This window comes from Lysinibacillus phoenicis (assembly GCF_047238325.1).
GTDB lineage: Bacteria > Bacillota > Bacilli > Bacillales_A > Planococcaceae > Lysinibacillus > Lysinibacillus irui.
In genome coordinates this window covers 2830514-2945856 of the sequence record NZ_JBDFMP010000002.1, presented here as the reverse complement: position 1 = coordinate 2945856, position 115343 = coordinate 2830514, and the positions used below count along the sequence as shown (strand labels likewise).

General features: G+C 37.4%; 122 protein-coding genes, 1 pseudogene and 2 other annotated features (2 of these 125 running past the window's edge). Of the genes and pseudogenes, 29 read left to right on the top strand and 94 right to left on the bottom strand.

From position 1 onward, the window contains the following. From rplF to ABC382_RS15865, 53 genes are all read right to left on the bottom strand, one after another. Positions 1-66 carry the beginning of a 50S ribosomal protein L6 gene (rplF, locus tag ABC382_RS16125; protein ID WP_274794950.1) on the bottom strand. It extends 474 nt beyond the left edge of the window, so only the first 66 of its 540 coding nucleotides appear in the window; its start codon is at positions 64-66; the stop codon falls past the left edge of the window. A gap of 30 nt (positions 67-96) precedes the next feature. Continuing rightward, positions 97-495 carry a 30S ribosomal protein S8 gene (rpsH, locus tag ABC382_RS16120; RefSeq protein ID WP_004233658.1) on the bottom strand — a complete coding sequence of 133 codons (399 nt, stop codon included), beginning with the start codon at positions 493-495 and terminating at the stop codon, positions 97-99. Positions 496-524: 29 nt separating this feature from the next. Further along, positions 525-710: a type Z 30S ribosomal protein S14 gene (locus ABC382_RS16115; protein ID WP_004233656.1), complete on the bottom strand. Its 186-nt coding sequence runs from the start codon at positions 708-710 to the stop codon at positions 525-527. A 21-nt stretch (positions 711-731) separates the two neighbouring features. Further along, on the bottom strand, positions 732-1271 hold the full coding sequence (gene rplE, locus ABC382_RS16110; RefSeq protein ID WP_004233654.1) for a 50S ribosomal protein L5: 540 nt from the start codon (positions 1269-1271) through the stop codon (positions 732-734). 28 nt (positions 1272-1299) lie between these two features. Beyond that, a complete protein-coding gene (gene rplX / locus ABC382_RS16105) occupies positions 1300-1608 on the bottom strand; it encodes a 50S ribosomal protein L24 (RefSeq protein WP_053482809.1) in 309 nt (102 codons plus the stop codon). Positions 1609-1643: 35 nt separating this feature from the next. After that, positions 1644-2012: a 50S ribosomal protein L14 gene (gene rplN, locus ABC382_RS16100; protein WP_004233650.1), complete on the bottom strand. Its 369-nt coding sequence runs from the start codon at positions 2010-2012 to the stop codon at positions 1644-1646. Between the two features lie 43 nt (positions 2013-2055). Beyond that, entirely contained in the window at positions 2056-2319 is a 264-nt protein-coding gene (gene rpsQ / locus ABC382_RS16095) for a 30S ribosomal protein S17 (RefSeq protein ID WP_004233648.1), read from the bottom strand. Positions 2320-2337: 18 nt separating this feature from the next. Continuing rightward, the gene (gene rpmC, locus ABC382_RS16090) at positions 2338-2538 is read right to left on the bottom strand and encodes a 50S ribosomal protein L29 (RefSeq protein ID WP_004233646.1); all 201 of its coding nucleotides are present in this window, start codon (positions 2536-2538) and stop codon (positions 2338-2340) included. Further along, positions 2528-2962: a 50S ribosomal protein L16 gene (rplP, locus tag ABC382_RS16085; RefSeq protein WP_004233644.1), complete on the bottom strand. Its 435-nt coding sequence runs from the start codon at positions 2960-2962 to the stop codon at positions 2528-2530. Before rplP ends, rpmC begins: the two co-directional genes overlap by 11 nt. A 1-nt stretch (position 2963) precedes the next feature. Continuing rightward, positions 2964-3617 (bottom strand): 30S ribosomal protein S3, encoded by a 654-nt coding sequence (gene rpsC / locus ABC382_RS16080; protein ID WP_004233642.1) that lies wholly within the window; start codon positions 3615-3617, stop codon positions 2964-2966. A 3-nt stretch (positions 3618-3620) separates the two neighbouring features. Further along, a complete protein-coding gene (rplV, locus tag ABC382_RS16075; protein ID WP_004233639.1) occupies positions 3621-3965 on the bottom strand; it encodes a 50S ribosomal protein L22 in 345 nt (114 codons plus the stop codon). Positions 3966-3987: 22 nt separating this feature from the next. Beyond that, positions 3988-4266: a 30S ribosomal protein S19 gene (gene rpsS, locus ABC382_RS16070; protein WP_004233637.1), complete on the bottom strand. Its 279-nt coding sequence runs from the start codon at positions 4264-4266 to the stop codon at positions 3988-3990. Between the two features lie 60 nt (positions 4267-4326). Beyond that, positions 4327-5157, bottom strand: coding sequence for a 50S ribosomal protein L2 (gene rplB / locus ABC382_RS16065; protein ID WP_036124661.1), 831 nt, complete (start codon positions 5155-5157; stop codon positions 4327-4329). A 47-nt stretch (positions 5158-5204) separates the two neighbouring features. After that, the gene (rplW, locus tag ABC382_RS16060; protein ID WP_004233628.1) at positions 5205-5489 is read right to left on the bottom strand and encodes a 50S ribosomal protein L23; all 285 of its coding nucleotides are present in this window, start codon (positions 5487-5489) and stop codon (positions 5205-5207) included. Then, complete coding sequence (gene rplD / locus ABC382_RS16055) at positions 5489-6112, bottom strand: 50S ribosomal protein L4 (RefSeq protein ID WP_004233626.1); 624 nt, start codon at positions 6110-6112, stop codon at positions 5489-5491. Before rplD ends, rplW begins: the two co-directional genes overlap by 1 nt. A 26-nt stretch (positions 6113-6138) precedes the next feature. Continuing rightward, entirely contained in the window at positions 6139-6768 is a 630-nt protein-coding gene (rplC, locus tag ABC382_RS16050) for a 50S ribosomal protein L3 (RefSeq protein ID WP_004233625.1), read from the bottom strand. Between the two features lie 46 nt (positions 6769-6814). Next, positions 6815-7123, bottom strand: coding sequence for a 30S ribosomal protein S10 (gene rpsJ, locus ABC382_RS16045; RefSeq protein WP_004233624.1), 309 nt, complete (start codon positions 7121-7123; stop codon positions 6815-6817). A gap of 351 nt (positions 7124-7474) precedes the next feature. After that, positions 7475-8785 carry a Na+/H+ antiporter family protein gene (locus tag ABC382_RS16040; RefSeq protein WP_274794952.1) on the bottom strand — a complete coding sequence of 437 codons (1311 nt, stop codon included), beginning with the start codon at positions 8783-8785 and terminating at the stop codon, positions 7475-7477. A gap of 148 nt (positions 8786-8933) precedes the next feature. Then, positions 8934-10913, bottom strand: a complete 1980-nt coding sequence (locus tag ABC382_RS16035; protein WP_322611857.1) for an ABC transporter permease — start codon at positions 10911-10913, stop codon at positions 8934-8936. Then, a complete protein-coding gene (locus ABC382_RS16030; protein ID WP_274794954.1) occupies positions 10903-11664 on the bottom strand; it encodes an ABC transporter ATP-binding protein in 762 nt (253 codons plus the stop codon). The genes ABC382_RS16035 and ABC382_RS16030 overlap by 11 nt, the downstream gene beginning before the upstream one ends. A gap of 96 nt (positions 11665-11760) precedes the next feature. After that, a complete protein-coding gene (locus tag ABC382_RS16025; RefSeq protein ID WP_322823672.1) occupies positions 11761-12783 on the bottom strand; it encodes a sensor histidine kinase in 1023 nt (340 codons plus the stop codon). Continuing rightward, positions 12780-13469, bottom strand: a complete 690-nt coding sequence (locus ABC382_RS16020) for a response regulator transcription factor (protein WP_274794956.1) — start codon at positions 13467-13469, stop codon at positions 12780-12782. Before ABC382_RS16020 ends, ABC382_RS16025 begins: the two co-directional genes overlap by 4 nt. A gap of 159 nt (positions 13470-13628) precedes the next feature. Next, entirely contained in the window at positions 13629-14816 is a 1188-nt protein-coding gene (gene tuf / locus ABC382_RS16015; protein ID WP_274794957.1) for an elongation factor Tu, read from the bottom strand. Positions 14817-14952: 136 nt separating this feature from the next. Next, positions 14953-17031 (bottom strand): elongation factor G, encoded by a 2079-nt coding sequence (gene fusA, locus ABC382_RS16010; RefSeq protein WP_274794958.1) that lies wholly within the window; start codon positions 17029-17031, stop codon positions 14953-14955. Positions 17032-17073: 42 nt separating this feature from the next. Beyond that, positions 17074-17544 carry a 30S ribosomal protein S7 gene (gene rpsG / locus ABC382_RS16005; RefSeq protein ID WP_004233610.1) on the bottom strand — a complete coding sequence of 157 codons (471 nt, stop codon included), beginning with the start codon at positions 17542-17544 and terminating at the stop codon, positions 17074-17076. A gap of 44 nt (positions 17545-17588) precedes the next feature. Beyond that, complete coding sequence (rpsL, locus tag ABC382_RS16000) at positions 17589-18008, bottom strand: 30S ribosomal protein S12 (RefSeq protein WP_004233609.1); 420 nt, start codon at positions 18006-18008, stop codon at positions 17589-17591. Between the two features lie 99 nt (positions 18009-18107). After that, positions 18108-18356, bottom strand: a complete 249-nt coding sequence (locus ABC382_RS15995) for a ribosomal L7Ae/L30e/S12e/Gadd45 family protein (protein ID WP_132362679.1) — start codon at positions 18354-18356, stop codon at positions 18108-18110. Between the two features lie 137 nt (positions 18357-18493). Further along, on the bottom strand, positions 18494-22177 hold the full coding sequence (gene rpoC / locus ABC382_RS15990) for a DNA-directed RNA polymerase subunit beta' (RefSeq protein WP_322611858.1): 3684 nt from the start codon (positions 22175-22177) through the stop codon (positions 18494-18496). A 202-nt stretch (positions 22178-22379) separates the two neighbouring features. Beyond that, positions 22380-25955: a DNA-directed RNA polymerase subunit beta gene (gene rpoB, locus ABC382_RS15985; RefSeq protein WP_274794960.1), complete on the bottom strand. Its 3576-nt coding sequence runs from the start codon at positions 25953-25955 to the stop codon at positions 22380-22382. Positions 25956-26197: 242 nt separating this feature from the next. Then, complete coding sequence (locus tag ABC382_RS15980) at positions 26198-26800, bottom strand: class I SAM-dependent methyltransferase (protein ID WP_312506407.1); 603 nt, start codon at positions 26798-26800, stop codon at positions 26198-26200. Between the two features lie 78 nt (positions 26801-26878). Further along, positions 26879-27241 (bottom strand): 50S ribosomal protein L7/L12, encoded by a 363-nt coding sequence (gene rplL / locus ABC382_RS15975; RefSeq protein WP_274794962.1) that lies wholly within the window; start codon positions 27239-27241, stop codon positions 26879-26881. Between the two features lie 72 nt (positions 27242-27313). Continuing rightward, positions 27314-27814 (bottom strand): 50S ribosomal protein L10, encoded by a 501-nt coding sequence (rplJ, locus tag ABC382_RS15970; RefSeq protein ID WP_025116453.1) that lies wholly within the window; start codon positions 27812-27814, stop codon positions 27314-27316. Between the two features lie 32 nt (positions 27815-27846). Beyond that, positions 27847-27992 (bottom strand) — a sequence feature (ribosomal protein L10 leader region). Between the two features lie 51 nt (positions 27993-28043). Then, positions 28044-28742 carry a 50S ribosomal protein L1 gene (gene rplA / locus ABC382_RS15965; protein WP_274794963.1) on the bottom strand — a complete coding sequence of 233 codons (699 nt, stop codon included), beginning with the start codon at positions 28740-28742 and terminating at the stop codon, positions 28044-28046. 116 nt (positions 28743-28858) lie between these two features. Then, positions 28859-29284 carry a 50S ribosomal protein L11 gene (gene rplK, locus ABC382_RS15960; RefSeq protein WP_004233593.1) on the bottom strand — a complete coding sequence of 142 codons (426 nt, stop codon included), beginning with the start codon at positions 29282-29284 and terminating at the stop codon, positions 28859-28861. 231 nt (positions 29285-29515) lie between these two features. Beyond that, positions 29516-30049, bottom strand: a complete 534-nt coding sequence (gene nusG, locus ABC382_RS15955) for a transcription termination/antitermination protein NusG (protein WP_274794964.1) — start codon at positions 30047-30049, stop codon at positions 29516-29518. 341 nt (positions 30050-30390) lie between these two features. Next, on the bottom strand, positions 30391-30576 hold the full coding sequence (gene secE, locus ABC382_RS15950; RefSeq protein ID WP_205446172.1) for a preprotein translocase subunit SecE: 186 nt from the start codon (positions 30574-30576) through the stop codon (positions 30391-30393). Between the two features lie 49 nt (positions 30577-30625). Continuing rightward, complete coding sequence (gene rpmG, locus ABC382_RS15945) at positions 30626-30772, bottom strand: 50S ribosomal protein L33 (RefSeq protein ID WP_274794965.1); 147 nt, start codon at positions 30770-30772, stop codon at positions 30626-30628. 76 nt (positions 30773-30848) lie between these two features. Then, positions 30849-31496: an RNA polymerase sporulation sigma factor SigH gene (sigH, locus tag ABC382_RS15940; RefSeq protein WP_274794966.1), complete on the bottom strand. Its 648-nt coding sequence runs from the start codon at positions 31494-31496 to the stop codon at positions 30849-30851. Positions 31497-31560: 64 nt separating this feature from the next. Further along, on the bottom strand, positions 31561-32076 hold the full coding sequence (locus ABC382_RS15935) for an NYN domain-containing protein (protein WP_274794967.1): 516 nt from the start codon (positions 32074-32076) through the stop codon (positions 31561-31563). Between the two features lie 2 nt (positions 32077-32078). Further along, the gene (rlmB, locus tag ABC382_RS15930; RefSeq protein ID WP_274794968.1) at positions 32079-32831 is read right to left on the bottom strand and encodes a 23S rRNA (guanosine(2251)-2'-O)-methyltransferase RlmB; all 753 of its coding nucleotides are present in this window, start codon (positions 32829-32831) and stop codon (positions 32079-32081) included. Further along, positions 32831-33271 (bottom strand): Mini-ribonuclease 3, encoded by a 441-nt coding sequence (locus tag ABC382_RS15925; protein ID WP_396631745.1) that lies wholly within the window; start codon positions 33269-33271, stop codon positions 32831-32833. The genes rlmB and ABC382_RS15925 overlap by 1 nt, the downstream gene beginning before the upstream one ends. After that, on the bottom strand, positions 33256-34656 hold the full coding sequence (cysS, locus tag ABC382_RS15920) for a cysteine--tRNA ligase (protein WP_322611859.1): 1401 nt from the start codon (positions 34654-34656) through the stop codon (positions 33256-33258). Before cysS ends, ABC382_RS15925 begins: the two co-directional genes overlap by 16 nt. After that, on the bottom strand, positions 34653-35303 hold the full coding sequence (gene epsC / locus ABC382_RS15915) for a serine O-acetyltransferase EpsC (protein WP_322611860.1): 651 nt from the start codon (positions 35301-35303) through the stop codon (positions 34653-34655). The genes cysS and epsC overlap by 4 nt, the downstream gene beginning before the upstream one ends. A gap of 189 nt (positions 35304-35492) precedes the next feature. Further along, positions 35493-35712, bottom strand: a binding site (T-box leader). A 49-nt stretch (positions 35713-35761) separates the two neighbouring features. Then, on the bottom strand, positions 35762-37222 hold the full coding sequence (gltX, locus tag ABC382_RS15910; protein WP_312506404.1) for a glutamate--tRNA ligase: 1461 nt from the start codon (positions 37220-37222) through the stop codon (positions 35762-35764). A 90-nt stretch (positions 37223-37312) separates the two neighbouring features. After that, entirely contained in the window at positions 37313-37789 is a 477-nt protein-coding gene (ispF, locus tag ABC382_RS15905; protein WP_274794973.1) for a 2-C-methyl-D-erythritol 2,4-cyclodiphosphate synthase, read from the bottom strand. A 229-nt stretch (positions 37790-38018) separates the two neighbouring features. Next, on the bottom strand, positions 38019-38699 hold the full coding sequence (ispD, locus tag ABC382_RS15900; RefSeq protein ID WP_312506403.1) for a 2-C-methyl-D-erythritol 4-phosphate cytidylyltransferase: 681 nt from the start codon (positions 38697-38699) through the stop codon (positions 38019-38021). A gap of 11 nt (positions 38700-38710) precedes the next feature. Then, entirely contained in the window at positions 38711-39796 is a 1086-nt protein-coding gene (locus tag ABC382_RS15895) for a PIN/TRAM domain-containing protein (RefSeq protein WP_274794975.1), read from the bottom strand. A 281-nt stretch (positions 39797-40077) separates the two neighbouring features. After that, entirely contained in the window at positions 40078-41454 is a 1377-nt protein-coding gene (gene radA / locus ABC382_RS15890; protein WP_312506402.1) for a DNA repair protein RadA, read from the bottom strand. Positions 41455-41545: 91 nt separating this feature from the next. Then, positions 41546-43990, bottom strand: coding sequence for an ATP-dependent Clp protease ATP-binding subunit (locus ABC382_RS15885; RefSeq protein WP_274794977.1), 2445 nt, complete (start codon positions 43988-43990; stop codon positions 41546-41548). Continuing rightward, positions 43980-45089 carry a protein-arginine kinase McsB gene (gene mcsB, locus ABC382_RS15880; RefSeq protein ID WP_274794978.1) on the bottom strand — a complete coding sequence of 370 codons (1110 nt, stop codon included), beginning with the start codon at positions 45087-45089 and terminating at the stop codon, positions 43980-43982. The genes ABC382_RS15885 and mcsB overlap by 11 nt, the downstream gene beginning before the upstream one ends. Beyond that, positions 45086-45628, bottom strand: coding sequence for a UvrB/UvrC motif-containing protein (locus ABC382_RS15875; RefSeq protein WP_274794979.1), 543 nt, complete (start codon positions 45626-45628; stop codon positions 45086-45088). The genes mcsB and ABC382_RS15875 overlap by 4 nt, the downstream gene beginning before the upstream one ends. Before the next feature lie 13 nt (positions 45629-45641). Beyond that, positions 45642-46112, bottom strand: a complete 471-nt coding sequence (locus ABC382_RS15870; protein ID WP_274794980.1) for a CtsR family transcriptional regulator — start codon at positions 46110-46112, stop codon at positions 45642-45644. A 267-nt stretch (positions 46113-46379) separates the two neighbouring features. Further along, positions 46380-46685, bottom strand: a complete 306-nt coding sequence (locus tag ABC382_RS15865; protein WP_274794981.1) for a DUF4870 domain-containing protein — start codon at positions 46683-46685, stop codon at positions 46380-46382. 120 nt (positions 46686-46805) lie between these two features. On the opposite strand from ABC382_RS15865, the gene ABC382_RS15860 reads away from it, so the two are divergent. Both ABC382_RS15860 and corA read left to right on the top strand, forming a co-directional pair. After that, the gene (locus ABC382_RS15860; protein WP_312506401.1) at positions 46806-47492 is read left to right on the top strand and encodes a class I SAM-dependent methyltransferase; all 687 of its coding nucleotides are present in this window, start codon (positions 46806-46808) and stop codon (positions 47490-47492) included. Between the two features lie 37 nt (positions 47493-47529). Continuing rightward, entirely contained in the window at positions 47530-48492 is a 963-nt protein-coding gene (corA, locus tag ABC382_RS15855; RefSeq protein ID WP_274794983.1) for a magnesium/cobalt transporter CorA, read from the top strand. Between the two features lie 56 nt (positions 48493-48548). On the opposite strand, the gene ABC382_RS15850 is transcribed toward corA, so the two are convergent. Then, the gene (locus tag ABC382_RS15850; protein WP_274794984.1) at positions 48549-48758 is read right to left on the bottom strand and encodes a hypothetical protein; all 210 of its coding nucleotides are present in this window, start codon (positions 48756-48758) and stop codon (positions 48549-48551) included. Between the two features lie 264 nt (positions 48759-49022). On the opposite strand from ABC382_RS15850, the pseudogene ABC382_RS15845 reads away from it, so the two are divergent. Continuing rightward, positions 49023-49583, top strand: a pseudogene (locus ABC382_RS15845) (protoglobin domain-containing protein); the annotation flags it as partial. A gap of 168 nt (positions 49584-49751) precedes the next feature. After that, on the top strand, positions 49752-50348 hold the full coding sequence (locus ABC382_RS15840) for a methyl-accepting chemotaxis protein (protein ID WP_396631746.1): 597 nt from the start codon (positions 49752-49754) through the stop codon (positions 50346-50348). Positions 50349-50396: 48 nt separating this feature from the next. Here the strand turns inward: ABC382_RS15840 and ABC382_RS15835 are convergent, their stop codons facing one another. From ABC382_RS15835 to adh, 5 genes are all read right to left on the bottom strand, one after another. Then, positions 50397-50876 carry an acyl-CoA thioesterase gene (locus ABC382_RS15835; RefSeq protein ID WP_274794986.1) on the bottom strand — a complete coding sequence of 160 codons (480 nt, stop codon included), beginning with the start codon at positions 50874-50876 and terminating at the stop codon, positions 50397-50399. Between the two features lie 68 nt (positions 50877-50944). Then, positions 50945-52372, bottom strand: coding sequence for an aldehyde dehydrogenase family protein (locus tag ABC382_RS15830; protein ID WP_322611861.1), 1428 nt, complete (start codon positions 52370-52372; stop codon positions 50945-50947). A 41-nt stretch (positions 52373-52413) separates the two neighbouring features. Further along, on the bottom strand, positions 52414-53382 hold the full coding sequence (locus ABC382_RS15825) for a DUF4003 family protein (protein ID WP_274794988.1): 969 nt from the start codon (positions 53380-53382) through the stop codon (positions 52414-52416). A gap of 361 nt (positions 53383-53743) precedes the next feature. Beyond that, positions 53744-54103: a DUF779 domain-containing protein gene (locus tag ABC382_RS15820; RefSeq protein ID WP_322611862.1), complete on the bottom strand. Its 360-nt coding sequence runs from the start codon at positions 54101-54103 to the stop codon at positions 53744-53746. A gap of 21 nt (positions 54104-54124) precedes the next feature. Continuing rightward, a complete protein-coding gene (adh, locus tag ABC382_RS15815) occupies positions 54125-55645 on the bottom strand; it encodes an aldehyde dehydrogenase (RefSeq protein WP_322611863.1) in 1521 nt (506 codons plus the stop codon). Positions 55646-55886: 241 nt separating this feature from the next. On the opposite strand from adh, the gene rluF reads away from it, so the two are divergent. Next, on the top strand, positions 55887-56588 hold the full coding sequence (gene rluF, locus ABC382_RS15810; protein WP_322611864.1) for a 23S rRNA pseudouridine(2604) synthase RluF: 702 nt from the start codon (positions 55887-55889) through the stop codon (positions 56586-56588). Positions 56589-56612: 24 nt separating this feature from the next. Beyond that, positions 56613-57332, top strand: a complete 720-nt coding sequence (locus tag ABC382_RS15805; RefSeq protein ID WP_412926959.1) for a DUF6904 family protein — start codon at positions 56613-56615, stop codon at positions 57330-57332. A 40-nt stretch (positions 57333-57372) separates the two neighbouring features. Here ABC382_RS15805 and ABC382_RS15800 read toward each other — a convergent pair whose 3' ends face one another. The 12 genes from ABC382_RS15800 to ABC382_RS15745 all read right to left on the bottom strand — a co-directional run bounded on the left by ABC382_RS15800 (position 57373) and on the right by ABC382_RS15745 (position 69260). Then, positions 57373-57870, bottom strand: a complete 498-nt coding sequence (locus ABC382_RS15800) for a cupin domain-containing protein (protein WP_322611866.1) — start codon at positions 57868-57870, stop codon at positions 57373-57375. A gap of 116 nt (positions 57871-57986) precedes the next feature. Continuing rightward, positions 57987-58694, bottom strand: coding sequence for an ABC transporter ATP-binding protein (locus ABC382_RS15795; RefSeq protein ID WP_048395515.1), 708 nt, complete (start codon positions 58692-58694; stop codon positions 57987-57989). Beyond that, entirely contained in the window at positions 58694-59473 is a 780-nt protein-coding gene (locus ABC382_RS15790; protein ID WP_274794994.1) for an ABC transporter ATP-binding protein, read from the bottom strand. Before ABC382_RS15790 ends, ABC382_RS15795 begins: the two co-directional genes overlap by 1 nt. Further along, the gene (locus ABC382_RS15785; RefSeq protein WP_274794995.1) at positions 59473-60408 is read right to left on the bottom strand and encodes a branched-chain amino acid ABC transporter permease; all 936 of its coding nucleotides are present in this window, start codon (positions 60406-60408) and stop codon (positions 59473-59475) included. Before ABC382_RS15785 ends, ABC382_RS15790 begins: the two co-directional genes overlap by 1 nt. 12 nt (positions 60409-60420) lie before the next feature. Continuing rightward, on the bottom strand, positions 60421-61296 hold the full coding sequence (locus ABC382_RS15780; protein ID WP_274794996.1) for a branched-chain amino acid ABC transporter permease: 876 nt from the start codon (positions 61294-61296) through the stop codon (positions 60421-60423). A 147-nt stretch (positions 61297-61443) separates the two neighbouring features. Next, a complete protein-coding gene (locus ABC382_RS15775) occupies positions 61444-62664 on the bottom strand; it encodes an ABC transporter substrate-binding protein (protein ID WP_312506394.1) in 1221 nt (406 codons plus the stop codon). 420 nt (positions 62665-63084) lie between these two features. Continuing rightward, positions 63085-63687: a class I SAM-dependent methyltransferase gene (locus ABC382_RS15770; RefSeq protein ID WP_274794998.1), complete on the bottom strand. Its 603-nt coding sequence runs from the start codon at positions 63685-63687 to the stop codon at positions 63085-63087. 87 nt (positions 63688-63774) lie between these two features. After that, positions 63775-65550 (bottom strand): CotH kinase family protein, encoded by a 1776-nt coding sequence (locus ABC382_RS15765; RefSeq protein ID WP_322611867.1) that lies wholly within the window; start codon positions 65548-65550, stop codon positions 63775-63777. 42 nt (positions 65551-65592) lie between these two features. Beyond that, a complete protein-coding gene (locus ABC382_RS15760; protein WP_274795000.1) occupies positions 65593-66276 on the bottom strand; it encodes a DUF4956 domain-containing protein in 684 nt (227 codons plus the stop codon). A 17-nt stretch (positions 66277-66293) separates the two neighbouring features. After that, positions 66294-66995 carry a polyphosphate polymerase domain-containing protein gene (locus ABC382_RS15755; RefSeq protein ID WP_312506391.1) on the bottom strand — a complete coding sequence of 234 codons (702 nt, stop codon included), beginning with the start codon at positions 66993-66995 and terminating at the stop codon, positions 66294-66296. Positions 66996-67174: 179 nt separating this feature from the next. Next, entirely contained in the window at positions 67175-68590 is a 1416-nt protein-coding gene (locus tag ABC382_RS15750) for a sensor histidine kinase (RefSeq protein WP_322611868.1), read from the bottom strand. Further along, the gene (locus ABC382_RS15745) at positions 68574-69260 is read right to left on the bottom strand and encodes a response regulator transcription factor (RefSeq protein ID WP_322611869.1); all 687 of its coding nucleotides are present in this window, start codon (positions 69258-69260) and stop codon (positions 68574-68576) included. Before ABC382_RS15745 ends, ABC382_RS15750 begins: the two co-directional genes overlap by 17 nt. A gap of 217 nt (positions 69261-69477) precedes the next feature. On the opposite strand from ABC382_RS15745, the gene ABC382_RS15740 reads away from it, so the two are divergent. Then, positions 69478-69813: a heme oxygenase gene (locus tag ABC382_RS15740; protein ID WP_274795005.1), complete on the top strand. Its 336-nt coding sequence runs from the start codon at positions 69478-69480 to the stop codon at positions 69811-69813. A gap of 106 nt (positions 69814-69919) precedes the next feature. Here ABC382_RS15740 and ABC382_RS15735 read toward each other — a convergent pair whose 3' ends face one another. Continuing rightward, the gene (locus ABC382_RS15735) at positions 69920-70939 is read right to left on the bottom strand and encodes a YeiH family protein (RefSeq protein ID WP_412926958.1); all 1020 of its coding nucleotides are present in this window, start codon (positions 70937-70939) and stop codon (positions 69920-69922) included. 113 nt (positions 70940-71052) lie between these two features. On the opposite strand from ABC382_RS15735, the gene ABC382_RS15730 reads away from it, so the two are divergent. Continuing rightward, complete coding sequence (locus tag ABC382_RS15730) at positions 71053-71934, top strand: LysR family transcriptional regulator (protein ID WP_274795007.1); 882 nt, start codon at positions 71053-71055, stop codon at positions 71932-71934. 15 nt (positions 71935-71949) lie between these two features. Here ABC382_RS15730 and ABC382_RS15725 read toward each other — a convergent pair whose 3' ends face one another. After that, positions 71950-72867 (bottom strand): LysR family transcriptional regulator, encoded by a 918-nt coding sequence (locus ABC382_RS15725; protein ID WP_274795008.1) that lies wholly within the window; start codon positions 72865-72867, stop codon positions 71950-71952. 122 nt (positions 72868-72989) lie between these two features. Between ABC382_RS15725 and ABC382_RS15720 the strand changes: the two genes are divergently transcribed. Then, a complete protein-coding gene (locus ABC382_RS15720; RefSeq protein ID WP_274795009.1) occupies positions 72990-74180 on the top strand; it encodes a coenzyme F420-0:L-glutamate ligase in 1191 nt (396 codons plus the stop codon). Positions 74181-74390: 210 nt separating this feature from the next. Here the strand turns inward: ABC382_RS15720 and ABC382_RS15715 are convergent, their stop codons facing one another. Together ABC382_RS15715 and ABC382_RS15710 are read right to left on the bottom strand one after the other, a co-directional pair. Then, a complete protein-coding gene (locus ABC382_RS15715; RefSeq protein ID WP_274795010.1) occupies positions 74391-75026 on the bottom strand; it encodes an RNA ligase family protein in 636 nt (211 codons plus the stop codon). 24 nt (positions 75027-75050) lie between these two features. Then, on the bottom strand, positions 75051-76007 hold the full coding sequence (locus ABC382_RS15710) for an AAA family ATPase (RefSeq protein WP_274795011.1): 957 nt from the start codon (positions 76005-76007) through the stop codon (positions 75051-75053). A gap of 424 nt (positions 76008-76431) precedes the next feature. On the opposite strand from ABC382_RS15710, the gene helD reads away from it, so the two are divergent. Then, a complete protein-coding gene (helD, locus tag ABC382_RS15705) occupies positions 76432-78735 on the top strand; it encodes an RNA polymerase recycling motor HelD (protein WP_274795012.1) in 2304 nt (767 codons plus the stop codon). Positions 78736-78779: 44 nt separating this feature from the next. Here helD and ABC382_RS15700 read toward each other — a convergent pair whose 3' ends face one another. From ABC382_RS15700 to ABC382_RS15680, 5 genes are all read right to left on the bottom strand, one after another. After that, positions 78780-79535 (bottom strand): amino acid ABC transporter ATP-binding protein, encoded by a 756-nt coding sequence (locus tag ABC382_RS15700; protein WP_274795013.1) that lies wholly within the window; start codon positions 79533-79535, stop codon positions 78780-78782. A gap of 13 nt (positions 79536-79548) precedes the next feature. Next, positions 79549-80250 carry an amino acid ABC transporter permease gene (locus ABC382_RS15695; RefSeq protein WP_274795015.1) on the bottom strand — a complete coding sequence of 234 codons (702 nt, stop codon included), beginning with the start codon at positions 80248-80250 and terminating at the stop codon, positions 79549-79551. Positions 80251-80262: 12 nt separating this feature from the next. Further along, positions 80263-80970: an amino acid ABC transporter permease gene (locus ABC382_RS15690; RefSeq protein ID WP_274795016.1), complete on the bottom strand. Its 708-nt coding sequence runs from the start codon at positions 80968-80970 to the stop codon at positions 80263-80265. Positions 80971-81053: 83 nt separating this feature from the next. Then, positions 81054-81917, bottom strand: coding sequence for a transporter substrate-binding domain-containing protein (locus ABC382_RS15685; protein WP_274795017.1), 864 nt, complete (start codon positions 81915-81917; stop codon positions 81054-81056). Between the two features lie 35 nt (positions 81918-81952). Continuing rightward, positions 81953-83119: an acyl-CoA dehydrogenase family protein gene (locus ABC382_RS15680; protein ID WP_274795018.1), complete on the bottom strand. Its 1167-nt coding sequence runs from the start codon at positions 83117-83119 to the stop codon at positions 81953-81955. Between the two features lie 442 nt (positions 83120-83561). On the opposite strand from ABC382_RS15680, the gene ABC382_RS15675 reads away from it, so the two are divergent. Further along, on the top strand, positions 83562-84308 hold the full coding sequence (locus tag ABC382_RS15675; protein WP_274795019.1) for a hypothetical protein: 747 nt from the start codon (positions 83562-83564) through the stop codon (positions 84306-84308). 84 nt (positions 84309-84392) lie between these two features. Here the strand turns inward: ABC382_RS15675 and ABC382_RS15670 are convergent, their stop codons facing one another. Further along, positions 84393-84773: a VOC family protein gene (locus ABC382_RS15670; RefSeq protein WP_274795020.1), complete on the bottom strand. Its 381-nt coding sequence runs from the start codon at positions 84771-84773 to the stop codon at positions 84393-84395. A 226-nt stretch (positions 84774-84999) separates the two neighbouring features. Between ABC382_RS15670 and ABC382_RS15665 the strand changes: the two genes are divergently transcribed. Next, positions 85000-86949, top strand: a complete 1950-nt coding sequence (locus ABC382_RS15665) for a methyl-accepting chemotaxis protein (protein ID WP_274795021.1) — start codon at positions 85000-85002, stop codon at positions 86947-86949. A gap of 60 nt (positions 86950-87009) precedes the next feature. Here ABC382_RS15665 and ABC382_RS15660 read toward each other — a convergent pair whose 3' ends face one another. Next, a complete protein-coding gene (locus ABC382_RS15660; protein ID WP_274795022.1) occupies positions 87010-87429 on the bottom strand; it encodes a VOC family protein in 420 nt (139 codons plus the stop codon). A 235-nt stretch (positions 87430-87664) separates the two neighbouring features. On the opposite strand from ABC382_RS15660, the gene guaC reads away from it, so the two are divergent. Next, positions 87665-88648, top strand: a complete 984-nt coding sequence (gene guaC, locus ABC382_RS15655) for a GMP reductase (protein ID WP_274795023.1) — start codon at positions 87665-87667, stop codon at positions 88646-88648. Between the two features lie 277 nt (positions 88649-88925). Continuing rightward, positions 88926-89123: a hypothetical protein gene (locus ABC382_RS15650; RefSeq protein ID WP_322611871.1), complete on the top strand. Its 198-nt coding sequence runs from the start codon at positions 88926-88928 to the stop codon at positions 89121-89123. Positions 89124-89171: 48 nt separating this feature from the next. On the opposite strand, the gene ABC382_RS15645 is transcribed toward ABC382_RS15650, so the two are convergent. After that, positions 89172-89396, bottom strand: coding sequence for a hypothetical protein (locus tag ABC382_RS15645; RefSeq protein ID WP_004233486.1), 225 nt, complete (start codon positions 89394-89396; stop codon positions 89172-89174). 234 nt (positions 89397-89630) lie between these two features. Here ABC382_RS15645 and psiE point away from each other — a divergent pair, with 234 nt between their 5' ends. Then, the gene (psiE, locus tag ABC382_RS15640) at positions 89631-90086 is read left to right on the top strand and encodes a phosphate-starvation-inducible protein PsiE (RefSeq protein WP_322611872.1); all 456 of its coding nucleotides are present in this window, start codon (positions 89631-89633) and stop codon (positions 90084-90086) included. Positions 90087-90103: 17 nt separating this feature from the next. Here psiE and ABC382_RS15635 read toward each other — a convergent pair whose 3' ends face one another. Further along, positions 90104-91363: a GNAT family N-acetyltransferase gene (locus tag ABC382_RS15635; protein ID WP_322611873.1), complete on the bottom strand. Its 1260-nt coding sequence runs from the start codon at positions 91361-91363 to the stop codon at positions 90104-90106. A 126-nt stretch (positions 91364-91489) separates the two neighbouring features. Between ABC382_RS15635 and ABC382_RS15630 the strand changes: the two genes are divergently transcribed. Then, positions 91490-92497: an HAAS signaling domain-containing protein gene (locus ABC382_RS15630; protein WP_274795027.1), complete on the top strand. Its 1008-nt coding sequence runs from the start codon at positions 91490-91492 to the stop codon at positions 92495-92497. Between the two features lie 150 nt (positions 92498-92647). Further along, entirely contained in the window at positions 92648-93796 is a 1149-nt protein-coding gene (locus tag ABC382_RS15625; RefSeq protein ID WP_274795028.1) for a fused response regulator/phosphatase, read from the top strand. 44 nt (positions 93797-93840) lie between these two features. On the opposite strand, the gene ABC382_RS15620 is transcribed toward ABC382_RS15625, so the two are convergent. Further along, the gene (locus tag ABC382_RS15620) at positions 93841-94695 is read right to left on the bottom strand and encodes a CheR family methyltransferase (RefSeq protein WP_274795029.1); all 855 of its coding nucleotides are present in this window, start codon (positions 94693-94695) and stop codon (positions 93841-93843) included. 5 nt (positions 94696-94700) lie between these two features. Next, positions 94701-97442, bottom strand: a complete 2742-nt coding sequence (locus ABC382_RS15615) for an ATP-binding protein (protein WP_322611874.1) — start codon at positions 97440-97442, stop codon at positions 94701-94703. A gap of 185 nt (positions 97443-97627) precedes the next feature. Between ABC382_RS15615 and ABC382_RS15610 the strand changes: the two genes are divergently transcribed. The 6 genes from ABC382_RS15610 to ABC382_RS15585 all read left to right on the top strand — a co-directional run bounded on the left by ABC382_RS15610 (position 97628) and on the right by ABC382_RS15585 (position 101810). Next, positions 97628-98818, top strand: a complete 1191-nt coding sequence (locus ABC382_RS15610) for a M14 family metallopeptidase (protein ID WP_274795031.1) — start codon at positions 97628-97630, stop codon at positions 98816-98818. 187 nt (positions 98819-99005) lie between these two features. Continuing rightward, the gene (locus ABC382_RS15605) at positions 99006-99335 is read left to right on the top strand and encodes a PadR family transcriptional regulator (RefSeq protein WP_274795032.1); all 330 of its coding nucleotides are present in this window, start codon (positions 99006-99008) and stop codon (positions 99333-99335) included. Continuing rightward, positions 99332-99739, top strand: coding sequence for a permease prefix domain 1-containing protein (locus ABC382_RS15600; protein ID WP_274795033.1), 408 nt, complete (start codon positions 99332-99334; stop codon positions 99737-99739). Before ABC382_RS15605 ends, ABC382_RS15600 begins: the two co-directional genes overlap by 4 nt. 293 nt (positions 99740-100032) lie before the next feature. Then, complete coding sequence (locus ABC382_RS15595; RefSeq protein ID WP_322611875.1) at positions 100033-100398, top strand: hypothetical protein; 366 nt, start codon at positions 100033-100035, stop codon at positions 100396-100398. A gap of 199 nt (positions 100399-100597) precedes the next feature. Continuing rightward, positions 100598-101005, top strand: coding sequence for a MarR family transcriptional regulator (locus ABC382_RS15590; protein ID WP_312506380.1), 408 nt, complete (start codon positions 100598-100600; stop codon positions 101003-101005). Between the two features lie 145 nt (positions 101006-101150). Next, positions 101151-101810: a hypothetical protein gene (locus tag ABC382_RS15585; protein WP_412926957.1), complete on the top strand. Its 660-nt coding sequence runs from the start codon at positions 101151-101153 to the stop codon at positions 101808-101810. A gap of 396 nt (positions 101811-102206) precedes the next feature. Here ABC382_RS15585 and ABC382_RS15580 read toward each other — a convergent pair whose 3' ends face one another. The 4 genes from ABC382_RS15580 to ABC382_RS15565 form a co-directional block, all read right to left on the bottom strand. Next, complete coding sequence (locus ABC382_RS15580; RefSeq protein WP_274795038.1) at positions 102207-103286, bottom strand: ankyrin repeat domain-containing protein; 1080 nt, start codon at positions 103284-103286, stop codon at positions 102207-102209. Between the two features lie 227 nt (positions 103287-103513). Then, the gene (locus ABC382_RS15575) at positions 103514-104995 is read right to left on the bottom strand and encodes a malate:quinone oxidoreductase (RefSeq protein WP_274795039.1); all 1482 of its coding nucleotides are present in this window, start codon (positions 104993-104995) and stop codon (positions 103514-103516) included. Positions 104996-105383: 388 nt separating this feature from the next. Further along, positions 105384-106151, bottom strand: a complete 768-nt coding sequence (locus ABC382_RS15570; protein WP_322611473.1) for a nucleotidyltransferase domain-containing protein — start codon at positions 106149-106151, stop codon at positions 105384-105386. Positions 106152-106273: 122 nt separating this feature from the next. Further along, positions 106274-106423, bottom strand: a complete 150-nt coding sequence (locus ABC382_RS15565; protein WP_274797399.1) for a hypothetical protein — start codon at positions 106421-106423, stop codon at positions 106274-106276. Positions 106424-106579: 156 nt separating this feature from the next. On the opposite strand from ABC382_RS15565, the gene ABC382_RS15560 reads away from it, so the two are divergent. Further along, entirely contained in the window at positions 106580-107071 is a 492-nt protein-coding gene (locus ABC382_RS15560; RefSeq protein ID WP_274795041.1) for a hypothetical protein, read from the top strand. 66 nt (positions 107072-107137) lie between these two features. Here the strand turns inward: ABC382_RS15560 and ABC382_RS15555 are convergent, their stop codons facing one another. After that, positions 107138-107413 carry a hypothetical protein gene (locus ABC382_RS15555; protein WP_274795042.1) on the bottom strand — a complete coding sequence of 92 codons (276 nt, stop codon included), beginning with the start codon at positions 107411-107413 and terminating at the stop codon, positions 107138-107140. A 173-nt stretch (positions 107414-107586) separates the two neighbouring features. Then, on the bottom strand, positions 107587-107799 hold the full coding sequence (locus ABC382_RS15550) for a hypothetical protein (protein WP_274795044.1): 213 nt from the start codon (positions 107797-107799) through the stop codon (positions 107587-107589). 227 nt (positions 107800-108026) lie between these two features. Here ABC382_RS15550 and ABC382_RS15545 point away from each other — a divergent pair, with 227 nt between their 5' ends. The 4 genes from ABC382_RS15545 to gnd are packed head-to-tail and all read left to right on the top strand — an operon-like array spanning position 108027 to position 113081. Beyond that, entirely contained in the window at positions 108027-108758 is a 732-nt protein-coding gene (locus tag ABC382_RS15545) for a GntR family transcriptional regulator (protein ID WP_274795045.1), read from the top strand. After that, on the top strand, positions 108751-110292 hold the full coding sequence (gene gntK / locus ABC382_RS15540; RefSeq protein WP_274795046.1) for a gluconokinase: 1542 nt from the start codon (positions 108751-108753) through the stop codon (positions 110290-110292). The genes ABC382_RS15545 and gntK overlap by 8 nt, the downstream gene beginning before the upstream one ends. 15 nt (positions 110293-110307) lie before the next feature. Next, positions 110308-111654 (top strand): GntP family permease, encoded by a 1347-nt coding sequence (locus ABC382_RS15535; protein WP_274795047.1) that lies wholly within the window; start codon positions 110308-110310, stop codon positions 111652-111654. Positions 111655-111680: 26 nt separating this feature from the next. Then, positions 111681-113081 (top strand): decarboxylating NADP(+)-dependent phosphogluconate dehydrogenase, encoded by a 1401-nt coding sequence (gnd, locus tag ABC382_RS15530; protein ID WP_322611474.1) that lies wholly within the window; start codon positions 111681-111683, stop codon positions 113079-113081. 60 nt (positions 113082-113141) lie between these two features. Here gnd and ABC382_RS15525 read toward each other — a convergent pair whose 3' ends face one another. Continuing rightward, entirely contained in the window at positions 113142-114671 is a 1530-nt protein-coding gene (locus tag ABC382_RS15525; RefSeq protein WP_322611475.1) for a histidine kinase N-terminal 7TM domain-containing diguanylate cyclase, read from the bottom strand. A 110-nt stretch (positions 114672-114781) separates the two neighbouring features. Between ABC382_RS15525 and ABC382_RS15520 the strand changes: the two genes are divergently transcribed. Beyond that, the gene (locus tag ABC382_RS15520) at positions 114782-115114 is read left to right on the top strand and encodes a BRCT domain-containing protein (RefSeq protein WP_274795050.1); all 333 of its coding nucleotides are present in this window, start codon (positions 114782-114784) and stop codon (positions 115112-115114) included. Between the two features lie 41 nt (positions 115115-115155). On the opposite strand, the gene ABC382_RS15515 is transcribed toward ABC382_RS15520, so the two are convergent. Beyond that, positions 115156-115343, bottom strand: the final stretch of a protein-coding gene (locus tag ABC382_RS15515; RefSeq protein WP_322611476.1) for a DUF4179 domain-containing protein. It continues 904 nt past the right edge of the window; only the last 188 of its 1092 coding nucleotides appear in the window; its start codon lies off the right edge, out of view; it ends in the stop codon at positions 115156-115158.

The following is a 115343-nucleotide window of genomic DNA, read 5'->3' as shown; positions in this document are numbered from 1 at the left end:
GTTTGCATCAACAGTAACAGTTACGTTAGCAGGTACCTCGATAATTTTTTTACCTACACGAGACATTTAGTTGCACCTCCATTCATTTATTGCTAATTACCAAACGTATGCTAGAATTTCTCCGCCAACTTGTTTAGCGCGAGCTTCTTTATCTGTTAATAAACCTTGTGAAGTTGACACTAAAGCGATACCAAGACCGTTCAATACTTTAGGTACTTCATTTGTTTTAGCATATACACGTAATCCAGGTTTAGAAATACGTTTTAAGCCAGTGATAACACGCTCGTTATCTTTACCGTATTTTAAGAAGATACGGATGATACCTTGTTTGTTGTCTTCCACGTATTCTACGTCACGTACGAAACCTTCACGCTTTAAAATTTCAGCGATCTCTTTTTTCACGTTGGAAGCTGGTACTTCTAACTTCTCGTGACGAACCATGTTCGCATTACGAATGCGAGTAAGCATATCTGCAATCGGATCAGTCATTGTCATTACATTTACCTCCTTCCCAAATTAGGGGATTACCAGCTGGCTTTTTTCACGCCAGGAATTTGTCCCTTATATGCAAGTTCTCGGAAACAAATACGGCAAAGTTTGAATTTGCGATATACTGAATGTGGACGACCACAGCGTTCACAACGTGTATACTCTTGCACTTTAAACTTTTGCTTACGTTGTTGTTTAACGATCATAGATTTTTTAGCCACGTTTTCGCCCTCCTTGTTTGATTACTTTTGGAACGGCATACCGAATTGTGTCAATAACTCGCGAGCTTCTTCGTCAGAATTCGCTGTCGTTACGATCACGATGTCCATACCGCGTACTTTTGAAACTTTATCGTAATCGATTTCTGGGAAAATTAATTGTTCCTTAACACCTAAAGTGTAGTTACCGCGACCATCGAATGCTTTTTTAGAAACACCACGGAAGTCACGTACACGAGGTAGTGAGATAGAAATTAATTTGTCCAAGAATTCATACATACGCTCACCGCGTAATGTAACTTTAGCACCGATAGGCATACCTTCACGAAGACGGAAACCTGCGATCGATTTTTTCGCTTTAGTTACTACTGGTTTTTGACCAGTGATAATTGTTAATTCTTCAACAGCTGCATCTAGCGCTTTTGAGTTTTGAACTGCATCACCAACACCCATGTTGATAACGATTTTCTCAACTTTTGGTAGTTGCATAACTGATTTATATCCAAATTTGCTCATAAGAGCAGGTGAAACTTCATTTAAATATTTTTCTTTTAGGCGGCTCATGTGTGTACCTCCCTTCTATTTATACTAATTAGTCGATTACTGCACCTGATTTTTTTGCTACACGAACTTTTTTACCGTTTTCGATTTTATAACCTACACGAGTCGGCTCGCCAGATTTAGGATCGATTAGCATTACGTTCGAAACGTGAATTGCAGCCTCTTGGCTTACAATACCACCTTGTGGATTCAATTGGTTAGGTTTAACGTGTTTTTTCACGATGTTCACACCTTCAACAAGAACGCGATCTTGTTTTGGGTAAGCTGCAAGGATTACGCCTTCTTTGCCTTTATCCTTACCAGTGATCACCTTAACCTTGTCACCTTTTTTTACATGCATGCTGTCGCACCTCCTTGATTGGCACTGTCATGAAATTAAAGAACTTCTGGAGCTAGAGAAACGATTTTCATGAAGTTGCTGTCACGTAGTTCACGTGCAACAGGTCCGAAAATACGAGTTCCGCGTGGTGATTTATCATCACGAATAATTACACAAGCATTTTCATCAAATTTGATGTACGTGCCGTCTTTACGACGAACGCCTGATTTAGTACGAACGATAACAGCTTTAACAACGTCACCCTTCTTGACAACGCCACCTGGTGTTGCTTTCTTAACTGTACAAACAACGATATCACCGATGTTAGCAGTTTTACGGCCAGAGCCACCAAGCACTTTAATTGTAAGAACTTCACGTGCACCTGAGTTGTCAGCAACTTTCATACGACTTTCTTGTTGGATCACTTAGGTTACCTCCCTTCGGAAATTGGTTGTTCCGAAATAGTTATTAAATAATAACCGCTTTTTCTACAACTTCTACTAGACGGAAACGTTTAGTAGCTGATAGCGGGCGAGTTTCCATGATACGTACGATATCACCGATTTTCGCTGTGTTTAACTCATCATGAGCTTTAAACTTTTTAGAGTATTTTACACGCTTACCATAAAGCTTGTGCTTTTTGTAAGTTTCAACTAAAACAGTTACAGTTTTGTCCATTTTATCTGAAACAACGCGGCCCGTGTAAACTTTGCGTTGATTGCGCTCAGTCATACTTGAAAACCTCCTTTATCAGTTATTTGCACTGATTTCTCTTTCACGAATAACAGTTTTCATACGCGCGATTGCTTTACGCACTTCACGAATACGAGCTGTGTTTTCTAATTGACCAGTCGCCAATTGGAAGCGAAGGTTGAAAAGCTCTTCTTTCAGTGATTTCACTTTTAATTCTATTTCAGAAGTAGCAAGGTCACGGATTTCATTAGCTTTCATTAGATTCACCACCAGTTTCTTGACGTTTTACGATCTTACATTTAACAGGAAGTTTGTGTGATGCTAAACGAAGTGCTTCACGTGCAACTTCTTCAGATACGCCAGCAATTTCGAACATTACTTTTCCTGGTTTAACTACTGCTACCCAACCTTCAGGAGAACCTTTACCAGAACCCATGCGGACTTCTAGAGGTTTTTTAGTGTAAGGTTTATGTGGGAAGATTTTAATCCAAACTTTACCGCCACGTTTCATGTAACGAGTCATCGCGATACGAGCAGATTCGATTTGACGGTTAGTAATCCAGCTAGCAGTTTGAGCTTGTAAGCCCCATTCGCCGAAAGTTACTTCTTTACCGCCTTTCGCTTCGCCACGCATGTTGCCGCGGTGTTCACGACGGTATTTAACGCGTTTAGGCAATAACATATTATTTGCCTCCTTCCACAGATTTCTTCGTAGGAAGAACTTCACCACGGTAGATCCATACTTTAACGCCTAATTTACCGTAAGTAGTATCAGCTTCTGCGTGTGCATAGTCGATGTCAGCACGTAGAGTATGAAGTGGAACAGTTCCTTCACTATAATGTTCAGCACGCGCGATATCAGCGCCACCTAAACGACCAGATACTTGTGTTTTAATTCCTTTTGCACCAGCGCGGATTGTGCGTTGGATCGCTTGCTTTTGCGCACGACGGAATGATACACGGTTTTCTAATTGACGAGCGATGTTTTCAGCTACTAGACGAGCGTCAAGATCAGCACGTTTGATTTCGATAATGTTGATGTGTACACGTTTACCAGTTAAATCGCTAAGGTATTTACGAAGGTTTTCAACTTCAGTACCACCTTTACCGATTACCATACCTGGTTTCGCAGTGTGAATTGTAATGTTTACACGGTTTGCAGCACGTTCGATTTCTACTTTAGAAACAGAAGCGTCTTTAAGAGCCGTTTCAATATATTTACGCACTTTGATGTCTTCGTGAAGTAGAGTTGCATAGTCTTTTTCAGCGTACCATTTTGACTCCCAGTCACGAATAATACCAACGCGTAGTCCTATTGGATGTACTTTTTGACCCACGGATTAACCCTCCTTCTTCTCAGATACCACTAGAGTAATGTGGCTTGTGCGTTTGTTAATTGCGCTTGCACGTCCTTGTGCACGTGGACGGAAACGTTTTAATGTTGGACCTTCGTCAACAAATACTTCAGAAACTACTAAAGAGTTGATGTCAAGATCGTAATTGTGCTCAGCGTTAGCAACTGCAGATTTTAATACTTTCTCAACGACTGGAGACGCCGCTTTTGGAGTATGACGTAAAATTGCAACTGCTTCACCAACTTGCTTACCTCGGATTAAGTCTACAACTAGACGTACTTTACGAGGAGCAATGCGTACTGTACGAGCGATAGCTTTAGCTTGTGTCATTAGGATTTACCTCCTCTCAAAATTAGCGTCTTGTTTTCTTGTCGTCTGCACCGTGACCTTTGTAAGTACGTGTCGGTGCGAACTCACCAAGTTTATGGCCTACCATATCTTCTGTTACGTATACAGGAACATGTTTACGTCCATCATATACAGCAATCGTTAAACCGATGAAGTTCGGGAAGATTGTAGAACGGCGTGACCAAGTTTTAATAACTTGTTTTTTCTCAGAAGCCTCTTGTGCTTCCACTTTTTTCATTAAGTGGTCATCAACAAAAGGTCCTTTTTTCAAGCTGCGACCCATGTAGGAACCTCCCTCCGTGATTCCACCACGGCTCTCACATAGAACCGTAGTTTAATCACTTTATTTTTTACGACTACGGATGATAAATTTATCCGATTTGTTTTTCTTCTTACGAGTTTTGTAACCAAGTGCTGGTTTACCCCAAGGAGTCATTGGTGATTTACGTCCGATTGGAGAACGTCCTTCACCACCACCGTGTGGGTGATCGTTAGGGTTCATTACAGAACCACGAACTTCTGGGCGTTTACCTAACCAACGGCTACGACCTGCTTTACCGATGTGTACAAGTTCGTGTTGTTCGTTACCAACTTGACCGATTGTAGCGCGGCAAGTAGCTAAAACTAAACGTACTTCACCAGATTGTAGACGAACGATTACGTACTTATCTTCACGACCAAGTACTTGAGCAGAAGTACCAGCTGAACGTACTAATTGTCCACCTTTACCAGGTTTTAACTCGATGTTATGGATTGTTGTACCCATTGGAATGTTTGCTAATGGTAATGCGTTACCTACTTTAATATCAGCATCTGGACCAGAAACGATTGTTTGACCAACCTCTAGACCTTTTGGTGCTAAGATGTAAGCTTTTGCTCCATCAGCGTAGTTGATTAATGCGATATTCGCAGAACGGTTTGGATCATATTCAATAGTAGCAACTTTTGCCGGAATGCCATCTTTAACACGTTTGAAATCGATAACACGGTATTGCTTCTTATGACCACCACCATGATGACGAACAGTGATTTTACCTTGGTTGTTACGACCAGCTTTGCGTTTAGTTGGTTCAAGCAATGATTTCTCAGGCTTGTTAGTTGTAATTTCCGCAAAGTCTAATGACGTCATGTTACGACGACCATTAGAGGTAGGTTTATACTTTTTAATCGCCATTGTGTTTCCCTCCTTCTTGAGTGTTCAAATCATATATCCATTAAGGATTACATTTCGAATAATTCGATTTCTTTGCTATCAGCAGTTAATTTAACAATCGCTTTACGACGTTTGTTAGTGTAACCACCGTAACGGCCAACACGCTTGAATTTACCTTTGTAGTTAAGAACGTTTACTTTCTCAACTTTTACGCCAAAGATTTCTTCTACAGCGTCTTTTACTTGAGTTTTGTTAGCGCGAGTGTCTACTTCGAAAGTATACTTTTTCTCTGCCATAAGTTCTGAAGAACGCTCAGTAATGACCGGACGTTTTAAAATATCACGTGCTTCCATTATCCAAGCACCTCCTCAACTTTTTCTACTGCAGATTTAGTGAATACAACTTTATCATGACCTAATAGATCAAGAACGTTGATTCCATTTGCAGTTAAAACTGTTACACCTGGGATGTTACGAGCAGATAATGCTACGTTTTCATCTAGGTCAGCAGTTACGAATAAAGATTTTTTCTCTAAAGAAAGATCTTTAAGAATTTTTGTGAATTCTTTTGTTTTTGGTGCTGCTAGAGTTAGAGCATCAAGAACTAAGAAGTTTTGTTCTACTACTTTAGCTGATAAAGCTGATTTAAGAGCTAAACGACGAACTTTTTTAGGTAATTTATAAGAGTAGCTACGTGGAGTAGGACCGAATACGATACCACCGCCGCGCCATTGTGGAGAACGGATAGAACCTTGACGAGCACGACCAGTTCCTTTTTGACGCCATGGTTTACGACCACCACCAGCAACCTCAGAACGGTTTTTAACCTTGTGATTACCTTGACGAAGAGAAGCACGTTGAGCTACTACAGCGTCGAATAATACTGCTTCATTTGGCTCGATTCCGAAGATCGCATCGTTTAATTCGATTTCACCAACTGAAGCACCTGTTTGACTAAGTACAGATACTTTTGTCATTCCTGTTTCCTCCTTTCCTGAAGTGATTACTTAGCTTTAATTGCAGTTTTTACTGTAACTAGAGCTTTTTTAGAACCAGGAACATTACCTTTAACAAGTAGTAAGTTACGATCTGTATCAACTTTCACGATTTCTAAGTTTTGGATTGTAACTACATTGCCACCCATTTGACCAGGTAATTTCTTTTGTTTGAATACGCGGTTCGGAGCAACTGGACCCATTGAACCAGGACGACGGTGGTAACGAGAACCGTGGGCCATTGGACCACGAGATTGACCGTGGCGTTTGATAACACCTTGGAAACCTTTACCTTTAGTAACACCTGTTACATCAATTACATCGCCTTCTGCGAAAATTTCTACTTTGACTTCTTGACCAACTTCGTATTCTTCCACGTTCACGTTGCGGAATTCACGAATGAAGCGCTTAGGAGCAGTGTTCGCTTTTGCTACGTGACCTTGTTCTGGTTTATTAGAAAGCTTAACGCGCTTATCTTCGAAACCAACTTGAATTGCTTCGTAGCCGTCTGTTTCAACAGTTTTCTTTTGAAGAACTACGTTTGGAGTAGCTTCGATAACTGTTACCGGGATTAAATCGCCGTTTTCAGCGAAAACTTGTGTCATACCAATTTTTCTACCTAAGATTCCTTTAGCCATTTGTCACACCTCCTGTAAGTTTTAAAAAGTTATATTGTTTTTACCATTAAAGTTTGATTTCGATATCAACGCCAGATGGTAAATCAAGTTTCATTAACGCATCAACAGTTTGTGGTGTTGGGTTAACGATATCGATCAGACGTTTATGCGTACGCATCTCGAATTGTTCACGAGAATCTTTATACTTGTGAACCGCACGAAGAATTGTGTACACAGACTTCTCAGTTGGAAGTGGAATCGGACCTGATACACTTGCACCTGAACGTTTTGCAGTTTCCACAATTTTCTCAGCAGACTGATCTAAAATACGGTGATCATACGCTTTTAAACGAATACGAATCTTTTGTTTTGCCATTATTTTCCCTCCTTCTCGCCTATTTTCTAGACATTCTCCACGAAAATTCTCCCACACACCGCCATGGCAAAGCGGCCGGGTGTGTCGGCAACCTCTCGCTTCATCGCAGTCAAAGACCAACATTCAACATTATATACAATAAAAAAAGAATAAGCAAGTCTTTTCGCTAAATTCTTTTAAATGTTGCAGATATTCTTAGTACTACTATTTTCTTCGCTTATTTAAGCCGTTTACTAGTATATAAAATTTTAAAACATAATGCAACACTTAAGGTTGTTATATCAACGTTTTCGGACATTTCAAACAACTTGTTAGAAGTAGTCTCTATAGTTTATAGAAACTACTTCTAACTTATAAAAAGAAAACACAGGCAATCCAGCCAAATACAATCAGGGGAATGTTAATAAAAATAAATGTCGGGACACAGGTATCCCAAATATGATGGTGCTGTCCGTCTACGTTTAAACCTGCAGTCGGTCCAAGTGTTGAATCTGAAGCTGGAGAGCCTGCATCTCCTAACGCACCTGCCGTACCAATTAAACATAGTATTGCTAAAGGACTCAATCCTAACCCTTGTGCTAAAGGAACAAATAACGTAGCAATAATAGGCACTGTTGCGAACGATGAACCAATCCCCATCGTTACAACTAAACCAACAACCAACATGATAAAGATCGCTAGACTTCTATTTCCTTGTAGAATAGTAATAGAGCTTGTAATTAAACTGTCCACATCGCCAGTAGCATTAATAACTGCTGCGAAACCATTTGCCGCAATCATTACAAACCCGATAAAGGCCATCATCTTCATTCCTTCAGATAGAATATCATCTGCCTCTTTCCATTTAAGCGCACCTGTAAAATACATGATCATAATGCCAGCGAACGAACCTACAATCATTGAATCTGTTAGTACTTGCGCACATAACGCTACAACTAATGCAAGTCCAGTAGAAAACATAACATACTTGGTGACGTTAACATTTAATGATTCCGTCTCCACATCATCCTGTCTATACTGTCGTGGCTTACGATAAATAATGAAAGCCATAATCAACCCTACCAGCATGCCTAGCACTGGGATCGCCATTGCTGCAGGAACATCACGTGAAGATACTGTCATTCCAGCCTCCGACACTTGCGTTGCCACGATATCTTGAAAAATCGCTCCAAAACCAGCAGGCACAAAACTGTAAGTACCTATTAAGCCTACAGCAATTAGGGTTGCAATTATACGTCGATCAACTTCCAACATATTTAAAATTTTTAAAATGGGAGGAATCATTAATGGAATAAAAGCAATATGAATAGGAATGACATTTTGAGATAAAATAGACATCACGAAAATAAGGAAAAAAATTAAGACCTTCACTAACCCTTTTCTATTACTTTCTCCGTTGAGGATGTTTAACATTCCAGCAATCATTAATTCTGGTATTCCTGTTTTGGCAATGGCAATAGCAAAACCGCCAAGAAGACCATAGCTTAAAGCAATTGTTGCTCCTGCCCCTAACCCTTCTGTAAAGGATTGGACGGTTGCTTCAATGCCCATCCCACTTGTCAGGCCACCAACAAAGGCTCCTAAAACTAAGGAAAGAACCACATTAATTCGGAGTAAGCTTAATATTAACATAACGGCTACCGCCATTATAACTGCATTCATAACCACACTTCACTTTCACTTGCTAAATTACTAACATGTTAAACTTTATTATTCTGATAATTGAAAGTCAAGGATTTTCACGGTTTCAAAATAAAAACAGTGTGAAATAGAATCATCACACTGTTTTGAGTTTCTCATTATTAAATTGTTACAATGATTCTCGTACCACTTTTTTATAGTACCCTACCGAAAGGATGGCGAAAATTGTATATAAAGCGATATAACAGCACATCGCAATCCATAATGGGGCCGTTAACTCGGTGCCAAATAAGAACCAACCTGATTTAACAGCAAAATAGCTATGCAGTAAGCCAATAACTAATGGAACACCAAAATTAAACGCTTGCTTCATATATATACCCTTCATTATATCTCTTTCTGCAAAACCAATTTTTCTTAGGATCGTATAGGAACCACGCTCTTCCTCTGCCTCTGACATTTGTTTGAAGTATAGAATACTACCAGTCGTCATTAAAAATGCTAATCCTAAAAATGCTGTTGTAAAGATTGTAAGACCTAATGACTCAATATTATCTTTACGTTTCCCTTCATAAGATGATTGAGTATATTGCTGTGTCTCACCTTCAGGTTCTGTAGCCGTAACAACACCCGCATTAGTTTGAATATATAGTTCCTCTGCTCTTTCTAACTCCTCTTTTGACTTTAAAGTAATGGTTGTTTGTTGGTGCCAAGGATAAAACTCTGATTGTGTAGATAATTTTGTAAACATATCATCTGTCACAACAAAGATTGGGCCGCCACCACCAGCTGTTACAACACCACTAATAATACTTTTATCATGAACTTCTACAACGTGAAATGTTTCCTTCAGCTCCCCTGCCGTTACATTTAAGTCATGATCCTTCTCTAAGGGGAACATCTCGGCCATATACCCTCCATAGTTTGTTAAAACAACATCGTTACCTGTTAATGAGGCTTCTGGAACACTTTGCTGATAATCCGAAAGTGGAATGGTATAAATGGTTCCTTCCATTGTATATAAAGGATTATCCTTTTGCTTTTTAGACATTAATTGACCTACCGAAGCTGTTACACCTTGTAAACGATAATCTACTTTATCATAGGCAATGTTATTGTTCTCTAACTCATCTAAAAATTGAGTACCTTGCCCCTCAAGCAGAATGAAATCACCTGGTACTTGGCTATATGCAGATGCCTCTGACGAATAGTAGGCGATATAGGATAAAGTCGTTACACCTAGCGATACACCAGTTAACACGGTGATAAGTGTTAAAGACTTTGCGTTACTCTTCATACGATGCATAATTGGCGTTAATGCTAGTACATCTCGAATTGATAGATGCCCTTTTTTCTTTAAACGAATCGTATTCATAATAAATGCGACTGAGAAACGAAAGACAAGGAATGTCCCGCCTATTGTAGTAGCTAATATGATAATCATATTGATAAATAGGTTACCTGCAGATTCAATATCAAATAACTTTGTTGACGCATAGTAGCCATAAACAATCAGGACAAGCCCAATAAAGCCAATTGCCATTTGTAATGCACTAAAACGTCTTACACGCTCGTCTGCTTGTTTGGCTGCGCTAAATAATGATAATAATGAAACGTGATGGATCATCCAAGCCATCTGTACAAGGACAATGATTAAAAGAATGGTAAAGACAATCATTGACTGCTGTAATGCCTGTGTACTAAACGTCATAGTTACAAGCGCTTCTTTTTCAAGTACACGTAATAAAATCATCGCAAATACACGAGAGCTAAAGAAACCAGCAAGCATTCCTAAAATAACAGCCCCAACAAATAATAAAATGTTTTCGATTGCTAATAAACGGACAATCAATCCCTTTGTCATGCCTATCAATTGGTACAAGCCGATTTCCTTGCTACGTCGCTTCATAAATAAGTGATTTGCATATAGGACGAAGAACAAAACGATAAAATATAGAATATAAGTTGCTGCCTTAAATCCTGCTGTGGCCGTTCCGCTCATTTGAACAGCGTCCCATACTTCAGAATTATTTTGCAATGTTACAAAGGAAAAATATAAAGTAACACTAAAAATAAGTGCAAAAAAATATAGATAGTAGTGCTTCATATTTTTCTTCATACTCTTTAGCACTAACTTACTAAGACTCATAACCATCACCGCCTAGCACACCTTGAGTATGCATGATTTCCTGAAAGAAAGCCTGTCTTGTTTTATCGCCTTTATATAGCTCACTATAAATATGACCGTCTTTTAAAAATAAAACACGTGTACAGAAGCTTGCAGCGACAGCATCATGCGTAACCATCATGATTGTCGCTTCTTTTGTCTCATTAATGTTTTGTAGATTTTGGAGCAAGGCTGTGGCTGATTTTGAATCTAATGCACCAGTAGGCTCGTCAGCAAACACTAACGATGGATTCGTAATAAGTGCACGGGCAGCAGATGTACGCTGTTTTTGCCCACCTGATATTTCGTTAGGATATTTATTTAAAATTTCAGTGATACCTAGTAAGGATGTGAGTTCCTTCACTCTACTTTCTGCAACAGCTTTCGGTAACTTACTGATCGCTAACGGTAGAAGAATATTCTCCTTTACTGTTAAAGTGTCCAGTAAATTATAATCTTGAAAAATGAAACCAAGCTGCTCTCGACGGAAGTTCGCTAAAGCCTTTTCTTTCATACCACGCAAATTATGACCGTTTATTTCAATAACACCTTCTGTCGCAAAGTCAATTGAGCATAAGACGTTTAAAAGTGTTGTTTTCCCAGAGCCAGAAGGACCCATAATCCCTACGAACTCACCTTTATTCACTTCTAAATCAATACCCTTTAATACTTCTTGAGCGGTTGATTTTTTACCATATACTTTCTTTATCTTACGACCAATTAAAACTGTCACTTGATAGCGCCCCTTTCTATATTCCAAGTGTACCCTGTCACATCTGAACATTCGTGCGTTTTACATGACAATATAAAAAGGTAGGTGACATTTTCGTCATCTACCTGTTAGTTTGATATATTCATTTTGTAATGGGAAACGCAACGTAAATAATGAGCCTTCCCCAACACTCGATTGAACACTAATACGAATACCAATTTTCTGGGCTACATTATACGCTAAATAAAGACCCATTCCTGTAGATTGTGAGGATTCTCTTCCTGCTGTTCCTGTATACGATTTTTGAAAAATTCTAGGTAGATCTTCCAATGGTATTCCAATACCTACATCTTTAATATGTAATAAAGTGGCTCCGGTTGGGTCAAGTTCAGTAAAGATCGTTATTTCAGAACTTGCTGGACTATACTTGATGGCATTTGAGAGTATTTGTCGAACAATAAACGCCAGCCATTTAGGATCCGTTGTAACCGACTCTTTGAGCTCATCGACTTCAAAGCCAATCCCCTTTTCAATACACCATGCTTGCAAATCCCTGATTTCTTTATATACGATCGGTTTCAGTTCAACTTTATTTAAATAATTATCCTTTTCAATTGAGGCTAACCTTGTTAGATGCAGCTGTTGGTCAACCAAAAGATGTAACCTCAGCCATTCATTCTCTAATTTTCGACGCAGTTGTAAGTCTTCAACATGTTCTAACATTAAATTAATGGTTGTTAAAGGTGCCTTTACTTCATGAACCCATGCCAATAACTCATCTGAATACTCTTGTAGCTGCACTTTAGCTTGATTTAATTCCCTGTTCTTCTCATCAAGGATATCTTCAACTTTTCGAAAGCATACATCCTGAAAAGGAGTTAAAGCAAGTCCGCCCTTATGTGCATCATCAAGATGGCTATCCATATTTCCCAGGAAATCTTTTAATTTCCCAACTTCAAAAATATAACGCCACATCAAAAAAAGTGAAAAGCTAACAAGCAAACTAACGTTAACATACCAAATGGAGACACTATTTAAACCAACATCTAGAAGAAATAACATATTTAACATTACAATAATGAAGATAAAAAAGCCTATCCATGCAATGCGTTCTCTAATAAATAATATCAAATTACTCACATCCCTTGGCTCACTGCCATATACCCCAGGCCTTTTTTCGTTTGAATCACATCACGTAAACCAATATCCTCTAACTTTGTACGTAATCGATTAACATTTACCGACAAAGTATTATCGTTTACAAAACGTTCATCATCCCACAGTTTTCTCATTAACTCATCTCTCGAAACAATATGATTAGCATTTTCTACTAAAATCCGTAATATAAAGAGCTCATTTTTAGTTAATGAAGCGATACTCCCGTCATACATAATTTCACTTCTAGCATAATCAATAACAGCATCATTAAAACGTGTGACGTCCATTTTATCATCAACATAGTCATATGTTCTTCGCAATATAGCCTGTGCTTTTGCAAGTAACACTTCCATATGAAAGGGCTTTTGTATAAAATCATCTGCCCCCATTTGCATGGCCATTACCATATCCATAGGATGATCTCGGGAAGATAGAAAAAGAATTGGTACTTTTGAAAGATGACGGATTTCTCGACACCAGTGAAAGCCGTCAAAGGCAGGCAATTGAATATCGATTAGCACAAGATGAGGCTTCTCCTCTATAAAATCATCCATTACTTTTTGAAAATTTTTAGGTCCGAAAACATGTAATGACCACTGCGCAAACCGTTCTTGAATCATCCTAAAAATAGAAGGATCATCTTCAATCAGCAATATTTTCATTTCCATATTCAAAACGCCTTTCTTTTTAAATATTTTTTCTAAATGACATGCTAACAACTATATACACATAAACTAATAAAAACCTTATTTTCCCTTTATTTTAACACAAAAAAACCAATCTGTAGGCGTCCCTACAGATTGGTTTGAAATTAGCATAAGCTAAAATTATTTTTGGATAGAAGCAACTACGCCAGCGCCTACAGTACGGCCACCCTCACGGATAGAGAATTTAGTACCTTCTTCTAGAGCGATTGGAGCGATAAGTTCAACTGTCATTTCGATGTTGTCACCAGGCATTACCATTTCAACGCCTTCTGGTAAGTTACAGATACCTGTTACGTCAGTTGTACGGAAGTAGAACTGAGGACGGTAGTTAGAGAAGAATGGAGTATGACGGCCACCCTCTTCTTTTGATAAAACGTAAACTTCAGCTTTGAAGTTAGTGTGTGGAGTGATTGAACCTGGTTTAGCTAATACTTGACCACGTTGGATTTCTTCACGAGCTACACCACGAAGTAAAGCACCGATGTTGTCTCCAGCTTCAGCATAGTCTAATAATTTACGGAACATTTCTACACCAGTTACAGTAGTAGATTTAGCTTCTTCAGCAATACCGATGATTTCAACTACGTCACCAACTTTAACTTGACCACGTTCAACACGGCCAGTTGCAACTGTACCACGACCAGTGATAGAGAATACGTCCTCTACTGGCATCATGAATGGTTTGTCAGTTTGACGTTCTGGAGTTGGGATGTAAGAATCTACAGCGTCCATTAATTCAACGATTTTTTCTTCCCATTCTGGTTCACCTTCAAGAGCTTTAAGAGCAGAACCTTTGATTACAGGAATATCGTCACCTGGGAAGTCATATTCAGATAGTAGGTCACGGATTTCCATTTCTACTAATTCTAATAATTCTTCATCGTCAACCATATCACATTTGTTCATGAATACTACTAAGTATGGAACACCTACTTGACGAGATAAAAGGATGTGTTCACGAGTTTGTGGCATTGGGCCATCAGCAGCAGATACTACTAAGATACCGCCGTCCATTTGAGCAGCACCAGTGATCATGTTTTTAACATAGTCAGCGTGTCCTGGGCAGTCAACGTGTGCATAGTGACGAGTAGCTGTTTCGTATTCTACGTGAGAAGTATTGATTGTGATACCACGCTCTTTTTCTTCTGGAGCGTTATCGATGTCAGCGTAAGATTTAGCTGTACCACCCATTTTTTTAGAAAGAACTGTAGCGATTGCAGCAGTTAAAGTAGTTTTACCATGGTCAACGTGTCCGATTGTACCAATGTTAGCATGCGTTTTAGAACGGTCAAATTTTTCTTTAGCCATTAGAGATTGCCTCCTCAAAATTGTATGTTTTAGATTTAAAATTTATAGAATGAATGCTGATAGAGAACGGGCCCATCCCCTATCCTGCAATCATAGCTTACAAATTAGTTATACTTTATGCAAGATGAAATTTCAATTATTCACCTTTATTTTTTTTGATGATCTCTTCAGAGATTGATTTAGGTACTTCTTCATAATGATCGAATACCATTGAGAATACACCACGACCTTGCGTTGCAGAACGTAAAGTTGTTGCATATCCAAACATTTCTGAAAGTGGAACCATCGCACGAACAACTTGAGCGTTACCGCGAGCTTCCATACCTTCTACGCGGCCACGGCGAGAAGTGATGTTACCCATGATATCACCAAGATATTCTTCAGGAATTACAACTTCAACTTTCATCATTGGCTCTAAAAGAACTGGGCTACATTTTGATGCAGCAGCTTTAAGTGCCATAGATGCAGCGATTTTAAATGCCATTTCGTTTGAGTCAACATCATGGTATGAACCATCGAATAATTTCGCTTTGATGTCGATTAATGGATAACCAGCGATTACACCGCGGTCAAGCGAGTCACGAAGACCTGCTTCAACAGCTGGAATATATTCACGTGGAACTACACCACCAACGATAGCATTTTCGAATTCAAAGCCTTTACCCTCTTCGTTTGGAGAGAACTCGATCCATACGTCACCGTATTGACCACGACCACCAGATTGACGAGTAAATTTACCTTGAACTTGAGCAGAGCCACGGAATGTTTCACGGTAAGATACCATTGGAGCACCAACGTTAGCTTCTACTTTAAATTCACGACGCATACGGTCAACTAAGATATCAAGGTGAAGCTCACCCATACCTGAGATGATTGTTTGACCAGTTTCTTGGTCTGTATGTGCACGGAATGTTGGATCTTCTTCTTGTAGTTTTTGTAAAGCTTGACCCATTTTATCTTGGTCAGCTTTAGATTTAGGTTCTACAGAAAGAGAGATAACTGGCTCTGGGAACTCCATAGACTCAAGGATAACAAGGTTTTTCTCTTCACAAAGAGTGTCACCAGTTGTTGTATCTTTAAGACCTACAGCAGCTGCGATATCACCAGCGAATACTTTTGAAATCTCTTCACGGCTGTTTGCGTGCATTTGTAGGATACGACCTACGCGCTCACGTTTACCTTTTGAAGAGTTTTGTACGTATGAACCTGATTCAAGAACACCAGAGTACACACGGAAGAACGTTAATTTACCTACGAATGGGTCAGTCATAACTTTAAATGCTAAAGCTGCGAATGGCGCCTCGTCTGAAGATGGACGTTCAGTTTCATCACCATCTGGAGTTGTACCTTTAATAGCAGGTACATCAACTGGAGATGGTAAGTAGTCGATAACTGCATCAAGCATTTTACGAACACCTTTGTGTTTGAATGCTGTACCACAGATTACTGGATAGAATTCTACTGCGATTGTCGCTTTACGGATAGCCGCTTTAAGCTCTTCTTTAGTAATTTCTTCACCAGCAAAGTATTTTTCCATGATTTCTTCATTAACTTCAGCAATTGCTTCGATTAACTTTTCACGGTACTCATCTGCTTGAGCTTGATATTCTTCAGGAATTGGTTGACCTTCACGTAATGCTGTACCTTCTTCGTTATCGTAGTAAGTTACATCCATTTCTACTAAGTCAATAATTGCTTTGAATTCATCTTCCGCACCAATTGGTAATTGGATTGGATGAGCATTTGCTTGTAAACGCTCGTGTAAAGTACCTACAGAATATAGGAAGTCTGCACCCATTTTATCCATTTTGTTAATGAATACGATACGTGGTACACCGTAAGTTGTAGCTTGACGCCATACAGTTTCTGTTTGAGGTTCAACACCAGATTGAGCATCAAGTACAGTTACTGCGCCGTCAAGTACACGTAAAGAACGTTCTACTTCTACAGTGAAGTCTACGTGTCCAGGAGTATCGATGATGTTTACGCGGTTGCCTTTCCATTGAGCTGTTGTCGCAGCAGAAGTGATTGTGATACCACGTTCTTGCTCTTGCTCCATCCAGTCCATTTGAGAAGCGCCTTCATGAGTTTCACCGATTTTGTGAATCTTACCTGTGTAATAAAGGATACGCTCAGTTGTTGTTGTTTTACCAGCATCAATGTGAGCCATGATCCCAATATTACGAGTATTCTCTAGAGAGAATTCGCGTTTCATTAGGTATTTCTCCTTCCATATTGGGCTTATGCTATGTTTAGATTACCAACGGTAGTGAGCGAATGCTTTGTTCGCTTCTGCCATTTTGTGCATATCTTCACGTTTTTTAACTGATGCACCAGTGTTGTTAGAAGCATCAAGAATTTCGTTAGCTAAACGCTCTTCCATAGTTTTTTCACCACGAAGACGAGAATAGTTAACTAGGTAGCGAAGACCTAAAGTTGTACGACGTTCTGGGCGTACTTCAACTGGTACTTGGTAGTTAGAACCACCAACACGGCGAGCACGTACTTCAAGAACTGGCATTACGTTATTTAGAGCAGCTTCGAATACTTCAATTGGATCTTGACCAGAACGTTCTTTAACTAGTTCGAACGCACCGTATAAAATCTTTTGAGAAGTACCTCTTTTACCATCAATCATCATTTTATTGATTAAACGAGTTACTAGTTTTGAATTATAAATTGGATCTGGTAACACGTCACGTTTGGAAACAGGACCTTTACGAGGCATGTGTTTTCCTCCTTTCATTGAGTAAATAACTTATATATTTTATATTATTTTTTTTCTTTAGGGCGTTTTGTACCGTATAGAGAACGTGATTGCATACGACCGTTTACACCAGCAGTATCAAGAGCACCACGAACGATATGGTAACGAACACCCGGTAAGTCTTTTACACGACCGCCACGGATAAGAACAACACTGTGCTCTTGTAAGTTATGGCCTTCACCAGGAATGTACGCAGTAACCTCGATTTGGTTAGTTAAACGTACACGAGCGTATTTACGTAACGCTGAGTTTGGTTTTTTAGGCGTCATTGTACCTACACGAGTACAAACACCACGTTTTTGTGGAGATTTAACATCAGTTAAAGATTTTTTAAATGAGTTATATCCTTTGTTTAACGCTGGTGAATTTGATTTCGTGATTTTAGATTTACGAGGCTTACGTACCAATTGGTTAATTGTAGGCATCGATTTTTCCTCCCTTCATTCCTTCTTTTTTTAATACCACACATCCAGGTGGTTCATTTTTTGGGTAAAAACAAAGTCTTTGTGCTTTTTACACAAAAACTACTCTACAGTAATCGCAACTACTGCAGCTCCAACATGGATTCCACAGGCCTTGCCCAGTTCCTTTTTGGACTCAACAAGAATAACTGGTATACCGATTTCTCTCGCGAAAGATATGGCCGAATCGGTTACCCAATTGTCTGCATCAAGTGCCACAAAAAGTTCTTTCACTGAACCAGCTTGCATTGCTTTTACTGCTTGCTTTGTACCTATGATTGTTTGACTAGCCCTTACTTTATCATAAGACATTTTCATATCCTCCGAAGTACAGACAGTTAACTATCAACCTTCAATATATTATCATTACCAGATTACACTGTCAACCAATATCTTTAAAAAGTCCGAAGAGATGATGAAAATACATCTCTTCGGCCCTATTTTAATGTTTATTCAGCAGAAATGACTTCTGTGTCAAGCTCATCTTTTTCGATGCGGATTTGACGATAACGTTGCATACCAGTACCTGCTGGAACAAGCTTACCGATAATTACGTTCTCTTTTAATCCAAGAAGCTCATCACGTTTACCCTTAATTGCTGCATCTGTTAACACACGAGTTGTTTCTTGGAATGATGCAGCAGATAAGAATGATTCTGTTTCAAGAGAAGCTTTTGTAATACCAAGGATCACTGGACGACAAGTTGCAGGGTTTTTGCCATTCATCACAGCATCTGCATTTGCCTCTGAGAATTGGTGGATATCTAGTAATGAACCTGGTAGTAATTCTGTATCACCAGCTTCAATTACACGAACTTTACGAAGCATTTGGCGAACCATTACCTCAATGTGTTTATCCCCAATTTCTACCCCTTGCATACGGTATACTTTTTGAACTTCTTTTAATAAATATTCTTGAACAGTTGAAACGTCTTTGACTTTTAGCAATTGTTTTGGATCGATAGAACCCTCTGTTAAAACTTGACCACGTTCTACATTATCACCTTCGATAACTTTTAGACGTGCATTATAAGGTGCTTGGTATTTACGAGTTTCTACGTCACCTTGAATAGTAATTTCTTTTAAGCCTTCACGAATTTCTGTGATATCTGAAACAGTACCAGCGATTTCTGAAATAACAGATTGACCTTTTGGATTACGTGCTTCAAAGATCTCTTGGATACGTGGAAGACCTTGTGTAATATCATCTCCGGCAACCCCACCTGTATGGAATGTACGCATTGTTAATTGTGTACCTGGTTCACCGATTGATTGAGCTGCAATAATACCAACTGCTTCCCCAACTTCAACCTTTTCACCTGTTGCCAAGTTCATGCCGTAACATTTTTTACATACGCCATGTTTTGTATTACATGTAAATGCTGAACGGATTGTCACTTCTTCAATACCAGCCTCGATAACTGCACGAGCGATATCTTGGTCGATTAATCCGTCTTTTTCTAGAATCACTTCACCAGTTTCAGGATGGAAGATTGTTTTCTTCGTATGACGACCAACAATACGCTCATCAAGAGCCTCAATTAATTCAGTGCCTTCCATTAATGCGCCAATTGTTAAACCGCGGTCAGTACCACAGTCATCTTCACGCACAATAACATCCTGTGCAACGTCAACAAGACGACGAGTTAAGTAACCTGAATCGGCAGTTTTTAGGGCAGTATCGGCAAGACCTTTACGAGCACCGTGAGTAGAGATGAAGTACTCTAATACTGTTAAACCTTCACGGAATGAAGATTTAATTGGAAGTTCGATGATACGACCAGCCGGGTTGGCCATCAGTCCACGCATACCAGCTAACTGAGTAAAGTTAGATGCGTTACCACGGGCACCTGAATCAGACATCATGAAGATTGGGTTTGTTTTCTCAAGTGATTTCATCAGCTTCGCTTGAATTTCATCTTTCGCAGCACTCCAACTTGAGATTACACGATCATAACGCTCATCTTCTGTGATGAAACCACGACGGAATTGCGCTTGAACTTTATCCACTTTTTCTTGAGCTTCAGCTAAAATTTCACCTTTATCTGGTAATACCACGATATCAGATACACCTACTGTAATACCAGCACGTGTTGAATATTTGAATCCTAGGTTTTTCATGCGGTCAAGCATTTTAGATGTTTCAGTAATGTGGAAACGTTTAAATACTTCTGCAATGATATTACCTAAGAATTTTTTACGGAATGGATTTACAACTGGTACAGATGCAAAATATTTACGTAATACAGCTGTACGTTGTGCATCGATTTTCCCTTTTTCATCAAGATTTTTGTAAGCATTATCTGATTCAAGCTCTTTTAGCGTTTCTTCGTCAATTGTTAAATTAGCGAAGTATTTTTCAGGTGTTTCATGCTCTAAGTTGAAATCAGTTGGCTCATTGATGAACGGGAATGACTCAGGCAATATTTCATTAAAGATAACTTTACCAACAGTTGTTAATAAGAACATATTATTTTGTTCTTCTGTGAATGTTGGGTTATTTAACGAACTTGCTTTAATAGCGATACGTGTATGCAAATGTACATGACCTGTGTCATAGGCAATTAACACTTCATTTGGACCATAGAATACAGTACCTTCACCACGAGCACCTTCACGTTCAAGTGTTAAGTAGTAGTTACCTAATACCATATCTTGAGATGGTGTTACAACAGGTTTACCGTCTTTTGGATTCAGGATGTTTTGCGCAGCAAGCATTAGAAGACGAGCTTCAGCTTGTGCTTCAGCTGATAACGGTACGTGAACCGCCATTTGGTCACCATCGAAGTCAGCGTTATAAGCTGTACATACTAATGGGTGAAGACGGATTGCACGGCCTTCAACTAGTGTTGGTTCAAATGCTTGAATACCAAGACGGTGAAGCGTTGGTGCACGGTTTAGTAGTACTGGATGCTCACGGATAACATCTTCTAAAACGTCCCATACGTCGTTGTTTAAACGTTCGATTTTACGTTTAGCAGATTTAATGTTATGTGCAAGACCACGTTCTACTAGCTCTTTCATTACGAATGGCTTGAATAATTCGATCGCCATTTCTTTCGGTAAACCACATTGGTACATTTTTAAGTTTGGACCTACTACGATAACGGAACGACCAGAATAGTCAACACGTTTACCAAGTAAGTTTTGACGGAAACGACCTTGTTTACCTTTCAACATATGTGAAAGTGATTTTAATGGGCGATTACCTGGACCAGTTACAGGACGTCCACGACGACCATTATCAATTAGTGCGTCAACAGCTTCTTGTAACATACGTTTTTCGTTTTGTACGATGATGCTTGGAGCACCTAAATCTAATAAACGTTTTAAACGGTTATTACGGTTAATTACACGACGGTATAAATCGTTTAAATCTGAAGTTGCAAAACGTCCACCATCTAATTGCACCATTGGACGAAGCTCTGGTGGAATAACAGGTAGTACATCTAAAATCATCCATTCAGGTGAGTTACCTGAGTTACGGAAAGATTCGACAACTTCAAGACGTTTGATCGCACGAGTACGTCTTTGACCTTGTGCAGACTTTAACTCTTCTTTTAAAGATTGTGTTTCATCTTCTAGGTCAATTTTGCCTAATAATTTTTTGATTGCTTCTGCACCCATTGAAGCTTCGAATGTGTTTCCGAATTTTTCACGGTATGCACGGTACTCTTTTTCAGAAAGTAATTGCTTGCTTTCTAAATTTGTAGCACCTGGTTCAATCACAACGTATGATGCAAAATAAATAACTTCTTCTAATGCACGTGGTGACATATCTAAAATTAGACCCATACGGCTAGGAATACCTTTGAAGTACCAGATGTGAGAAACTGGTGCTGCTAATTCGATGTGTCCCATACGTTCACGACGAACTTTAGCGCGTGTTACTTCAACACCACAACGATCACAAACAACGCCTTTATAACGTACACGTTTATATTTACCACAATGACATTCCCAGTCCTTAGTTGGACCAAAAATACGCTCACAGAATAAACCATCTTTTTCTGGTTTTAATGTACGGTAGTTAATAGTTTCAGGTTTTTTAACCTCACCATATGACCAAGAACGAATCTTGTCAGGAGATGCTAAACCAATTTTCATATATTCAAATTCATTAACGTCTATCAAGGAGCCTACCTCCCTCTAGTATAGGTCTTTATAAAGACTCTTTTACGCAGCTCGATAATCGTTTGCAAAGAATTGCCTCTTTGGCAAAGGATTAGAAATAGAATGATTTATTAAAAGAAAAAGCCAGGCAGGGCGTTAAATCCTGCCCGGCTAATTTGAAAAATAAGTTTGACCTATTCACAACTGTGAATTTGGTTTTCCATTATTCAAAAGACTCTACTGGCTCTTCTTCTGTATCTGGCTGTGGTGCAATGTTAAGTGCGTCAGCTGGTTGAAGATCGTCTTCTTCATCTAGATCACGAAGTTCTACTTCTTCATCATTAACTGTTAACATCTTAACATCCATACCAAGAGATTGAAGTTCTTTAATCAATACTTTGAATGATTCTGGAACGCCTGGCTCTGGTACACTTTCACCTTTAACGATGGCTTCATAAGTTTTCACACGACCAACAACGTCATCGGATTTAACTGTTAAAATTTCTTGAAGTGTATAAGCAGCACCATATGCTTCAAGTGCCCATACTTCCATCTCACCAAAACGTTGTCCACCAAATTGCGCTTTACCACCAAGTGGCTGTTGCGTAACTAGTGAGTAAGGACCAGTTGAACGTGCATGAAGTTTATCGTCAACCATGTGAGCAAGTTTGATCATGTACATGATCCCAACTGATACACGGTTATCGAATGGTTCACCTGAACGTCCATCATACAGGATTGTTTTACCATCACGGTTCATACCTGCTTCTTCCATCGTTTCCCAAACATCTTCTTCATTGGCACCATCAAATACTGGTGTAGCCATATGAACGCCAAGGTAACGAGAAGCCATACCTAAGTGCAACTCTAAAACTTGTCCGATATTCATACGAGAAGGTACACCAAGTGGATTTAACATGATATCAACAGGCGTGCCATCTGGCATGAATGGCATATCTTCCTCTGGTAAGATACGCGAGATAACCCCTTTGTTACCATGGCGTCCGGCCATTTTGTCACCAACGCGGATTTTACGTTTTTGAACAATATAAGCACGAACTAATTGGTTAACACCTGGTGGTAATTCATCGCCATCTTCACGGTTAAATACTTTAACGTCAAGAATGATACCGCCAGCACCGTGTGGTACACGTAATGAAGTATCACGAACCTCACGAGCTTTTTCACCGAAGATTGCGTGTAGTAAGCGTTCTTCAGCTGTTAATTCTGTAACCCCTTTAGGCGTTACTTTCCCTACTAGAATATCACCATCACGTACTTCTGCACCGATGCGGATGATACCACGTTCGTCTAAGTTACGAAGTGCATCTTCCCCAACGTTAGGAATATCGCGAGTGATTTCTTCAGGTCCAAGCTTTGTATCACGAGACTCTGATTCATATTCTTCAATATGAACAGATGTATAGACATCGTCTTTTACAAGGCGCTCACTCATAATGACAGCATCTTCATAGTTAAAGCCGTTCCATGTCATGAATGCAACTAATACGTTACGTCCAAGAGCTAGTTCGCCTTTTTCCATTGAAGGACCATCTGCTAAAATGTCACGTGGTTTCACACGCTCGCCTACTTTTACAAGTGGACGTTGGTTATATGAAGTACCTTGGTTTGAACGAATGAACTTTTGTAATTTATATTTCGTTAAATCGCCTTTAACCTCTTTACCGTCTACGACTTCAATGCGGCGAACATGGATAGAGCGAGCTTCAACGTGCTCTACAATACCATCATATTTCGCTACTACAGCTGCACCTGAATCACGCGCATCAACATGTTCCATCCCAGTACCAACGAATGGTGCTTCTGGGTTAAGAAGTGGAACTGCTTGACGTTGCATGTTGGCACCCATAAGTGCACGGTTCGAGTCATCGTTTTCTAAGAATGGGATACATGCAGTCGCTGCAGAAACTACTTGTTTAGGAGAAACGTCCATGTAGTCCATTTGAGCTTTATTGAATACTGTATTATCCCCACGGAAACGACCTACTACTTCGTCGTTAGCAAAAGTACCGTCTGGATTTAACGGAGAGTTTGCTTGTGCTACGTAGTAGTTATCTTCTTCATCAGCTGTTAAGTAATCAATTTGGTCCGTTACTCGACCTGTTTCATGGTCAATACGACGATATGGTGTTTCGATGAAACCAAATTTATTTACTTTGGCAAATGAAGATAATGAGTTGATTAACCCAATGTTTGGACCCTCTGGTGTCTCGATTGGACACATACGACCATAGTGAGAGTAGTGAACGTCACGTACTTCGAAACCAGCACGTTCCCGTGTTAAACCACCAGGTCCTAATGCAGATAAACGACGTTTATGTGTTAACTCTGCTAATGGGTTTGTTTGGTCCATGAATTGTGATAATTGAGAACTTCCGAAGAATTCTTTAATTGACGCAATTACAGGACGAATATTAATTAATTGCTGTGGTACGATCGCAGCTGTGTCGTTAATTGACATACGCTCACGTACAACACGCTCCATACGAGATAAACCAATACGGAACTGATTTTGTAGTAACTCACCAACAGAACGTAGGCGACGGTTACCTAAGTGGTCAATATCATCTGTAGCTCCTACTTGGTAAAGTAAGTTGAAGAAATAACTTACTGAAGCTAAAACGTCAGCAGGTGTAATATTCTTCACTTCTTCATCAATGTACGCATTACTAATGATATTAATTTCTTTTTGCGCTTCATCTTTTGGTGCATAAATCTTAATAGATTGGATGGTTACATCATCCTCAAGTACACCACCAACTTGTGATAAAGTGCGGAAACCGATACCTTTCGATGAATCTTCAAGGTAAGGTAGGATTTTATCTAAAGTACGACGATCAAGTACAGTACCTTTTTCTACTAAAATTTCGCCTGTTTCTGGATCTACAAGCGTTTCAGCAATCGTTTGGTTAAATAAACGATTCTTAATATGAAGCTTTTTATTCATTTTGTAGCGACCAACATTCGCTAGATCATAACGTTTAGCATCAAAGAAACGAGAGTATAATAAGCTCTTCGCGCTCTCTACTGTTGGTGGCTCACCTGGACGTAAACGTTCATAGATTTCTAAAAGTGCCTTTTCAGTACTTTCAGAGTTATCTTTTTCTAACGTATTACGTAAATACTCGTTATCACCGATAATATCGATAATCTCTTGGTCTGAACCGAAACCTAACGCACGAAGTAACACTGTTACTGGTAGCTTACGAGTACGATCGATACGCACATATACTACGTCTTTTGCATCTGTTTCGTACTCTAACCACGCACCGCGGTTTGGAATAACTGTAGCGCCAAAACCTTTTTTACCGTTTTTATCAGTTTTATCATGGAAATACACACTTGGTGAACGAACTAATTGTGAAACGATAACACGTTCAGCACCATTGATAATGAACGTACCTGTTTCAGTCATTAATGGGAAGTCACCCATGAAGACATCTTGTTCTTTCACTTCGTCTGTTTCTTTGTTGTAAAGACGTACTTTCACACGTAATGGAGCTGCGTAAGTAACATCTCGCTCTTTACATTCATCAACATCATATTTAGGCTCACCTAATGAATAATCGATGAATTCTAATGAAAGATTACCTGTAAAGTCCTCGATCGGCGAAATGTCACGGAACATTTCACGTAAACCTTCTTCAAGGAACCACTCGTAAGACGCCGTTTGAATCTCAATCAGATTTGGAAGCTCAAGCACCTCTTTAATACGCGCAAAGCTTCTACGCTGGCGGTGTTGTCCGTACTGAACTAGTTGACCTGTCAACTCATTCACCCCTCAATAAAGCGATATTAGGTCTTTGCAAAATCATACAAATAGTGTATGATTTCGAAAGACAAAAAGAAAACGAGTCTTCAAAAAGATCTCATTTTCGGTTAACTAAACTTATCTTGGCAAGTATACCCACATTAAAACAAAATTATACAAAAAGGGCATACGACCTCAAAATAATATTTTTGCATTGTATCATATTATCATAGCCGATTTGTCAAGTCAATAAATTATACATATTTCATTTATTTTTTTGCACGTACTATCCAGTATCCTTTTTTCTTCTCAACAACATCGACTTCTGAAAATTTTCCTTCCAAGTAACTCACTGTCGATGGCGCTCCCTGTTTCTTCTGGATTACTACCCAAAGCTCACCTGAAGACACTAGTCGATCATAAGCTCCATCGTAAAAGCGGAAAATCGTTTCCTTCCCCGCACGAATTGGTGGATTCGTTAAGATAGCTGCTGCTTCCACATCGTTATCAACCATCGATAGGCCGTCACTCACAAATATTCGCACATTTTGAACACCGTTCACTTGCGCATTTTTTTGCGAAAGCGCAACTGCACGTTCGTTTATATCCATCATAAAAACAGTACGGTCTGGATTTGTTTTGGCAATCGATAACCCTATTGGACCATATCCACAGCCTACATCAAAAATCGCACCATCAATATCTGGCATTTGAAAAGCGTCTATTAAAACACGGGATCCAAAATCTACTTCGCTTTTACTAAAAACACCTGCATCCGTTTCAAAAGTAAACGAATGCCCCAGTAACTTGAATGTCCAGTGACGTGGTTTACTCTCAGTTTGAGGCTTGCTTGTATAATAATGATCTGACATTTTTTCACGCCTCCTCAGAATGAAGAAAAAAGCTCGCCAAAATGACGAGCTTTCCTTTTGTTAAAAAGTAACGCGAGATTACTTAACTTCTACAGATGCGCCAACTTCTTCAAGTTTAGCTTTGATTTCTTCAGCTTCATCTTTAGAAACGCCTTCTTTAAGAGCTTTAGGAGCGTTATCTACTACTTCTTTAGCTTCTTTAAGACCTAAACCAGTGATTTCACGAACCACTTTGATTACTTTAATTTTTTCTGCACCAGCAGATGCTAATACTACGTCGAACTCTGATTTTTCTTCAGCAGCGCCAGCAGCACCACCAGCAACTACTGCTACAGGAGCAGCAGCTGTTACACCGAATTCTTCTTCGATAGCTTTTACTAAATCGTTTAATTCAAGAACTGTCATAGCTTTGATAGCTTCTAAGATTTGCTCTTTATTCATTATAATTTCCTCCTAATTGGATAATGTTTTATTGTTTGCGATCAGGCCGCAGAAGTGTTGATGCGTATTAAATTACGCGCCTTGTTCTTCTTTTTGTTCTGCAACAGCTTTTGTTGCAAGTGCGAAGTTACGCACAGGAGCTTGAAGTACAGATAAAAGCATAGAAAGTAGACCTTCGCGTGATGGAAGTTCTGCAAGTGCTTTAACATCTTCAACAGAAGAAATCGTACCTTCAATAATACCAGCTTTAATTTCTAAAGCTTCGTTTTTCTTAGCGAACTCGTTGATGATTTTAGCAGGCGCTACAACATCTTCATTTGAGAACGCAATTGCGTTAGGACCAACTAATACGTCGTTGATTCCTTCAAGACCAGCAGCTTCAGCAGCACGACGAGTTAAAGTGTTTTTGTAAACTTTGAACTCAACGCCAGCTTCACGAAGTTGTTTACGAAGCTCAGTTACTTGTGCAACGTTAAGACCACGGTAATCCACAACTACTACAGAAGAAGCGTTTTGGAATTTTTCAGTAATCTCTTGAACTTGTACTTGTTTGTTTTCGATTGCTTTGCTCATGATGACACCTCCTATTAGAATGGGTCATTTATACCGACAAAAGAAAAGCCTCTGAGTCAAATAGACACAGAGGCTGAAAGTCATCATCTTTAAATAAGAATCTGAATTCCGATGTCCTCGGTAGGAACATTAAGTGACAAGTCACTCCTACTGTCTACGGTACAAATGGATAATTCACAACAGCAATCATGATATCATGTATTATTGCTGTTGTCAACATATATATAAATTATTTTACTACTACATTAGCAGCGTCAATTTTAACAGCTGGACCCATTGTAGTTGTAACGTTTACAGATTTCATGTAAGTACCTTTAGCTGCAGCAGGTTTTGCTTTTTGCACTACATCAAATACAGCTAAGAAGTTTTCTACTAATTTTTCTGCTGAGAAAGAAACTTTACCGATAGGAGCGTGGATGATACCAGCTTTATCAGCGCGGTATTCTACTTTACCAGCTTTGATTTCTTCGATAGCTTTTGTTACATCAAAAGTAACTGTACCAGTTTTAGGGTTTGGCATTAAACCTTTTGGTCCTAAAACGCGTCCAAGTTTACCAACTTCACCCATCATGTCAGGAGTTGCTACGATTACATCGAAATCAAACCAACCTTGTTGGATTTTTTGGATGTACTCTGCATCACCTACATAGTCAGCGCCAGCTGCTTCAGCTTCTTTAAGTTTTTCACCTTTCGCGAATACTAATACGCGTTGAGTTTTACCAGTACCGTTTGGAAGCACTACTGCACCACGGATTTGTTGGTCGTTTTTACGAGTATCAATACCTAGACGGAAAGCAACTTCTACAGTAGCGTCGAAGTTTACTGTGCTAGTTTTTTGAGCAAGTTCGATTGCTTCTTGAGCACTGTATAGTGAGTTACGATCAATTAATTTTGCTGCATCTTGCAGTTTTTTACCTTTTTTAGCCATTATATATTTCCTCCTTGATTGTGGTTATAGCGGATTTTACCTCCCACGAATAAAGGTTGCGTGTTCACAAAGAAACTTCGCAACCTTCCAAAAAACAAAACATCAAGTAAATGGGATTAGTCTTCGATAACAATACCCATGCTTCGTGCAGTACCTTCAACCATTAACATAGCAGCTTCTACTGAAGCAGCGTTAAGGTCTGGCATTTTAGTTTCAGCGATTTCGCGAACTTTATCACGTTTAACCGTTGCCACTTTTTTACGGTTTGGTTCACCAGATCCAGATTGGATACCAGCTGCTACTTTAAGTAGAACTGCTGCAGGTGGAGTTTTTGTAATGAAAGTGAAAGAACGGTCCTCGAATACTGAAATTTCAACTGGAATAATAAGACCAGCTTGATCAGCAGTACGCGCATTGAATTCTTTACAGAATCCCATGATGTTCACACCCGCTTGACCTAATGCAGGACCAACCGGTGGAGCTGGGTTAGCTTTACCAGCAGGGATTTGAAGTTTTACAACTTTAATAACTTTTTTAGCCACGAGACACACCTCCTTAAGTCCGTGATGTGGTAATTGGGTTGCCCCTCCCACTCAATATCTGTCTGTCAGCTAATTGCCGATAACATTAAAATTATCATTACAGATGTCAAACCAAAGTATGACAGTCTGACCTATGAAATGATACCACTTTTAATTTTTTTAAGCAAGTAGTAATTAACAAAATCTGCGAAACATCTACCAATTGACATGCTCACAGTTCTATTATTGGAACTATAATTTTTGAATTTGTTCGAAATCTAGCTCCATAATCGTTTCGCGACCAAACATATCAACTGTCACTTTTACTTTGCCTTTTTCCGTGTCAATTTCTTCAACACGTCCTTGGAAATGAGCAAACGGCCCTTCTAACACTTCCACTGCTTCACCAACCGTTATATCCACTTCTACAACCTTATCAGTCATACCCATTTGTTGTAGTAAACGGTCCGCTTCTTCTGGCAGTAAAGGAGTTGGTTTTGCTCCACCACCAGATGAACCGATAAAGCCCGTAACACCCGGTGTATTTCGAACTACATACCAAGAATCGTCTGTCATAATTAACTCTACTAATACATAACCAGGGAAAACTTTACGCATCATTGTACGTTTTTTCCCATCCTTCATTTCTGTTTCCTCGTGCTCTGGCACAATCACACGGAAGATTTTATCTTGCATTCCCATTGTTTCTACACGTTTCTCTAGGTTTGCTTTTACACGATTTTCATACCCAGAATACGTATGAACAACATACCAATTTTTCTCCATAATTAATAGGACTTCTCGTCCGTCCCTCCCTTACAAATAAAAGTGAAAATGATTTGCGATATGCTCAGCGCATTCTTTACTCTTTTCACAAACATCTCATTTGAAAATCTTATTTTCGCTAATAGTAAGCAAAAGCTTGCGGATATATACCGAAACTAGCATAGTCATCTATCGCTACTATCATACTCTCCTAGTAGCATCCTTATCATAATGAGAATAAATTACTGCTCTTCATTTCACCTAACCAATAATATGGAGCTACGATTGAATGAAGATAAAACAAACGAAAAAACCCGTTATTGCTATGGACGGGCTATTTCAAAAGTATGCTATTTACTAAATTATAAATCTAAGTACCAGCGGAATAATGATGAAATGCCTAAGTCAACTAACACAAAAAATAAAGCCATAATGACTACAGTTGAAATTACAACGACTGTATATTTCGTCAGTTCTTTACTTTTTGGCCAGCTTGTCTTGCGCATTTCCGACATTACATCGCTGAAAAAGCCTTTGATCTTGCCCATTCTAGCTTAACCTCCGAATCAATCATATCTGTCTATTTTCATATCATTTTTATAGCGTTTGTTTATGCACTGTATGTTCATTGCAATGCGAGCAAAATTTCTTTAATTCGAGACGTACAGTAGATCCTTCTTTAGCCGGGAACGTGTAATTTCTCGATCCACATTTCTCGCAAGTCAGCACGACTTTTTTTGCCATTTAATCACCTTTTTCGGCACTATGTCTTTTTAAGACTAACACCGATATTTGTCAATGTCAATAAAGGCCTATAAGGCTAAGACATTTCCTCAAGAACTAAATGTCGCTCTAATTTACGCTTCACTCGCTGCAATGCATTATCAATGGATTTCACATGACGGTTTAATTTTGCAGAAATTTCATGATAAGACTGGCCATCTAGATATAGGGCTAAAACTTGTAACTCTAATTCACTTAAAATCTCACTCATCTTTTCTTCTAAATATCCAAACTCTTCTCTATGAATCATCAATTCTTCTGGATCATCCATAATAGCACCTGTTAGCACATCCATAAGCGTTCGATCTGATTCTTCATCAAATATGGGCTTGTCCAAAGAGATATAGGAATTTAACGGTATATGTTTTTGCCTAGTGGCTGTTTTAATAGCCGTGATAATTTGCCTTGTAATACATAACTCTGCAAAAGCCCTGAAAGATGCAAGTTTATCTCCCTTAAAATCGCGGATTGCCTTATATAAACCGATCATGCCTTCTTGCACAATGTCTTCCTTATCTGCTCCAATCAAAAAATAGGATCTTGCCTTCGCTCTTACTAACAAACGGTATTTCGTAATTAAAAAATCCAACGCATCTGTATTACCTTGATGCACCATTTCAATAAGTTCTTCATCATTGAATCGTTCAAAATCTTGTGTCACTTGTACAATGCTATTTTTAAACATGGTATCACCTCAGTCACAACAGATAATTAGGAACAGTATAACGGAATTGGAAAATATGCGTCAATCAATCTTTCAAGCCACGTCTCCATTTTTCAAAGGCAAGAGCAACATCTGGCTTTAATTCTATACGAGAAGGTGGCTTGCTTTCTTGTTTTCGCTTTACATCATGTGAAATTTTATGTTGGATAATGCTAGTATCAATTTCTAGCTCTCTTGCTGATTTCCTTAGGGCGCCATTACCAAATATAACGCTTTGCTCTGCCATATCAGAGGTTGCTACATGTATTTGTACATTTCTAGCCTTTAATTCATGTGTCATTTTTTCAATACGTTCATCTGCTGTTTCATTTTTCCGAGTATAAATGACCTCTACATCATTTTCTATATAAGATTGCTCCACTCCTGGTACAAGGTGTGCGTCAAAAACAATAATTACGCGCCAACCTATAGCTGCTTTATATTCAGCCATAAGTTCGATTAACCTTCTGCGCGCATCTTCAAAATTTGTGTCACGTAATGGCCGCAGCTCTTTCCAAGATCCAATCATATTATAGCCATCAACAAGCAAAATGTTTTTCATTGTTAGTCATTCGCTTCTTGACGTTTACGATACACTTCGTACATTAAAAGCGCTGCAGCTACTGATGCGTTTAGTGATGTAACATGCCCAACCATTGGTAAGTGATATAAAAAATCGCATTTTTCTTTTAATAAGCGACCCATTCCCTTGCCCTCACTACCAATAATGATAGCTAATGGTAATGTCGCATCCATTTTTCGATAATCGACAGAACCTTTCGCATCTGTACCAGCAATCCATATACCTCGTTCTTTTAACTCATCAATTGTTTGAGCAAGATTGTTCACACGTACAACTGGCACGTGCTCAATAGCTCCTGTAGATGCCTTTGCTACTACAGCTGTTAAACTTACTGATCGACGCTTCGGAATAATAATTCCATGAGCTCCTATAGCATCGGCCGTTCTCATAATAGACCCTAGGTTATGAGGATCCTCTAACTCATCTAAAATTAAAAAAAAGGGATCTTCCTGTTTATTTGCAGCTGCTGTAAATAAGTCCTCAAGTTCAGCATACTGATATGCTGCAACAGAAGCAACAATTCCTTGGTGATTAGCACTCGATAATTGATCGACTTTCTTTTTTGGAACAAACTGAACGATGACACCACGTTCTCGAGCTAAATCTAGCAATTCATTCACACCAGATTTTTTAACACCCTCTGCAATCCATACTTTATTCATATCGCGGCCTGAACGAAGTGCTTCTAACACTGGGTTTTTACCGGCAATAATTTCACCATTTTGTTCTACCATTATTTCGACACTCCCTTTGATTCCTCGATTATTTGAATAGCATATGCAATGATTTCATACACCCGTTCTAGTTCATTTAATAAATATAAACTACCAAGCACCGCCTCAAAGCCTGAGCTATTACGATAAGTTTGGATATCAGTATTCTTTGGTACAGAGCCGGATTTGGCATTGCGTCCACGACGGAACACAGCCAATTCCTCCTCAGTTAAATAATTTTCATCCATCATGCGATGAACGATCATAGATTGTGCTTTTGCTGAAACATAGCGAGTCGCCTCACGATGGAGTGTATTTGGTTTAACCCGTCCAGAGCGTAGTAAATGTTCACGGATTTTTTGCTCCAATACAGCATCACCCATATAGGCTAACGCTAGCGCATTTAATTGCTTAACATCTTCATTGCGAAGTTTATCCAACTTAATTACCCTCGTTTCCATCTAGTTCCTTGTCGTGTATCTTCTAAAATGATACCTTGGGCTTGCAAATGGTCACGGATCTCATCAGAGCGAGCAAAATCACGATTTTTACGTGCCTCTACGCGTTCTTGTAGCAATGCTTCAATTTCTTCGTCTAATAGTTCTTCTTCTTTTGCAAATTCAATACCTAAGACGTCACCTAATACCTCAAAAGTTTCAATAAATGTTTCTAATACTTTCTTGCAAGTATTAGCTTCATTCAAGTAAATATTAGCAATACGAGCTATCTCAAATAATACAGAAATAGCGTTAGCTGTATTAAAGTCATCATCCATCGCCTCTTCAAAATGCGCTTTTTGTTCAGCAATTTTGCTAAGCCATTCTTCTGAGTTGTCGCCTAGACTCGCCGTAGTAGTAAGGCGATGCTTCACATTGTTGTAAGCTGTACGAATGCGTTCTAAGCCCGATGCAGCAGCTTCTACTAAATCTTTCGCAAAATTAATTGGATGGCGGTAATGAACAGATAACATAAAGAAACGAAGTACCTGCGGGTCAATTTGTTTACGGATATCATTAACAAGAATGAAATTACCAAGAGATTTGGACATCTTTTCATTATCGATATTAATATAACCGTTATGCATCCAATAACGCGCAAATGTTTTGTCATTATGTGCTTCCGATTGAGCAATTTCATTTTCGTGATGCGGGAAAGTTAAATCCTGCCCACCAGCATGAATATCAATAGTATCTCCTAAATGTTCACGAGCCATTACAGAACATTCAATGTGCCAGCCTGGACGGCCATCTCCCCATGGACTTTTCCAGAAAATTTCACCTGGTTTAGCCGCTTTCCACAAGGCAAAATCTAGTGCATCATCTTTTTTCTCTCCTGCTTCAATACGGGCACCAATTTTTAAATCATCCACTGATTGGTGCGATAATTTACCATAGCCATCAAACTTACGAGTACGATAATACACATCGCCAGCAGATTCATATGCGTAGCCTTTTTCAATTAACACTTGAATAAATTGAATGATATCGTCCATATGTTCTGTCACTCGTGGATGAACATCTGCTTTTTTGCACCCTAGTGCTGTTACATCTTCAAAGTATGCAGCAATAAAGCGCTCTGTTAATTCATGTACTTCTTCTCCCAGCTCATTTGCTGCCTTAATAATTTTATCGTCTACATCCGTAAAATTTGATACAAACTTTACATCATAGCCTTTATATTGAAAATAACGACGTACTGTATCGTAAACAATTACAGGACGTGAATTCCCGATATGAATATAGTTATAAACAGTCGGACCGCACACATACATTTTCACTTTACCTTCTTCTAGCGGTACGAAGGTTTCCTTTTGTCTTGTTAATGAGTTAAAAATTTGAATACTCATCGTGTTTCTCTCTCCTTTTGTAAGCGTTCGATTTCCTGCTGCAATTCGGCGATCTGCTTCTCGAAACCTTGACAACGTTCTTCTACAGGATCAGGTATATTTTGATGATCTAGCTTTTTCTCTAGACGCACGCCATCCTTAATTACTATTTTACCAGGAATACCGACAACTGTAGCGTTTGGTGGTACTTCTTTTAAAACAACAGAGCCAGCACCAATTTTACTATTTTCGCCAATCGTGATAGAGCCTAAAACTTTAGCTCCTGTTGCAACAAGCACATTGTCTTCTAAAGTAGGGTGTCGCTTCCCTTTTTCTTTTCCTGTACCTCCTAAAGTGACACCCTGATACAAGGTAACATTATCACCAATCTCACAAGTTTCACCAATAACAACACCCATACCATGATCTATAAAAAAGCGTCGGCCAATTTTCGCACCAGGATGAATTTCAATACCAGTAAAGAAACGGCTAATTTGCGAAATGGCACGAGCTATAAAGTAAAAGCGTCTTTTAAAGAACCAATGTGCCACTCGATGTGCCCATGTAGCATGCAGGCCTGAATAGGTTAACACCACTTCAAAAACACTACGTGCTGCTGGATCATTCTCAAAAATCGTAGCCACATCTTCCTTCATTCTTTTAAACACAAAAAACTCCCCCTCTTCATGTTGGTCTAATTTACATCCTTTGAATTCCTACAAAGCAATTGTCATTTTCCTTCAGACTCTCCTGGGTAGATGATTGTGGTAAGGACGCTTCTTTAAGCCTTGCCTAATTGCCGCTCTTGAGATGCTTCACTAAAAATAAAAAGCGCCTCTATCATCCCAAAAAGGAATGACAGAGACGCTAAAATAACGTGGTTCCACTCTGATTGAAGGCAAAAAAGCCTTCCACTTTGGACGTTCTTTAACGGGAACGACTCGATAAAGCCTACTATAGTTCAGCTTTACGCTCAAAGGTGCATTTCAGTTTTGCCTAGACTCAGACCACTTTCAGCCGGTGATGGTCCTCTCTTGAGAGCGTGCGCCACTTACTTCTCCTTATCAACGCTTTTTCAATGTAAATACATTTTACAACGAAAGAATGAATTGTCAATAAATTTCTCTTATTGTGCAAATTTTCCTACGCGGTCAATTGTTTTTTCTTTCCCAATTAAGCAAATTGCATTTGGTAACTCTGGGCCATGTGTTTCACCTGTTGTTACAACGCGGATTGGCATAAATAGATTTTTACCTTTATGACCTGTTGCTTTTTGCACAGCTTTTATAGCAGCTTTTACTGTGTCTGGTGTAAATTCTTCTAATTCCTCGAGCTGTGCTTTAAATGCAGCCATTACTTCAGGAACTTGCTCACCTGCTAAGACCTCTTTTGCTTCTTCATCATATTCAATATGATCGTTAAAGAATAGGCTAGATAGTTCAACAATTTCCGCACCAAAGCTCATTTGATCGTGGTAAAGGGCAATTAAATCTGTCGCCCATGCACGTTGCTCCGCAGTAAGTTCTTCGGGTAATAGGCCAGCTTTTTGCAAATGTGGTAAAGATAAAGCCACAACTTCTTCTAAAGATAGCTTTTTAATATATTGATTATTCATCCATGTTAATTTTTGCTTATCAAACATCGATGGTGATTTAGATAGACGTTTTTCATCAAAGATTTTAATAAATTCTTCTTTGGAGAAAATCTCTTCTTCCCCTTCTGGAGACCAACCAAGTAGTGCAAAGAAATTGAACATCGCTTCAGGAAGATACCCTAAATCTTTGTATTGTGTAACAAATTGAATAATTGATTCATCACGTTTAGATAACTTTTTACGGTTTTCATTAATAATTAATGTCATATGTCCAAAACGAGGATATTCCCAGCCAAATGCATCAAAAATCATCATTTGTTTTGGTGTGTTTGATAAATGCTCTTCACCACGGAAAACGTGAGAAATTTCCATGAAATGATCATCTAAAACAACAGCATAGTTGTAGGTTGGGATACCATTAGCTTTAACAATTACCCAATCACCAATGTCCTTTGATTCAAAAGTAACTTGGCCACGAACTAAATCTTCAAATTCATACGTTACATTTGCCGGTACACGCATACGGATTGTGTATGGCTCACCTGCTGCTTCTTTAGCTGCAACTTCTTCTGCAGATAGGTGACGGCATGTACCATCATAAGTTGGAGCCGCCACACCTCTTGCTTTTTGTTCTTCGCGAGATGCTTCAAGTTTTTCTGACGAACAGAAACATTTGTAAGCTACACCTTGCTCCAATAGCTTTTCAGCGTGCTCTTTATAAATATCAAGACGTTCCATTTGACGATAAGGCGCATAAGGTCCACCAATATCAATGGACTCATCATATTCAATACCTAACCATTTTAGGTTATCTAGCTGAGATGCTTCTCCGCCCTCTACATTACGTTCAATATCCGTATCTTCAATACGTACAATGAATTTACCGTTATGATGTTTTGCATATAAATAATTGAATAATGCTGTACGCGCTCCACCGATATGTAAATAACCTGTTGGAGATGGCGCGTAACGAACGCGAACTTCTTTCGTCATAATTAAAAGCCTCCTAAATTTTCGATCAAAAATTGACTTTGTTCATTTTACCACTCTGTTACTGGAAATAAAAGCGTTGTTAATCCGCAGTCACTTCTTTATCAATAGAATTGTTGCCATAGCTGCTATACCTTCTTCACGACCTGTAAAACCTAATCGTTCAGTTGTTGTTGCCTTTACATTGACTTGTGATGGTTCTGCGTGTAACAGTTCTGCGATGCGATTTTGCATCTGTCCAATATATGGGGCCATTTTGGGACGCTGTGCCATGATTGTACAATCAACATTCCCTAGAACATAGCCTTTATCCTCAACCAGTTTCCAAATATACTCTAATAATTTTGCTGAATCTGCATCTTTAAAGGCTGGATCTGTATCAGGAAAATGACGACCGATATCTCCTTCTCCAATTGCCCCTAATGCCGCATCCGTAACTGTGTGTAAAAGCACATCAGCGTCTGAGTGTCCTACTAACCCTTTTTCATGCGGAATAGTAATACCTCCAATAATTAATGGTCGACCTTCTTCAAATGCATGTACGTCAAAACCTTGTCCAATTCGAAACATATGATAGAGAGACTACTTTAACAAAACATGTGGATTTGATCAGTACTTGTTTGCTAAATACGCAGTCTCATTCACCTTCTTTCACTTTTATATTTACTCACTATTATACCCTCACATTTTAACATATTTCCTAGGAAATTGAGCTGATAGCAAATAGTGAGTATTTTGTTGCACAAACACATAAAATCTCATTAGCAACAATCGCCAATGAGATTTTTTAAACTACAAATTATGCTCGCTTGCGTAAAATGGCCTCTCCAAATAGTAAATCTTCTTGTGTCGTCATTTTGACATTTTCGTAGCTACTTTCTACAATGTGCACCGTATGTCCTAAACGTTCGACTAGCATAGCTTCATCTGTACCAAGAAAACCAACTTTCTCAGCAACGTCCTCAGCCTCCACTATTAAATCATATTGAAAGGCTTGTGGCGTTTGAATCATCCATAGGCTGTCACGGTCAACAGTCTCTTCAATGATACCATTACGGACCTTTTTCATCGTATCCTTCGCTCGAACCCCAGCAATAGCTGCACCGTTTTGATGTGCACTTTGTACAAGATTGGCGATAATATCATGCGTAATAAAAGGTCGGGCTGCATCATGGACAAGCACAATATCCACCTGTTGCATCTCTTTCATACAGGAATGAACTGAATGCTGCCGCTCCGCACCACCAGCAGGCAAGCCCTTCACCTTTGTAATCCCAAATTGCTCTAGCAATCCTTGAATATAGACGCGTTCTTCCGGTTTTACAGCCAACCAAATCCCTGTGCAAAAAGGGTCTTGTTGAAACACTTCTAACGTGTGTATCAAAATTGGTTTATCCAAAAGCTCTAAAAATAACTTATTTTGTCCTGCGCCCATGCGTTTTCCGCTTCCCGCTGCAGGTAAAACTACTTCATAATGCATGTTTCCACATCCTAATCGTCCTTCGGCTTCGCAAATATCATACGACCTGCTGATGTTTGCAGCACACTCGTTACTGTAACTGTAATTGCCTGTCCTATATAGTTACGACCACCTTCAACAACAATCATCGTTCCATCATCTAAATAGGCAACTCCTTGATTATGCTCTTTACCATCCTTTATAACCACAACCTGCATATCTTCTCCTGGGATTACCACAGGCTTCACCGCATTCGCTAAATCATTAATATTTAATACCTTCACATGGTGTAGCTCACAGACCTTATTAAGGTTAAAATCATTCGTGACAATTTGCGTGTCGTTACCCATTTTCTTTGCAAGTCGTACGAGCTTTAAATCTACTTCTTGTACATCCTCAAAATCCTCGTCCGTTATCTCAACTTTTGTCTTACGCTCATCTTGGAGTTTTCTTAAAATATCTAAACCACGACGACCTCTTGTGCGTTTTAACGTATCAGAAGAATCCGCAATATGCTGAAGCTCCGTGAGGACAAATTGGGGTACAACTAGGATACCTTCTATGAAGCCTGTTTCTGAAATATCCGCAATACGACCATCAATAATAACGCTCGTATCTAGCAGCTTATAGCTCCCTCGTACTTCTGGGATCTCAGCACCTTCAGTAGCTTTTTTCTTTGTATTATTACTCCGTAAGGTAAAAAGCTGTATTAATTCATCTCTTTTTCTAAAACCAAGACGAAAGCCTAAATACCCTAATACAAATGACAGGATAATAGGGAGTACCTCTGTAATAACAGGGATTTGCACACTATCGATAGCAAAGCCTAAAAAATAAGCGACTATAAGGCCAATTATTAAACCAAGCGTACCAAATAATAAATCTCCGACAGGGACCTTAAACAGGACCTCTTCCATCCAGCTAATGAGCTTCACAAAATAATCGGAAAATGCAAACGAAAGGGTAAAAAGTAAAAGTGCGCCTAATGCTACCGATACGTAAGGATTATCTAGCCAAGGATTAGATGATAGATGAAGCAATTCGTATAATGGCGGTAAGAAAACAAGGCCTAATGCTCCTCCAATCAGTAAAAACGCAATTTGAACAAATTTTTTCACAAGCTGTCACCTCCTATTGTTAGTTAAGATTATACATAGTTTACAGTAGAAAATCTTTCATCAGGTCATCAAATATCATTATTTTTAATGTTCCTGAACTTAGATAAATTATTTACATAAAATTCTTCAAACATCTATTTTAGTTTGTTTTATATTATTTCTTCATAACTCTTTTCTTACTATAAACAAGGACGTTTATCCCCTTACTTGAGTTTCCGAATTCATCGTCAAAAATGAAGGAAAAAATGCATGTCAGAATAATATCCAACATGCACATTTTTTTACAACTCTCTGAAGCAGGCATTAAGCGCATCTTTTATCGTTTCTACACCGACAATTTCAATTCCCTGTGGAAAATCCCAACCACCAATATTAGATGCGGGAATAAAGGCTCTTTTAAAACCTAGCTTCGCTGCCTCAATAACACGTTGTTCTATACGGGATACACGACGCACCTCACCTGTTAGCCCTACTTCACCAATAAAACAGTCCGTTGCTCGTACTGCTTGATCCTTAAAACTAGAGACAATGCTAGTTAAAACAGCTAAATCAATAGCTGGCTCATCCAGTTTGACGCCACCAGCAACTTTAATATATGCGTCCTGGGCTTGTAGCATGAGACCCATCCGCTTTTCTAGTACCGCCATTAGTAGTTGCACGCGGTTTTGGTCAACACCAGTAGCCATACGTTTAGGATAGTTAAAGCTTGTAGGTGTAACTAAAGACTGAATCTCAACAAGAATTGGCCTTGTCCCCTCCATCGATGCAACGATAGTTGAGCCCGCAGCTCCTTGTGAGCGCTCCTGCAAAAATAGCTCAGAAGGATTTAAAACTTCTTTTAAACCTCCTTGAAGCATCTCAAATATCGCAATTTCATTTGTGGAGCCGAAGCGGTTTTTTTGGCTTCGTAGAATACGATGGTTATGATGTCTTTCCCCTTCAAAATACAATACGGTATCCACCATATGCTCTAAAATACGAGGCCCGGCAATTTGTCCTTCTTTTGTTACATGTCCAACTAAGAAAATTGCAATACCCTTTGTCTTAGCAATTCTCATAAGCTCTGCTGTACATTCACGGACCTGTGAGACACTTCCTGGGGCACTCGTTACCTCTGGATGGAAGACCGTTTGAATCGAGTCGACAATGACAAATTTCGGCTGTACTTCATCAATTGTTTGGTTTAAAAATTCAAGGTTCGTTTCGGAATAGATGTAAAGCTCCTGGGAAACAACCCCCAAACGCTCTGCGCGTAACTTCGTTTGACGAATGGATTCCTCACCCGAAATATAAAGTACACGATGCCCCTTATTCGAAAGTAAAGCCGAAACTTGTAATAATAAAGTAGATTTCCCTATCCCAGGATCACCACCTATTAACACTAGAGAGCCCGGTACGATGCCACCACCTAGAACGCGGTTCAATTCGCCCATTTCCGTCGCAACACGGGATTCTTCAGTTGCTTCAACCTGTATAATCGGAAGGGCTTTCTGGGTTACTGTAGCAGAATGTTGAAATGCGCCACGTGGTCCTTTTGCTACGACCTCTACTTCTTCCACCATTTTATTCCATTCTCCACATCCTGGACATCTACCCATCCATTTAGCAGATTCATAGCCACAGCCCGAGCATACGAATTTCGTTTTTTTCTTCGCCAAATTCTTTTCACCTCGAATATTTGTTCTTATCATCAATTGTACAGAAAAAAAGACAGCTTGGCACCTAAAGCCTCGCTGTCTTTACATGAAATTATTTAGAGATAGAAACTCCCTCTTTTTTCTTCACAACAAATTCATCATTTACATAATCAATGACTACTTGATTACCCTTTTCTACGTTACCTTTAAGCAATTCTTCGGATAATCGATCCTCTACTTGTTTTTGTAATGCACGGCGTAGTGGACGCGCACCGTATTGAGGGTCATAGCCTTCCTCTGCAATTTTCTCAAGGGCTGCATCTGTTAGCTCTAACGAAATATCTTGCTCTTTTAAGCGTTTCGTTAATGCATTGCCCATCATTGCAATGATCTCTTTTAAATGCTCTTTTTCTAATGAGTGGAAGACAATCATTTCATCGATACGGTTTAAGAACTCTGGGCGGAATGCTTTTTTCAATTCTTCTAGCATTGTACCCTTCATGTCTTTATGTTTAGATGCCGCACCGCCTACATTGAAACCAAGGCTCTTTTGATATTTTAAAGCATCAGCACCAACGTTAGATGTCATAATAACCACTGTATTGCGGAAGTCTACAACACGCCCCTTAGAGTCTGTTAAACGACCATCTTCAAGAACTTGCAGAAGAATATTGAACACATCAGGGTGTGCTTTTTCAATTTCATCTAATAATACTACTGAATAAGGTTTACGACGAACTTTTTCAGTCAGTTGACCACCATCATCGAAGCCTACATAGCCTGGAGGTGAACCTACTAGGCGTGAAGTCGAATGTTTCTCCATGTATTCAGACATATCGACACGTATCATAGCATCTTCATCACCAAACATTACTTCAGCAAGCGCTCTTGCAAGCTCTGTTTTACCAACACCTGTAGGTCCTAAGAAGATAAATGAACCGATTGGTCGTTTTGGATCTTTTAAGCCTGCTCTTGCACGGCGGATTGCACGGGAAATGGCCTCTACCGCTTCTCCTTGCCCAACAACACGTTTGTGTAATTCCTCTTCGAGTTGTAACAACTTCGATGATTCTTCGGAAGCAATTTTAGCTACCGGGATTCCTGTCCACATCGATACTACTGCTGCAACATCATCCACAGTCACTTTTGATTCGGCTTTGCCTTGCTCTTCTTTCCAATTTTTCCGAGTAGCTTCAATTTCATCTTTCAGCTTTTGCTCTGTGTCTCTTAGAGATGCTGCCTTTTCAAACTCTTGGCCCGATACGGCTGCATTTTTTTCCGAGCGAACATTTTCAAGCTTATCTTCAAGTGCCTTTAGGTTTGGTGGCACTGCAAATGAACGTAAGCGTACTTTAGAACCAGCCTCATCAATTAAGTCAATCGCTTTATCTGGCAAGAAGCGGTCAGAAATATATCTGTCACTCATTTTTGCAGCTGCTTCGATTGCTTCATCTGTTATTTTTACGCGGTGATGTGCTTCATAACGATCACGTAAACCTTGAATAATTTGAATCGCTTCTTCTACTGTTGGTTCATCCACTTGAATTGGTTGGAAACGACGCTCTAATGCTGCATCCTTTTCAATATATTTACGGTATTCATCAAGCGTAGTTGCCCCAATACATTGAAGCTCGCCTCGTGCTAAAGATGGTTTTAAAATATTGGATGCATCAATCGCACCTTCTGCACCACCAGCACCGATTAATGTATGCAATTCATCGATAAATAAAATAATATTACCAGCTTGGCGAATTTCATCCATTACCTTTTTCAAACGGTCCTCAAATTCACCACGATATTTTGTACCAGCAACGACAGTTCCCATATCGAGCGTCATCACTCGCTTGTCACGAAGGATTTCAGGCACTTCGTTATTTATAATTTGCTGTGCTAGCCCCTCCGCAATAGCTGTTTTACCAACACCAGGCTCACCAATCAATACAGGGTTATTTTTAGTACGACGTGATAAAACCTCGATGACACGTGTAATTTCCTTACTTCGACCAATAACAGGGTCTAATGTACCTTCACGTGCAATTTGTGTTAAATCACGTGCTAGGCTATCTAATGTTGGAGTATTGGCAGCTTGTGCTGCTTGTTGTCCAGATTGTGCATTATCGTTATTACCTAGTAGCAATAGTACTTGTTGACGTGCTTTATTTAAACCGACACCGGCGTTATTTAGGACACGAGCTGCCACCCCTTCTCCTTCACGAATAAGGGCTAGTAGCAAATGCTCTGTGCCGATATATGAGTGACCTAATTTACGTGATTCGTCAACTGATAGTTCAATTACTTTCTTAGCTCTTGGCGTATAATGAACAATTGGGCCAACGTCTTCTTTACCCTTACCAACTAACTCTTCAATACCAGCTTCAATTCTTTGAGGACTAATATCAATAGCTTCTAACGCTTTTGCAGCAATACCGCCGCCTTCACGTATAAGCCCTAATAGAATATGCTCTGTGCCAATAGATTCGTGCTTCCAACGAATAGCCTCTTCTTGAGCAAGCTGTAATACTTTTTGCGCGCGTTGTGTAAAACGATTAAACATCATATAAATCCTCTCCTTTTTCCCCATTTATAGGCTTATTCGTATATTCTCGAGATAACGCCTCACGAAGCATTTCTGCTCGTACACGATCTCGTTCAGCAGGGGGCAGTGCCTCGCCTGCATAGTGCTGTAAAAAACCTGGTTGCATACTGACAACACACTCATTTAACGTTGTTGCATGAATACCTGCAATCAACTCTAAATCCACACCTAGACGAACATTAGATAGACAGGTAGCTGCTTCCTCACTTGTTAAAATTCTCGCATGAGTTAGAGTACCTAAAGCTCGATATACTCTATCTTCTAGAGCAAGCTCCGCTTTTTCCATCAATTTACTTCTTGCATGTCGTTCTTTCTGAATAATCTTTTCAGCGACACTTTGGATATCTGCTAAAATGTCCTCTTCTGTCTTACCAAGAGTAATTTGGTTAGACACTTGATAAACATTGCCTAAATTTTCGCTGCCTTCTCCGTATATACCTCTTACAGTCATGCCTAAGCGTGTCATAGCGTTAATAATTTGATTCATTTGTCCCGTTAAGGTTAGGGCAGGTAAATGCATCATGACGGATGCTCGGAGACCCGTACCAATATTCGTCGGACAACTTGTTAAATAGCCAAATGTATCTCGGAAGGCGTAAGGTAATACCTTCTCTAGAATACGATCAATTTTATTTGCTTGTTCATAAGCACTTTGAAGTTGAAAACTTGCTGTCATACATTGAATGCGCAAATGATCTTCTTCATTCACCATAATGCTAACGGATTCATCTTCAGAAAGTAGGATAGAGCCCACTTGTTCTTTTTTAGCTAATTGCGGACTAATTAAGTGCTTTTCGACAAGAATTTGACGCTGCAAAGGTGTTAAATCCTTTATAGCAAAATAAGCATAATCATTTTGAAGCGTTGGGCTATCACTTACTGCATGTGTAACTGCCTGCTCCACTTGCAATGCTTCATTCTCTGAGAATGCCAGCGGAAAACGATAACCATCTAAATTTCGAGCAAGGCGAATACGTGTACTAATGACAATATCTGAATAATCATCCTCGATATGCATCCAAGATGGCGTCGCACGCTCTAAAAATGATTCAATCATCATGTCACATCACCACCTTCAAATTGCAGCTGCTTCTCTAACTCTTTGACTTCATCTCGAAGCTTAGCCGCCTCTTCAAATTGTTCTTCATCAACAGCCGATTTCATACGCTTACGAATATCCTCAATTTGCTTTTTAATTACATACACATTACTGCGAGCGCCAGGCATTTTTCCGATGTGTTGGGGTCCTGCCTGGATGCGATTAAAGAGCTTTGGTAAATGCTCACTAAATGTGTCATAACAGCTTGGGCATCCAAATTTCCCTTCTTTTAAAAATTGTTTATACGAAAATCCACATTGTGGGCATGTTTGCTGTTGTGGTTGTACTTGTTGTTTTTCTCCAACCTTTTGCCACGTTGGTGAGCCAAACCAGTTTGATAATAACTGTTGTATAGAAACTGGCTCTTGTTTAAATTCTGCATGAAATGGATGGAACTGTGAGGCGCAGACGTCACAATAATGGTGCTCCACCTTTTGCCCATTTTGAACTTGTGTTACTGTAACTGTTGCATTACGTTGTTTACAATGTTCGCATATCATTCCCATCACCTCACTATTTTTGCTGTTCATATTTGATTGTTGTCAGCATCGCTCGCAATATTTTTGATCGAATGGTATCTCTTAGAGGGAGATGTAAATCGATCGTTGAGCGATCAATTGCTGCTAACATTAATTTCGCTTCTCGTTTTGAAATTACCTGCTCATCGATAAGCCGATATATTAAATCCTCTGCCATCGTTTGTGAGGCTCCACCTTCAATTTGCCTGAGAACATCATCGATTAAATCAATCTGTGAATTCGCGCGGACACGTAAAATTCGAATGTATCCACCACCACCACGTTTGCTCTCAACAAGGTAACCTCGCTCGGCAGTAAATCTTGTATTAATGACATAATTTATTTGTGATGGGACACATTGAAATTTATCAGCAATCTCACTACGTTTAATTTCAATATGCCCTTCTCCACCTAATTCAAGTACTTGCTTTAAGTAACCTTCTATGATGTCTGATATATTACGCATTTTAGGAATACACCTCGCTTGCTTCACTGACTTTGACTATCTTTGACTTTCTTTGAGTATATTATACAAAACGCTTGAAAATAATTGCAATGATTTCGCCCATAGAAAATGAAAAGTACTGAAATTGGCTATTTTATGCTCTTGAAACTAGCTCTTTTTTTATCATATCTGTTCGGTTTTCTATTTCCTCATACACTTAATGTACCCTTATTAGCCATAGAAAAAACGCAAGCATATGCAACTAGCATATACTTGCGTTTATAAAATTTATACCCAACGTCCAACTATTGGATAACGCCAAGGTTCATCAGACAGTGCTTTAACGATACCGATAATCGGTACAACAAATAGCATAATGCCGAAAATAAGTAAAAACGGTAATCCAATAAGGACAAAGCTTAAAACAACAGAAATAGCAATTAAAACTCCCATAACGATTTGGAATAGCAATGCTTGAATGGAAATTGCTTTCACTTCCTCATCAGAACTAATTAAGAAGAAAATAATGGGTACTAACCATGGCGCAAAAAATGCACTAGCGTGTATGATTACTTTAGACCATTTACTCTCCATATATATCAACCCTTTCTTATCCTTTGTTTATGTTTTATGTACTTCTATTTACGGAACTATACCCGTAATAGTTTCACATTGAATTGGATTTTTAAAAATTTTTTTGGAAGGCAGTGATGCATGATGGAATTTAACAATACTTTAGCAAATGAATATGAAAAAGGTATTCGTCGTACTTTACCAAGCTATGATGCAATGCTTCGTTTAATACAAACCTTTTATCATTCTACATTGCCTGAAAAGGCTGAGATTTTAATCGTAGGTTCAGGAAGCGGCAACGAGATTTTACAACTTGCAGAAGGCAGACCCTTTTGGTCATTTACTGGCATTGATCCCTCAGAATCCATGCTCAAAATAGCTAAAGAACGTTTAAAATCACTAACCAATAGGATGTCATACCATCAAGGAACAATACTAGATACTCAGTTATCTACTGAAAATTATGATGCAGCCAGCCTAGTACTCGTCCTTCATTTTATTCAGGATTATGAGGATAAGCTATCGACATTGAAAGAAATAGCAAAACATTTAAAACCCGGTGCCCCCTTTGTCCTTGTCTCAAAATATGGTGAACCCGGTTCGATCGAAACAGAGCTTCAATTTGATTTATGGCGTTCCTATTGGTTACAACATACAAAGCTTTCGGTATCCGATGTAGCAGAAATGGAAAAATCCATTCGCTCCCTTTCCTTTATGCGAGAAGAAGATATTGTGACATTGTTACAGAAAGCGGGTTTTATAAAACCTAGTAGATTTTTTGCCACTACTTTGTTTGGTGGATGGGTATGCTTTAAAGAGGAGCATTAAATAAATATTTTGTAGTAATAACTTTGAGGTGAAAGCTGTGATAAGCACCATTGGCATTACAAAAAAACAACAACTACTAAAAGATTTCCCTTTGGAAACTATACATCAGCAAGAGTTTGAATGGTATTGGGTTGATTTTAACTGTCCTACTGCAGAGGAGGAATCCTTGCTGGATTCATTTTTTCATTTCCACCCGCTAGCTATTGAAGATTGCTTAATGCGCTTACAGCGTCCAAAGCTCGATTTTTACGATGATTTTCATTTTTTTGTTATTCATCGATTAAACGAAGAGACATTAGGAGCGGAAGAGGTAAATATCTTTGCCTCTAATAAATATATTGTGACATTCCATAAGAACCCTGTACCCGAAATAGAGAGGGTTCAAAAACTTTTGGAAAACCAGCCAAAGAATTGGGAACGTGGCACTGTTTACCTAACGTATCAAACTATTGATAAAATCGTTGATAGTTATTTCCCTCTTGTTTATAAAATTGAGGATCATTTAAATGCACTAGAAGGCGAGCTTACATACCAAAGCAATGTAAATGCTATGAAGATTGTCTTCGAATTTCGAAGCGATTTGCTTGACTTAAGACGTACCATTTTACCAATGCGTGACCTTTTATATCGGGTGCTTAATTCTTATCGATTTTCATTAAATAAATCAGAACGAGCTTATTTTGGAGATATCTACGACCATTTACTTAAATTAACAGAGATGGTTGAATCCAATCGAGAACTTACAGCAGATATGCGCGATAGTTATATGGCCATGAGTTCAAGTCGTATGAATGGTATTATGATGACTTTAACGATTGTGTCGACCATCTTTATACCGCTAACTTTTATTGCTGGCGTCTATGGGATGAATTTCGATAATATGCCTGAACTTCACGGTCAATATAGCTATTTTATTGTACTTGGCATCATGATTATTATCGTTATCTTTATGCTTGCTATCTTTAAACATAAAGGCTGGTTTAAACTTTTTAAACCATAAGGACAAAAAACTGCTCGTTTTTTTTGGAAAAAACGAGCAGTGCTATTTATCTATTGTTAATACGGCCCACGATCATCAATTTTATTTTCCCCTTGTTGCGGGAATAAGAAGTATGCTAATACCCCAGACCCTAAAGTTGCACATACAGCAATTAATAATTGCTCAACATCTGGTACCTCAGCATAATAGTTTCGTAACATGTAAATGGAACCAATTGCGACAATAACCATGACTGGAATAACAAATTTAAAACGTTTTTTCTCCATGCAATACCTCCTCTATTTCTTTTTTACGAACAATTAGTAGCTGTTTAAACAGTTCGTATTTTACAGGTTTCCTCATTTAAATTCAAATGTACTTTGCCACAAAACGGTCTGATAATAAAGTAAAAAAATAAAGAAATATCCAAAATTTTATCCAAATATTCAGCAATTAATAGTAAAATAGATTTAGTACCAATTATTTATCAAATTTACAAAACAAACATTTCAAAAGTACTTTTTACTTTCAATTTATTATGGATATTAAGAATGGAGCAAACAATAATGAGTTGGTTTTCAAAAAAAAGCAGTTCTAGCTACTCAATTTCATTAACACCAGAAATTTTTAAGAGCGATGTAAAACTAGATGTATTGAATCATCCAAATCTCCAAAAACAGTTACAACTTTTAAACTTAACGATTGAGGATTTAGCGATTATTAAGCAACTACAACCTTTAGCAAAGGACTTAATCCCTGCAATGGTGGAGCAATTTTATGCAGCCATTAGTTTGAGCCAAGATTTACTTGATATTATTAATAGAACTTCGCATATTGATCGTTTAAAAATTACATTACATAAACATTTAAGTGATATTTTTGAAAGTCATATTGATGATGCCTATATTGCCGAAAGAAAAGCAATTGCTGAGGCTCATGTGCGTATTGGGTTACAATCAAAATGGTATATTGCATCATTCCAATCACTCACTTCTACCTTCACAAATTTTGTGAATGAAGTAGATCTTTCAAAAAAGGATGCTATTCGTGCCATAAACGCTTTTTGTAAAATCATTAATTTTGAGCAACAACTTGTAATTGAGGCCTATGAAAAAGAAGAAGAACGTATTCGTACAGCTGCCGATGCAACAAAAAATGCACTTGTTACGACCATTCAAAGTACTGCAGAGGAGCTTAATGCGATTAGTGAAGAAACAGCCGCTTCACTACTAGTAATTTCCTCACAAACTGATGATATTGCTGTCGCGACCAAACAAGGGTTGAGCTTCGTTGCAGATACTCAAGAAAAATCAAGACGTGGTCAACAGCAGCTTAAAGAACAAAATGATTTAATCCAAGTTATATTGCAAAGTGTTAACAGTCTTGAGGTAACGATGAATCAGCTACGTACCTCTTCTCAAAAAATATCTGAGATTGTTGGACTTGTTACAGGCATTGCTGATCAAACAAATTTATTAGCGTTAAATGCATCGATAGAGGCTGCTCGGGCTGGAGAACACGGTAAAGGATTCGCAGTAGTAGCCGAGGAAGTACGTAAGCTTGCTGAGGAAACAAAAAATGCCGTGCAGAATGTTTCTCACCTCATTAAAGAAACAGAAAGTAATATTACAACCATGGCTAGTTCTGTTATCAACGTTGATCAAAAAATTCAGCATAGTGTCAATACACAAGAGAATTTATCCAAGTCATTTAATGATATTGCAGATGCTGTTGCAGGGATTCAACAGCAATATGTCAATACATCTAGAGATATTTCAGCCATCTCTAATTTAATTACTGAATTATCACAAGGTGCTACCCTTGTTTCTTCATCTTCTGACTCGCTCATTAATGTCGTCAACGAACTAAATATGTAAAATAACAAAGGGAGCCTCACTATTTTAATAGTGGAGCTCCCCTTGTACTTAGTGTGGCAATGCACGTTTTTGTTTACGGTGCTCTCGTCTTGCTGGCCCTGTTTCGAATAAACGCTTTTCCTCATCTGTTTCAGGGTAAATCGCAGGAACCGGTACTGGTTTCCCTTTCTCATCTACCGCAACCATCGTAACAAATGATTCTGTCGTTAATTTTTCCTCACCAGTCTCAATATTGCGAGAAACAACGCGAACATAAACCTCCATTGAAGAACGTCCTGTAGACGAAACAATGCTCTCGATTTCAAGAATATCTCCTACATGTGCGGCTGATAAAAAATCAACCGAATCGATAGAAGCCGTAACTACAAGTCCCTTAGCATGTTTCATTGCTGTAATAGCAGCGATTTCATCAATATAAGCTAACACTCTTCCGCCAAATATAGAATTGTGATTATTAGTGTCTGGGGGTAATACGAGACGCGATTGAACCGTACGTGATTGGCTCATAGGTACAGCGTTGTTTGGCATAATTCATGCAACTTCCCTTCATGTATGTTCTGTCGTCATCGTATCGCAGAAAAAGAGCTGATGCAAATCTAGAATGACTTTTTCATCGAAATAAATTTCATATCTGTCATTTCTTCAATTGCCCACTTAATTCCTTCACGTCCATAACCACTCATTTTCACTCCACCATATGGCATGTTATCTATCCTGAATGTCGGAATATCATTAATAATGACAGCACCAGCTTGCAATTCGTCTGCTGCATAAAGGGCGTCGGATAATATATTCGTGTAAATACCTGCATTTAAACCAAGGTCCGACTCGTTCACAAGTCGAATCGCGTCGTCTAATGTTTCATATGAAACAATTGAGACGATTGGTGCGAATGTTTCCTGACAAACAATTTTCATATCAGCAGTGACATTCGTCATAACGGTCGGTGTTAAAGAACGTTCTGTAAACACACCACCAGTTGCAATCACTGCACCTTGTTCCTGAGCTTCCTTAATCCAATCCCTAATTCTTACAACTTCATTCGGATTAATCATCGCACTAACATCGGTATTTTTATCTAATGGATCTCCTACTATAAGTTTTTCAGTTTCTGCAACAAATGCTTTAGTAAACTCATCAACTATAGAAGAATGGACATAAATACGTTGTAATGAAATACATACTTGTCCCGCAAAATTAAAGGCCCCGCTCACACAGCGACTAATAATTTTATCGATTGGCGTCGATGGTTCGACAATTACCGCTGCATTAGAACCTAGCTCTAATGTTATTTTACGCAGGCCTATTTTTTCCTTAATTTTCAAACCTACTTTACCACTACCTGTAAATGTTACCTTTTTGACATAAGGATGTGTAACAAGTGTATCACTAAGCTCACCACCACTTCCTGTCACAATCTGTAGCGCTCCGTCCGGTAATCCTGCTTCACGAAAAATATCAGCCATGACAATAGCACTTAATGGTGTTTGCGTTGCTGGCTTTAACACTACCGTATTACCCACTGCGAAAGCCGGGCCTAATTTATGTGCTACTAAATTGAATGGAAAATTAAACGGTGTAATGGCAGAAATAACGCCCAACGGTTCGCGCTTTGTCCACCCTATACGATCCCCTGCTCCAGGTGCTGCATCCATCGGCACAGTTTCACCCTTTGCCTGTTTTGCGCCCTCTGCTGCAAATTGATAAGTTGCAATGGTGCGGTCGATTTCTGCTATTCCAGCTGTTATCGGTTTTCCTGCCTCTAATGCTAAAATCTCGGCCAATTCATCTTTACGTTGTCGCATTATATCAACGACTTTATATAATATTTCGGCACGCTCGTAGGCTGTTGTTTTTTTAAACAATTGGAATGCCTGCTGTGCGCCTTCGATCGCTCTTTCTACATCTTGAATCGATGCTTTTGCTATATGAGCAATAACCTCACCACTATATGGAGATGTTAGCTCATAGCTTTTCTCTGTATCTTGCCACTGACCATTAATCCACAGTTTTGTTTCCTTCATCCTTGAATGCACCTCCAAATAATATGTTCCTTCTTATTCTATCACGAAGAACTTGAACTAGAAGCAATGGCGGCTGCACTAACCGCTGCCATCATCGCAGCTTGCTGTGCTTGAATTAATAATTCAATGGAAGACATAATGGTCATGGATAGAGATTTTTGCACCTTCGCCATGTCGTAAATGGCAATTTGTACAGCCATAAACAGGACAAATTCGCGGTGCCATTTTAATAATTTCAAATCCTTTAATTCATGATGAAGATCAATGATATCTTGTAGTTGTGTTTTATTAAGATTTAGTATGGCCAAAAAACCAAGTAAAGGATAGTGCATAGCCCTGACCTTAATATTTTGCTTTTTGAGCGTATCTCTTAGCATCACAACATTTGGTACTAGTTGACCATCAAATTGAGGTGATAAAAAAGTTAATACTTGCGATAGCCATTGAAGCTCATTACCAGCGTTAAAATTATAGGTACGTAATTCTTTATAGTAGCGATTCATTGTTTCTGCACGTAACTCACCATCGTCATTGGAGCTACTTAGCAATACTGCATAAGGAATATCTTCATAAGATGTTAAAAATGGATGGTGTTTACGGATTGCATCGAACAAAGATCTAGCTGCCTGTGCATGTGCTTTTTTATCCTTTTCATCCTCTGTCAAAAATTGTGCTCCGATATAGCTAAAATTGCCGCTTCTAAATTTCGCGTCCCTTAAGATACTCACATTTGTTAATAAATCCTTTACGGCCTTTTCAACATTTTCTTGTTCCATTAAATTAGCAGCAATGCTGTATCCAACTGTTGATCGTAAAGGAGACATCCACGACGACTGCTTCTTCATCTCTTGCAATACACTTTTATACTTCGCTGTATCAAACGTTTTCCCTGACGCAACAAATGTACTAGCAATAGCTAATATAATTTTACGGTCCACTGTCCAGCCCGCAGCTTTGGATACTTCCTCTACTGTATTGGTAAATGTATTTTCAATCATCACGTAATCCATATTTAGCACACTCCTTTACTCATTTTACGTTACATATTGTGAGAAAGATTCACACGCTTTGTAACAATTAACATAAAAAGTAAACTTAATTTAATGTATGTTACTTAATTTATTTGTTTTAATAGGAAATATTAGTAACTATAAAAAGGGGGATTGACGATGATAGGAAAAACCACCAGGAAACTATTATTTACTATGACCTTAAAGGATCGATTAAAACTATTTTTATTATTAAGAAATTCATCACATAATATTGATTTACATACTCTTTTCCATAAAAATTAAACACAATTTAGCCTCGTTAATCTTTGAATCAAGATAAAAAACAGCGGCAGAATTCTTTGCCGCTGTAACATATTTGTTAAATTAACCCTAGCTCCTGTAACTCTTCTGGTGTGAAGGCTCTTGACCTTGTTAGAAAACGTCTTCCTTCTACGCCCTCAAGCGAGAACATACCACCTCTTCCATCCACCACATCCAGTATGATTTGTGTATGCTTCCAGTAATCATACTGATTTTTGTGCATGTAGAAAGGAGAACCACCAATTTCTCCAAGACAAACATCCTGATCACCTAAAAGTAAATCACCCTCTGGATAGCACATAGGTGAGGAGCCATCACAGCATCCTCCTGATTGATGAAACATAACAGGTCCATGTTTCTCTTTTAAAAGTTCGATTAGTGCCAGCGCTTCTGTCGTAGCTAATACACGTTCAACCACGCTCATGCACCTCCCTACAAATTAGAAGAAACCAAGTTTATCTTCGCTGTAGCTAACTAATAAGTTTTTCGTTTGTTGGTAATGAGCAAGCATCATTTTATGGTTTTCACGACCAACACCTGACATTTTGTAGCCACCGAATGCAGCATGTGCAGGATAAGCATGGTAACAGTTTGTCCAAACACGGCCTGCCTGAATTTCACGACCAAAACGGTAAGCTGTATTAATATCTCTTGTCCAAACACCTGAACCTAAGCCATATAATGTATCATTCGCAATTTCGAGTGCTTCCTCTTTCGTCTTAAACGTAGTTACTGCAACAACTGGGCCAAAAATTTCCTCTTGGAAAATACGCATTTTATTATGTCCTTTGAAGACAGTTGGTTTGATGTAGTAGCCGTTTTCGAAGCCTTCACCTACATTATTTTTCTCTCCACCAATTAAACATTCTGCTCCTTCTTGCTTACCAATATCTAAATAAGAAAGGATTTTTTCCATTTGCTCGCTTGAAGCCTGAGCACCCATCATCGTATTTGGATCAAGTGGATTGCCAACTTTAATGGCTTCAACTCGCTGTAATACACGTTCCATAAATTTATCGTAAATAGACTCCTGAATTAATGCTCGAGAAGGACATGTACATACTTCCCCTTGGTTTAGTGCAAATAATACGAAGCCTTCAACTGCTTTATCTAAAAAGGCATCATCTTTATCCATAATATCTTCAAAGAAGATATTTGGTGATTTACCACCCAACTCTAATGTAACTGGGATAAGGTTTTGAGAAGCATATTGCATAATTAGACGGCCAGTTGTCGTCTCCCCCGTAAAGGCAATCTTCCCTATACGTGGATTAGATGCAAGCGGTTTCCCTGCTTCTAAGCCAAATCCATTCACAATATTAATAACACCTGGCGGTAATAAATCTTCTATTAATTCTACAAGCACCATAATAGATGCCGGTGTTTGTTCTGCAGGTTTTAATACAACACAGTTACCAGCTGCAAGTGCCGGCGCAAGCTTCCATACTGCCATTAATAGCGGGAAGTTCCAAGGAATGATTTGACCAACTACCCCTATTGGCTCATGGAAGTGATAAGCAACTGTATCGTTATCAATTTGGCTTACTGAGCCTTCTTGAGCACGTAATGCTCCAGCAAAATAACGGAAATGATCAATTGCAAGAGGGATATCTGCATTTAATGTTTCACGTACCGCTTTCCCGTTATCCCATGTTTCGGCAACGGCTAGTTTTTCTAAATTTTGTTCGATGCGGTCCGCGATTTTAAGTAAAATGTTTGCGCGTTCTGTCGGTGATGTTTTGCCCCATGCATCTTTAGCAGCATGTGCTGCATCTAGAGCAAGTTCAATATCCTCAGCTGTGGAACGTGCTACTTGTGTAAAAACTTGTCCAGTAACAGGAGTAACGTTATCAAAGTACTGACCCTTCGTTGGAGGTGTCCATTCGCCACCAATATAATTATCATATTTCTCTTTGAATTGAACTACCGATCCTTCAGTGTTTGGAAATGCATAAACCATTTTACTTCTCCCCTTTACACAAATTAATGAGAACTATCTACAAAAATCGTTATTTTATGTCGGAATAACAATATTTTTATAGAAACCCTCTCACCTAATATATTGTCAGAAACATAAAATAATTTCAACTTTTTCAAAAACTTTTCCAATTAATTTATTTTTGCTAGAAAAGCTTCTAGAATTCACTGTATCCATGGCGTTAATGTATACTTAACAATAATATAAAATTTAGGAGAACATTATGCGTATTAATAAATATTTAAGTGAAACAGGAATCATATCACGTCGTGGTGCTGATAAATGGATAGCTGATGGAAAAGTAACGATTAATGGAGAACTCGCAACAGTTGGTAGTCAAGTTGAGGATGGGGATATAGTTTGTGTTGATGGAAAAGAGGTAAAGAAGGAACAACAGCTTGTCTATATTGCTCTCAATAAACCTGTCGGCATTACAAGTACAACAGAGCGCCATATAAAAGGCAATGTCGTTGACTTTGTCAACCATCCTTTGCGTATATTCCATATTGGACGTTTGGATAAGGAATCAGAGGGATTATTGTTATTAACCAATGATGGGGATATCGTTAATAAAATTCTACGTGCTGAAAACCATCATGAAAAAGAGTATATTGTTCAGGTGGATAAGCCTATAACAGCGCAATTTATCAAAAAAATGGGAGCGGGTGTCGATATTTTAGATACCACTACATTACCTTGCCAAGTTGAAAAGATTTCGGACAAAGTTTTTAAAATTATTTTAGAGCAAGGCTTAAATCGTCAAATTCGCCGAATGTGTTCTGCACTCGGTTATTCTGTTAAACGTCTACAGCGTATTCGTATTATGAATATCAAGCTTGGCAATTTAAAAGTCGGTCAATGGCGTGATTTGACAGATAAGGAACGAGCAGAGCTTTTCAGACTACTCAACTACACACCAAAATAAAATATTTAAGGGAGGACGGGGACTATGTTAGCTATTCAAAGTACAGAGCAACTCACAGGGGTACGAATTAGTGCCGATTATTGGGATTTAGACGAATTAATCAACGCTATTTATAAGGTAACTGGGGACGAAAACAAATACTATGATTATCAGGGTCCTCGACTACGTATTTTAAGCGTTTGCTACAAACTAAGACATGCTATGCTCGGTGAACATCACCTCGAGTTTGTCGGTAATGGACTTAATAAGAATGTCCTTACCCAACATGAACTGATCTTCCCAAATAAAAATGTTTATTTTGCCACAGAAATTCTTTGGCCAGAAATAATCTTTTGTGCCATTGCATTAAATGATTTTATTGATTTACACCAAAAATTAAACAAAGCGGCTATGTGGAATAATGAGATGGCTATTATCCGCAAGTTTCAAGCAGCTATTCCTAATTGTTTAGAACAAGAAGTTAATGAGGAAGATTATATGGTTTTTTTAAGAATGCTTCATACTAAAAATCCGTTAACCTTCCGCTTTGCTACACAGTATGTGGATGTTCTGAATCTAGAATATATCCAATTAAGTAAAGAGGAACGTAAAGCACATTTAGCTGCATTTGCTGTACGCTTGCTGGTAGAGGACCATGAATATGTTGCTTTAAAAGCCCATCTAATGGAAGCAGCGATTGCGACTAAAAAAGCGTTACATGATATTCAAATTCAGCTCAATTATCCTGAAGAGATATTATGGTAAAAAAAGATGCCGTCTCATAAGCAATGAGACGGCTATTTTTCTACATGATTTTTTTGTATGCCATTTTACGAATAACTTCCTCATGCTGAGGATAATCCGCTAAAAGCTCCTCTTGTGTAAATAATTCAAAATCCTCAAAATCAAAACCAGGTGCTACCATACATCCAACTAAACTAAACGTATCAGATTCCTCAACTGATGAGCCAAAAATTGTATTTTTCGGCACTGCAATTTGTGGTACTTCTCCAGCTCCTACGTTCAAGCCTAGCTTCTTCGCCTCATATGTACCATCTGGAAAGATCATATGTACTGTTAGTGGGCCTCCTGCGTGATAATACCATAGTTCGTCTGATTGCAATCGATGTAAGTGTGATATATCTTGCGATCGTAATAAGAAATAAATACTAGTATAAATTGGTCTCTGAACATCTCTCACTGCTATATTATCTGAAGCACGAAATGATGATACATAATAACCTCCTTCTGAATGTTCGGCTAAATTTAATTGTTTAATAAAATATTGTGCTGAATACTTCAAAAAGCATCTCTCCTTTTTTCCACCTTACCAAAAAATAAAGTAAACATGCTACTTTTGATTATTTAATAACAAGGAAAACCAAAAGGGCATCTCATTTCTGAGACACCCTTCTAATTTTATAGGCCACCTAAATAAGCCGCTTTTACTTGCTCGCTCTCCTGAAGCTCTTTTGCCGAACCAGATAAAACAATACGTCCCGTTTCAAGTACATAGGCACGGTTAGCGACAGATAAGGCCATATTCGCATTTTGCTCTACAAGGAGTACAGTTGTACCCTCTTTATTGACTTGCTCAATAATATTAAAGATGTTTTTAACCATCAATGGTGCAAGTCCCATGGAAGGTTCATCCATTAATAGTAGCTTTGGCTTCGCCATTAAAGCACGCCCCATTGCGAGCATTTGCTGTTCCCCACCCGACAATGTACCTGATTGCTGCTTGCGGCGCTCTAATAGCCGTGGAAATAACTCGAAAACATGATCCATATCTTTTTTAATACCTGCTTTATCATTTCTTAGATATGCTCCAAGCTCTAAATTTTCCTCCACTGACATATTGGCAAAAACACGACGACCTTCAGGAACGTGAGAAATCCCCGACTTCACAATGGTTTGAGCAGCTTTCCCGGCAATAGAAAAGCCTTCATATTCAATAATGCCACCTTTGGGCTTCAATAAACCTGACAATGTCTTTAACAACGTACTTTTTCCAGCACCATTTGCACCGATTAACGTTACAATTTCACCCTCGTTTACTTCTAAAGAGAGGCCCTTTAATGCTTGAATGTTGCCATAAAAAACATCTATATTTTGTACTTTTAGCATTAGCCGATAACCTCCTCGCCAAGGTACGCTTCAATTACCTTTGGATTGTTGCGAATTTCTTCTGGTGTCCCATCAGCGATTAATTGTCCATGATCGAGTACATATATGCGTTCACAAATACCCATAACTAGGCTCATATCATGCTCAATAAGCAAAATTGTTAAGCCAAACTCTTTACGAATAAAAGCAATTAACTCCATTAAATCATGTGTTTCCTGTGGGTTCATACCTGCTGCTGGCTCATCTAATAAAAGGAGCTTTGGCTTTGCTGCCAATGCACGAGCAATTTCTAAACGACGCTGCATCCCGTATGGTAAATTTTTTGCTAGTTCATCTTTATAGACGTCTAAGCCAAAGATTTTTAAGAACTCTATGGATTGAAGCTCCATTTCTGCCTCACCTTTGAAGTGGTTGGGCAAACGAAAAATTGAAGACCACATTGAATGCTTAGCAAGCGAATGGTTGGCTACCTTAACATTGTCTAAAACAGATAGCTCTTTAAAGAGACGAATATTTTGGAATGTACGACTAATCCCCTTTTGTGTAACTTGGAATGGTGCAAGTCCATTTAATTTCTTACCATCAAAAGTAATAGTGCCTTCTGTCGGTGTATAGACTCCCGTCAACATATTAAAGCTAGTTGTTTTCCCTGCACCGTTAGGTCCAATAAGCCCTACCAATTCGCCTTGATTAAGGTACATGTTAACTCCCTGTACCGCCTTTAAACCACCGAATTGAATACCCATGTTTTCAACATTGATAAGAAGGTTTCCAGTCATTATTTCGTACCTCCTTTTTTACCAAACTTAAATAAATCAGTAATTTCTTTTGTTCCCATTAAGCCTGTTGGACGATAAAGCATTACGATAATTAAAACTAAACTATAAATGATCATACGAGTCTCTGGGAAGTTTGCTAGATACGTAGATACTACTGTTAGGAAAATCGCAGCAATCACTGATCCTGAAAGACTACCTAACCCACCCAGTACAACATAAATTAAAATATCAAAAGACTTTAAGAAGCCGAAAGTCGTCGGCTGAATAATATAAAAGTTATGGGCGAAGATAGCTCCAGCTAGACCGGCAAAGAAAGAGCCAATCGCAAATGCAACAACCTTATAATAAGTTGTATTAATACCCATAGCATCTGCTGCAATCTCGTCTTCACGAATGGAAATACATGCACGACCATGTCGAGAATTTGTAAAGTTTGAGATAACTAGGATGGTTAACACTACACCAAAGAATGCATACGTCCAGTTAGATAAATATTTAACCTGCATCCCTGCTGCACCACCAACATAATCCGTATTTAAGAAGATAATACGAATAATCTCTGCAAAACCTAGTGTGGCAATCGCTAAATAATCACCTTTTAAGCGAAGAGTTGGAATACCTACAATAAGACCTGCAATGGCTGCTGCAACTGCCCCTAATAAGATAGCCAGTGGGAATGGCAACATTAACTTTGTTGTTATGATAGCAGATACATATGCTCCCACAGCAAGGAACCCAGCATGCCCAATCGAGAATTGTCCAGTAACCCCAATAACAATATGCAAGCTGACAGCCAACATGATGTTAATACACATAGTAATCAACATATTTTTATAGTACATATCAATTACTTCAGTCGTAATTAACAATTGTACAACGGCATAGATGACTAGCGCTATTACGGCATAGCCCCAGAAAACTTTAGACTTTTTCATAAAACCGCTCACCTACACTTTCTCACGGGCGTTTTTACCAAAGATACCCGATGGTCTGAAGATTAAGATTAAAATTAAAATAACGAATGCTGCAGCATCACGCCATAACGAGAAGCCTAAAGCACTTACTAATGACTCTACAACACCTAGTAACATACCACCGACCATAGCTCCAGGAATGATACCAATTCCACCAAGAACAGCTGCGATAAATGCCTTAACTCCTGGTATTACCCCCATTAACGGGTCAATTTTTGTATAATAAACACCGAAGATAACACCTGCTGCACCAGCTAAAGCAGAACCAATAGCAAATGTTGCAGAGATTGTATTATCAACGTTAATGCCCATTAAACGAGCTGCATCCGCATCATGGGAAACGGCACGCATGGCTTTCCCAATTTTTGTTTTATGTACGATGAATTGTAAAAGAATCATCAGTACAATTGCGACTGATAAAATTAAGATGGATGTACTGCTAATTTGTACCCCGAAAATATCAAATGATTTATTCTTAAAAACTTCAGGATAGGCTGCCGGTTGAGCACCTCTGAAGAAAATCGTTGTATACTCAATTAACAACGACACACCAATCGCTGTAATTAGCGCTGCGATACGTGTTGCATTTCGTAGACGTTTATAGGCAATACGTTCAATTAAAACACCAAAAATTGCACAAATGGCCATGGCCAATAATAATGCCGGGAAGAAGCCAAGCTCCCATTTAGCAATTGCGTAAAAGCCAATAAATGACCCGATCATGAAGACATCACCATGAGCAAAGTTAATCAGCTTAATAATCCCGTATACCATCGTATACCCTAACGCTATTAACGCGTAGATACTTCCAAGTGAAATACCATTCACAAGCTGCTGTATCCATTCCATGCGTATTCACTCCTTTAAATTGTCTGAAAATTGAAAAATCAGTACATACATCTTTACTAAAAAGTTATGATTTACTCTACCATTCTAGTTATCTAAAACATAAAAAAGGGAAGGCGTGTTTACCCGCCTCCCCTTGCTTACAAAACATTAAGGATTAACTTTAGAGTTGAACACTTGTTTACCGTCTTTAAATTCAAGAACTGTTGCTGTTTTAATTGGGTTATGATTTTCGTCAACTGAGAATGTACCTGTTACTAAAGAAAGATCTTTTGTTGCAGCTAATTCATTTTTAATTGCTTCCCCATCCGTAGAACCTGCACGTTTAATCGCATCCGCAATGTAGTAAATTGAGTCATATCCAAGTGCGTTGAATGCGTCAGGCGCTTTGTCTCCATTTGCAGCTTTAAATGCCTTTACGAAATCTTGAATTTTTTGATCTGGGTCTTCAGCAGAATAGTGGTTTGTGATGTATGTGTTATTCAATGCATCAGCGCCAGCTAGTTCTATTAAAGTTGGAGAATCCCAACCATCAGCACCCATTAGAGGTACATCAATACCCATCTCACGTGCTTGTTTTACGATTAATCCAACTTCTTCATAATATCCAGGGATGAAGATAAAGTCTGGATTTGCAGCTTTAATATTTGTTAATTGTGTACGGAAGTCTGTATCCTTCGCTACATATGCTTCTTCTTTTACAACTTTTCCGCCACTCTTAGTAATCGTTTCTTTAAAGGATTTTGCTAAACCTTTTGCATAATCTGATGCGTTATCTGCGAAGATAGCTACGTTTTTCGCATCTAGCTCACCAGAAGCGAAGTTAGCTGCCACAATCCCTTGGAATGGGTCAATAAAGCAAGTACGGAATGCATATTCATTAACACTACCATCTTCGTTCACTGTAATATTTGGAGCCGTACCTGAACCAGTAACAATCGGAATTTTATTATCATTAGCAATTTGAACCGTTGCTACTGTATTCCCCGATGTTGCAGGTGCAAGCATTGCTACTACTTTATCTTGTGTTGCTAGTTTAATAGCGGCCGCAGTTGCCTCAGAGTTTTCAGATTTATTATCTACTTTAATCAGTTCAATTTTCTTACCATCAATACCGCCAGCATCATTAATTTCTTTTACAGCAAGTTCTGCGCCTAGACCAATTGAAGAACCATAAGATGCTACATTCCCTGAAAGTTCTAAGTTTGCTCCGATTTTAATTGTATCGCCGTCAGATGAACCTCCACCTGATGAAGAACCTCCACCAGAACTTGAATCGTCTCCGTTACCGCAACCCGCAAGAACACCAGCAAGTAATGAAGATGCTACTAAAAGTGAACCGAACTTCTTAAGCTTTTTGCTCTCTTTCATAATTAAATTCCCCCTGAAAGTTTCTCAAATATTAGATATTTCAGATAATTATAAACAATTACATTCATTTGCTCAATAGCAAAAATAATTATTTATAACTACCTTAAACAAATGAAAAATATTATTCATATAAGCCTTTTACATTGTAAAACATTCTTTATATTTAGTCTAGAGTGATTTTTCAGTATAATTAGTTATTTGTGAATTATCTTTTAATTAGGTTTTTAATCTAGTGCTAAACTCTTAGATAGAATCACTTTTTCACAATAAAGTTTAGCTAATTATAATGTCTCCTATTACTACTACGATTATTTCCCTGAAAATAATCGCGCGAATAATCATGAAACTCTCATTCACGTCACTTAAAACTGTGTAATATTTGAAAATAGTAAAAAGCTTAGAACGGGTTTCTCCAAGGCTCTAAGCTTTTTTTAATACGAATACACAAAGACGTTCATTAATATTTGTTTCATTTTCTAAATTGACTTCATGAAGTAATTCAAATGGCGTTCCCTGATGTAAAAACTGTAAATAATCATATGGTGGATAATATAAAATTATATGAATATCTCGCATTTGCTGCTCATAGGATTTCCAAATATTATGAATGACTGTGCGAAAAATATGAATCGAAAAAGGATTAAAAAAGAAAAATACATTATCGCGTGGCTTTATTTCATAAGCCTCAGCTATCGTATGAATAAATGTAATAGGTGCATGTGCTCGTACCTTTTGGAGATAATTACGTTTATTATCTTCAGCTTCTGCATAAAACCCTGCATCCATTTCTACCCCAATGGTTGGAATATGAAATTTATGGTACACATAAATAGGAACACGCCCTTTTCCACACCCCATATCAATAAATACAGGATGATCAGGCATCTCATATGCTGCAAATAATTGTTCCAATCCTTTGTAGGGTGTAGGCTCATAACGATGGTAGTGTGCAAGCTTAGGAAAACCATATTGTTCTCCAACCGTGTTAATATGCAAAAGTTTATCAAACTGCTGTTCATTCATATGAAAGACTCCTCTGAAAAGAATGCTTTATTTTAGCACGATAAAAAGCAAAAACCATACCCAAAAGTTTTGGATATGGTTACTTTTTTACTGACCCCTACGCTTGAATCGAACAACAAAGAGGAGTGCTAGGAGAAGAATCACTAGGCAAGCAACTGCTGTAAATACTGTTTGTTTATCGATAACAGGTGCTCGATAGGATGTTTCAATAGCCGCATTCGGCATAGGCATACCTATCAGATCTCCATTTTCATCCGGGCGTTGCATTTGTTCCCCATTCTGTCCTTCTCTTGGACCATTGCCCTCCTTGTTAAACGGTGGGCCCTGTGATGGATCAAAATCCTCTGGGAGCTGACTCGCATCAAAATCATCTGGCATAGAATTTATTTCACCATTTTCATTTGGAGTGCGTATCCCCCTATTCTGAGAGGCTGTAGAAGCTTCTACGACAAGTTCACCCGACAGTTGCTTTAAAATAGATTGAGAGCGCTGTTTAGCAAATTCAGGTAAGCTATTTTCACCTTCAACCGCTTCTAAAAACTGCTCTGTGGTAGAAAATTTAGTTGGATCTGCTTCAACATAAGTAGTTAATAAAACTGCTAACTTTTTAGTAATCGATTGCACATAGTCTTCAGTTAAATATGTTGTGGCAAACTCTTCTAAATAACTTTCATATTTATTACGATATTCCTCTTGGGCAAGCAAGGCATTCAACAGTGGTCGCTCCTCTAACGTTGTGCCAGAAACGGGGGTCGTTACACTAAAATTTATAGCACTCTCGGTTAATAAGTTGCTCGACATCCCCATTCCCATGTTAAAGCCACCGCCCTGCCGTTGCTTATTTCCATTAAAATCCTGATCAAGTGATTCATTGTTTTGCTCTAAAGGTCTTTGCATCATAGTAGAATCGTCGGCTGTATTTTGACTATTTCCTCTGTCTCCTCCAACACCAAAGCCACCAAAGGACATATTATAATCCCAAGGAATCATAGAAAAAATTCCATTCTGTTCGTACAAATAGTAGTTATGTTTCATATTTCCTTGATAACTATCTAAATTTACAAGCGCCGTATTGACGGCAAAATAGCGTAACATTTCATCGACATCAATATATTTTTCTATGTCCCCGTTATTATTTATAGCATCTAGCATTTCAACAAACTTTGACTGATCTATATTGCCCTCATTAGTTTTCAAACCAATGCCCGTATAGTCTGCTATATTATCACTTATATATTTCAGATCACTGCCTACCCCATCTGGCTTAAATAAAAAGCCATCATTAGAGCCATAATTTTTAGCTAAGAATGTCTCATCCACTGCTTCTACTCCTAAAAACAAACCTCGATCCTTACCATTTACTGTAACATACATATAAGAATGTGCTGGCGTTGGTATACCCATTTGCTCCATCAATTCATAAGATATATATTCTCTCATCAGTGTAGCGTCACTATAATTATTATTTAAATTTAATTTTTTCAGTCCATATAAACTTTGAGTATCATCATAATAATCAAAATCAATTTTTAAACTATAACGATCAGAGTCACTGTTGACAACCGATCGTAATGATAAATTTCCTTTTGTTCGAATAGCAACATTCTCAATTTTTTTGCCGTTTACTGTAATATCCGCCTGTTTTAACTCCTCAGCAGCTGCATTTTCGAGCATGTCATCCCACTCTTCCTCATTTATCTCGATATCAACTGTCGTTACTTTATTGTTATTAAATACTAGATTCTCATAGGAAAACTCAGAATTTTTCGATTTAATTCCTACATTTGGAAGAACAGCATATATAACGACAAAGAGAAGGAGTAATATTGCCATGAACAGGTAGACTATTCGTGTTTTAATCATAGCTTGCACCTCTCTTTGTAATCCTTTGTATTAATGAGGTCATTACGCTGTGAAATTTCCATCGTAGCTAAGCATGATGGCAGATTTTACACCAGTCACTTTTGTCAGTTCATCCATCAATTGAGCATCATTTTGTTTGACACGAATTTCATATGTTGTTTCAATTTCTTCATTTTGCATTATTGATTTTGACTTAAGGGCGAATTTTTTTGTTTGTGTGGCAATAATTCTCTCCACCTCAGCATTTGCTCGCTCTTCTTCATACTTAACAATCAATAAATAAGGGTTTTCTACTGTAATTTTGTTAACGAATACTAGTAGTACAAGCCCAATTAATACAGCACCTATAATGACTAATGGGATAAAACCTGCACCACATAAAATACCTGAAACAATTGCCCAGAAAATATAAACTAAATCCATTGGATCCTTAATAGGTGTACGGAATCGTACAATGGATAAAGCACCAACCATCCCAAGTGATAACAGAACATTTGAGCTGATTCCCATTATGACAAGTGCTGTTGCCATCGTCATAATTAACAATGATATATTAAACGAATGGGAGTAAATGACACCATTAAAGGTTTTCTTATATACAGCGTAAATGAAAAGTCCGATAAAAAACGCTACTACTAAACCAATAATGGAATCGATTAATGAAAAAGAAGTTGTTTTTTCTAAAAAGTTGGATTTAAATATATCACTAAATTTAATTGTATCCATGTTTATTCTCCTTTGTATTAGCCATACATCCGACTAAGTTGATATTTTGAATAGGCCTCAGCATGTGTATCCACAGACTGTAGCAAATACTTAATGATATCCGGTAAATATTCATCGTATTTTACCTCTAAAATGACAAGATTCGACTCGAGTACATCTACCATAGGCAAGTTTTGATTAAACATATCTGTATTACGCAGACTTGATTGCACCTTACTATCAAAAGTAACTCGCACATTACCGTATGGATAGATATAGGCCTCTCGTTCATAATCCACCACCGTTGTAGGTTTTAATTGGCTATAATACATCTCTTGATATAAGTCTTGAATTAATCCTCGATTGTCTTTTTCCATCCATGATAAATCTCCAACCCGTATTTTTTCATATTCTGTTTGAGATATTGCACATTTAGTTTTAAACGTTAAATTATTTCGTTTACTCTTTCTTTCCAAATTAATAACGGTACTAGATCTTCCATATATGCGTACCCGATATTTATCTCGATTGATATAACCCTCCTTCTTCTCATTCAGCACTTTATTCGCGAAATTATCGAAATACGTACTACGAATTAAATATTTTCCGTCCATACCTGCATGCTTGTCTAACTGCATAACATGCTGAAGCTTCGTTTTTAACAATGTATAATCCGGATAGGAAATGGCTTGTTTAATTTCCTTACGCCCATTTGGATTAAATGAAGTTACTCTAGGCATTTCACACTCACTCTCCCTACTTAATTTCATTGACCATTGAAATATGGCGGTATGACGATCCCAAACTACGTCTTCTCTGTTTGTCGTCTACACTTTTTACTATAAAGAGCATTTGTGTCAGACAGATGTCAGCTTTACACTTTCTTCAACTATTTTTACAATAAAAAACTACTCCGCTTTTATAGCGAAGTAGCTCTTTGTAGCACTAACTCAAAGGACGTTCCTGAGGCATTACTTTCAATTAATATCAAGTCACCTCCACTGGATTGTGCCATCATTTTACTAAGAGGTAACCCTAAACCCAAACCACGAATAGTATATTTTTTATTCTCTCCTCTATAAAAACGCTCAAAAATAAAAGCCTGATCCTCTAGAGGAATTCCGTGACCTGTATCCTTCACAATAATCGATAGTTTATCCCCTCGCTCCTTTAGTATGAGCGTGATCGTTCCTTTATCCATTGCCTGCTTAGCATTAGTTAATAGGTTTGTCATGATTTGTTGAATACGGACAATGTCTACCTGTACATACACTGCTTGTTCAATCAAATGTAAATTTACTTTTACACTGTCTTCATCCTGTAAAACTTCCCATTGCGCCACGGCATCTCGCAACAGCTGATTAACATCCACGGACTGAATTTTAACTGGAATTGCGTCCACAGCAAAATGGTTAAAGGCAAGTAAGTCACCGACCATTGTTTTCATTTTTGTTGTTTCAACCATAGCCATTTCAATAAAATCCATGGCATCCAATCCTGTTACAACACCATCTTTTACAGCTTGTAGTAAGCCACTTATGGAGGTAACAGGTGTTTTCAATTCATGGGTAACGCCCGCTAATAACTCCGTTCGAGTTTTCTCTAGCTGCTCTAATTTGTTTGCCATATTTTCAAAAGATGTAACAAGCTCATAGACCTCTTTTTCCTTACTATCTTGAGGCAAATCAACAGTATAATTACCTTCCTGTATATGCTTGGCTGCCTCTGCTACTTGTTTAATTGGACGAGCTAAACGTTTTGATAAGAAGTAAATAGCAATCCAACCCAATAAGGCTAATGCTCCAATTAATAAAGCAAGCTGACCATATGCTTGGTTAACTCTTGTTAGATTGTCCTTCTTCTCCTTCACAAGTACCCAGCCCAATAACTGATTATTACCTTCTATCTTTCTTTTCACCACATATTCAGGCTCTAGCCCCCCTGTTATTTCCTTCGTACCTTCTTCATCGTCCAACAAGCCCGCTACATTTTTAGCACTACCAGGTGGTACGGGTCGGTTACTTGTAAGAATATTGCCTTCTGTATCAACGACATATAAAATAGGATCTATTTCTCTCATATTAAAGCGCTCTCGATCCCCAATAAAACCTGGGATACCATTTATTGGACCATTATTTGGGTTTGTTGTATCCGTTAAACGATAGACCGTCTCGTCTGCTAAAAATTCCATTAATTCTAATCGATTTTCAAATGTTGTATGGCGAATCCACGCTGCCGAGATGAGAAAAATGATAGCCAATCCTATAAAAAGTGTAAGTAAATAACGGCTTGTCCAATAATGAAGTAAGGATATACGCTTATTTTTTTTGAACACTTAACTGATACCCCAATCCACGTAGCGTTTTTATTTCTCCTTCTTTCACATCCCAATCTTTTAAAGCCCTTCGTAGCCTTTTTATTGCTAAATCTACCGCACGATCACTACCCTCATACTCCCAACCCCAAATTTGATCTATTAGCTGCTCACGGGTAAATGTTTGATTAGGATGATCAACTAAAAACATAAGCACCGATAAATCTCTTGGCGTTAATATAATTTCTTCGCCTCCCAGAAATACTCTATGTGCTTTCCTATCAATTTGGAGCGATCCATAACGTTTTATTGTGGATAAATCTAGGCTTCCTTCGGCACGTCTTAAAACAGCCTTTACTCTTGCAACAACCTCATCCGCTATAAAGGGCTTGGCAATATAATCGTCTGCTCCATGATTAAATCCTTCTAAGCGGTAATTAACCTCTCCTAATGCTGTCAGCATAATAATAGGACACGTACTTAACTCCCTAATCTCCTGTAAAATAGCCCAACCATTTTTTTCTGGTAACATAATATCTAACAACACTAATTCTGGCTTTGTCTTAAGAAACATATCCAAGGCTTCCCCACCATTAAAACATTGTGACACCTCATACCCTACTTTTTGTAAATATACCTTTAAAACCTGACTTATTGCATATTCATCCTCTACTACTAGTATGGTTACCATCGTCATTCACCTCGCTACTAGCTCGCTTTTGGCTTTATTATAGCATCGGATTATGTCAGTTAAATGTCAGCCTTCCCCTGCTCATAACCCCCGTAAGAGAATATCTAGGGGGCATCTATTGACAATGTCTTCCTACGCCAATTATCATTGATTGCGAATGATAATCATTGATAATTCATTCATAGACCTACAAAAATAAAATAAGGGGGGTAATAGCATGATTATTGTGACTAATCGTATTCAAGTAAAGCCAGGCTTTGCTGCAAGAATGGCACCAAACTTCACAAAGCCGGGACCACTTCAACAATTTGAAGGCTTCCATAAAGTAGAGGTATTAATTTCAACCGATGATCCTACTTATGATGAAATGAGTGTAAATATGTATTGGGAATCTAAGGAGCATTTCCAAGCATGGCGTAATAGCGATGCATTTGCTGCAGCCCATCATCGTCCAAATTCGGGTTCTGAGGGAGATAAAGCTGATAGCCCAATTATCGGTAGCAAAATCGTAGTTGCAGAATTAGCAACTTCTATTGAAGCTTTACGTTCATAAACAACAACTAAAATACTTATCTTCTGATTCTATCTAAAAAGCCCTGCACGCTGATCTACCATGCAGGGTCTTTTTTCTATTTAATTAGACACTGTCCAGACCCGTATCAAGTCAAAAATATGACTAGTATATAGCCCAGTATGGATAGACAGACAGAACCAACTAAACCAGCGATAAATGCCTTTACACCAAGCTCCTTAAATGTTTTAATCTCGACATTTAATCCAAGACCAGCCATCGCCATAGCAATTAAAATATAAGCAATATTTACAAATGCTTGCGCCACATTCGCTGGTATTATCCCTAATGAATTGATAGCGCTCATCGCTAAAAACCCTAAAATAAACCATGGAATAATAGACAATGTAAATCCCTTTTTCTCTTCGCTTTTATCCATTTTTCGATAGAAAATACCAATAATAATGGCTACTGGTACTAGCAGTGCAACACGTGTTAATTTCACAATGACAGCTATATCAATTGCTTCATTCCCGCCAGCTGAAGCTGCTGCAATAACGTGGGCGATTTCATGTAATGTACCACCTGCGAAAATTCCATACTCCGTCGGTGTTAAGTCAAGAATAGAGTAGAGTACTGTATAAATAAGTGTAAATACAGTTCCTAATAGGGCCACAATTGCTGCCCCTACTGCCGTTTCCTTTTGATTTGCTTTAATTTGTGGTGCGATTGCCACTACAGCAGCTGCTCCACAAATTGCTGTCCCACAGGCAGTTAATATTCCTAGCTTCTGATCAACTTTGAGCATTTTTGTTAATCCGTAGACAACCATTAACGCAAACAACAAATTAATAACTGCAATCAAGAAAACGCTCGCACCTGCATGATAGATATCCGCTAAATTTAAGCGCATGCCCAATAATATGATTCCCAACCTTAAGAGTTTTTTGCTAGAGAATGCAATCCCCACTTGCCAGGTATCCTGTACTTTAAATGCTGCTCGCCAAGCCATTCCTACTTTAATGGCAATAACCAACTGTCCCAAAATAGAGAAGAAAGGGAATGTAGCAATATATTTCGCTACTAAAGCAATAAGGAGCGTTAACAATATTCCCTTCAAGAAATTTGGAGTAAGGGTGGATTTTTCTTTATTCTGTCTTATAACCATGTTGTTCACTTCTTTCTCCCTTGTTGATTATTACTTTATTAAAAAGCACACTATTAGTAAAATACATATATATAATCGTTATTATTAATATTTCTAATAATAGAGGTGGAGCTATGCAATTCGACGCTTTAAAAACTTTCGTCACACTAGTTGAGGTGAATAACTTTACGAAAACCTCTGAATTACTTCATATTTCTCAACCAAGTGTTAGTCTACACATTAAAAATCTAGAGCAGGAATTACAGACAACCTTATTTATTCGTTCACCTAAGTCTGTACAAATTACACCAACTGGTGAAATTCTTTATAAAAGAGCTAAACAAATCATGGCTATTGCGGAAGCAGCGAGAGAAGACATAGCAGCCTACCATCAAGAGGTCCAAGGTACACTAGTAATAGGGGCGAGTTTTACGATTGGAGAATATATATTGCCTCCCATCATAGCAGGCTTGCAGCAGCAGTTCCCGCAGCTTGAGCTTCAAGTTATTATTGGCAATACAAAAGAAATCATTCAATATACAAAATTATTGCAAGTTGATATTGGTCTCATAGAAGGGCAGGCTCATGATAATGAACTATTGATTAAACCATTTATGAAGGATGAGCTATTTATTGTCAGTGCCAGCAATCATCCTCTCACAAGGGAACAACCTATTACTGCTGACAAACTTCAACAGCAAAGTTGGGTTGCACGTGAAGAAGGGTCTGGAACACGCTATTATTTAGATCATTTATTCAGAGCAAATGGTCTACAGATTCATTCCCTTTTGACTATTAGCAGTAATCAAGGGGTCAAGGAGAGCGTTATCCAAGGACTTGGACTTTCCCTGCTGTCTGCCTGTGTGATTGAACGTGAATTAAAAAATGGCGATATGACCATTTTGCCACTTGAAGGACAGCATTTTATGCGGACATTTTCTTATCTTTGCTCACCAACCGTGAAAAATAAACGCAATGTCGACATTCTCATTGATGTATTAAAAAAGAAAGCTTAGCAACTTTTCTAGTCGCTAAGCTTTCCTGATTGTCCTTCTCGTATTCAAACTTTTTGATTCAATGATTTCGACAAATTTTGTCGCGGCTCTAGAAAGAGGTACTGTTTTCAAATAACACATACCAATACTTCTTGCCGGGATACTTTCCTTTAAGGTTAATTCGTAGAGGTGACCTCGTTGAAGATAATCCTTTGAAAACTCCTTTGTTACACACGCAATGCCGAGGTTACTACGGGCAAACTCTAGCACTAGATCGTGGGAGCCTAGCTCAAACTCTGGTTCAATATAGATCCCTCTTGCAAGGAGATAATCTTCTACATATTTTCGTGAATTTGATTTTTTCTCAAGGAAAATAAGTGGGAATTTCAACAGATCCTCATAGCGTAAACTTTTAGATGATAGTGTTTTATACTTCTCCCCGCAGACAAAGATATCTTGAATATCTGTGCATACTGTTAACTGTAAAGTAGAATCTTCTATTGGAAAATTACAAAATCCTATATCTACCTCACCTGATTTAATAAAATTACAAATCTCAGAGGTTGTACCATTTAGCATCTGTAATTTAATATTCGGATACATAGTATGAAACGCTTCTAAATAAGGCATTAAAAAGAAGCGAGAAATGGTATCTCCTACCCCAATCTTTAATTGCCCTGTCGTTAAATTTTTAAATTCCAGTAACTTCTCTTCTCCAGCATCTAGAAGTCCTAAAGCTGAATTTGTATATTCGAAAAGTAGGCTGCCCTCTGTGGTCAAAGTCACACCTTTCGGGGTCCGATTAAAAAGACGTGTACCGAGCTCTTTCTCCAATTGCATCATAGCCTGACTAACAGCTGGCTGTGTCATGTATAAATCCTTAGCAGCCCTCGAAAAGCTATTATTTTTTGCTACAACACTAAAAACGCGATATAAATCTAATTTCCCTATCATATAAGCACCCCTTATAGCTATTATATGAACTATTAATTTTACTTATATCATTAATGAAGAGTATAGTAAAATCATATGGATTTTATTTCATTTGACGTTAGAGAGAATGAGGAGAGATTAAATTGGAACGTGTAATCGGTACAGTTGTAAGAGGTCTTCGTGGTCCTATTATTAACGAGGGCGATAATATTGAACAAATCGTTGTAGATACAGTGTTAAATGCTGCAAAAATTGAAGGATATGCAATCGAGGATCGTGATATTGTCACAGTAACTGAGTCTGTCGTGGCACGTGCACAAGGTAACTATGCAACGATTGACGATATCGCAGTAGATGTAGCGGCAAAGTTCGGTGATGATACGGTAGGTGTTATTTTCCCAATTTTAAGTCGCAACCGCTTTGCAAACTGTTTACGTGGAATCGCAAAAGGTGTAAAAAAAGTTGTATTAATGCTTAGCTACCCATCCGATGAAGTTGGTAATCACCTTGTAGATATTGATGAGCTTGATGTAAAAGGTATTAACCCATGGACGGATACACTAAATGAGGTTGAGTTCCGCGAGCATTTTGGCTATAAAAAACATACATTTACTGGTGTAGATTATATTGAATACTATAAAGAGTTAATTGAAGCGGAAGGGGCTTCCTGTGAGGTCATCTTCTCTAATAATCCAAAAACAATTTTAAATTATACAAAGAGTATTTTAACATGTGACATTCATACACGTTTCCGCACAAAACGTATTTTAACAGCGAATGGTGCAGAAAAAGTTTACAGCCTTGATAACATTTTAGCTGAATCTATTAACGGTTCTGGCTTCAATGCGGAGTATGGCCTTCTTGGCTCGAATAAAGCAACTGAGGATAGTGTGAAATTATTCCCACACACTTGCCAACCAATTGTTGACGGAATCCAAGCAAAAATTAAAGAAGCTACTGGCAAAACTGTAGAGGTCATGATTTACGGTGATGGCGCATTTAAAGATCCAGTAGGCAAAATTTGGGAGCTTGCAGATCCTGTTGTTTCGCCAGCGTTCACAGCGGGATTACATGGTACACCGAACGAAGTAAAATTAAAATACTTAGCAGACAATGATTTTGCGGACCTTCGAGGTGAGGAATTAAAAGCTGCTATTTCGGAATATATTCAGAATAAAGATGAGGATTTAACTGGTCAAATGGCTGCACAAGGAACAACACCTCGTCGCTTAACTGACCTAATCGGTTCCCTATCTGATCTTACATCTGGTTCAGGTGATAAAGGAACACCTATGATATACATTCAAGGCTACTTTGATAATTACACTAAATAAACAAAAATGAACTCTCGTCCTAATGAAGAGAGTTCATTTTTATTTATGATGAGGATGACAGGAATCGAACCTGTAATCTCTTTGAAAAGGGATATGCTATCCTTGCACACTTCCTCATAGTTTATAATTTTTGAAAGATTATTATAGTATTACATTTTTCTCAGTCCTTTTTATTGTATAATTCGTCACCTTAATTTCATTAGCTCCATTTTATTTTAAGCCATTAGGTATGATTTCTTCTTGTAGCCAATGCTCACTTGTTTGAACATGCTGTGGTCTCACAAATTTCCCCAAATTATATCGAAAATCATCATAATGGAATGCGTCAATATTTCTAATGACATATCCCTCTTGTTCACCATCAAATATTGATTTACCAGTAAATGTACGTTTTATCTTTTCTTCATCAAAAATACCCCGATATAAAACAGGAACCGTTTCAATACCTAATTCAGCCGCATATGCTACTGTTTCGTCCCAACTTAAACATATATTTTTTTCATTCCAAATACTAAATAAATAAAAATAACTTGTTAGTGCTTTATAATAAATGGAATGCTTCGCATACACATTTTCCCCGCATAATCGCCAATCATTCGGTATATGATAAGCAAAACTCGCATGAAATGTTTTTACCCAATGTCTAGAGGGATGATTAGCGGAATGGATGCTTCTAGCATGCATATAGTCTTTATATAGTGTTGTACCTTCCCCGTCTAACTTTTCAGTTACAACAACCTCTTTCCCAACAAAATGATTTACATTTTTAGCAACCTTATCATCATGTGTGTAGCCTCTGCTCCATGGCAAATGAAAGCTTCTTGGATATTTCATTAACTTCGTCATATTTTCACTCCCTTTCCCTATTGTTTATTTGGCAAATTGATCTGCCTCACGGAAAAAATAAAGCCTTGTTAATAAATCACCATCTAATAAGTGATAAATTTGGCTTCCTCCTCGATCGCCCCCATACTGGATTAACATATGAAATTGCACTAAATGAACAACCTTTAACACAAAGTCCTTTTCAAAGCCTAACTCTAATAGAAAATGGCACACCAGTTGAGCAGATACGTTTTCATGTCCAAAATAGCCATAGCGTTGTTGTAATGGTTTATATTTTTTGCAAAATGGTTTACCGACATCATGAAACAATGCAGCTATTTGTAGAGCTAGTTTATCGCTTTCTAAATAATACTCATTGATATACGCATACACAAAATACGTATGCTGACATAATAAAAATTGATGGAATGAGTTTTCTTGATCGAATTGATAAATTTCTTTAAAAAGTGGAACTGATCGAAGTGTTTGAAAAAGTTCTTCATAAGTGGGCTGGCTTTGTAAGAGTGAAATAAATTGTTGTTGAGAAATATCATAAGGACCTGATTCATGTACAATATGCACTTCATCAAAACCTTCTCCTACTGTCGGGAATTCTAAATACTTTCTCATTTTCTCCATTACCATTAATGGGACATGCCGTTTCCGTTGCTGGTTTCTTTCTACACAGGTTACATAAGGTGTATCAAAATAATAACACTCCTTTTTAAAGGTACTTGGTAACTTTCGTAATGCAAATATCCTGCGCTCCCGTTCAATATTGGTTGCATCCACAATGACAGAAAACCCTTTTGCCACTAAGTTATTAAGACGCTCATATAATGTACGAAAGACCACACGCGATTTCTGCTTAGTTGCGTCACCAAACAATTCATCCCGTATAGCGTCACTAGATAGGATAACCGCATTTTCTCTTTTCGCTAGCTCTTTTACAAATGTACTTTTTCCACTACCAGGCAACCCCACTGTAAAGATCACCTTCATTATTTTCACCTCCCTTCAAGTTTTTATATCGTGTAATGTGGCGTCATCTTTAGTATATCGCCTATCATTTCTAATAAAAATTTATGGTCATCAGTCATAATATGATGCAATTTTACATATAAAAAAGACTGCTCCACCTTTTTTAGAGCAGTCTATGTATATCAATAACTTATTAGCTTATACATTTATTATAGCATAAATTTACAAAAATTACTAGACTATACTTCCTTCAGGAGTAGAGGTATGATAAATTTCCTACTTCAATCACCCTATCGAATAATTGCATTGAGGCTCTTTTGCTTTTTCCTAGGGTCTTTGGACAACCTATAAAAGAGAATCACAATTACCTTCATCTCACCATTTATATAGGTGAGGGTTATTGTCAAGGTAAGCAAATAACTACGGAGAGGAATGTGAGTAAACGTTGGAAAATCAAAAAGAATGGCTAGAAGAAAAGCTTTATCTTGAGGATTCTTTAAACCTCATTCATCACAAAATAAAAGAAATACAGCTAAAAGAGAAAGGCTTCAAAGAAAATGCTGTCGCCTTAAAGAAAACGTTTTGGAATGACGTCAGGGTTAATTTAGATACGGCTGAGGATGTCGATGAAACTTTTTTTGCCATTAAGCAACAGGTAGAGCTTTTATCTGACTCAGAGCTTGCACAACAACGTGCGATTCGAAATGTGAAGGTCTATGAACGTTTACAACAATCACCCTATTTTGCTCGTATTGACTTTTTACAAAATGGGGAAAAAGATCCCTTAAAAATTTATATAGGTGTTGCTACATTATTGGATGAACAGGATGAAAATATAATCATATATGACTGGCGAGCGCCTATCTCAAGTATGTATTATGATTACACACCTGGCGATGCATCCTACGAAACATTAGGTGAAGAAATTCATGGAGAAATGTTATTAAAAAGACAATTTATTATTAAAAATGGCCAACTACAATCGATGTTTAATACAGGCCTTACAATTGGCGATGATTTATTGCTAGATATTCTTGCCCAAAATGCAAACGAGCATATTCGTAGTATCGTTGCAACGATTCAAGCTGAACAAAATAAAATTATTCGACATGTAAACTCCCGATACCTCATCGTCGAAGGTGTTGCTGGTAGTGGTAAAACTGCGGTGGCCTTACAGAGGGTCGCCTATCTATTGTATCGTTATCGCAATGAAATGACTGCCGATCAAATATTACTAATAACGCCTAATCAACTTTTCAATCAATATGTCCATACGGTCTTACCCGATTTAGGTGAAGACAATATGCAACAATTAACTTTTATAGAGTATGTGGAAAAACGATTAGGTCGTCAATTCCAATTGGAATACCCTTATGAGCAACTAGAAGATCTTTTAACAGAAAAGGATGACGCTCATTATGAAACTAAATTAAGTATTATTTCATATAAAGCGAGCCTTGATTTCAAAGATTTAATGGATCACTATGTAAGCTATTTATCGAATAAGGGCTTATTATTTAAAAATATTGTATTTCGTGGGGAACGTATTATTACTGCACAGGAAATTTCGGAATACTTCTATTCCTTCCCTTCCTCTATATCGATACCGGATCGCCTACAATTCGTGAAAGAGTGGTTATTACAGCAACTAACGAAATTTGAAAGAGCTGAGCGTACAAAGGAATGGGTAGAAGAAGCAACTGAACTTTTAGATAAAGAAGACTACTCTAAGTCTTACAGTGAGCTTTTATATGAGGGAAGCTATACAGAAAACTCCTTCGATGATTTTGATCAAGAACGCCAAAAATTAGCGAGACAAATTGTTAAAAAACACTTTAAACCGTTACGTAATTCTGTTACCAAGTTAAAGTTTGTTCATATTTTAGGTATATATCGCCAACTCTTTGATCAAAATAGCCCTTTTTACAAAGCTTTACAGCATCTTATGCCCGATCATTGGGAAGATATTTGCCAACACACACATACTAATTTAACAAAACGCCTTATTGCCTATGAGGACGCCGCTCCATTTTTATATTTACAGGACAAAATTGAAGGGCAACAGACAAATACGATGATCCGTCATGTTTTAATTGATGAAGCACAGGACTATTCACCATTCCAACTCACAGTATTACAGCAACTATTTCCAAAAGCTCGAATGACCATCTTAGGGGATGGACACCAAACGATTCACCCTCATACCTTTGAGAATCCTTCACTACTTGACCCTGAATTATATGGTGGGCAGGCCGAAAAAATGATTTTAACCAAAAGCTATCGTTCGACAAAGCAAATCATTTCACTCACTTCCAATATTTTAAATGATGGTAGTGAAGTAGAGGCTTTTAACCGCAATGGTCCTGAACCTTCAATTACCATTGTGCCAAATGAATTAGAGTTAGTTGATCGAATTATCCAGAACATCAATAATCTTTCTACCAAATTTGAAACAATTGCAGTCATTTGTAAAACTACAGCTGAATGCTCTGCTGTATACGAACAATTAAGAAACCAAATAGATATTCAACTCATTACTCACAGCACTAAGCAATTTAAAAAGGGTATTTTATTACTTCCAGCGTATATGGCGAAAGGAATTGAGTTTGACGCTGTCATTATCTATAATGCGTCTGCCGCTAATTATTCAAGAGAAAGTGAACGGTACTATTTCTATACAGCCTGTACGAGAGCTATGCATGAGTTGTTCATCTATTCCATTAATAAAGTAACTTCTTTCCTTCAATAACAGGTTACAGGAGATTCTGCATTTTACAGACTCTCCTGTTTATTTTATATATAGAACGTATAGTCTTCTGGAATGACACGTTTTAAAAATTTCTTTGTGCGCTCCTCTTTTGGGCTTACGAATATATTATGGGGACTACCCTCTTCAACAACAACGCCTCCATCCATGAAAATCACGCGATTGGCGACATCTTTGGCAAAGCCCATTTCATGTGTGACCACAAGCATTGTAGTACCCTCAGCCGCAATATTTTTCATGACTTGCAATACTTCTCCTACTAATTCGGGATCAAGTGCAGATGTTGGCTCATCAAATAAAATAATATCAGGATTCAATGCTACTGCTCGTGCAATGCCTACACGCTGTTGCTGACCGCCAGATAACTGACTAGGATAGGCGTTGTATTTTTCAGATAAGCCTACTTTGTCTAGTGCCTTTTTGCCAATTTCCACAGCCTGAGCCTTCGGGATCTTACGTCCAACGATTAACCCTTCGGTAACATTTTCTAATGCCGTTTTATTTGTGAACAGATTATAATTTTGGAAGACAAATGCGACGCGCTGACGAATTGCATGTACGTCTTTTTTCTTTACATGTTGAAAATCAACTTCGATATCTCCAAATGTCGCATAGCCTTGATCTGCCTTTTCTAAAAAATTGATGCAGCGTAATAATGTTGTTTTCCCTGAGCCACTAGGACCTAAAATAACAACAACATCCCCTTTATCAATAGCTAAATCAACACCTTTTAAAATTTCATTGCCACCAAATGACTTATGAATATTTTTAATTTCTAACATAATTATTCACCCCTTAGGCATGTGCCGCTTTGTATTTGCTTAAATACTTTTCATAGCGCTTAAACAAGTATTCGACTGTACTACATAAAATTAAGTACACGATAAAGATATCCAAATAGGCTTCTACGTAATTATAGCCAACGTTTGCTGCCACTTTTGCCTTCAATGTAATTTCAGGAAGGGACATTGCGTAGCCTAGGGAGGTAGCCTTAATAAGATTAACGGTAGCTGTGCAAATATTCGGCAATGCAACTACTAAAGCTTGCGGAATGATGATTCGAGTATATGCTTGGAATGTTGTTAAACCTACTGAATGCGCTGCCTCTAATTGCCCTTTTTCAATTGTACTTAATGCAGAACGAAATACCTCTATTAAAATTGCCGTTGAACTGAACGCGAAAACAATAAATGCATACCAAATTGGATTGATTTTATAAATATCATATTCTATATGATACTTTTCAAAAATAACTTTTAACATTAACGGGATACTACTATATATAATAAAGATTTGTATAATGATCGGCGTCCCTCGTACGAAAGAAACATAAATTTTCGCTAGATGGTGGATAACTGGAATTTTATTAATCCTCGTAAGTGCCAGTAAAAAACCAAGTGGTAGAGCTATCAACAAAGCAACAACTGTCACAAGGAGAGCGATAGGAACACCAGATAATGCAACAAAAAATGTTTCAAGTAAAAATTGATAATTCACAGTTATGCCTCCTTACGTTGTTTCTAAGGTCTTCTTACCCTTGCCAAATACCTTTTCTAATATAGCAAATATTTTTTCTATAATAATTGATAACACCCAATAAATAATGGCTAATGCAATATAAATTTCTAATGCATGTGCATTGATATTACTTGCGATAATTAAATTTGCCTTACCGACAATATCAATTAAACCAATTGTATAAGCTAGTGCACCTTCCTGTAATAAAGCGATCATGCCATTCCCAAAGTTCGGCAGAGCAACTACAAGTGCCTGCGGGAAAATGATTCGACGGTAGGCCTGGAATGGTGTTAGCCCAACACTAACAGCTGCTTCAAACTGTCCTTTGGGAATTGCTAAATAAGCGGATCGTATTACCTCAGACATAATTGCTGCAAACTGCAGGGTGAAAGTTACGACTACGAAAATAGCCGTCTCAATTGAATGGAGATTGAGACCGACATTTTCAGCTAATGCTGGGACACCATAATAAACAAGAAATAATAAAACAATAGAGGGCGTACAACGCATAATTGTTGTATACAAGTTTGCGATTTTTTGTAACCATTTCAAGGAAGATAGTTTAGCTGCCGCTAACAATAAGCCAAACAGTGTACCTAAAATAATAGAGGACCCTGCAACTAGGAACGTAATTTTTAAAAAGGGTACTAACACAGGGATTGCGTTCCAAATATATGTTGCGTCAAAATATTTATCCATTTCCTCACCAACTTTTGTTTTTATGAATAAAGACTGCTGAGTGTCACTGACTCAACAGCCTTATAAATTCGTTATTTTTTCAACTAACGATTAACATTTTCTAATACTTCAAATAAATCACGGCCATAGAACTTAGTGCTTAATTCATTTGTTTTCTTTTGTTCCTTAATTTGTGCTATCGCTTTATCATAAGCATCAGCGAATTCTTGTTCCTTTTTATTGAACAATGGCCATGTTTTAATGACAGCAAATTCGTTATAAACAACCTCATCTTTTAAGTTATAATAAGGGCCATCTTCGGCAAGAACCTGTTGTTTAAATGGTCCCTCAATCATGACACCACCATCAACACGGCCTTCATTTACCCACTGCACAACATCAACTGTAAATGCATCGCCAGCCTCAAGCTTAACTTTATTATCAGGGTTTGCCGTATTGTATTCATCAATAATTGTATATTGAGCGTTATTAGCAGCAATCGGTGCTAACGAATAGCCCTTTTTCGCAAAATCAGCTAATGTTTTCACACCTTCATCCTCTTTACGTAAAACTAGACCTGCACTACTTAACCCTAAAAACTCCTTCGGGAAAATAAATTTCTCTGTTCGCTCTTGCGTAAAGAAGGCATTTTTCACCCCTACTTGATATTTCCCTTGCTCTACACCAATTAATAAATCATCACTCGTTGTGCCTACATATTCGAATTGATAGTCCGGCAATAATTCATCTACTAATTTCATTACTTCTACATCATAACCTGTAGGATTCCCATTATCGTCAATATAACTAATCGGCTTTGATGCTTGATCATAGGCAACCTTAACCGTACGAACCTTATCACCATCGCCTGAATCCTTTTCAGCTGATTCTCCAGAATTACAAGCTGTTAAAAGTGCTATAGAAGCCAAACCAACCGCAGCAAGTTGAAAAATTTTATTTTTCTTCATATGTCATTTCTCCTTATTCCTCATGTAAATTTTCATTAACTTTCAGATAGCTTCTTTTGTTCGATTGCAGCAGTCGCTAATTTAATAATCGTCATATCATCCATTGGCGGATTATGAAGTCCTGCACGAACGTTGCGATAGTAGCGTTGTAATGGATTTGTCAGCTGTAAGCTTTTTGCTCCAACTACCCGCATTGCCTTATCCACTATTTCAATAGCCAGATTTGTAACTGTATGTTTAGCCACAGCCATTTCATTTGTGATAAGTCCGCGTCTAGCTGGATCATCGTAGGCTTCAGCCACCCCATACAGGACAAAGCGTGCTTGATGGAGCTTTAATTCAATATCTCCTAAAAGCTGTTGTACATTTGGTAACGTACTAATCGGAGCATTCAAGCTATTGGGCTGATGATGATTAGCAAAATGAATGGCATAATCACGGGCAGCTTGTGCAATACCTAAATAGGTAGCTGGAATATGGAGTATCCAGCCGTTTATCTTACCGCCACTAGGATGACTTGGTAACTCAACTAAATGCTCCTTTGCTACAACGACATCTTTTAACACAAGATCATGGCTACTTGTGCCTCGCATTGCAGACATTTCCCAATTTTCTTCAATGGATAACCCTTTCGAATCTTTATGAATGAGGAAAAACCCAATTTGCTGCTTTTCTTCAATCCAAGCTGAAGTTAGAAAATAATCGAGTACTGGAGATGCAGTCGTAAAGATCTTGCGTCCATTTAATAGCCAGCCATCTTTTGTAGAAACAGCGGTTGTTCCAGGTCGACCACCACGCGTTGGACTTCCCGTTGCTGCCTCACTAACAGCTCTATTAATGATGGCACCTCCCTTTATTTCTTCAGCAAACGCTGTTAATAAATTCTCAGTCCATAACTTCGTTTCATATATTTCACCGACAACGCCTAATGTCCACCCAAGGGATAGAGATGCGTTCTCGTCATAGCTTGCTAACGTTTCTTGCACAAGCACCATATCATAGACTGATAGACCTTCTCCGCCATATTGCTTCGGTAAAGTAAGCTGCGGGTAGCCCATTTGCAAAAGTAATCGATACGCCTCGAAAGGGAAACGAGATTGTTCATCCACCTCAACAGCCTTGGACTTGATCGGCTCTGCAATAGCTGCGAGTTGCCCTAACCAAAATCGTTGTCGCTCTGTTTTTACAAATAAATTTTTCAAGTAGATCTCCTTCTTCCCACAATATATCAATTACACCTCGGCATATTTGTATCTAGTTTTTTTTGGGCTTGCTCGAAAAGCTCCCCTTCAAAATCCGATACTTCCGAAGGGTTTATCTTGATTGAGCACCCAGTGAAATGAAAAATCATCTTCCTCTATAGAGGAGGAGTATTCCGTTCAATTAATATAAATCATATAAATTTACTAAGAATTATTAGTGAAAAAAAATCTCTACCTACTTATTGTAGGGAGATGCTATTAGGTACTGAATTTTCAGATTCGTTGACACTTATAATACTTTTCACATTTAAAAATGTCAATGGGTAATATACAAGTTTTTTTGTTAGTTTAATATGAATTAAAATGATTCAACTTTACCCTTTGATTTATGCACCAAGCTTTGTTTACAACATATGCTAAGACTAATGAAAGAGGTGTATACATGACGAACAACTTCACTTCGCCACAAAATGGTGGCACCTTATCCTATTTCGCTCCACAAGTAATTCAAACTAAGTTTGGTGATATTAATGGTGATGGCTTTTTTGAAACCATTTTTTTAATGGGCACTAAACAGCCTGATAGTCCCTTATGGAAAGATATAACACTCGCTATTTTTTATGGTCAAACAAGACAAATGGAACATATTCCACTGAAACAAAATATAGGCTATAACCCAACCCTTTTCTTAGGCGATTTTACTGGTAATCATATTGAGGATATTTTTGTAATCTCCGATACAGGAGGTAGTGGAGGTATAATTAATGGCGAGATATTTGCCTCGATCAACAACCAAATACTTTCTATTTTTGATGCAGAGTCTTTCAATAACAAACTAAAATATAGTGTCCGTTATGTTGATCACTACAAGGCTGATGTTCAAAGTTCGAATCCTGCTAAACGATACACCATCGATTTACAGTATAAGGGTACAGACTACTTAGCAGAAATCTATAATCCAGATGGCACTTTAAAGCAACCAATTGAAGGCTGGGTAGACCCTTTTAGTGGACTATATCCCGTTGATTATGATCGAGATGGGACATATGAAATTTTAGGATATCAAGAAATTGCCGGTAGATATCATGCTGACGGATTAGGTTATGTAGAAAATATTTTAAAATGGAATGGTCGTGAATTTATAATAGACCGACAAACAGTATCTATTTTTGGAGAGGATTTATCATAGAGACTATCTCTATTAAATAAGATAAAAAAGTAAATCTGCTCGTTTTAATGCAATAATCTAACAAAAACGAGCAGATATTGGTATTTATACTTGTTTTTCAACTAAAGCAAAATAGTTATTTTCAGGGTCTGCAAAATTAAAAACTCTACCCATTGGCATCATTACTAGATCCCCTACCTTAATGCCCTTTGCTTGAAAGTCTTGGTACATTTCTTCAATTTTATCGGCGTAAAACATAATGGAAGGTGTTCCTAAATTTAGTTCTGGCTGCATTTTAGCGATAATTTCTTTATTGTGCAATACAAAGGATGTTTGAGCTTCCTTCGTTGGGGCAATTTCTATCCAGCGCATCCCAGCTTCTTCCTGTTCAGCAACGACAACAAATCCTACTTTTTCAGTCCAAAACTTTACCGCTACATCTTGATCATTAACATAGAGCATTACCTGTCCAATTTGATGAATCATGATATTCCTCCCTCCTCTTTTGAGATTAGTATACATCAATCTTGACCTTTATATAGCTTCTAACAATATTTAATTTTGAGAAATTTCGAATAATTGATAGTCATATATATTACTCACAAATAATTAATCTAAAGTACTTAACTTTTCTTTTTTTTCTGATAGAATGAGAATTATTTACCTTCTAGGGAAAAGTATAGAACAAAAAAATTATGTGAGGATAATACAAGTGAAACAACTAAGTTTAAGAAAAAAGCTTATTTTCTCGTTTTTAGCAATGCTTCTCATCCCAACACTGTTAATTGGAATTGTTTCCTACCAAAGTGCTGAAAAGCAGATTTCAGAAGAACAACAAGCAAGTGCAACTGAAAGTGTACGTATTCTTAATACCAACATTACGAACATGATTAAACCAAAATTAGAGGATGTACAATATTTTTCAAAGAAATTTAATAAATCCTTCTTTCAAGATGAAAATGTTCCAAAACTTAAATCATTACTAAATGAATACGTTAATATGCACCCTGAAGTAGAATTGATTTATATTGGTACTTCTGATGGCAAACTATTGGACGAGCCTGCTCAAGACTATCCTGATGGCTTTGATCCACGTACACGGCCTTGGTATACACAGGCTTTAGATAGTAATGGCGGGGTTTCTATTACAGCTCCATATGTAACCCAATCTACAGGTGACATCGTTATTACAATCACTCAAGCATTACCAGATGGCTCTGGCGTATTAGGACTAGATTTAAATATTTCGACACTAAGTGACATAACGAATAATATTCGCATTGGAGAGACTGGCTTTGCTTCCCTTTTAGATAACAATAAAATTTATATTGCCCAGCCAGATAAAGAAAGTGGTACCGAGGCAGCAGAAAGCTATATTACAAAAATTTATGAACAAGAAAGCGGATCTATTGTTGAAAAGGACCGTCATATGCAGTTTATGACCAATGAACTAACTGGTTGGAAGGTAATTGGTACAATGTTTACTGCAGAGGCTGCAAAGGCTGCTACCTCCACATTGAAGATTAACTTAATCATTATTGTAGTTTCAATTTTAGTTGGCGTTTTGTTTATGCTCTTCATGATTAAATCGGTTGTCAACCCGATTAATAAACTTAAACAAAGTGCCTTAAAAATTAGTGATGGTGATTTAACAGAGTTTATTGACATTCATTCTAAAGATGAAATAGGACAACTCGGTGAAGCATTTGTCTCGATGAAAGTTAGCCTAAAAAAGCTAATTCGTAATGTTGACCAAAGCTCACAACAGGTTCAAAATTCTGCCCAAAGTCTTTCTGCAAATGCTGAGCAAAATATTGCAGCATCGGAACAGGTAACAGAAGCTATGCAACAGGTTGCTATGAGTACTGAGAAGCAAACAACCAGCATTGACCAAAACGCTATTTCAGTTGAGGAAATTGCTAAAGGGGTTGTCGAAGTTGCTGATAGCGCACTCCAAGTTTCAGACCTATCCAGTCAAGCCATTCAACTAGCTGAAGAAGGAGGCCAATCTGTCGAACAAACTGTACAACAAATGAATTATATTCATGAATCTGTTACACAATCGGATAGAATGATTAAAACTCTTTATGACCGCACTAAAGAAATCGGTTCAATTTTAGAAATGATCAGTGCTATTTCTGACCAAACCAATTTACTAGCTCTAAATGCTGCTATTGAAGCAGCACGAGCAGGAGAACACGGCAAAGGCTTTGCAGTCGTGGCAGATGAAGTTCGAAAATTAGCAGAGCAATCCCATCAATCAGCGGAACAAATTTCTGCGCTTATTACAGGTATTCAACAGGATACGGCTAAATCTGTTCAAACAATGATGAAAGCTTCCACAGATGTCCAAGAAGGTCTACAGTTATCCAAGGATACAAAAAAGAAATTTACAAGTATCATTGAAAGTCTTCGAGAGATGGCACCGAAAATGGAGGATATTTCTGCATCAGCACAGGAGATGTCTGCGGTGGTGGAAGAAGTGTCAGCAACAGCGATTGAACTGTCAGACCATGCAAAACTTAATGCTGCTGCCTCTGAAGAAGTGGCAGCATCAACGGAGCAAACATTATCTTCCATGCAGGAGATTGCTTCTTCAGCTAAAACGTTACTCGATATGGCTGATGAATTACAGGGCTATGTAAATCGTTTTAATTACTAATGAAACAGCACGATGATCGTTGGGTAAAACCCAGGATCATCGTGCTTTTAATTGCGCTATTTATTCATTTACCTCATGGCTAAATTGCCATTCAACGCCGAATTTATCAGTAAGCGAGCCGTAACATTTACTCCAAAAAGTTTCTTGTAACTCCATTGTCACTTTTCCACCATCTTTAAGCTTGTCAAACGCTTTTCGCATTTGTTCTTCATCATCGGAAACAATCGCTAGCGTGACATTATTCCCAACTGAGAACGGTGAGCCCGGAAATGTATCTGAGAACATAATTCTACTACCAAATACAGAAAGTCTTGTATGCATAACAAGATCCTTCGCTTCCTCTGGTAAGGGATAATCAGGATTTTGGGGTGAATCTCCAAACGTCATAATTTCAGCCTTGTCCGTATTAAAAACATCTTCATAAAACGTAACAGCTTCTCGACAATTCCCATTAAAAATTAAATATACCTCTACTGCCATTTCCAACACTCCCTTGTCATTTTTTGAAACAATTCTATTGTACATGGATTACAAATCAGAACACAAATTATAAATGAAAAATTCATTTACCCAAAAATTTTACTACATTTAATTTTAAATTTTTTATTTATTTTCACAAAAGCTTTGACATTTACTCAAAAATCATGTAAATTACCAAATGGCGAACAATTTAAATTAAATCTTTAAAAATATTCGTATTTTAGGAGTGTATATAATGGATAACGTATTTGACTATGAGGATATTCAACTAATTCCCGCAAAATGTATTGTAGAAAGTCGTTCAGAATGTGATACTTCTGTTACTTTAGGAGGACATACTTTTAAACTTCCTGTAGTACCTGCAAATATGCAAACAATTATCGACGAAAGTCTTGCTAAGAAGCTAGCTGAAAACGGTTACTTTTATATCATGCATCGCTTCCAACCAGAAAAACGTAAAAACTTCATTCAAGAAATGCAAGGTGATGGCTTAATCGCTTCCATAAGCGTTGGTGTAAAAGAAGAAGAGTATACTTTTATTGAAGAATTAGCAGCTGCCCAATTAGTACCTGATTTTATTACAATTGATATTGCACATGGTCATTCAAATGCTGTTATTCGTATGATTCAACATATTAAGAAACACCTACCAAGCAGCTTCGTCATTGCTGGTAACGTTGGAACACCTGAGGCAGTACGCGAACTCGAAAATGCTGGAGCAGACGCAACGAAAGTAGGAATTGGACCAGGGAAAGTTTGTATTACTAAAATCAAAACAGGCTTTGGTACAGGGGGCTGGCAATTAGCTGCATTACGTTGGTGTGCAAAGGCTGCTACTAAGCCAATTATTGCTGACGGTGGTATTCGTACACACGGAGATATCGCTAAATCTGTACGCTTCGGTGCTTCAATGGTGATGATTGGTTCACTATTTGCTGGTCATGAAGAATCACCAGGTGAAACAATCGAAATCGATGGTAAAACAGTGAAAGAATACTTTGGCTCTGCTTCTGAATTCCAAAAAGGCGAACGTAAAAATGTCGAAGGTAAGAAAATGTATGTTGAGCATAAAGGAAGCATCAAAGATACTTTAATTGAAATGCAACAAGACTTACAATCATCTATTTCCTATGCTGGTGGTACAAAACTAGAAGCTATTCGAAATGTTGATTATGTGATCGTGAAGAACTCTATCTTCAACGGTGATAAAGTATACTAATAAATCGTAACCCCAATTAAGAGCAAACATCTTAATTGGGGTTTTTTATGAACCTTACCTCTTTAATAATTCTTTATAAACTTATATACGTTATCAGAATTTTCTATTATATAACTATATTGAAGTTGATACCGCTAATTCAGATGCAAAGATGATACACACGCTGCAACTTTCACAAAGTCAGGCGATGTCAATTAAAGGGGCTTTTACTTTCCTCGCAGACTCCATCCGCGACATTTCGGAGCACCTTGTCTCACTCGATAAGGGGATGAACGAAATGGCTGATAATCGGATTATTGTGATGAAAGCTATTAATGAAATAGCCAGTGTAGCTACTCAATCTGCAGCAGCTACTGAGCAAATTAATGCTTCTATTGACGAACAAAAGTCAGCAGTAACCTCTATCATGAACTCCTCTATGGAACTTCATACAGAGGCCGAGCGTATGCATGACTTAGTAGAACGCTTTACATGAATTTATAAAAAAGAATGCTACGCATAGTCCGTAGCATTCTTTTTATTATTATAGTTTGTTAATAACAGCGTGGATTGTTTCCTTAAGTTCTGCATCATGATCAGCAAGATCTACAAGGTTACCTAGACGCTCACGTAATACAGGACGCTCAATTACTAACTTTTCATCAAGTACTTGTACTAGTAGTTCAATAATTAGACGGTCACGAACATTTAACGCTTCTTCTAAACGTTCTGGTGTAATTTTCGCATCAGTTTTTGCAGCTTTTGCCATTTTAAAAACCCCTTTTAAATTTTATATTCATGCACATCTATTTTAGCATACCACTAAATTATTTTGAAAACTTTCTTTCATGAAAATATACCAAAACTTTACAAAACCAAAAGGAAACATTAACGATAAATTGTTATATTCATATCATAATGCATCTAAGCTTAGCCATATAATGATGTGTTGCTCCCTCATTATTTAGAAACGTTTAATAAGGAATTCGATTGGAGGAATTACATGAATCAAAAAAACTCAACTTACTTACGGCTCATTAAAGCTGTGCCTAAATCTCTCCAGCTATTTCTCAATGTCTGCCTTGTATTACTAGCTCTCATACTTTCATTTTTACTTTTTAAGGAGCTAATTGAATTTCTAAAAATTTTACTTTTTGCCAATGAAGGCGGCGATTATAAACAATTCCTTGCCAATATTCTTATTTTCTTTTTATATTTTGAGTTCATCACAATGATTATTAAATATTTTAAAGAGGACTATCATTTCCCGCTCCGCTATTTTATATATATAGGTATCACAGCGATGATTCGTTTAATTATTGTAGAGCACGATCATCCTTTGAACACGTTAATTTATTCTTTAATTATTCTAATATTAATAATAAGTTACTTTATTATTAATATCACACCACTTGAAAGACCCTCGAGATCATCTCTTTTTATAGAAAAAGAACATTAATAAACCGTGAGAGTCTTTTAAAATGCCGATAAACATGTTGGCTTTTCAATGACGAAGAAAAATTGCTGCAATACCTGTAAATAGTGCTCATCGCTAACCGTTATTTGACTAAGCATAAAGAGCTCTTGGACTGTTACGACACCCATTATCAATGAAGAAAGCTCTGCTACATCAATGCTTACTTCAACATCATAGCTACCACTTTCTAAAATGTTAATGGTACCATTAACGGCTTCAATAATGAGCTGTTGGCTATTCTCAACGAGTAAGGAATCCATAACGATCAATTTAAGTGTCAGGGTGACACCGTTAAAATTACGCGTCTTAAGCTCATCAAAAAAACCCTTCACATTAATAATACGATACATTAGTCCAACTCCTGACATGGCACTTGCATGATAGACACTTGGGATTAATTGATTTGTACCATTCCTAACATCCCCTAGAAAGAAATGAACATTTTCTTCTTGGGTATTCCATTCAATCCTATTTACCTGGTCTGCCTGGCTGTTTAAGAATGTACTAAGCTCTAATAAAGCTTGTGGAGTCTCATAGATGAACTCTTTAATAACCATATTGTTCAGCATAAAATTATCGTCACTTTGCTTTTTAAACGAAAAGACTATATAGCCCTGTACAGTACCTTGCTGTTCCATCGCAATCACATAATTTTCAATGTTTTTAAAAATAAAGGATACCTCAGATGTTGTTTTAAGAAACATCCCATGCTTTTTAGCTGCAACTCTGTTATAGCAATCTATTAGCTGTTGCTGATCTTCAATGGTTAAATATTTTAGGTGCTTTTTCGTAGGTCCCTTAGGAAAGCTTAATGGCTCTACTAAGTATTGATAGATTTTTGGTCCATACCCAAAGCCCATTTTCTTATAAAAATCCGGTCTAAATGGATACAGTGCCACGAAGTGAATATTCTTCTCTAGAAAAATACTAAAAAATTGCTCGATTAATTCCTTTGCAACCTTCTCTTTTTTATATAATAAATCCACTGCAACTAATCCTACCCCACCGACTGGTAGCATGTTAGAGAATAGGTTCATTTGAAAGTCATGTAGTCGCATACCACCTATGAGTTTGTCATTTTCCCATAGTCCATAATAATGAAGAGACTCGTCATTGCTCTGATTGTACATAAATAGATTCTTTAGCTGCTCTTTTGTCGGTTGTGCTCCATCCATTCTTCCCGGATAGGCTCCTACAACGATATTTACAAAGGATACAAAGTCTTGTTCCTTTACTATTTTCTCTATCACTCTCACCATTTCCCCTCCATTTTTAAAGAATTGCATGTTGTTCTTGATTTTTTCATATTAATTTTTAGATGCCATAATAACATATATTACCACAATAAATCATGAGCATTGAAAATGATTAAAGGAGGAATTTGAATGACTTTAATTGATTCTTATCTTCACGAAGTGTCTAAAAAGCTACATAAGAATACGCGGCGTGAAGAAATATTGCTTGATCTAAAGGCTACTATAGAGAATATGTTGCCTGAGCAATATTCAGAATCTGATGTGAAAACCGTACTCCAAAAACTCGGTAACCCTGTAAAAATTGCTGCAAGCTATCAGGATACACCCCGTTTTTTAATTGGCCCAGATATTTTTGACCAATACATCGGAACGATCAAACTAGTCATACCTTGGGCAATGTTCATGACGATCATTATTCAAGTAATTAAAAAAATAGTGCTGTTTGCAGGGGAAGAGGCACTTCTCACAACAATTATTTCAACATTTTCCATGATCATTGTTGCCATGATTTCTGTATTTTTTCACGTATTGTTTTGGATCACGGTTGTCTTTATCATCGTTGAGCGATCTGGTTCTAATAAAATTCAACTGCCTTTTTTGAACGCGAAACAATGGTCCCCTGATGATTTAGTAAAAATAAAAAATATTCCTAAAGACAAAGTCATCACTTTAAGCGATACAATTTTTAGTCTTTCAGGGATCTTTATTTTTGCTTTTGTTTATTGGAATGCCTATCGTCTTTTAGGTATTTATACAACAAACGACAACGGTAGCTTGAAATTCGTTATGCCGATCTTTAATCAAAATATTTTACAAACGTTTGCCCCTATAGTCTTCCTATGTATTATTCTTAGTGTCGTTTTAACGTTCGTCAAATGGCGCTCAGGTCAATGGACAATGCCAATCGCTATAACTAATGCACTGCTTCAAGGTGGAGGAACCGTTGTATTTATTGCCCTGGCAATGCATCAAGATTTTATTCATAGTGCCTCCATCCCCTATATAGCCACTATCACAGATACAGCTTCAGCTAAGGTAACATTTTTTATAGATAAGATTTTACTCCTCGGTATGATTACTGCTGTATTAGTAAATGCATTTGATATATATCAAGGATTTAGAAAAGCTAAAATGTAAACTCTCTTTCATTCACTTTCTAGCAAACTATACATTCAGATCGCCAAAATACCTTTATTCTCTGATGTTTTGTATAATGATAAAGTTGAAAGTATTTTATATACATGAATAATAATCTGCACAATTCAATCAGAGTAAGGAGAAGTAACTATGACCATTCTTCTAGTAGATGACAATCAAGTCAATTTATTTGTCATTGAAAAAATACTAAAAAATGCAGGTTATGATAACTGTGTTTCTCTTTCATCTGCTTATGAGCTATTTGATTATTTACAATTAGATGCACCAAATCCAACAGGAAATTCAGTAGATTTAATATTGTTAGATATTATGATGCCAGAAGTAGATGGTATTGAGGCCTGCAAACGTATTAAACAAAATGAAAGTTTGAAAGATATTCAAATTATATTTGTCACAGCGCTCGAAGATAAAAACAAGCTAGCAGAAGCATTAGATATCGGTGGTGTAGATTATATTACAAAACCAATTAATAAAACGGAGCTGCTTGCAAGAATTCGAGTTGCATTACGTTTAAAATCGGAATTAGATTGGCACACTCAGCATGAAAAGAAAATACAATATGAACTCGATTTAGCCACTCATGTACAACGAAGCCTACTAAGCCCACCATTAAACGAGAAGGATATCCGTATTGAAGTTTCTTATTTACCATCCTCAAATTTAGCGGGTGATATGTATTATTGGTATAAAATAGATGATCATCGCTATGCCATTATACTTTTGGATATGATGGGTCATGGAATATCTGCAGCACTTGTTTGTATGTTTATCTCCTCTGTTTTAAGAGAGGCTGTTAAACAATTAAACGAGCCTGAACTTGTCATTAAAGAACTGAATCGTTATATGACCCTGTTGCAAGATGGAAAAGACAATAATCTTTATTATTTTACAGCCATATATTTAGTAATTGATACAGAGCAAAAAACAGTCGAATATATAAATGCTGGTCATCCTCCTGGATACGCACTAATAGACGAAAAAACATGTATTCCATTAAATCAAGGAAGCTGTGCAGTTGGCTTTTTCGATGAAATTAAAGTTAAAAAGCAATGTATTCAATATGAACAGGATATTCAAATTGTGCTATTTACAGATGGCGTATTAGAAGCAATGGGACCCTGTGAAATTGAATCAGAAAAGCATTTGCAAACGCTAACATCCTCCAAGTGGGATTATTCACAATGCCTGATTGACAATTTATTACCGAAGGATAAACAAGAAAATCAACCTGATGATATGTGTGTATTAATGATTCAAGCAACTAGCACTTCTATATAAATAACAAAGAGAGGCTATCCAATGTTAGGATAGCCTCTTACTCGTTAATATATTTTTTGATAAATTCTTTCATTGCTAGCAATTTCACTATATTTTGAAATAACCTCATCAAAGCGCAATGTTTCTTTATCCCCTAAGCATAGAAAACCTTGCTCACTTAGACTTTCATAAAACAACTGATGTACTTGACTCTGTAGCTTAGGTGAAAAATAAATAAGGACATTTCGACATAAGACTACATGAAACTCATTGAATGATTGATCTGTTACTAAATTATGTTGAGCAAAAATAATATTTTTCAATAATGTTGGGTGGAAGTAGGCATATTGATAATCTGTATTATAGTACTCCGAAAAAGCGTGGACACCCCCAGCAAGCATATAGTTTTTCGTATAAGCCTGCATTTTATGAATAGGAAAAGCGCCTTTCTTTGCTTTTTCTAATACTTGCTCATTCATGTCTGTTGCGTAAATTACTGCCCTATCGATTAGCCCCTCTTCTTGAAGCAAGATAGCCATAGAGTATACTTCCTCACCTGTCGCACAACCAGCATGCCAAATCCTTATTTCTGGGTACTCTCGTAAAGTGGGGATCACTTTTTCACGAAAGGCTTTAAAAAAACTAGGGTTACGAAACATTTCGGTTACATTTATCGAAAAGTCATTCAAAATTTGCTCTAAAAATTCCTTATCATGAATGACCTTTTCTTGTATACGTGAAATCGTTGGAATGTTATTTATTCTCATCCTATTGAAAATTCTACGCGAAATCGATGAGCGATTATATTGACGAAAATCATACCCAGATAAACGATAAATAGCCTCTAGTAACAAATCAATTTCTAAATTTGTTTGCTTATTTAATTGTATATTTTGCTCCAAAGGCTGAAATTGTTCCATGTTCATTAACTCCCTTTAGAAACCAACCATACTCTTAAAACCGATATTAATTGATCTAAATTTAATGGCTTACTAATATAATCTGATGCACCAGCCTGTAACGATTTATCGCGATCATTTTTCATAGCTTTTGCTGTCAGCGCAATAATCGGTAAATCTGTGCGTTTCATTTGTTGACGAATAATAGTCATCGCTTCATAGCCATCCATATTAGGCATCATAATATCCATCAGAATAAGATCGATCTCAGCATTAGCTTGCATGACCTCTAAACATTCAAGTCCGTCTTTGGCCACTAAAATGTTCATACCTCTTTTTTCTAGAGCAGTTTTTAACGCATAAATATTACGGTTATCATCATCTACTATTAAAATATTTTTCCCTTGGAAGACCTCTACTTCTTGTTGAAGAGCTTCCTCCATTTCTTGTGGTTGTTCTTTTATTTGTTCCTCTTCTACCGTCGTAGCGGCAACTTCGTTCATAGCAAGCTTTTGGCAATGTTCCTCTTCAATTCCATTTGGTAAACTTGGAATCGTTAACGTAAAGCTACTTCCTTGTCCCTCTGCACTTTGCAGCGTAATCCAGCCACCAAGCAGCTTAGCAAATTCCTTACAAATTGAAAGACCGAGCCCAGTTCCACCATATTTCCGAACTGTAGCACCATCTGCTTGCTGGAATGATTCAAAAATTAGCTGATGCTTGTCTTTTGGAATACCTATCCCTGTATCAGATACGGTAATTTCCAGCCAATCTGTGCTTATGTCTTGCATATTATTTGTTAATTGTTGTGGTGTTAGCTGGTTAATGGCTAATGATACAGATCCTTGTTCCGTAAATTTAAACGCATTTGATAATAAATTTTTTATGATTTGATGGAATCTCTTTTCATCCGTATAGAATACATCTACAACATGATCTGCCTTTGAAATATCGAATGCTAAATTTTTCTTCATTGCAACAGGTGCAAAGGTATGTTCAATTTGCACTGGTACTTCACTCATATTCACTTCATTAAAAATGATATCAAGCTTCCCAGCCTCTACTTTTGATAAATCTAAAATATCATTGATTAAAGCAAGTAAATCTTCTCCAGAAGAATGAATCACTTTAGCAAACTCTGTTTCCTCGTCTGTTAAGTTTTGTTGACTATTTTCTGCTAGCATCTCCGATAAAATTAATATGCTATTTAAAGGTGTTCTTAATTCATGTGACATATTTGCTAAGAACTCGGATTTATAATTAGAATTAAGTATTAGTTGTTCTGCACTTTCTTCTAATTCCTTCTTCGCCCTCTCCAACTCTCTAGATTTAGATTCAGCCTCTTTCGTGCGCTCTTCTAGTTGCTCATTAATCATTGTCAGCTCTTCTGTTTGCATTTGTAACTCTTCAGATTGTGTCTGAAGCTCTTCTGACTGTACCTGTAATTCTTCTGTCATTGCTCTGGATTCATTTAATAGACGAACAATTTCCATACGCCCTAACACACTATTCACTGTTAAGCCAAATGTTTCAGTAACTTGCTGCACTAATTCTTGCTGCAACTCACTAAATTTAGTCATTGTTGCGATTTCTACCACTGCTATAATTTCATTCTCAAAAATTATAGGGATCAATAAAATATTTTGCGGCCTTACTTCACCTAAACCCGTTCTAATTAAGCGATAGTCTTGCGGAATATTATCATAAAATAATATCCTTTTTTCTAATGCGCATTGACCGATTAATCCTTGTCCCATTTTAAAGCTTTCAATACCGACACGGTCATCTCCATCAGCAAAAGCAGCCTTTTTCACAAAATGTACTTGTTCCTCTGTTACTTCTCTGACATAGAATGCACCAAGGGAGGCTTGTGTTTTCTGTGCTACTTCTGATAGGAAGATCTCAGCTAATTTTGTAATTGCTGAAACACCTTGATATTTTGTCACGATTTCTGCAATATTACTTTGTAACCATTCTCTCTTTTCTACTGACTCTAACAGTATATTTGTTGCTTCAGCAAGATCATTTATTTCATCATTAGAGCTCACATGGATTCTTCTCGTGAAATCACCTTTCGTAGCAGCCATTTCTTTAATGGTTTGTGTAACTTCCGTTATCGTTCTCACGATTGAACGTGAAATTCCACTAGCTATCACAATGGCAATGACAGAAACTAAAATTAAGATCCCAAATAAGCCACTTGTTAATTTACTATTCTGTTTGTCTAATTGACTTGCCTTTGCTTGTGTATACGCATTTTCAGTTGAGCGGAAGGAATCAAATAATTTGCGCATTTTCTCCATATCTTGGCGCCCACTATCTACTTTAAAAAATTCATTCAACGCTTCTATATTATTATCCTTTTTCAATTGGATTGTTGGCTTACCTGAAGTATTTATCCAATGTTCAATCGTTTCCTCTATCTCTTTTAACTTTTCCTGTTGAGAAGGTTTTTCCTTCATTTGCTGATAGAGATTATTAAAATCTAACTTCCAATTTTCAGCCGCATTATCATAGGGCTCTAGATAACTTGGTTCACCTGTAATGATGAAACCTCGCTGACTCGATTCCATATCTAATACATACTTTTCAATCTCATTGGTTAAAGTTTGAACATTGGAATCGTATTTAATAATAAAATTCCGTTCTTTTTGTAAAGAAGTAATTTGATTATTTAATATGACAACGGCAGCAAGTAAGCAAAGAATGATTACGATATAACCTAATGTAATCTTGGAGCGTATACCCAATTTCAATTTATTTAACATTTGGTTTTCCTACCTTTACCTTTCTTTCACTTTATTATTATTACTAGTATACATGCAAAAATAACTAATTATCTCTTCTTTTAACATTCACAATAAAGAAACTTTGCCAATTTCATATTAATAAGTCTAGAATTTTTTCATATACATCATATAGTGAACGAATTCTAATTAAGGAGAGAATACATGTGGATATCATCGTAAGGCCAGGAGATTCACTTTGGCATTTTAGTGAAGTGTTTAACATACCACTTCAACTAATTCTAGATTCCAATAAAAATATTAATCCCCAATTTTTAAGAGTTGGACAACGCATTCGTATTCCTGGTTTTATAAACATTAGCTATCAAATCAAACAAGGGGACTCTTTTTGGCAGATTGCACAGAGTCGAAACCTGCCCCTCATCGCCATATTACTCGTTAATCCTGGTCTCAACCCCAATCACTTACAAATAGGTCAGATCATTCACATACCTCAACGCATTACATGGCGCTTAGTTGAAGGTAAACAAAATTACACGTACACTCATATGATGAATGATATAAAAAAGCTGCTCAACGTATATCCTTTTCTCCAAAGTACAAGCATTGGGAGCTCCGTTTTAGGGAAAGAACTCCCTGAGCTTTTAATTGGCAATGGAGCTAAACGTATTCATTATAACGGCTCGTTTCATGCGAATGAATGGATTACTACACCTATTATTCTAACATTTTTAAATGACTATTTGCTCGCCCTCACTAATCAAAGTAGTATTCGTGGCATTTCTCCATTTTCTTTATATCAACAAACATCCCTTTCTATAGTACCCATGGTGAACCCTGATGGAGTCGATTTAGTATTACAAGGCCCACCAAGTGATGAAGCATTAAAAAATCAATTGATTACATGGAATAATGGGAGCTCCGATTTTTCTGGTTGGAAAGCAAATATCCATGGGATCGATTTAAATGATCAATTTCCTGCAAAATGGGAGCTAGAAAGTGCCCGCAATCCCAAATCACCTGGCCCTAGAGATTATAGTGGGGAAAGGCCTTTATCTGAACCCGAAGCCATTGCAATGGCCAACATGACCAAGCAACGTGATTTTTTAAGAGTTCTAGCATTTCATACACAAGGTCGCGTTATTTATTGGGGCTTTGAAAATCTTGAGCCCCCAGAATCCGAAGTCCTTGTGAATGAATTTAGTAGAGTTAGTGGCTATGAGCCCATTCAATCTGCAGGTAGCTATGCAGGCTATAAAGACTGGTTTATTCAAGATTGGCGTAGACCGGGCTTTACCGTTGAGCTGGGAAGTGGTACAAATCCTCTCCCCCTCAGCCAGTTTGATGACATTTATGACGAAGCTTTAGGGATTTTCCTCGCTGCATTGTATATGTAAAAAGATTGTGCGAACTCCACTCACCATGAAAGAATCCTTTTAGGATTTTCAGTGAGTGGAGTCTTTTTGTGTGGTATTGTCTCGGCATATTAGCACTATAAAAAAGAAAACAAATTACTTTGACAGGTAGAGTAATGTTTGCTAATATTACTCTAACAGATAGAGCAATAAATAAAGTAGGTGACTTATGGTTCGCAGTGATATTATCCGAGGACATTTGGATTCGATTATTTTACGGCTAATTTCAGAAAAGGATCGTTATGGCTACGAAATTTCTCAGGAAATAAGTCTCCGTACAAACAATCGGTTTCAAATCAAGGAAGCAACTTTGTATGCAGTTTTTCAACGACTTGAGAAAAAGGAAATTATTGAAGCCTATTATGGAGATGTTTCACATGGAGGCAAAAGAAAGTATTACCGTATTACTCCATTAGGTAGAGCCTATTTAAATGAGTTAGTGAAAGAATGGTCGGAAGTAAAAGAAATAATCGATTTATTTATGGAGGGCTTAGAATGAAAAGAATAAAAAACCATATTGATGAGCTTTTTAAAGATATTCCTCGTAACAACGAGACTGAAATGGTCAAACAAGAGATTATTGAAAATCTTGAAGAAAAGGTATTTTATTTGATGGATCAAGGAAAAGAACAAGAAGATGCTATTAATAAAGCAATTGTAGAATTTGGAGATATTGAAGACTTAAAAAAAGAATTGGGCGTTAAAGAGCCTGCAAAGAAAAACATGGCAAAATTAAATTTAGAGTTTTCAATTTGGGGAAGTAGCTTAATTATTGCCTTTTTTATTTTCATTAATCTTTATTACACGCCGCATACAATTTGGGCAATCTATCCGATCTTCGCTATTCTTTGGTGGCCTTTATCTATGTACTTTGTGTGGACGCGTAAGAGATGGGGTGAATAATCATGAGGAACTTTATTAACTTTTCTATAGCTGGGAGCTTGATGACAATGATTTTCTTAGGGATTGTCAATTACACGACATCGCCTCAAACAATGTGGTTTATCTACCCTTGCATACTGCTTCTACTATGGCCTATTACATTATTTTTTATGTCAAAAAAAATGTATAAACAATACTCTCTCGTTTGTAGTGCTATAATTATCTCGTTTCTTATTATCGAAAATTATCTATACGCTCCAAATCATTTATGGTTCATTTATGCCATCTATCCGATTATCTGGTGGCCACTTCTAATGTATTTAGGAGAAAAAGCAAAGACGTTACAAACAGCACTTATTGGCTCTGCTTCTACAATTATATATTACGCATTGCTAAATATCATGGTATCTCCACAATATCCTTGGGCGATTTATCCCGCATTTTTAGTCATGTGGTGGCCTCTTGCTTTATATCATGCTCAACGCAAAACTTTTGTAGCCTTCTCCGTTACAGCTACATTGCTAATTAGTATCTTTTTCATTACAGTCAATGTTATTTCTTCACCAAGCGTTATATGGGCAATTTACCCTATTTTCGTGACACTATGGTGGCCACTAAGTATGTACTTTTATGTCTATAAAAGAAGAATGTATCACGCTACTTTTGTGAAACGAATGTAAAAAAGAAGTCTATTAAAAAATTCATAATATACCTTGATATGATGTTTCCTTTCTTTTATTGGCGCTACTATTCCCACCATGGACTCATCTATAAAAGGGGCTAAGGTACTTGTAGCTTTTAAACAATTATTAATGATTGGAAAGGTTAATTTAGTTGCTATATAATTTAACCATTAAATATTTTAACGGACGTGATTATATGGCTGAAAGTCTACACAATGTAGAGATTATTATGAAGGAAATGCTAGATATACAGCAAAAGTCAAAAATGTTTGTAGAGCTTTTATCTAAAGGGGAAGCGTTATCACAAAACCAATTAATTTTACTCCTGCAACTAAAAATAAATGATGGTATGAAGGCGACAGAAATTGCCGAATTCTTCAGTATCACTCCTGGAGCTGTCACTTCCATGTGCGATAAACTGGAAAAACTAGAGCTGATACAACGAATTAGAGAAAATAATGACCGCCGTGTCGTCAAAATGACTTTAACAAGCAATGGGGACAAAAAGGTTCAAGAAATCTTTTTAAAGTTTTCACAGGATAAACTCATAGATATGGCCAATATTTTACGTGAAGTAAATCAATTAATGAATAAAATTTTTTAGGATTTCAACAAATTGAAATCCTTTTTTATTGCCTCAAAATTAGGGAATTCATTTGTTCTTGACAAAGGGAAGTTGCATATACTTTAATTAATATATATTTTAGTAATTAAAATATATATTAATTAAAGTATATGAGGTGACTTTTATGTTTCAACAACTGCGTACCCTAACACTTACGAATGGCCGTATTAAACATTTGGATATTGAGTATGAGCAATTAAATATTCGTGGAGCCGTAACAATACATCAAGAAGTTCGCATGCAAAAAGTGTCTACTCATGGCCATAGCTCATTTTATTTTCCCGTTTTTGTCCATGAATTTAACAGCACAGGTTCATGTACGTTAAAAGATTATTGTGAAATCGATGAACTAACAAATGCAGGTAACCTTAAAGTAAAAAAAGGTTGTGTCCAAAAAATCAATAGTACCGGGAAAGTAATAATTGAAGGGAAACTACAGAGCGAACATTTTGAGGCTCTTGGTGTAGTGAAAGCCGCTGAATTAGTAGCTAATCACTTTCAGTTGAAATTATCAGGAGAAAGTAAAATTGGCAGGCTGCAAGCTGAAAATGTAATGATAAAAAAAGATCGAGTGACACTTCTTCCATTATTTAAGAAAAGGTTAATTTGTCACACAATCAGTGGAAAACAGTTAAAGCTATCTTATACAAATGCACAAATTGTGGAAGGTGAAGTAGTTATAGTAGGAGAAAATTGTCTCATCGAAAGGCTTTATTATACAGATGATTATTCAATCGATTCAAATGCAGTCGTGCATCATATTATTCGGAGGGAAATAGAATGATATTCCTAAAAATGCTACAAGCTTTTTTTTGCTCACTAGCTCTTGTTGTATTGTCAGTTCTATACATTGGCTTACTCTTAAGTGCTATACTATCTATATTCTCTGGCTTTTTACGAACATTCGGACTGGATCAAATTAAAATGAGTATCTGGTACGGTGTAGATATACCTATTATTTTCAGTATCCCTCTAGCACTTCTAGTAGCTGTACTTCTGTTCTTTTGCGCCACATACATCAAACGTTCTATTGTATTCTGTATATCCAAACTTCGCGTTTAGAATAATCAAGAAAAGGCATATTCTTTTGGGAAACTGCCTTTTCCTGAGCAATACGATGACTCTTTTTATTAAGGTAATCATTGTTCCATTCTCAGTTATCAAGTATTAAGGAACATTGCTAAAGCTCCCCTTCTAGAAAATTGATGATGTAGACTTCTGGTCTAGCAAGAAACTCTGTAAAGCTGCATAAATCAGCGTATTCTTCATGCTCCACATCATAGCACCCAATTTGGCCCTTTCCATTTGGGTTCCACACTACTTCTATGTCAGAATAATTATCAACATATGCCGAAAGTCGGAGAAGTTTTTGACGACCAAGCTTCATCTCAATTGTGTCTGTAAGCTTAAAAAACTCAATATACTGAATGTCATAATCATTTGGTGGAAGTTTAAGATACAATTTATCACCCGTTAGAAAATCGACCAATTCATCTGGTAAATTATATTTATTTAATGCATATTTTTTATTTACTATTGAATGAAGTTCCGCAGGTTCTTGTGCTTTCAAATAATTCGCTAGCTCTTCATTTTTCAAACCTACGGCAATAGTATAAGCTCTTTCTCCATTTTTCTCGGTTAAAGAGACATCTGCACCACGTTCAACCAAATATTTCACCATAGCAATATTCCCCATGCGTGAGGCAATAGTTAACGGTGTGGCAGCATAGGGGTAAACCATGTCAGACTTTTGATAATTAATATCTGCCCCCTCATCGAGTAAATAAGTGACTGTTTTCATATCATAATTAGCTACAGCCTCACGTAATACGGCCCCACCATGTTCTTTAATATCTAGTCCGAGCTCATGAATAAGTGGGATATTTTTTTTATTCCCATAGTAGGCCTGTGAAAAGGCTCCAGAACCAACCTGATTATATCCATCTAGATTTGCCCCTTGTTTGACAAGGTAACGGATGATATTCTCCTTACAATATCGAACAGCAACTAAAAAAGCAGGGTTTTTTTCGACATTCAAGTTGACATTATATTCAACTAACAGTTTTACTACATCAAATTTTTGTAAAATCAGTGCTAAGTTTAATGGACTTAACGTGGTATGCTTACTTAATATAAAATGTTCTTCAATATTCCAGCCCCTATTCTTTGCTACTCGTAAAGCGGTGATATTACCAGTATAAATATGCATTGCAATCTCTGGTAGCTCCTGAAATGTCCCAATATCTTTTAGCTTAATCATCTATTGAATGGCTCCCTTCCTACATTTACGAAAAGTATAGAAAACAACCTATAACAAAACAACAGGATATATGGCTCCAGTTTTAAAAAGATCATGATGAAGTCAAAAAGATTTATACTAATTTTTATAGTTACTTTGTTAAAATTGTGGCAAGCATTAAAAATTTCCCAGGAAAAGGCATACAAAAAGAGCTCTCAATTTTAACTAGATTGAGAGCTCTTCCTTATTTATTTCAAACCTAGTGCTTTATCTGTTGTTGCATTAATTTCTTTTAGAAGCTCTGGGTTTTCTGCTAAAGATAAACCATATGATGGGATCATTTCTTTAATTTTTGGTTCCCACTCTTTGATATGTTGAGGGAAACATTTATTAAGAACCTCAAGCATAACATGTACAGCAGTAGACGCACCTGGTGAAGCTCCGAGTAAAGCTGCAATTGAACCATCAGCAGCACTTACAACTTCCGTACCAAATTGAAGTGTACCTTTACCGCCTGCTTCTGTATCTTTAATAACTTGTACACGTTGACCAGCAACGATAATATCCCAATCATCACTCTTCGCGTTTGGAATGAACTCACGTAACTCTTCCATACGTTGTTCTTTTGAAAGCATAAGCTGTTGGATTAAATACTTTGTTAATCCCATCTCTTTAACGCCTGCCGCTAATAAAGTTGTGATATTATGCGGTTTAACAGAAGCAAATAAATCCATATTTGAGCCTGTTTTTAAGAACTTAGGTGAGAAACCTGCGAATGGTCCAAATAGTAGTGATTTTTTATTATCAATATAACGTGTATCAAGATGCGGTACTGACATTGGTGGAGCACCAACTTTTGCTTTTCCATACACTTTTGCATGATGCTTTTCAGCTACTTCTGGATTATTACATTGTAAGAATAGACCACTAATTGGGAATCCACCAATATGTTTTCCTTCAGGAATACCAGATTTTTGTAGTAATTCTAGGCTTCCTCCACCAGCTCCAAGGAAGACAAATTTCGCTGAATGATATTCCATTTTACAGCCGTCTAAATCATGCACACGTACTTCCCATGAACCATCACTAGTTTGTTTTAAACTTTCAACACTGTGTTTGTAGTTCACATCTACATCTTGTGCTTTTAAGTGGTCAATTAACATACGTGTTAAAGCACCAAAGTTAACATCTGTACCAGTGTCAATTTTCGTTGCAGCAATATCTTCACCAGCTGGACGATTTTCCATAATAAGTGGAATCCATTTTTTTAGTGTTTCAGGATCTTTTGAGAATTCCATTCCTTCAAATAAAGGATTTTTTGTCATCGTTTCATGACGTCTTTTTAGAAACTCAACATTTTCTTTCCCTTGTACTAAACTCATATGTGGTAAAGGCATAATGAAGTCTTGTGGATTATTGATCAGCTTATTGTTTACAAGATACGACCAAAATTGTCTTGAAACATGGAACTGTTCATTAACATTAATCGCTTTTTTGATATCGATTGATCCGTCTTTTTTCTCTGAAGTGTAGTTCAGCTCACATAGTGCAGCATGTCCAGTTCCAGCATTATTCAATTCGTGAGAACTTTCCTCGCCTGCTTTCTCAAGCTTTTCAAACACTGTAATTTTCCAATCTGGTGCTAATTCTTTGAGTAATGTTCCCAAAGTTGCACTCATGATTCCGGCACCAATTAAGATAACATCTGATTTAATTTGTCTGTTACTCATTTTTACCTTCCTTATATATTAAGATTTGCAGAAAGGATGTAAGCACTCCTGCTTTAGAAGTACTGTAAGCCATGGAGCAACCTCGGAGCACACCATTTCTGTATCAATTATTACCTTATTGCAGTTTATCACAATTAGTTCAAGAATAAAATATCAACTATTTATATGAGAGTTATCCGCTTTTTTCGAGTCTTTCTGTTCATAATTCAAGCAAAAAACTCACTATTTCTTACGGATAAAACTAGGATTATTTAAGCTTTTTGGAATAATCGGCCTAAAAATGGTTGACATTTTCATAAAAAATAGGTTCTTTTTTTATTATATCTATATAATAACATAAAATTAGGGAGCTCGTCTTGTTTCTGAACTAACTCCCTACTCCTTAAGTTTAATCATCGATTGGACTTTTCATATGCCAGCCATCTATACGAAAACCCCCCATTTTTTTGAGTACATAATTGACTAATGCTTCAAATAACTCCATCTTCTTTTGAGCATCATCTTCTTGCATTGCTTTCATAAAAGATTTTTTAAAGTAATCATCTGGAAATGCTGTCTTACAATATTTTTGTAGATACAGTGGATCTTCAAGATACGCACAGATTTGATAAGAAGGTATCATTTCTAAATTCAAAAAGTGACAGTACTCCGTAAACAAATTAGCTAATTCGTTATGGTACGTAAAGGTAAAGTCTTTCCTATCTTGTTCATAACAGTCCTTTAAATTATCTAATGCATCCCATAATCCGTATTTTTTTATTTCTAAGACAGTTTTATTCACTTTCTTATATCTTTTGCTTAGCCACTCTTCTGCTTCATATTTTAGGTCTTTTATTATTCCAGTATAATCATATAAAATTCTACCTGTTTTAAATTGCACCATCGACATAGTTCTACGCTTGTTAAAATCATCTAGGAAATACCGACGAATTTGACTTGGAGGATTAGCAAAGTATTCAATTAGAAACCCATTAATCACTCGATTGCCTCTTTCCCGCCATGCCACATCTTCTGCCAAAATAATATGTACATCGATGTCAGATCGCTTAGAGGGATTCCCCGTAACATAACTCCCACAAACAAGCGCTCCTATAACCTCATCTCTGTCTTGCCAATCTTTTAAGAACGTTTCTAGTGCTGTTTTCCATTTGTCCAACAATTAATCAATCCCTTTTGTAATTTTTTAATAGTATTATTTTTTTCTTCAGTCATTCCCTATTTCTATAATAGAGTTCATTGAATAAAAAAACCGTACTCTCTTTCAAGTACGGTTCTTAGTTAAAATAAACTTGATAAAAATGTTTGCATAGATGTTGGTAATAGCTGATAGAACAGTCCTTCATATTTAATATCGAGTACGCCCGCAATGATGATAATAACGATTATGAAAAATAAAAGAATTTTCTTATTTTTAGAAGTCCACTTCAATAGATTCACTCCCCTGACTTTATAGTAAGCATGTTCAGTATAGATGGGTTTATATAAAGTAGTCATCCCTAATTTATAGTTGTCACTTAATTTTATAATGTCACATAAATTAAAATAATACGGTAAAATCGATCATTATGTAAGAAAGGAATGACTATGGTAAATTTTAAATCTTTTCGTGGTGTGATAACAAACATAAATAATTTTCCTGTAGGACAAAATGGGGACCGAGATGGCTGTTATAAAATGATGACTGTAGAAGATGGAACTGGTGGAGTCGTAAATTTTATCATTTCTCCTTCTACTTATTTTGTAAATCAAGAAATCGTTACAACAGGTCAATGGGTTACAGGTTATTATGATGGTGATGCACCAGTACCAATGATTTATCCACCACAATATCGTGCATTGATTGTTGTCAAAGAAAGTAATTATCAAAATGTTAAGGTGGACTATTTTAATAACCAATTAGTTAGTAATGATGGACAATTACAATTAAATCTTTCTTCTACTACTATTATTTCACTTAAAAACGGTCAACCTTTTTCAAATAATCCAGCTAATCGCAACCTCATTGTCATTTATGGTCCTACTACTAGAAGTATTCCTGCGCAAACTTCACCATATGAAATCATTGTTTGGTGTTAGTTACATCACTAAAATGATAAACGGCTTAGTTCCCTCTTTATGGGTGTAAGCCGTTCATATTTGTCATTATCTATTCATATCATTTTTCATTTCATGCAATTGCTGTTTAATCTGATCCAAATATTCTTTATTTTGCTGAACAGTATCTAAATGTTCACCATATTGCTCTGCATTAAAACGAGCATTTTCTGCATGCTTAATTTGGTTAAAGGCATGCTCTATTGCTATTTCTTCTGGATGTGACTTTGCATGCTTTAACATGCGATCAGCCTTTTGTACAGAATTACTAAACAATGTACTAGGATGATCCTGCTTCCAACTTGTATCTGAGTGTTTAGCCAATTGATACATCTTCCCTTCCTAAAGAAATTTCATTGTTCTAAAAGTAGTATTATGAATTGCTTAGGAAATATGTATGGAAGAAAATTAAAAAACAGTATTTCCCAGGACATAAAAAGAACTAAGGCTAAATCCTTAGTTCCTCTCAATGTGTTGAATAGATAGTCAAATATAAACTAGTGCCACGCAGTTCTCTCACTAACCGGTTGTTTGATACCTGTTTTTCCTTGCGTTTCAGCAAAGTTCTTGACCTGTGATGAAGCCGCATCAAGCCCAAATTCAGCACCAAACTCTTCCTGAGGAAGTTTCTGACGCTGCTGAATTGATTGCTTTGCACTTCTCGTTCCATTTGCTTTTGCATTGTTACGATTTGTTTTCATATTTGACATAACCATCCTCCATCGATTATTTGAAAAGTTTCAAAACCGTTTATTTGGTTTTTTAAACTTCTCACTCTAAAGTTTGTCCATCGAGGAATAAAAGAATGTGCATTAAATTTTCTATTTAGCTAAGGATAATGTTGAGGCTTTTTCAATGTTAAGTCGCTTGCAATCTTATTTTCTTTCTGACTATAATACTTGTATACAAGTATACTCTGGATCGAAAAGGTGATATTATGAGCGAATTAAAGGATTACTTATATCCACAAAAATGGCTTTCTAAGGCTTCAACAGGCGATCGCGTAGCATATGAACTTAGAATGCGTATTATTTCAGGATTAATTGAAAGCGGTACCATTCTTTCTGAAAATAAACTTGCAGCAGATTTTGAAGTAAGTCGTTCGCCCATTCGTGAAGCATTAAGAATATTAGCGGCTGAAAATATCATTCGATTAGAAAAAATGGGTGCTGTTGTCCTTGGTTTATCGGAAAAAGAGATTGAAGAAATTTATGATGTTCGATTGCTGATTGAAACATTTGTGTTTGAACGTCTTATAAAAATGGATACAACTAACTTAGCGCTAGAGCTTAGCAAAACATTAGAAATGATGAAGGTTGCCATTAAATATAACGATGCAGACGAATTTTCTTATCAGGATATTATGTTCCACGAGGCAATTATTCGCTCCATCGGACATTCCTATATCACCATGATTTGGAATAATTTAAAACCAGTAATGGAAGGCTTAATTTTATTATCAATGCGTATGCGCTTTAAAGAAAAATATGAGGATTTTACTCGCATTGTGAAAAATCACGAACTCTATATTGATGCTATTAGAGCCAAAGATCGAGAGCTTATGATCAAATCCTTACATGAAAATTTTGATGATGTTCAAGGCAAGGTAGAAGACCTATGGCGGTCACAGCAAATGCTATCTAAAGGGGTTGAGCCACAAAATGACTAACTATATGTTAGGTGTTGATATAGGGACTACTAGTACAAAAGCTGTGTTATTTAGTGAACAAGGTAAGGTTATTCAACAAGAAAATATAGGGTATCCATTATATACGCCTGATATTTCAACAGCTGAGCAAAATCCAGAAGAGATTTTTCAAGCTGTACTGCAAGCCATTTCTAACATTATGAAAGTCCATTCAGATAAATCATTATTATTTGTGTCCTTTAGTAGTGCTATGCATAGTGTAATCGCTATAGACGAAAATGATTTACCGTTAACACCTGTTATCACATGGGCAGATAATCGTAGTGAAGCTTGGGCACATAAAATTAAAGATGACTGGAATGGTCATGAAATTTATAAAAGAACAGGTACACCTATTCACCCAATGTCACCTCTAAGCAAAATTACTTGGCTTGTGCATGAACATCCTGAAATCGCGTGCAAAACAAAGAAATATATCGGTATTAAAGAATACATTTTTAAAAAATTCTTTAATCAATATGTCGTCGATTATTCATTAGCCTCGTGTATGGGCATGATGAATCTCCACACATTAGATTGGGACGAAGAAGCGTTAACTGTTGCCGGTATTTCGAGAGCACAATTGTCGACACTCGTACCAACAACTCAATTATTTTCGAACTGCAATGACCTTTTAGCTAAACAAATTGGTATTGACCCACAAACACCTTTTATCATTGGTGCAAGTGATGGCGTACTTTCTAATCTAGGTGTGAATGCCATTCGAGAAGGTGAAATTGCTGTCACAATTGGGACAAGTGGTGCTATTCGCACTATTATTGATAAGCCTAAAACTGATGTGAAAGGTAGAATTTTCTGCTATGCCTTAACAGAGAATCATTGGGTCATTGGTGGACCTGTAAACAATGGCGGTATGGTACTTCGCTGGATTCGGGATGAATTTGCTTCATCTGAAATTGAAACAGCCAAAAGACTCGGGATTGATCCATATGAAGTATTGACCAAAATTGCAGAACGTGTAAGACCGGGTGCTGATGGATTGCTATTCCATCCGTATTTATCGGGTGAACGTGCACCTTTATGGAATCCAGATGTACGTGGATCATTTTTTGGTTTAACCATGTCGCATAAAAAAGAACATATGATACGAGCAGCTCTTGAAGGGGTTATCTACAATTTATATACCGTCTATTTAGCATTGCTCGAGTGTATGGAAACTCCCGTAACTCGTATTCAAGCGACAGGTGGTTTTTCACGCTCTGAGATTTGGAGACAAATGATGGCTGATATTTTTGAATCGGAAGTAGTTGTCCCTGAAAGTTATGAGAGCTCCTGTCTTGGTGCTTGTATTTTAGGTTTATATGCTATCGGAAAAATCGATTCCTTTGACATTGTCGCTGATATGATTGGTGACACTTATAAACATACACCTATCGAAGATGCAGCAAAAGAATATAGACAGCTACTCCCTATTTTCATTCGTTTATCCAGGGTGTTAGCAGATGATTATGCATCCATTGCTCAATATCAAAGGAGCTTAATTAAGCCCGACTAAAGAGGAGGAGAATACATGCCATTAATTATTGTAGGTATTGGTATTATCGCACTGTTAATTTTAATAATGGGCTTTAAATTAAATACGTTTATCTCATTAATTATCGTTTCATTTGGAGTGGCATTGGCTCTTGGGATGCCTTTAGATGGCATCGTGAAGACGATTGAAGCAGGATTAGGCGGTACATTAGGTCACTTAGCATTAATATTTGGACTTGGAGCTATGCTAGGGAAACTAATTGCTGATTCAGGAGGGGCACAGCGTATTGCCATGACCCTTGTTAATAAATTTGGGGAAAAGAATATCCAATGGGCTGTTGTAGCGGCATCCTTTATTATCGGTATAGCTCTTTTCTTTGAAGTAGGATTAGTGCTATTAATCCCTATAGTCTTCGCTATTTCAAGACAATTAAAGGTTTCTATTTTATATTTAGGAATTCCTATGACTGCAGCATTATCTGTTACACACGGATTTTTACCACCTCATCCAGGACCAACTGTCATCGCTGGTGAATTCGGGGCAAACATTGGTGAAGTTTTACTTTATGGATTTATCATCGCCATTCCGACCGTTATTTTAGCAGGGCCGCTATTCACAAAATTAGCGAAAAGGTTAGTGCCTGAATCATTCAACAAAACTGGTAATATCGCTTCTCTTGGTGAACAAAAAACATTTGAACTAGAGGATACACCTAGTTTTAGTATCAGTGTTTTCACTGCACTACTACCTGTTATTTTAATGTCTATCGCTACTATTATTACACTGCTACAAAAAACAATAGGCTTTGAAGATAATGGCTTCTTAGCAGGAATCCGCTTCATCGGTGAAGCTGGTACATCCATGTTAATCTCCTTACTAGTGGCTACCTATACGATGGGAATCGCAAGAAACATTCCTATTAAACAGGTCATGGAATCATGTACTACAGCAATTACTCATATCGGCATGATGCTCTTAATAATTGGTGGAGGGGGCGCCTTCAAGCAGGTATTAATCGATGGTGGTGTTGGGGATTACGTTGCTGAGTTATTCCATGGAACTACCTTATCACCGATCTTACTTGCTTGGATTATCGCCGCTATTTTACGTATTTCATTGGGATCAGCTACCGTTGCTGCTTTAACAACAGCTGGGTTAGTCATTCCAATGTTAGGTCAAAGCGATGTAAACCTTGCCTTGGTCGTATTGGCAACGGGGGCAGGAAGCTTAATTGCTTCACATGTCAATGATGCTGGTTTCTGGATGTTTAAAGAGTATTTTGGGCTGAGCATGAAGGAAACCTTTGCTACATGGACACTACTCGAAACAATAGTATCTGTGGCTGGTTTAGGATTTATTTTATTACTTAGTTTATTTGTTTAAGAAATGTATAAAAAGGAGCGGGCACAATGTTAAATACAATAGGCGTTATTGGTTTAGGCGTGATGGGCAGTAATATCGCTTTAAACATGGCTAATAATGGCGAGCAAGTAGCCGTTTATAATTACACACGAGATTTAACCGACAAACTTCTAGAAAAAGTCGAAGGACAGGCGCTTACTCCCTACTATGATATAGAAGACTTCGTACAATCTTTAGAGAAACCAAGAAAGATTTTTTTAATGGTTACAGCAGGAAACGCTATTGATTCTGTTATTCAGTCTGTAGTGCCTTTCCTTGAAAAAGGCGATGTGATTATGGATGGTGGTAACTCACACTATAAAGATACTGAGCGTAGATATGATGAATTAAAGGGACTAGGAATCGGATATTTAGGCATTGGTATTTCTGGTGGTGAAGTTGGTGCATTGACAGGTCCTTCTATCATGCCAGGTGGAGATCAAGAGGTCTATGAAAAAGCTGCGCCTATTCTTACGAAGATCGCAGCACAAGTAAAAGGGATGCCATGCTGTACGTATATTGGCCCTAAAGGTGCAGGTCACTTCGTTAAAATGGTCCACAATGGAATCGAATATGCAGATATGCAACTAATTGCCGAAGCTTATACATTTTTAAGAAAAAATGTTGGGTTATCTGTTGAGGAAATTGCTACTATCTTTGAAACTTGGAATCAAGGCGAACTAAAAAGCTACTTAATCGAAATTACAGCTGACATTTTAAGAAAAAAAGATGAAGTAACGGGATTACCGCTAATTGATATGATTCTTGATAAAGCAGGTCAAAAAGGGACTGGAAAATGGACTAGTATGCAATCCATTGATAATGGTATTCCTACATCCATTATTACAGAGGCCTTATTTGCACGCTATATTTCATCATTAAAAGGGGAGCGAGTTCGTGCGGAGGCTGTATTAACAGGACCTGACTACAATCAACAAAGCCTTGATAAAGAGGTTTGGGTTGAATACGTACGACAAGCTTTGTATATGGGTAAAATCTGTGCTTATGCGCAAGGTTTCACACAATATAAAATGACATCGGAACTTTATGACTGGAACTTGCCATTAAAGGATATTGCATTAATTTTCCGTAGCGGCTGTATTATCCGTGCAGAGTTCTTAAATGTTATTAGTGAAGCCTACCAACAGCAGCCTACTCTAGATAATTTATTAATTGACCCATACTTTGCAGAAAAGACGAAGGACTATCAAATGGGATTGAGAAAAATTGTGTGTGAAGGTATACAAGCAGGTAATGCATTCCCATGTTTAAATGCTTCTCTCACATATTATGATAGTTATCGCACAGGTTCATCAAATGCCAATATGTTACAGGCCCAACGTGATTACTTTGGCGCTCATACGTATGAACGTATTGATGCAGAAGGTGTTTTCCATACAAATTGGTAAGTAAAAAGCTAAAATATACATCATTCCCTATCGATGACTGATTGTATATTTTAGCTTTTTTTATTCTCTATAAACATGGACTCGATTACGTCCTGCTTCTTTTGCTGCATATAAGGCTTTATCGGCTTTATTCAAAAGCTGATAAAGCGACTCTTCTCCAATTTTACCCTCTGCCACTCCACAGCTAATCGTCGCTCTAATAGTGCCCACAATAGTCATAAGGGGAGAAGTCTCTATGCTGCGACAGAGCTGATTTGCTAATTTTTCACCTTCAGCTAATGTATAGCCCTTGAGTGTAAGAACAAACTCCTCACCGCCATACCTTGCAAAAAATTGTCCATTTTTCAGCTCACTCTGGCAAGCCTTTACAACATGAACAAGTAATTGATCCCCAGTTGCATGTCCATACGTATCATTTACATGTTTAAAGTGATCAATATCCATTAAAACGACTGTAAAGCCAGAAGCTTCTTCGTACGTTTCTAGATGTTTGAAAAAAGCTCGACGATTATAGATTTGTGTAAGCTCATCATAGTAAGCCTGTTGTTCTAACATATGCTGTAGCTTTTTTACTTCAGTAAAATCCGTGAAAATTAGCAGTAACCCATTACCATGATTAACATGCTGGAGTGCTGATATACGTACTTGATAAGTACGATTGATATGGTTTAGCTCAATTTCTTGCGTATTCTCTATCGCTTCCAAATTAAAGGGCATAAATTGTCCAGTTACCTGGAGCCACACCTGGGCAAAGTCCATACCAAACATGGATCTAGATAGTTGAGGGAACATTTGGTTACACGATTGATTAAACTCTATTAATCGTGACGATTCATCTAGCACAATGACACCATCATTGATATTATGAAATATTACATCCTTAGTAATAGGCATGACGCTAAATAAACGAGAGGAACTTATTGACCATAAATACAACAGTGAGGAAGCCCATAACACCATTGGAACGGGATCAACTCCTTGAGGTGTTAAGCCCAACAAGTAAATAAATGCGGTTACCATAGGGATCAGCTGACCACACATTAAGGCAATGAGTTGTTTTCGATAGGCTTTACTTGTTTCTTTCCATTGCTTTACTATTAATAAAAATGCTACAAACATACAGCCAAATGTAAATATCCCATGTATGATATACCATACTCCAATTTCCTGATGAATATAAGGTGATCCCAATACAGGGTCAATTTCAAATACTCTATAATGAAAATGGTGCATATCATTTGTAGCAACCATGATTAAGCTGATAAAGGGGATGGAAAGTAGTGCAATTACCTTTTTCCTTGTCAGTTGAAAGCCCAAATATCTCATGATAAACAATAGTCCGAGAGGTGTTGAAGTGGCCATACCTGCGTATTGAATAGCGGTCCAAAACTTTATTGCCCCCAATGTTGCCGCTATTAAACCAAAAGCAGAGGCAAAACAATATATCGATATTAATGCGGTATAACTAATAAACAAATGCGCAATTTTTGTATAGTTAAATCGTTGTAGAAATACGTATAAACATAAATACAAATTTAGTACACCCGATGTGCAGCCAAGAGTAATAAAAGCAGTCAATTGTGAATTCATGTCTATGTACCTCTTTAAAATTTTTAATTTTAATGTAGCATACATATAAAATTTTGTGGATTTATTTATTGCTCAAATGGTAGCTAAAAAAATTTTTAAGGAGTACCAGTATGACTAATAGGGACAACCCTGAAATCATTTTTATTACAGATCCAGCCGAAAGCCTAACCCATCCGTTTTTTAATAAACAAATTGTTTTTACTGGAGCTCTTTCTACAATGACCCGTTCAGAAGCAGCTAAACAAGTAAAAGTTTGTGGAGGGTCCTTGCAAGGCGCCGTTACACAGCAAACAGATTTCGTTATTCTTGGAGATAAACGTCGTGGTATTAGTACTAAACAACGTAAAGCAGAACACCTCATAAATCAGGGTCATGACATTCAACTAATAATAGAGGATGATTTTTTATGGCTTATTTCGATGAAAGAGGACATTCAAAAATAAAAGGAGTATGTAAGATCAATTTACATACTCCTTTTTTATGCTTATTGCAGCGGAACAACGATCGGCTTTATTGTATACGGTTCTTTTATAAGTTCCAATGCTCCTGTACTATCCTTGATCTTGTAGAAGTTTACTACAGGAGTGATCATTATAGATGTTGCTTGTTTATCAAAATTATTAATAACAATGCGTGGGAAATTTCCTCGACCTACAAAGTCTGTATTATGAC

What these genes read in the sequence shown, in the direction of transcription:
- rpsH (WP_004233658.1), bottom strand. Translation starts at nt 495, where the DNA reads ATGACAATGACTGATCCGATTGCAGATATGCTTACTCGCATTCGTAAT.
- rplE (WP_004233654.1), bottom strand. Translation starts at nt 1,271, where the DNA reads ATGAGCCGCCTAAAAGAAAAATATTTAAATGAAGTTTCACCTGCTCTT.
- rplX (WP_053482809.1), bottom strand. Translation starts at nt 1,608, where the DNA reads ATGCATGTAAAAAAAGGTGACAAGGTTAAGGTGATCACTGGTAAGGAT.
- rpsQ (WP_004233648.1), bottom strand. Translation starts at nt 2,319, where the DNA reads ATGACTGAGCGCAATCAACGCAAAGTTTACACGGGCCGCGTTGTTTCA.
- rpmC (WP_004233646.1), bottom strand. Translation starts at nt 2,538, where the DNA reads ATGAAAGCTAATGAAATCCGTGACCTTGCTACTTCTGAAATAGAATTA.
- rplP (WP_004233644.1), bottom strand. Translation starts at nt 2,962, where the DNA reads ATGTTATTGCCTAAACGCGTTAAATACCGTCGTGAACACCGCGGCAAC.
- rplV (WP_004233639.1), bottom strand. Translation starts at nt 3,965, where the DNA reads ATGACACAAGCTAAAGCTATCGCTCGTACAGTACGCATTGCTCCTCGT.
- rpsS (WP_004233637.1), bottom strand. Translation starts at nt 4,266, where the DNA reads ATGGGTCGCAGCTTGAAAAAAGGACCTTTTGTTGATGACCACTTAATG.
- rplB (WP_036124661.1), bottom strand. Translation starts at nt 5,157, where the DNA reads ATGGCGATTAAAAAGTATAAACCTACCTCTAATGGTCGTCGTAACATG.
- rplW (WP_004233628.1), bottom strand. Translation starts at nt 5,489, where the DNA reads ATGGAAGCACGTGATATTTTAAAACGTCCGGTCATTACTGAGCGTTCT.
- rplD (WP_004233626.1), bottom strand. Translation starts at nt 6,112, where the DNA reads ATGACAAAAGTATCTGTACTTAGTCAAACAGGTGCTTCAGTTGGTGAA.
- rplC (WP_004233625.1), bottom strand. Translation starts at nt 6,768, where the DNA reads ATGGCTAAAGGAATCTTAGGTAGAAAAATTGGTATGACACAAGTTTTC.
- rpsJ (WP_004233624.1), bottom strand. Translation starts at nt 7,123, where the DNA reads ATGGCAAAACAAAAGATTCGTATTCGTTTAAAAGCGTATGATCACCGT.
- ABC382_RS16040 (WP_274794952.1), bottom strand. Translation starts at nt 8,785, where the DNA reads ATGAATGCAGTTATAATGGCGGTAGCCGTTATGTTAATATTAAGCTTA.
- ABC382_RS16035 (WP_322611857.1), bottom strand. Translation starts at nt 10,913, where the DNA reads ATGAGTCTTAGTAAGTTAGTGCTAAAGAGTATGAAGAAAAATATGAAG.
- ABC382_RS16020 (WP_274794956.1), bottom strand. Translation starts at nt 13,469, where the DNA reads ATGGAAATGAAAATATTGCTGATTGAAGATGATCCTTCTATTTTTAGG.
- tuf (WP_274794957.1), bottom strand. Translation starts at nt 14,816, where the DNA reads ATGGCTAAAGAAAAATTTGACCGTTCTAAAACGCATGCTAACATTGGT.
- fusA (WP_274794958.1), bottom strand. Translation starts at nt 17,031, where the DNA reads ATGAAACGCGAATTCTCTCTAGAGAATACTCGTAATATTGGGATCATG.
- rpsG (WP_004233610.1), bottom strand. Translation starts at nt 17,544, where the DNA reads ATGCCTCGTAAAGGTCCTGTTTCCAAACGTGACGTGTTACCAGATCCA.
- rpsL (WP_004233609.1), bottom strand. Translation starts at nt 18,008, where the DNA reads ATGCCTACAATTAACCAATTGGTACGTAAGCCTCGTAAATCTAAAATC.
- ABC382_RS15995 (WP_132362679.1), bottom strand. Translation starts at nt 18,356, where the DNA reads ATGTCTTATGATAAAGTAAGGGCTAGTCAAACAATCATAGGTACAAAG.
- ABC382_RS15980 (WP_312506407.1), bottom strand. Translation starts at nt 26,800, where the DNA reads ATGTCAGATCATTATTATACAAGCAAGCCTCAAACTGAGAGTAAACCA.
- rplL (WP_274794962.1), bottom strand. Translation starts at nt 27,241, where the DNA reads ATGAATAAAGAGCAAATCTTAGAAGCTATCAAAGCTATGACAGTTCTT.
- rplJ (WP_025116453.1), bottom strand. Translation starts at nt 27,814, where the DNA reads ATGAGCAAAGCAATCGAAAACAAACAAGTACAAGTTCAAGAGATTACT.
- rplA (WP_274794963.1), bottom strand. Translation starts at nt 28,742, where the DNA reads ATGGCTAAAAAAGGTAAAAAACTGCAAGATGCAGCAAAATTAATTGAT.
- nusG (WP_274794964.1), bottom strand. Translation starts at nt 30,049, where the DNA reads ATGGAGAAAAATTGGTATGTTGTTCATACGTATTCTGGGTATGAAAAT.
- secE (WP_205446172.1), bottom strand. Translation starts at nt 30,576, where the DNA reads ATGGGCAAGATCAAAGGCTTTTTCAGCGATGTAATGTCGGAAATGCGC.
- rpmG (WP_274794965.1), bottom strand. Translation starts at nt 30,772, where the DNA reads ATGGCAAAAAAAGTCGTGCTGACTTGCGAGAAATGTGGATCGAGAAAT.
- sigH (WP_274794966.1), bottom strand. Translation starts at nt 31,496, where the DNA reads ATGTTTAAAAATAGCATTGTACAAGTGACACAAGATTTTGAACGATTC.
- ABC382_RS15935 (WP_274794967.1), bottom strand. Translation starts at nt 32,076, where the DNA reads ATGAAAAACATTTTGCTTGTTGATGGCTATAATATGATTGGATCTTGG.
- rlmB (WP_274794968.1), bottom strand. Translation starts at nt 32,831, where the DNA reads ATGGTAGAACAAAATGGTGAAATTATTGCCGGTAAAAACCCAGTGTTA.
- ABC382_RS15925 (WP_396631745.1), bottom strand. Translation starts at nt 33,271, where the DNA reads ATGGAAACGAGGGTAATTAAGTTGGATAAACTTCGCAATGAAGATGTT.
- cysS (WP_322611859.1), bottom strand. Translation starts at nt 34,656, where the DNA reads ATGAGTATTCAAATTTTTAACTCATTAACAAGACAAAAGGAAACCTTC.
- gltX (WP_312506404.1), bottom strand. Translation starts at nt 37,222, where the DNA reads ATGACGAAAGAAGTTCGCGTTCGTTACGCGCCATCTCCAACAGGTTAT.
- ispF (WP_274794973.1), bottom strand. Translation starts at nt 37,789, where the DNA reads ATGTTTCGAATTGGACAAGGTTTTGACGTACATGCATTTGAAGAAGGT.
- ispD (WP_312506403.1), bottom strand. Translation starts at nt 38,699, where the DNA reads ATGCATTATGAAGTAGTTTTACCTGCAGCGGGAAGCGGAAAACGCATG.
- ABC382_RS15885 (WP_274794977.1), bottom strand. Translation starts at nt 43,990, where the DNA reads ATGATGTTTAATCGTTTTACACAACGCGCGCAAAAAGTATTACAGCTT.
- mcsB (WP_274794978.1), bottom strand. Translation starts at nt 45,089, where the DNA reads ATGATGATTGAATCATTTTTAGAGCGTGCGACGCCATCTTGGATGCAT.
- ABC382_RS15875 (WP_274794979.1), bottom strand. Translation starts at nt 45,628, where the DNA reads ATGATATGCGAACATTGTAAACAACGTAATGCAACAGTTACAGTAACA.
- ABC382_RS15870 (WP_274794980.1), bottom strand. Translation starts at nt 46,112, where the DNA reads ATGCGTAATATATCAGACATCATAGAAGGTTACTTAAAGCAAGTACTT.
- ABC382_RS15865 (WP_274794981.1), bottom strand. Translation starts at nt 46,685, where the DNA reads ATGGAGAGTAAATGGTCTAAAGTAATCATACACGCTAGTGCATTTTTT.
- ABC382_RS15860 (WP_312506401.1), top strand. Translation starts at nt 46,806, where the DNA reads ATGATGGAATTTAACAATACTTTAGCAAATGAATATGAAAAAGGTATT.
- ABC382_RS15850 (WP_274794984.1), bottom strand. Translation starts at nt 48,758, where the DNA reads ATGGAGAAAAAACGTTTTAAATTTGTTATTCCAGTCATGGTTATTGTC.
- ABC382_RS15835 (WP_274794986.1), bottom strand. Translation starts at nt 50,876, where the DNA reads ATGCCAAACAACGCTGTACCTATGAGCCAATCACGTACGGTTCAATCG.
- ABC382_RS15830 (WP_322611861.1), bottom strand. Translation starts at nt 52,372, where the DNA reads ATGAAGGAAACAAAACTGTGGATTAATGGTCAGTGGCAAGATACAGAG.
- ABC382_RS15825 (WP_274794988.1), bottom strand. Translation starts at nt 53,382, where the DNA reads ATGGATTACGTGATGATTGAAAATACATTTACCAATACAGTAGAGGAA.
- adh (WP_322611863.1), bottom strand. Translation starts at nt 55,645, where the DNA reads ATGGTTTATGCATTTCCAAACACTGAAGGATCGGTAGTTCAATTCAAA.
- rluF (WP_322611864.1), top strand. Translation starts at nt 55,887, where the DNA reads ATGCGTATTAATAAATATTTAAGTGAAACAGGAATCATATCACGTCGT.
- ABC382_RS15805 (WP_412926959.1), top strand. Translation starts at nt 56,613, where the DNA reads ATGTTAGCTATTCAAAGTACAGAGCAACTCACAGGGGTACGAATTAGT.
- ABC382_RS15795 (WP_048395515.1), bottom strand. Translation starts at nt 58,694, where the DNA reads ATGCTAAAAGTACAAAATATAGATGTTTTTTATGGCAACATTCAAGCA.
- ABC382_RS15790 (WP_274794994.1), bottom strand. Translation starts at nt 59,473, where the DNA reads ATGACTGGAAACCTTCTTATCAATGTTGAAAACATGGGTATTCAATTC.
- ABC382_RS15785 (WP_274794995.1), bottom strand. Translation starts at nt 60,408, where the DNA reads ATGAAAAAGTCTAAAGTTTTCTGGGGCTATGCCGTAATAGCGCTAGTC.
- ABC382_RS15780 (WP_274794996.1), bottom strand. Translation starts at nt 61,296, where the DNA reads ATGGAATGGATACAGCAGCTTGTGAATGGTATTTCACTTGGAAGTATC.
- ABC382_RS15775 (WP_312506394.1), bottom strand. Translation starts at nt 62,664, where the DNA reads ATGAAAGAGAGCAAAAAGCTTAAGAAGTTCGGTTCACTTTTAGTAGCA.
- ABC382_RS15770 (WP_274794998.1), bottom strand. Translation starts at nt 63,687, where the DNA reads ATGAATGAACAGCAGTTTGATAAACTTTTGCATATTAACACGGTTGGA.
- ABC382_RS15765 (WP_322611867.1), bottom strand. Translation starts at nt 65,550, where the DNA reads ATGATTAAAACACGAATAGTCTACCTGTTCATGGCAATATTACTCCTT.
- ABC382_RS15760 (WP_274795000.1), bottom strand. Translation starts at nt 66,276, where the DNA reads ATGGATACAATTAAATTTAGTGATATATTTAAATCCAACTTTTTAGAA.
- ABC382_RS15755 (WP_312506391.1), bottom strand. Translation starts at nt 66,995, where the DNA reads ATGCCTAGAGTAACTTCATTTAATCCAAATGGGCGTAAGGAAATTAAA.
- ABC382_RS15745 (WP_322611869.1), bottom strand. Translation starts at nt 69,260, where the DNA reads ATGGTAACCATACTAGTAGTAGAGGATGAATATGCAATAAGTCAGGTT.
- ABC382_RS15740 (WP_274795005.1), top strand. Translation starts at nt 69,478, where the DNA reads ATGATTATTGTGACTAATCGTATTCAAGTAAAGCCAGGCTTTGCTGCA.
- ABC382_RS15735 (WP_412926958.1), bottom strand. Translation starts at nt 70,939, where the DNA reads ATGGTTATAAGACAGAATAAAGAAAAATCCACCCTTACTCCAAATTTC.
- ABC382_RS15730 (WP_274795007.1), top strand. Translation starts at nt 71,053, where the DNA reads ATGCAATTCGACGCTTTAAAAACTTTCGTCACACTAGTTGAGGTGAAT.
- ABC382_RS15725 (WP_274795008.1), bottom strand. Translation starts at nt 72,867, where the DNA reads ATGATAGGGAAATTAGATTTATATCGCGTTTTTAGTGTTGTAGCAAAA.
- ABC382_RS15715 (WP_274795010.1), bottom strand. Translation starts at nt 75,026, where the DNA reads ATGACGAAGTTAATGAAATATCCAAGAAGCTTTCATTTGCCATGGAGC.
- ABC382_RS15710 (WP_274795011.1), bottom strand. Translation starts at nt 76,007, where the DNA reads ATGAAGGTGATCTTTACAGTGGGGTTGCCTGGTAGTGGAAAAAGTACA.
- ABC382_RS15700 (WP_274795013.1), bottom strand. Translation starts at nt 79,535, where the DNA reads ATGTTAGAAATTAAAAATATTCATAAGTCATTTGGTGGCAATGAAATT.
- ABC382_RS15690 (WP_274795016.1), bottom strand. Translation starts at nt 80,970, where the DNA reads ATGGATAAATATTTTGACGCAACATATATTTGGAACGCAATCCCTGTG.
- ABC382_RS15685 (WP_274795017.1), bottom strand. Translation starts at nt 81,917, where the DNA reads ATGAAGAAAAATAAAATTTTTCAACTTGCTGCGGTTGGTTTGGCTTCT.
- ABC382_RS15675 (WP_274795019.1), top strand. Translation starts at nt 83,562, where the DNA reads ATGACGAACAACTTCACTTCGCCACAAAATGGTGGCACCTTATCCTAT.
- ABC382_RS15670 (WP_274795020.1), bottom strand. Translation starts at nt 84,773, where the DNA reads ATGATTCATCAAATTGGACAGGTAATGCTCTATGTTAATGATCAAGAT.
- ABC382_RS15660 (WP_274795022.1), bottom strand. Translation starts at nt 87,429, where the DNA reads ATGGCAGTAGAGGTATATTTAATTTTTAATGGGAATTGTCGAGAAGCT.
- guaC (WP_274795023.1), top strand. Translation starts at nt 87,665, where the DNA reads ATGGATAACGTATTTGACTATGAGGATATTCAACTAATTCCCGCAAAA.
- ABC382_RS15650 (WP_322611871.1), top strand. Translation starts at nt 88,926, where the DNA reads ATGGCTGATAATCGGATTATTGTGATGAAAGCTATTAATGAAATAGCC.
- ABC382_RS15645 (WP_004233486.1), bottom strand. Translation starts at nt 89,396, where the DNA reads ATGGCAAAAGCTGCAAAAACTGATGCGAAAATTACACCAGAACGTTTA.
- psiE (WP_322611872.1), top strand. Translation starts at nt 89,631, where the DNA reads ATGAATCAAAAAAACTCAACTTACTTACGGCTCATTAAAGCTGTGCCT.
- ABC382_RS15635 (WP_322611873.1), bottom strand. Translation starts at nt 91,363, where the DNA reads ATGGTGAGAGTGATAGAGAAAATAGTAAAGGAACAAGACTTTGTATCC.
- ABC382_RS15630 (WP_274795027.1), top strand. Translation starts at nt 91,490, where the DNA reads ATGACTTTAATTGATTCTTATCTTCACGAAGTGTCTAAAAAGCTACAT.
- ABC382_RS15625 (WP_274795028.1), top strand. Translation starts at nt 92,648, where the DNA reads ATGACCATTCTTCTAGTAGATGACAATCAAGTCAATTTATTTGTCATT.
- ABC382_RS15620 (WP_274795029.1), bottom strand. Translation starts at nt 94,695, where the DNA reads ATGGAACAATTTCAGCCTTTGGAGCAAAATATACAATTAAATAAGCAA.
- ABC382_RS15615 (WP_322611874.1), bottom strand. Translation starts at nt 97,442, where the DNA reads ATGTTAAATAAATTGAAATTGGGTATACGCTCCAAGATTACATTAGGT.
- ABC382_RS15605 (WP_274795032.1), top strand. Translation starts at nt 99,006, where the DNA reads ATGGTTCGCAGTGATATTATCCGAGGACATTTGGATTCGATTATTTTA.
- ABC382_RS15600 (WP_274795033.1), top strand. Translation starts at nt 99,332, where the DNA reads ATGAAAAGAATAAAAAACCATATTGATGAGCTTTTTAAAGATATTCCT.
- ABC382_RS15595 (WP_322611875.1), top strand. Translation starts at nt 100,033, where the DNA reads ATGTATTTAGGAGAAAAAGCAAAGACGTTACAAACAGCACTTATTGGC.
- ABC382_RS15590 (WP_312506380.1), top strand. Translation starts at nt 100,598, where the DNA reads ATGGCTGAAAGTCTACACAATGTAGAGATTATTATGAAGGAAATGCTA.
- ABC382_RS15585 (WP_412926957.1), top strand. Translation starts at nt 101,151, where the DNA reads ATGTTTCAACAACTGCGTACCCTAACACTTACGAATGGCCGTATTAAA.
- ABC382_RS15580 (WP_274795038.1), bottom strand. Translation starts at nt 103,286, where the DNA reads ATGATTAAGCTAAAAGATATTGGGACATTTCAGGAGCTACCAGAGATT.
- ABC382_RS15575 (WP_274795039.1), bottom strand. Translation starts at nt 104,995, where the DNA reads ATGAGTAACAGACAAATTAAATCAGATGTTATCTTAATTGGTGCCGGA.
- ABC382_RS15560 (WP_274795041.1), top strand. Translation starts at nt 106,580, where the DNA reads ATGGTAAATTTTAAATCTTTTCGTGGTGTGATAACAAACATAAATAAT.
- ABC382_RS15550 (WP_274795044.1), bottom strand. Translation starts at nt 107,799, where the DNA reads ATGTCAAATATGAAAACAAATCGTAACAATGCAAAAGCAAATGGAACG.
- ABC382_RS15545 (WP_274795045.1), top strand. Translation starts at nt 108,027, where the DNA reads ATGAGCGAATTAAAGGATTACTTATATCCACAAAAATGGCTTTCTAAG.
- gntK (WP_274795046.1), top strand. Translation starts at nt 108,751, where the DNA reads ATGACTAACTATATGTTAGGTGTTGATATAGGGACTACTAGTACAAAA.
- ABC382_RS15535 (WP_274795047.1), top strand. Translation starts at nt 110,308, where the DNA reads ATGCCATTAATTATTGTAGGTATTGGTATTATCGCACTGTTAATTTTA.
- gnd (WP_322611474.1), top strand. Translation starts at nt 111,681, where the DNA reads ATGTTAAATACAATAGGCGTTATTGGTTTAGGCGTGATGGGCAGTAAT.
- ABC382_RS15525 (WP_322611475.1), bottom strand. Translation starts at nt 114,671, where the DNA reads ATGAATTCACAATTGACTGCTTTTATTACTCTTGGCTGCACATCGGGT.
- ABC382_RS15520 (WP_274795050.1), top strand. Translation starts at nt 114,782, where the DNA reads ATGACTAATAGGGACAACCCTGAAATCATTTTTATTACAGATCCAGCC.